The organism is Flavobacterium aestuarii, from assembly GCF_040049115.1.
GTDB classification, from domain to species: domain Bacteria; phylum Bacteroidota; class Bacteroidia; order Flavobacteriales; family Flavobacteriaceae; genus Flavobacterium; species Flavobacterium aestuarii.
This window is the reverse complement of record NZ_JBDLZZ010000013.1, coordinates 1-115,343: the sequence shown is the minus strand read 5'-3', so window position 1 is coordinate 115,343 and position 115,343 is coordinate 1. Positions and strand designations below refer to the sequence as shown.

Annotated in this window: 101 protein-coding genes (1 of these 101 running past the window's edge); 45 read left to right on the top strand and 56 right to left on the bottom strand. The window is 35.0% G+C overall.

What is annotated here, in order from left to right:
* A protein-coding gene (locus tag ABEG11_RS14070; protein ID WP_348824807.1) for an alpha-ketoacid dehydrogenase subunit alpha/beta crosses the window boundary here: on the top strand, nucleotides 1–368 show its end. The gene continues 1,609 nt to the left of window position 1, outside the view; 368 of the gene's 1,977 nt are visible here — the last part of the coding sequence; its start codon lies off the left edge, out of view; the stop codon is at nucleotides 366–368.
* A gap of 248 nt (nucleotides 369–616) precedes the next feature.
* Here the strand turns inward: ABEG11_RS14070 and ABEG11_RS14065 are convergent, their stop codons facing one another.
* Complete coding sequence (locus ABEG11_RS14065; protein WP_348824806.1) at nucleotides 617–2,317, bottom strand: putative transporter; 1,701 nt, start codon at nucleotides 2,315–2,317, stop codon at nucleotides 617–619.
* A gap of 290 nt (nucleotides 2,318–2,607) precedes the next feature.
* On the opposite strand from ABEG11_RS14065, the gene pckA reads away from it, so the two are divergent.
* The 11 genes from pckA (at nucleotide 2,608) to ABEG11_RS14010 (ending at nucleotide 14,597) form a co-directional block, all read left to right on the top strand.
* Nucleotides 2,608–4,227, top strand: coding sequence for a phosphoenolpyruvate carboxykinase (ATP) (pckA, locus tag ABEG11_RS14060; protein ID WP_348824805.1), 1,620 nt, complete (start codon nucleotides 2,608–2,610; stop codon nucleotides 4,225–4,227).
* A gap of 419 nt (nucleotides 4,228–4,646) precedes the next feature.
* Entirely contained in the window at nucleotides 4,647–5,504 is an 858-nt protein-coding gene (gene hisG, locus ABEG11_RS14055; RefSeq protein WP_348824804.1) for an ATP phosphoribosyltransferase, read from the top strand.
* 81 nt (nucleotides 5,505–5,585) lie between these two features.
* Entirely contained in the window at nucleotides 5,586–6,869 is a 1,284-nt protein-coding gene (gene hisD, locus ABEG11_RS14050; RefSeq protein WP_348824803.1) for a histidinol dehydrogenase, read from the top strand.
* An 89-nt stretch (nucleotides 6,870–6,958) separates the two neighbouring features.
* Nucleotides 6,959–8,002: a histidinol-phosphate transaminase gene (hisC, locus tag ABEG11_RS14045; protein ID WP_348824802.1), complete on the top strand. Its 1,044-nt coding sequence runs from the start codon at nucleotides 6,959–6,961 to the stop codon at nucleotides 8,000–8,002.
* A gap of 164 nt (nucleotides 8,003–8,166) precedes the next feature.
* Nucleotides 8,167–9,303: a bifunctional histidinol-phosphatase/imidazoleglycerol-phosphate dehydratase HisB gene (gene hisB / locus ABEG11_RS14040; RefSeq protein WP_348824801.1), complete on the top strand. Its 1,137-nt coding sequence runs from the start codon at nucleotides 8,167–8,169 to the stop codon at nucleotides 9,301–9,303.
* A gap of 66 nt (nucleotides 9,304–9,369) precedes the next feature.
* Nucleotides 9,370–9,957, top strand: a complete 588-nt coding sequence (gene hisH, locus ABEG11_RS14035; RefSeq protein ID WP_348824800.1) for an imidazole glycerol phosphate synthase subunit HisH — start codon at nucleotides 9,370–9,372, stop codon at nucleotides 9,955–9,957.
* Between the two features lie 83 nt (nucleotides 9,958–10,040).
* Nucleotides 10,041–10,766: a 1-(5-phosphoribosyl)-5-[(5-phosphoribosylamino)methylideneamino]imidazole-4-carboxamide isomerase gene (gene hisA, locus ABEG11_RS14030; protein WP_348824799.1), complete on the top strand. Its 726-nt coding sequence runs from the start codon at nucleotides 10,041–10,043 to the stop codon at nucleotides 10,764–10,766.
* Between the two features lie 150 nt (nucleotides 10,767–10,916).
* Nucleotides 10,917–11,279 carry a four helix bundle protein gene (locus ABEG11_RS14025; protein WP_348824798.1) on the top strand — a complete coding sequence of 121 codons (363 nt, stop codon included), beginning with the start codon at nucleotides 10,917–10,919 and terminating at the stop codon, nucleotides 11,277–11,279.
* 56 nt (nucleotides 11,280–11,335) lie between these two features.
* Entirely contained in the window at nucleotides 11,336–12,091 is a 756-nt protein-coding gene (gene hisF / locus ABEG11_RS14020) for an imidazole glycerol phosphate synthase subunit HisF (protein WP_348824797.1), read from the top strand.
* 142 nt (nucleotides 12,092–12,233) lie between these two features.
* On the top strand, nucleotides 12,234–12,830 hold the full coding sequence (gene hisIE / locus ABEG11_RS14015) for a bifunctional phosphoribosyl-AMP cyclohydrolase/phosphoribosyl-ATP diphosphatase HisIE (RefSeq protein ID WP_348824796.1): 597 nt from the start codon (nucleotides 12,234–12,236) through the stop codon (nucleotides 12,828–12,830).
* Nucleotides 12,831–12,944: 114 nt separating this feature from the next.
* Nucleotides 12,945–14,597 (top strand): M1 family metallopeptidase, encoded by a 1,653-nt coding sequence (locus tag ABEG11_RS14010; protein ID WP_348824795.1) that lies wholly within the window; start codon nucleotides 12,945–12,947, stop codon nucleotides 14,595–14,597.
* Nucleotides 14,598–14,675: 78 nt separating this feature from the next.
* Here the strand turns inward: ABEG11_RS14010 and ABEG11_RS14005 are convergent, their stop codons facing one another.
* The 11 genes from ABEG11_RS14005 to ABEG11_RS13955 form a co-directional block, all read right to left on the bottom strand.
* The gene (locus tag ABEG11_RS14005) at nucleotides 14,676–15,548 is read right to left on the bottom strand and encodes a sugar phosphate isomerase/epimerase family protein (protein WP_348824794.1); all 873 of its coding nucleotides are present in this window, start codon (nucleotides 15,546–15,548) and stop codon (nucleotides 14,676–14,678) included.
* 23 nt (nucleotides 15,549–15,571) lie between these two features.
* Nucleotides 15,572–16,468, bottom strand: coding sequence for a hydroxypyruvate isomerase family protein (locus tag ABEG11_RS14000; protein WP_348824793.1), 897 nt, complete (start codon nucleotides 16,466–16,468; stop codon nucleotides 15,572–15,574).
* A 17-nt stretch (nucleotides 16,469–16,485) separates the two neighbouring features.
* Nucleotides 16,486–17,715 carry a nucleoside permease gene (locus ABEG11_RS13995; RefSeq protein ID WP_348824792.1) on the bottom strand — a complete coding sequence of 410 codons (1,230 nt, stop codon included), beginning with the start codon at nucleotides 17,713–17,715 and terminating at the stop codon, nucleotides 16,486–16,488.
* A 42-nt stretch (nucleotides 17,716–17,757) separates the two neighbouring features.
* The gene (locus ABEG11_RS13990; RefSeq protein WP_348824791.1) at nucleotides 17,758–18,468 is read right to left on the bottom strand and encodes a 3-keto-disaccharide hydrolase; all 711 of its coding nucleotides are present in this window, start codon (nucleotides 18,466–18,468) and stop codon (nucleotides 17,758–17,760) included.
* A 25-nt stretch (nucleotides 18,469–18,493) separates the two neighbouring features.
* Entirely contained in the window at nucleotides 18,494–19,957 is a 1,464-nt protein-coding gene (locus ABEG11_RS13985) for a Gfo/Idh/MocA family protein (RefSeq protein ID WP_348824790.1), read from the bottom strand.
* 17 nt (nucleotides 19,958–19,974) lie between these two features.
* A complete protein-coding gene (locus tag ABEG11_RS13980) occupies nucleotides 19,975–20,340 on the bottom strand; it encodes a c-type cytochrome (RefSeq protein ID WP_348824789.1) in 366 nt (121 codons plus the stop codon).
* A gap of 19 nt (nucleotides 20,341–20,359) precedes the next feature.
* A complete protein-coding gene (locus ABEG11_RS13975) occupies nucleotides 20,360–21,412 on the bottom strand; it encodes a sugar phosphate isomerase/epimerase family protein (protein ID WP_348824788.1) in 1,053 nt (350 codons plus the stop codon).
* Between the two features lie 10 nt (nucleotides 21,413–21,422).
* Nucleotides 21,423–22,577: a Gfo/Idh/MocA family protein gene (locus ABEG11_RS13970; RefSeq protein WP_348824787.1), complete on the bottom strand. Its 1,155-nt coding sequence runs from the start codon at nucleotides 22,575–22,577 to the stop codon at nucleotides 21,423–21,425.
* Nucleotides 22,578–22,597: 20 nt separating this feature from the next.
* Nucleotides 22,598–24,391 carry a GMC oxidoreductase gene (locus tag ABEG11_RS13965; protein WP_348824786.1) on the bottom strand — a complete coding sequence of 598 codons (1,794 nt, stop codon included), beginning with the start codon at nucleotides 24,389–24,391 and terminating at the stop codon, nucleotides 22,598–22,600.
* The gene (locus ABEG11_RS13960) at nucleotides 24,351–24,911 is read right to left on the bottom strand and encodes a gluconate 2-dehydrogenase subunit 3 family protein (RefSeq protein ID WP_348824785.1); all 561 of its coding nucleotides are present in this window, start codon (nucleotides 24,909–24,911) and stop codon (nucleotides 24,351–24,353) included. The genes ABEG11_RS13965 and ABEG11_RS13960 overlap by 41 nt, the downstream gene beginning before the upstream one ends.
* 327 nt (nucleotides 24,912–25,238) lie before the next feature.
* A complete protein-coding gene (locus tag ABEG11_RS13955) occupies nucleotides 25,239–25,637 on the bottom strand; it encodes a glyoxalase (RefSeq protein ID WP_348824784.1) in 399 nt (132 codons plus the stop codon).
* Nucleotides 25,638–25,706: 69 nt separating this feature from the next.
* Here ABEG11_RS13955 and ABEG11_RS13950 point away from each other — a divergent pair, with 69 nt between their 5' ends.
* On the top strand, nucleotides 25,707–26,102 hold the full coding sequence (locus tag ABEG11_RS13950; protein WP_348824783.1) for an acyl-CoA thioesterase: 396 nt from the start codon (nucleotides 25,707–25,709) through the stop codon (nucleotides 26,100–26,102).
* 79 nt (nucleotides 26,103–26,181) lie between these two features.
* Here ABEG11_RS13950 and ABEG11_RS13945 read toward each other — a convergent pair whose 3' ends face one another.
* Together ABEG11_RS13945 and ABEG11_RS13940 are read right to left on the bottom strand one after the other, a co-directional pair.
* Nucleotides 26,182–27,450 (bottom strand): mechanosensitive ion channel family protein, encoded by a 1,269-nt coding sequence (locus ABEG11_RS13945; RefSeq protein WP_348824782.1) that lies wholly within the window; start codon nucleotides 27,448–27,450, stop codon nucleotides 26,182–26,184.
* 4 nt (nucleotides 27,451–27,454) lie between these two features.
* Nucleotides 27,455–27,730, bottom strand: coding sequence for a DUF3817 domain-containing protein (locus ABEG11_RS13940; RefSeq protein ID WP_348824781.1), 276 nt, complete (start codon nucleotides 27,728–27,730; stop codon nucleotides 27,455–27,457).
* Nucleotides 27,731–27,835: 105 nt separating this feature from the next.
* Here ABEG11_RS13940 and ABEG11_RS13935 point away from each other — a divergent pair, with 105 nt between their 5' ends.
* From ABEG11_RS13935 to ABEG11_RS13900, 8 genes are all read left to right on the top strand, one after another.
* The gene (locus ABEG11_RS13935) at nucleotides 27,836–28,363 is read left to right on the top strand and encodes a DUF6155 family protein (protein WP_348824780.1); all 528 of its coding nucleotides are present in this window, start codon (nucleotides 27,836–27,838) and stop codon (nucleotides 28,361–28,363) included.
* Between the two features lie 108 nt (nucleotides 28,364–28,471).
* On the top strand, nucleotides 28,472–30,010 hold the full coding sequence (locus tag ABEG11_RS13930) for a DEAD/DEAH box helicase (RefSeq protein ID WP_348824779.1): 1,539 nt from the start codon (nucleotides 28,472–28,474) through the stop codon (nucleotides 30,008–30,010).
* Between the two features lie 114 nt (nucleotides 30,011–30,124).
* Nucleotides 30,125–31,459 carry a DEAD/DEAH box helicase gene (locus ABEG11_RS13925; RefSeq protein WP_348824778.1) on the top strand — a complete coding sequence of 445 codons (1,335 nt, stop codon included), beginning with the start codon at nucleotides 30,125–30,127 and terminating at the stop codon, nucleotides 31,457–31,459.
* Between the two features lie 165 nt (nucleotides 31,460–31,624).
* Nucleotides 31,625–32,896 carry an NAD(P)/FAD-dependent oxidoreductase gene (locus ABEG11_RS13920; protein ID WP_348824777.1) on the top strand — a complete coding sequence of 424 codons (1,272 nt, stop codon included), beginning with the start codon at nucleotides 31,625–31,627 and terminating at the stop codon, nucleotides 32,894–32,896.
* A gap of 131 nt (nucleotides 32,897–33,027) precedes the next feature.
* On the top strand, nucleotides 33,028–33,558 hold the full coding sequence (locus ABEG11_RS13915; protein ID WP_348824776.1) for a hypothetical protein: 531 nt from the start codon (nucleotides 33,028–33,030) through the stop codon (nucleotides 33,556–33,558).
* A gap of 2 nt (nucleotides 33,559–33,560) precedes the next feature.
* Nucleotides 33,561–33,707, top strand: a complete 147-nt coding sequence (locus ABEG11_RS13910) for a hypothetical protein (RefSeq protein WP_348824775.1) — start codon at nucleotides 33,561–33,563, stop codon at nucleotides 33,705–33,707.
* 316 nt (nucleotides 33,708–34,023) lie between these two features.
* Nucleotides 34,024–34,413 carry a phospholipase D-like domain-containing protein gene (locus ABEG11_RS13905; RefSeq protein WP_348824774.1) on the top strand — a complete coding sequence of 130 codons (390 nt, stop codon included), beginning with the start codon at nucleotides 34,024–34,026 and terminating at the stop codon, nucleotides 34,411–34,413.
* A 105-nt stretch (nucleotides 34,414–34,518) separates the two neighbouring features.
* On the top strand, nucleotides 34,519–34,767 hold the full coding sequence (locus tag ABEG11_RS13900; protein ID WP_348824773.1) for a hypothetical protein: 249 nt from the start codon (nucleotides 34,519–34,521) through the stop codon (nucleotides 34,765–34,767).
* A 4-nt stretch (nucleotides 34,768–34,771) separates the two neighbouring features.
* On the opposite strand, the gene ABEG11_RS13895 is transcribed toward ABEG11_RS13900, so the two are convergent.
* Entirely contained in the window at nucleotides 34,772–36,076 is a 1,305-nt protein-coding gene (locus tag ABEG11_RS13895) for a rhamnogalacturonan acetylesterase (protein ID WP_348824772.1), read from the bottom strand.
* Between the two features lie 126 nt (nucleotides 36,077–36,202).
* Complete coding sequence (locus ABEG11_RS13890; RefSeq protein WP_348824771.1) at nucleotides 36,203–37,432, bottom strand: multidrug effflux MFS transporter; 1,230 nt, start codon at nucleotides 37,430–37,432, stop codon at nucleotides 36,203–36,205.
* A 176-nt stretch (nucleotides 37,433–37,608) separates the two neighbouring features.
* Between ABEG11_RS13890 and ABEG11_RS13885 the strand changes: the two genes are divergently transcribed.
* On the top strand, nucleotides 37,609–38,124 hold the full coding sequence (locus ABEG11_RS13885; RefSeq protein ID WP_348824770.1) for a Crp/Fnr family transcriptional regulator: 516 nt from the start codon (nucleotides 37,609–37,611) through the stop codon (nucleotides 38,122–38,124).
* A gap of 55 nt (nucleotides 38,125–38,179) precedes the next feature.
* A complete protein-coding gene (locus ABEG11_RS13880) occupies nucleotides 38,180–38,743 on the top strand; it encodes a DinB family protein (protein WP_348824769.1) in 564 nt (187 codons plus the stop codon).
* A gap of 253 nt (nucleotides 38,744–38,996) precedes the next feature.
* Here the strand turns inward: ABEG11_RS13880 and ABEG11_RS13875 are convergent, their stop codons facing one another.
* On the bottom strand, nucleotides 38,997–39,503 hold the full coding sequence (locus ABEG11_RS13875; RefSeq protein ID WP_348824768.1) for a DUF2911 domain-containing protein: 507 nt from the start codon (nucleotides 39,501–39,503) through the stop codon (nucleotides 38,997–38,999).
* A 174-nt stretch (nucleotides 39,504–39,677) separates the two neighbouring features.
* Here ABEG11_RS13875 and ABEG11_RS13870 point away from each other — a divergent pair, with 174 nt between their 5' ends.
* Together ABEG11_RS13870 and ABEG11_RS13865 are read left to right on the top strand one after the other, a co-directional pair.
* Nucleotides 39,678–41,594, top strand: coding sequence for a DUF294 nucleotidyltransferase-like domain-containing protein (locus tag ABEG11_RS13870; protein WP_348824767.1), 1,917 nt, complete (start codon nucleotides 39,678–39,680; stop codon nucleotides 41,592–41,594).
* Between the two features lies 1 nt (nucleotide 41,595).
* Nucleotides 41,596–42,192: a 3'-5' exonuclease gene (locus ABEG11_RS13865; protein WP_348824766.1), complete on the top strand. Its 597-nt coding sequence runs from the start codon at nucleotides 41,596–41,598 to the stop codon at nucleotides 42,190–42,192.
* 14 nt (nucleotides 42,193–42,206) lie between these two features.
* On the opposite strand, the gene ABEG11_RS13860 is transcribed toward ABEG11_RS13865, so the two are convergent.
* The 7 genes from ABEG11_RS13860 to ABEG11_RS13830 are packed head-to-tail and all read right to left on the bottom strand — an operon-like array spanning nucleotide 42,207 to nucleotide 47,671.
* The gene (locus tag ABEG11_RS13860; RefSeq protein ID WP_348824765.1) at nucleotides 42,207–42,692 is read right to left on the bottom strand and encodes a 4'-phosphopantetheinyl transferase family protein; all 486 of its coding nucleotides are present in this window, start codon (nucleotides 42,690–42,692) and stop codon (nucleotides 42,207–42,209) included.
* Nucleotides 42,689–42,943 (bottom strand): phosphopantetheine-binding protein, encoded by a 255-nt coding sequence (locus ABEG11_RS13855; protein WP_348824764.1) that lies wholly within the window; start codon nucleotides 42,941–42,943, stop codon nucleotides 42,689–42,691. Before ABEG11_RS13855 ends, ABEG11_RS13860 begins: the two co-directional genes overlap by 4 nt.
* 43 nt (nucleotides 42,944–42,986) lie before the next feature.
* A complete protein-coding gene (locus ABEG11_RS13850) occupies nucleotides 42,987–44,261 on the bottom strand; it encodes a beta-ketoacyl-[acyl-carrier-protein] synthase family protein (protein ID WP_348824763.1) in 1,275 nt (424 codons plus the stop codon).
* Nucleotides 44,262–44,696: a 3-hydroxyacyl-ACP dehydratase FabZ family protein gene (locus ABEG11_RS13845; RefSeq protein WP_348824762.1), complete on the bottom strand. Its 435-nt coding sequence runs from the start codon at nucleotides 44,694–44,696 to the stop codon at nucleotides 44,262–44,264.
* A gap of 14 nt (nucleotides 44,697–44,710) precedes the next feature.
* Nucleotides 44,711–45,763, bottom strand: a complete 1,053-nt coding sequence (locus ABEG11_RS13840) for a type III polyketide synthase (protein WP_348824761.1) — start codon at nucleotides 45,761–45,763, stop codon at nucleotides 44,711–44,713.
* Nucleotides 45,764–45,807: 44 nt separating this feature from the next.
* Complete coding sequence (locus tag ABEG11_RS13835) at nucleotides 45,808–46,518, bottom strand: methyltransferase domain-containing protein (RefSeq protein WP_348824759.1); 711 nt, start codon at nucleotides 46,516–46,518, stop codon at nucleotides 45,808–45,810.
* Between the two features lie 22 nt (nucleotides 46,519–46,540).
* A complete protein-coding gene (locus tag ABEG11_RS13830; protein WP_348824758.1) occupies nucleotides 46,541–47,671 on the bottom strand; it encodes an NAD(P)/FAD-dependent oxidoreductase in 1,131 nt (376 codons plus the stop codon).
* Between the two features lie 173 nt (nucleotides 47,672–47,844).
* On the opposite strand from ABEG11_RS13830, the gene dnaX reads away from it, so the two are divergent.
* The 3 genes from dnaX (at nucleotide 47,845) to ABEG11_RS13815 (ending at nucleotide 50,261) form a co-directional block, all read left to right on the top strand.
* Nucleotides 47,845–48,930, top strand: a complete 1,086-nt coding sequence (dnaX, locus tag ABEG11_RS13825) for a DNA polymerase III subunit gamma/tau (RefSeq protein ID WP_348824757.1) — start codon at nucleotides 47,845–47,847, stop codon at nucleotides 48,928–48,930.
* Nucleotides 48,931–49,127: 197 nt separating this feature from the next.
* Complete coding sequence (locus ABEG11_RS13820) at nucleotides 49,128–49,583, top strand: DUF8439 domain-containing protein (protein WP_348824756.1); 456 nt, start codon at nucleotides 49,128–49,130, stop codon at nucleotides 49,581–49,583.
* A 120-nt stretch (nucleotides 49,584–49,703) separates the two neighbouring features.
* Nucleotides 49,704–50,261, top strand: a complete 558-nt coding sequence (locus tag ABEG11_RS13815) for an acetate uptake transporter (RefSeq protein WP_348824755.1) — start codon at nucleotides 49,704–49,706, stop codon at nucleotides 50,259–50,261.
* A gap of 80 nt (nucleotides 50,262–50,341) precedes the next feature.
* Here ABEG11_RS13815 and ABEG11_RS13810 read toward each other — a convergent pair whose 3' ends face one another.
* The gene (locus ABEG11_RS13810; protein WP_348824754.1) at nucleotides 50,342–50,962 is read right to left on the bottom strand and encodes an L-threonylcarbamoyladenylate synthase; all 621 of its coding nucleotides are present in this window, start codon (nucleotides 50,960–50,962) and stop codon (nucleotides 50,342–50,344) included.
* 81 nt (nucleotides 50,963–51,043) lie between these two features.
* Nucleotides 51,044–53,380: an ATP-dependent helicase gene (locus ABEG11_RS13805; RefSeq protein WP_348824753.1), complete on the bottom strand. Its 2,337-nt coding sequence runs from the start codon at nucleotides 53,378–53,380 to the stop codon at nucleotides 51,044–51,046.
* 494 nt (nucleotides 53,381–53,874) lie between these two features.
* Between ABEG11_RS13805 and ABEG11_RS13800 the strand changes: the two genes are divergently transcribed.
* Nucleotides 53,875–54,363, top strand: a complete 489-nt coding sequence (locus ABEG11_RS13800) for a hypothetical protein (RefSeq protein WP_348824752.1) — start codon at nucleotides 53,875–53,877, stop codon at nucleotides 54,361–54,363.
* Nucleotides 54,364–54,436: 73 nt separating this feature from the next.
* Here the strand turns inward: ABEG11_RS13800 and ABEG11_RS13795 are convergent, their stop codons facing one another.
* Both ABEG11_RS13795 and ABEG11_RS13790 read right to left on the bottom strand, forming a co-directional pair.
* On the bottom strand, nucleotides 54,437–54,802 hold the full coding sequence (locus ABEG11_RS13795; RefSeq protein ID WP_348824751.1) for a VOC family protein: 366 nt from the start codon (nucleotides 54,800–54,802) through the stop codon (nucleotides 54,437–54,439).
* A gap of 160 nt (nucleotides 54,803–54,962) precedes the next feature.
* Nucleotides 54,963–55,730 carry a sulfite exporter TauE/SafE family protein gene (locus ABEG11_RS13790; RefSeq protein WP_348824750.1) on the bottom strand — a complete coding sequence of 256 codons (768 nt, stop codon included), beginning with the start codon at nucleotides 55,728–55,730 and terminating at the stop codon, nucleotides 54,963–54,965.
* 131 nt (nucleotides 55,731–55,861) lie between these two features.
* On the opposite strand from ABEG11_RS13790, the gene ABEG11_RS13785 reads away from it, so the two are divergent.
* A complete protein-coding gene (locus ABEG11_RS13785; RefSeq protein ID WP_348824748.1) occupies nucleotides 55,862–56,383 on the top strand; it encodes a DUF7935 family protein in 522 nt (173 codons plus the stop codon).
* A gap of 78 nt (nucleotides 56,384–56,461) precedes the next feature.
* Here the strand turns inward: ABEG11_RS13785 and ABEG11_RS13780 are convergent, their stop codons facing one another.
* Nucleotides 56,462–58,528, bottom strand: coding sequence for a M1 family metallopeptidase (locus ABEG11_RS13780; RefSeq protein ID WP_348824747.1), 2,067 nt, complete (start codon nucleotides 58,526–58,528; stop codon nucleotides 56,462–56,464).
* Entirely contained in the window at nucleotides 58,525–59,322 is a 798-nt protein-coding gene (locus ABEG11_RS13775; RefSeq protein ID WP_348824746.1) for a transposase, read from the bottom strand. Before ABEG11_RS13775 ends, ABEG11_RS13780 begins: the two co-directional genes overlap by 4 nt.
* 132 nt (nucleotides 59,323–59,454) lie before the next feature.
* On the opposite strand from ABEG11_RS13775, the gene ABEG11_RS13770 reads away from it, so the two are divergent.
* Nucleotides 59,455–60,192 carry a Dph6-related ATP pyrophosphatase gene (locus ABEG11_RS13770; protein ID WP_348824745.1) on the top strand — a complete coding sequence of 246 codons (738 nt, stop codon included), beginning with the start codon at nucleotides 59,455–59,457 and terminating at the stop codon, nucleotides 60,190–60,192.
* Between the two features lie 36 nt (nucleotides 60,193–60,228).
* Nucleotides 60,229–60,738: a hypothetical protein gene (locus ABEG11_RS13765; protein WP_348824744.1), complete on the top strand. Its 510-nt coding sequence runs from the start codon at nucleotides 60,229–60,231 to the stop codon at nucleotides 60,736–60,738.
* Between the two features lie 41 nt (nucleotides 60,739–60,779).
* Here the strand turns inward: ABEG11_RS13765 and ABEG11_RS13760 are convergent, their stop codons facing one another.
* Nucleotides 60,780–61,325, bottom strand: a complete 546-nt coding sequence (locus ABEG11_RS13760; protein ID WP_348824743.1) for a DUF1697 domain-containing protein — start codon at nucleotides 61,323–61,325, stop codon at nucleotides 60,780–60,782.
* Nucleotides 61,326–61,508: 183 nt separating this feature from the next.
* Between ABEG11_RS13760 and recG the strand changes: the two genes are divergently transcribed.
* On the top strand, nucleotides 61,509–63,617 hold the full coding sequence (gene recG, locus ABEG11_RS13755; protein WP_348824742.1) for an ATP-dependent DNA helicase RecG: 2,109 nt from the start codon (nucleotides 61,509–61,511) through the stop codon (nucleotides 63,615–63,617).
* A 37-nt stretch (nucleotides 63,618–63,654) separates the two neighbouring features.
* On the opposite strand, the gene chrA is transcribed toward recG, so the two are convergent.
* A complete protein-coding gene (chrA, locus tag ABEG11_RS13750) occupies nucleotides 63,655–64,782 on the bottom strand; it encodes a chromate efflux transporter (protein WP_348824741.1) in 1,128 nt (375 codons plus the stop codon).
* A gap of 355 nt (nucleotides 64,783–65,137) precedes the next feature.
* Between chrA and ABEG11_RS13745 the strand changes: the two genes are divergently transcribed.
* The 6 genes from ABEG11_RS13745 (at nucleotide 65,138) to ABEG11_RS13720 (ending at nucleotide 75,068) form a co-directional block, all read left to right on the top strand.
* A complete protein-coding gene (locus ABEG11_RS13745; RefSeq protein ID WP_348824740.1) occupies nucleotides 65,138–66,199 on the top strand; it encodes an efflux RND transporter periplasmic adaptor subunit in 1,062 nt (353 codons plus the stop codon).
* Between the two features lie 92 nt (nucleotides 66,200–66,291).
* Nucleotides 66,292–69,387 carry an efflux RND transporter permease subunit gene (locus ABEG11_RS13740; RefSeq protein ID WP_348824739.1) on the top strand — a complete coding sequence of 1,032 codons (3,096 nt, stop codon included), beginning with the start codon at nucleotides 66,292–66,294 and terminating at the stop codon, nucleotides 69,385–69,387.
* 72 nt (nucleotides 69,388–69,459) lie between these two features.
* Nucleotides 69,460–70,770, top strand: a complete 1,311-nt coding sequence (locus ABEG11_RS13735) for a TolC family protein (protein ID WP_348824738.1) — start codon at nucleotides 69,460–69,462, stop codon at nucleotides 70,768–70,770.
* Between the two features lie 25 nt (nucleotides 70,771–70,795).
* On the top strand, nucleotides 70,796–71,659 hold the full coding sequence (locus tag ABEG11_RS13730) for a bestrophin family protein (RefSeq protein ID WP_348824737.1): 864 nt from the start codon (nucleotides 70,796–70,798) through the stop codon (nucleotides 71,657–71,659).
* A gap of 294 nt (nucleotides 71,660–71,953) precedes the next feature.
* Entirely contained in the window at nucleotides 71,954–74,374 is a 2,421-nt protein-coding gene (gene pheT / locus ABEG11_RS13725) for a phenylalanine--tRNA ligase subunit beta (RefSeq protein ID WP_348824736.1), read from the top strand.
* A 169-nt stretch (nucleotides 74,375–74,543) separates the two neighbouring features.
* The gene (locus ABEG11_RS13720) at nucleotides 74,544–75,068 is read left to right on the top strand and encodes an ExbD/TolR family protein (protein WP_348824735.1); all 525 of its coding nucleotides are present in this window, start codon (nucleotides 74,544–74,546) and stop codon (nucleotides 75,066–75,068) included.
* Between the two features lie 101 nt (nucleotides 75,069–75,169).
* On the opposite strand, the gene ABEG11_RS13715 is transcribed toward ABEG11_RS13720, so the two are convergent.
* From ABEG11_RS13715 to ABEG11_RS13665, 11 genes are all read right to left on the bottom strand, one after another.
* Nucleotides 75,170–77,401 (bottom strand): OmpA family protein, encoded by a 2,232-nt coding sequence (locus tag ABEG11_RS13715; RefSeq protein ID WP_348824734.1) that lies wholly within the window; start codon nucleotides 77,399–77,401, stop codon nucleotides 75,170–75,172.
* A 90-nt stretch (nucleotides 77,402–77,491) separates the two neighbouring features.
* On the bottom strand, nucleotides 77,492–78,430 hold the full coding sequence (locus ABEG11_RS13710; protein ID WP_348824733.1) for a PorP/SprF family type IX secretion system membrane protein: 939 nt from the start codon (nucleotides 78,428–78,430) through the stop codon (nucleotides 77,492–77,494).
* A 28-nt stretch (nucleotides 78,431–78,458) separates the two neighbouring features.
* Nucleotides 78,459–82,274: a T9SS type B sorting domain-containing protein gene (locus ABEG11_RS13705; protein ID WP_348824732.1), complete on the bottom strand. Its 3,816-nt coding sequence runs from the start codon at nucleotides 82,272–82,274 to the stop codon at nucleotides 78,459–78,461.
* 210 nt (nucleotides 82,275–82,484) lie between these two features.
* Nucleotides 82,485–84,263 carry a 30S ribosomal protein S1 gene (rpsA, locus tag ABEG11_RS13700; protein ID WP_348824731.1) on the bottom strand — a complete coding sequence of 593 codons (1,779 nt, stop codon included), beginning with the start codon at nucleotides 84,261–84,263 and terminating at the stop codon, nucleotides 82,485–82,487.
* Nucleotides 84,264–84,605: 342 nt separating this feature from the next.
* The gene (locus tag ABEG11_RS13695) at nucleotides 84,606–85,187 is read right to left on the bottom strand and encodes a Crp/Fnr family transcriptional regulator (RefSeq protein WP_348824730.1); all 582 of its coding nucleotides are present in this window, start codon (nucleotides 85,185–85,187) and stop codon (nucleotides 84,606–84,608) included.
* 1 nt (nucleotide 85,188) lies between these two features.
* Nucleotides 85,189–86,217, bottom strand: coding sequence for an SDR family oxidoreductase (locus ABEG11_RS13690; protein WP_348824729.1), 1,029 nt, complete (start codon nucleotides 86,215–86,217; stop codon nucleotides 85,189–85,191).
* Nucleotides 86,218–86,509: 292 nt separating this feature from the next.
* Complete coding sequence (locus tag ABEG11_RS13685) at nucleotides 86,510–87,772, bottom strand: nucleoside permease (protein ID WP_348824728.1); 1,263 nt, start codon at nucleotides 87,770–87,772, stop codon at nucleotides 86,510–86,512.
* 295 nt (nucleotides 87,773–88,067) lie between these two features.
* A complete protein-coding gene (gene cmk, locus ABEG11_RS13680; RefSeq protein ID WP_348824727.1) occupies nucleotides 88,068–88,757 on the bottom strand; it encodes a (d)CMP kinase in 690 nt (229 codons plus the stop codon).
* Nucleotides 88,758–88,793: 36 nt separating this feature from the next.
* A complete protein-coding gene (porQ, locus tag ABEG11_RS13675; RefSeq protein ID WP_348824726.1) occupies nucleotides 88,794–89,816 on the bottom strand; it encodes a type IX secretion system protein PorQ in 1,023 nt (340 codons plus the stop codon).
* A gap of 149 nt (nucleotides 89,817–89,965) precedes the next feature.
* On the bottom strand, nucleotides 89,966–92,419 hold the full coding sequence (gene lon / locus ABEG11_RS13670; RefSeq protein ID WP_348824725.1) for an endopeptidase La: 2,454 nt from the start codon (nucleotides 92,417–92,419) through the stop codon (nucleotides 89,966–89,968).
* Nucleotides 92,420–92,704: 285 nt separating this feature from the next.
* A complete protein-coding gene (locus ABEG11_RS13665) occupies nucleotides 92,705–93,397 on the bottom strand; it encodes a hypothetical protein (protein ID WP_348824724.1) in 693 nt (230 codons plus the stop codon).
* 174 nt (nucleotides 93,398–93,571) lie between these two features.
* On the opposite strand from ABEG11_RS13665, the gene ABEG11_RS13660 reads away from it, so the two are divergent.
* From ABEG11_RS13660 to ABEG11_RS13645, 4 genes are read left to right on the top strand one after another with little or no spacing between them, the layout of a single operon-like run.
* Complete coding sequence (locus ABEG11_RS13660; protein WP_348824723.1) at nucleotides 93,572–94,126, top strand: RNA polymerase sigma factor; 555 nt, start codon at nucleotides 93,572–93,574, stop codon at nucleotides 94,124–94,126.
* Nucleotides 94,123–94,659 (top strand): anti-sigma factor, encoded by a 537-nt coding sequence (locus ABEG11_RS13655; RefSeq protein WP_348824722.1) that lies wholly within the window; start codon nucleotides 94,123–94,125, stop codon nucleotides 94,657–94,659. Before ABEG11_RS13660 ends, ABEG11_RS13655 begins: the two co-directional genes overlap by 4 nt.
* Nucleotides 94,643–95,713, top strand: a complete 1,071-nt coding sequence (locus tag ABEG11_RS13650; RefSeq protein ID WP_348824721.1) for a hypothetical protein — start codon at nucleotides 94,643–94,645, stop codon at nucleotides 95,711–95,713. The genes ABEG11_RS13655 and ABEG11_RS13650 overlap by 17 nt, the downstream gene beginning before the upstream one ends.
* Nucleotides 95,714–95,753: 40 nt before the next feature.
* Nucleotides 95,754–96,473 carry a head GIN domain-containing protein gene (locus ABEG11_RS13645; RefSeq protein ID WP_348824720.1) on the top strand — a complete coding sequence of 240 codons (720 nt, stop codon included), beginning with the start codon at nucleotides 95,754–95,756 and terminating at the stop codon, nucleotides 96,471–96,473.
* A 90-nt stretch (nucleotides 96,474–96,563) separates the two neighbouring features.
* Here the strand turns inward: ABEG11_RS13645 and ABEG11_RS13640 are convergent, their stop codons facing one another.
* The 6 genes from ABEG11_RS13640 to ABEG11_RS13615 all read right to left on the bottom strand — a co-directional run bounded on the left by ABEG11_RS13640 (nucleotide 96,564) and on the right by ABEG11_RS13615 (nucleotide 106,549).
* On the bottom strand, nucleotides 96,564–97,901 hold the full coding sequence (locus tag ABEG11_RS13640; RefSeq protein ID WP_348824719.1) for an MFS transporter: 1,338 nt from the start codon (nucleotides 97,899–97,901) through the stop codon (nucleotides 96,564–96,566).
* Between the two features lie 94 nt (nucleotides 97,902–97,995).
* Nucleotides 97,996–99,903 carry a 1,4-alpha-glucan branching protein GlgB gene (gene glgB / locus ABEG11_RS13635; RefSeq protein ID WP_348824718.1) on the bottom strand — a complete coding sequence of 636 codons (1,908 nt, stop codon included), beginning with the start codon at nucleotides 99,901–99,903 and terminating at the stop codon, nucleotides 97,996–97,998.
* A 31-nt stretch (nucleotides 99,904–99,934) separates the two neighbouring features.
* On the bottom strand, nucleotides 99,935–101,572 hold the full coding sequence (locus ABEG11_RS13630; RefSeq protein WP_348824717.1) for a maltokinase N-terminal cap-like domain-containing protein: 1,638 nt from the start codon (nucleotides 101,570–101,572) through the stop codon (nucleotides 99,935–99,937).
* Complete coding sequence (locus tag ABEG11_RS13625) at nucleotides 101,572–103,503, bottom strand: alpha-1,4-glucan--maltose-1-phosphate maltosyltransferase (protein ID WP_348824716.1); 1,932 nt, start codon at nucleotides 103,501–103,503, stop codon at nucleotides 101,572–101,574. Before ABEG11_RS13625 ends, ABEG11_RS13630 begins: the two co-directional genes overlap by 1 nt.
* A 345-nt stretch (nucleotides 103,504–103,848) precedes the next feature.
* Nucleotides 103,849–105,129, bottom strand: coding sequence for a glucose-1-phosphate adenylyltransferase (locus ABEG11_RS13620; protein WP_348824715.1), 1,281 nt, complete (start codon nucleotides 105,127–105,129; stop codon nucleotides 103,849–103,851).
* A complete protein-coding gene (locus tag ABEG11_RS13615) occupies nucleotides 105,119–106,549 on the bottom strand; it encodes a glycogen synthase (protein WP_348824714.1) in 1,431 nt (476 codons plus the stop codon). The genes ABEG11_RS13620 and ABEG11_RS13615 overlap by 11 nt, the downstream gene beginning before the upstream one ends.
* Before the next feature lie 188 nt (nucleotides 106,550–106,737).
* On the opposite strand from ABEG11_RS13615, the gene ABEG11_RS13610 reads away from it, so the two are divergent.
* Entirely contained in the window at nucleotides 106,738–107,607 is an 870-nt protein-coding gene (locus ABEG11_RS13610; RefSeq protein WP_348824713.1) for an alpha/beta hydrolase family protein, read from the top strand.
* Nucleotides 107,608–107,612: 5 nt separating this feature from the next.
* Nucleotides 107,613–108,005 (top strand): peptide-methionine (R)-S-oxide reductase MsrB, encoded by a 393-nt coding sequence (msrB, locus tag ABEG11_RS13605; protein WP_348824712.1) that lies wholly within the window; start codon nucleotides 107,613–107,615, stop codon nucleotides 108,003–108,005.
* A gap of 76 nt (nucleotides 108,006–108,081) precedes the next feature.
* Here msrB and ABEG11_RS13600 read toward each other — a convergent pair whose 3' ends face one another.
* From ABEG11_RS13600 to ABEG11_RS13570, 7 genes are all read right to left on the bottom strand, one after another.
* On the bottom strand, nucleotides 108,082–109,125 hold the full coding sequence (locus tag ABEG11_RS13600) for an o-succinylbenzoate synthase (RefSeq protein WP_348824711.1): 1,044 nt from the start codon (nucleotides 109,123–109,125) through the stop codon (nucleotides 108,082–108,084).
* Between the two features lie 27 nt (nucleotides 109,126–109,152).
* Nucleotides 109,153–110,355, bottom strand: a complete 1,203-nt coding sequence (locus tag ABEG11_RS13595) for a tetratricopeptide repeat protein (RefSeq protein ID WP_348824710.1) — start codon at nucleotides 110,353–110,355, stop codon at nucleotides 109,153–109,155.
* A gap of 90 nt (nucleotides 110,356–110,445) precedes the next feature.
* Nucleotides 110,446–111,123, bottom strand: a complete 678-nt coding sequence (locus ABEG11_RS13590) for a metal-dependent hydrolase (protein ID WP_348824709.1) — start codon at nucleotides 111,121–111,123, stop codon at nucleotides 110,446–110,448.
* A 33-nt stretch (nucleotides 111,124–111,156) separates the two neighbouring features.
* Entirely contained in the window at nucleotides 111,157–112,119 is a 963-nt protein-coding gene (gene menA, locus ABEG11_RS13585) for a 1,4-dihydroxy-2-naphthoate octaprenyltransferase (protein ID WP_348824708.1), read from the bottom strand.
* Between the two features lie 120 nt (nucleotides 112,120–112,239).
* On the bottom strand, nucleotides 112,240–113,751 hold the full coding sequence (locus ABEG11_RS13580; RefSeq protein ID WP_348824707.1) for a PH domain-containing protein: 1,512 nt from the start codon (nucleotides 113,749–113,751) through the stop codon (nucleotides 112,240–112,242).
* Nucleotides 113,751–114,266 (bottom strand): PH domain-containing protein, encoded by a 516-nt coding sequence (locus tag ABEG11_RS13575; RefSeq protein WP_348824706.1) that lies wholly within the window; start codon nucleotides 114,264–114,266, stop codon nucleotides 113,751–113,753. The genes ABEG11_RS13580 and ABEG11_RS13575 overlap by 1 nt, the downstream gene beginning before the upstream one ends.
* A gap of 51 nt (nucleotides 114,267–114,317) precedes the next feature.
* Nucleotides 114,318–115,148 (bottom strand): 1,4-dihydroxy-2-naphthoyl-CoA synthase, encoded by an 831-nt coding sequence (locus ABEG11_RS13570; RefSeq protein ID WP_348824705.1) that lies wholly within the window; start codon nucleotides 115,146–115,148, stop codon nucleotides 114,318–114,320.
* Nucleotides 115,149–115,343: the final 195 nt, after the last annotated feature.

Below are 115,343 nucleotides of genomic sequence, written 5' to 3'. Positions count from 1 at the left end.
GGCAGAATGTAACTATTATTACCTTTGGCGCAACAGTCCATTGGGCTTTGGAAACATTGGATAAAAACCCCGAAATCAATGCTGATGTTTTGGATTTAAGAACCTTACAGCCTTTAGACACTGAAGCAATCTTCACATCTGTCAAAAAAACTGGCAAAGTTATTATTTATCAGGAAGATTCTCTTTTTGGCGGTATTGCCAGTGATATATCGGCTTTGATTATGGAAAACTGTTTTGAATATCTGGATGCACCTGTAAAACGCGTTGCGAGTCTGGATTCTCCAATTCCGTTCACCAAAGCTCTGGAAGATCAATATTTGCCGAAAGACCGATTCGAAAGCGAACTAAAAACACTTCTGGCATATTAATCTGATTATTGATTTTAGGAGCAGTATATATTAGGCATTTTAGGGTGCATGGTTCCTGCTCTCCACTGTATTCCCGATTAACAAAAACTACGGCAAAAAAGCCTTGTTTTTCTAAATCGGGAGATGCCGTTTCGATCAGGGCTAAAGGGAATAATAATACTTTTTTGCTGTCACATATACAGATAATATAAAAATAAAAGGATGCCTATAGAACACAGGTATCCTTTTTTTTAAAAAACAAACCAGCATCAGCTTGCTAATAATAATATCAGCAGCTGAGCAACTAAAATTCTGCTTATCGTTACCAGAGGATATACAGTAGCATACGATTGATTAGGAATATCTGAATCTAAATATTTGGTACTGAAAGCCAAAGCAGCAGGATCAGTATACGATCCGCTCATGATACCCACCATTTGATAAAAATTTAATTTGAATATAAATCTGCTGACCAGCACCAATACTGTCAAAGGTATGAACGTAATATAACAGCCATAATAAATCCACATCCAGCCATCATTGGCTACAAAATTATCATAGAAACCATGTCCAGCTTTAATTCCAACAGCAGCAAAGAATAAACAGATTCCGAAATCCTTCATGAAATGAATTGCTCCATTATTGATATACGAGTGAATCACGCCAACGCCTCCATATCGGCTGATAAATAAAGCAGCCAATAGCGGACCTGCCGCCAGTCCTAATTTTAAAGGAACAGGCAATGACGGAATCATAATAGGAATTGAGCCAATAACAACCCCAAATATCAATCCGCCAAAGAGTGAGAGAAAATCAGGTTCTAATAATATTTTTTTAGAATTACCAATGATTTTTTCAGCTTCTTGAATAGCTTCTTTATTTCCTACAATCATTAGCGTATCACCATAATAAAGTTCGAGCGTGGGCTGTGCCAAAATTTCCAGTCCCGAGCGGACAACGCGCGTAACTTTCAGTCCAAACTGATTGTATAAATCCAATTGTGCCAAGGTTTTATGTGTGGCAGTCTTTTTAGTAACACTGAGAACTTTTGCAGTTACATCAGTTTCTGATTCAATAAAGAGATCTGTAGAGACTTTGCCAACAATATCAATAAATCGGTCTATATCTTTCTGTTTTGCTACTACCATCAAGACATCTTTATCGTTTATAATGGAGTCCAATGAGGGAGAATACACTACTTTGGTACCACTTTGCTTTTGTCTGGAAATAATCACTCCATCAATGATAAACTCCTTATATATCTGACGAATAGTTTTTCCTACTACTTCGGGTCTAGTAACTCTGCATTTTTGACGTACTATTTTATTCTCTAGATTATTATTTTTTTTATTTAGCAGTACCACTTCATTCGACAAATCGATTTTCAAGGCATTCTTTGCCAGGATTATAATCATGATTATTCCAAAGACACCAATAGGATAAGTGATTGCATAAGCAATGGCTGGGTCTGAAAAGTGATCCACTGGGAGATTTAATTGTTTTTGGATTTCAATAAGTGTTGACTTTGCGGCTCCTAATCCCGGAGTGTTGGTAACCGACCCTGACATTAACCCGACTGCATTTTCAACTTTTACATTAGCAGCCAAATAAAGAAGCCAAGTAATAATTCCTCCCAAAAATACAGTTCCAACGCCCAATGCATTAAAGATTAAGCCTTCTTTTTTGAAAGAGGAAAAGAATGTGGGACCCACCTGTATTCCTATTCCATATACAAATAGAATCAAACCAAATTCCCGTACAAATTGGATTAATTCGGCTTCCATGCTAAAGCCCAAATGACCTAGAAAAAGCCCTACAAACATTACGGCCGAAACACCAAGGGAAACATTACCTATTTTTATTTTACCTGCAAAAAAACCAATGCTAATAGCCATAAATAATACTATTAATGACTGTGTCATCTCCGGCGTATCTGTCGGAGTAAACAATTCGTGAAACCATTTAAACATAACTGTTGCTTTTTTAGTGAAATTATAACGTAAATGAATTATTTTTTTTGGTAATTTTATATGACAAAAATCAGGTTTAATTTTTTTTTCTTTCTCTAAAAAACAAACGCACAATTATCACAAGGTAATCAATAAAAGATAATCGTATCTCTTTGTAAAACAGTCCTCAAAATCGAAAACGTTTGCGCATATTTTTCTTTAAAACATGATAAAAATCAGTTTTTTTGGTCAGTTACTGAAGTACCTTTGAAGTATAAATAACACAAATATTATAATAAAATACATACATTATGAAAAACATTAAAATCATTCAGGAATTGCATAATTTGGGAATCACAGGGTACCATGAAGTTGTCTACAATCCCTCTTATGAAGAATTATTTAAAGCTGAAATCTCTAATAAAAGAAAAGGGTACGAAAAAGGTGCTTTGACAGATACAGGTGCTGTTGCTGTAAAAACAGGTGTTTTCACTGGACGTTCTCCTAAAGACAGATATATTGTTAAGGATTCAGTTTCCAAAGATACTATTTACTGGGACGATAAAGTAAATTTTCCTACAACTCAAGCGATTTACGATGATTTGAAAGGATTGGTTTTAAAACAGCTTTCTACATCTCCAAAATTATATGTAGTAGATGCGTTTTGTGGAACAAATGTTGATACTAGACTTAAAGTTCGTTTCGTGATGGAAGTTGCCTGGCAAGCTCACTTTGTTACCAATATGTTCATCAGACCTTCAAATTACGAGTTGGAAAACTTTGGACAGCCTGATTTCATTGTAATGAACGGTTCTAAAACAGTAAATCCAAACTGGAGAGAGCAAGGATTAAACTCTGAAAACTTTGTTGTATTCAATCTTACCGAAAAAATCCAGATTATTGGAGGAACATGGTATGGAGGTGAAATGAAAAAAGGTATGTTTGCTATGATGAACTACTATTTACCTCTAAAAGGAATGGCATCTATGCACTGTTCAGCTAACGTAGGTGAAAAAGGAGATGTTGCAGTATTCTTTGGTCTTTCAGGAACAGGAAAAACTACACTTTCTGCAGATCCAAAAAGATATTTAATTGGTGATGACGAACACGGATGGGATAACAATGGTGTATTTAACTATGAAGGAGGATGTTATGCTAAAGTAATTGACTTGTCAGAAGAAAATGAACCAGACATCTGGAGAGCTATCAAAAGAGATGCTTTATTAGAAAATGTTATCGTAGATGAGTATGGAGAAATTGATTATTATGATCATTCAATCACCGAAAACTCAAGAGTTTCATACCCAATTTATCATATAAACAAAATCGTATTGCCATCAAAAGCAGGTCATGCTAAAAAAATCATTTATCTATCAGCAGATGCATTTGGAGTATTGCCTCCAGTATCAATCTTAGATGATGATCAGGCACAATACCACTTTTTATGCGGGTATACATCTAAACTAGCAGGAACAGAAAGAGGAATTACTTCTCCAGAACCATCTTTCTCTCCAGCATTTGGTGAAGCTTTCTTAACATTACACCCAACAATGTATTCTAAAACATTAATTGGAAAAATGAAAGAACATGGTGCAAAAGCATATTTAGTTAATACAGGTTGGAATGGAACAGGGAAAAGAATTTCTCTTAAAAACACAAGAGCAATCATTGATGCAATTATCAACAGTGAGATCGATAGTGCAGAAACAGCCACTGTTCCTTTCTTAAACCTAACAATCCCAACAGCATTAACAAATGTAAGTGAAGGAATTTTAGACCCAAGAGACACATACAGAGATGTTGAAGAATGGGAAACTAAAGCAAAAGACTTATCTGCTCGCTACATCAAAAATTTTGAACAATATACTGATACTGAAGAAGGAAAACGCCTAGTCGCAGCCGGACCATCTTTAGAACCTGTATTAAGCTAGTCGCAGTTTAGTAATTATTTTAAAGTTGTTTAAAAAACACCTGTTTGGTACTGTACATAAGCATGCCAAATGGGTGTTTTAATTTTTACCGATTTGCGGTTGCTGATTATTTTCAAATTTTTAATTTAACAAATACTTATTCAAACGTTAAAATAAAAATTGGATTATTATTAATTTATACCCTATCTTTGCAAAAGAAACAAAGAGTTATCTAATTTTATAAAGTTATGTTATCAATTCAATTACATCATCATCATTTACATAATTGCTCTCAAGCGATGTGTTAATGATATGCGTGTAAATCACAATAATCTAAACCCGTTTGAGTACATCAAGCGGGTTTTTTATTACCCATTCTTTGTACTCAAGCATTATTCAAAACAACAACAGCAAACTAAAAACAAACAACAAACGAACAAATGAGTACACTTAAAATTGCAATTCAAAAATCGGGACGTTTAAACGAGGACAGCATACAAATTCTAAAAGACGCTGGAATTTCCATTGATAACGGAATAGATCAATTAAAAGCAGAAGCTTCTAATTTCCCACTGGAGGTTTTATATTTACGAAATTCTGACATCCCTCAATATCTTATTGATGGAGTGGTAGATATTGCTATTGTTGGAGATAATTTATTAGTAGAAAAAGGAAAAAAGATTGAAGTAATTCAAAAATTAGGTTTTTCAAAATGTAAAGTATCTGTAGCAGTACCAAAAGCTTTTGATTACAAATCTATTAAAGATTTAGACGGCTTGCGCATTGCAACCTCTTATCCTAATACTGTCCTTGATTATTTTAATTCAAAAGGAATAACTGTAGATATTCACCAAATCTCTGGTTCAGTAGAAATTGCACCAAATATAGGTTTAGCCGATGCTATTGTAGATATTGTATCCAGCGGAAGCACGTTATTCAAAAATAATTTAAAAGAAGTTGAGGTTATTTTCAAAAGCGAAGCAGTATTAGCGGTTTCTCCAAAAGTAAGTCCTGAATCCCAAAAAATAATTGATACTTTAAAATTCAGAATCGAATCAGTGTTAAGAGCACGAAAATCAAAATATATTTTGATGAACGTTCCAAACGATAAAATTGATGAAGTTGGAAAAATACTTCCAGTATTACGAAGTTTAACTGTTCTGCCTTTGGCGCAGGAAGGGTGGAGCAGTGTTCACTCTGTTATTGACAAAGACACTTTCTGGGAAGTAATCGATAAATTGAAGGATGCCGGAGCCGAAGGAATTTTAGTTTGTCCAATTGAGAAAATGGTACTTTAAGCTTCGCGCTTAGGCTTTCAGCCTCAAAACCTATTGTAAATTAGCTTATAGTGTACCGCTTAAAGCTTAAAGCATAAAAAAATGAATAAAATATACAGCCCAAAACCAGAAACCTGGTCATCAATTTTAGAAAGACCAACTAAAACTGTTGATGACATTGAAGCAACCGTAAAAGGAATTTTCAAAGAAGTACAGTCAAAAGGAGATTTTGCTGTTGCAAAATACACTTCCCTTTTTGATGGAGTTTCTGTCCCTGAACTGGAAGTTTCACAAACTGAAATAGCCACAGCAATTGCAACTATTTCCAAAGAATTAAAAGAAGCCATTCAGCTGGCAAAATCAAATATTGAAAAATTTCACGCTTCCCAAAAAACAAACCGCGTTGAAGTAGAAACCACCGAAGGTGTAAACTGCTGGCAAGAAAAAAGACCTATACAAAAAATCGGTTTATACATTCCAGGCGGAACAGCTCCTTTGTTTTCAACAGTGTTGATGCTGGCAGTTCCAGCAAATCTTGCCGGATGCAGCGAAATCGTACTATGTTCTCCTCCGGACAAAAATGGAAACATCAATCCTGCTATTTTATATGCTGCTTATTTATGCGGTGTGACCAAAATTCTGAAAGTAGGAGGGATTCAGGCTATTGCCGGAATGACTTTTGGAACTGATATTATCCCAAAAGTGTATAAAATATTTGGACCAGGTAACCAATTCGTAACTGTAGCCAAACAATTGGCAACTCAATTTGGTGTGGCAATCGATATGCCAGCTGGTCCATCCGAATTGCTGATTGTTGCGGACGATTCTGCCGTTCCTGCTTTTGTAGCTTCCGATTTACTTTCGCAAGCCGAACACGGAACCGACAGTCAGGTGATTCTAGTTTCGACTTCAAAAACATTAATTGATGAAGTAGAAAAAGAAGTACAGTCTCAAATGGATGTTTTACCTCGAAAAGCTATCGCAGAAAAAGCAATCGCCAATTCAAAATTGATTTTTGTCGAAAATGATGCTATCGCTTTAGATTTAATCAATGAATATGGCCCTGAACATTTTATCATCTGCACTAAAGACGAAGCTTTCTATGTAGATAATATCGCCAACGCTGGTTCCGTTTTCATCGGAAATTATACTCCGGAAAGTGCAGGCGATTATGCATCAGGAACGAATCATACGTTGCCAACAAATGGTTATGCCAAAAATTACAGCGGTGTAAATCTGGACAGTTTCACCAAATCAATGACTTTCCAAAAAATATCCGAAAAAGGAATCCAAAACATTGGAAAAGCAATTGAAATCATGGCAGAAGCAGAAGGATTGCAGGCTCATAAGAATGCTGTTACTTTAAGGCTAAAAGCAATAAGCTAAAAGCAATAAGCTAAAAGCAATAAGTTCAAAAAAAATACAAATAAAGCACTGGCTTAAAGCATAAAGCCTATTGCATAAAGCAAAAAAATATGACTTTCGATATAAACAACATAGTACGTGAAAACGTCAAGAAATTAAAGCCATATTCTTCGGCTCGTGATGAGTTTGAGGATTTCGACACAGCAGATATGATTTTTTTGGATGCCAATGAAAACCCATATCAAAACGGCGTAAACCGCTATCCAGACCCACAGCAAGGCAATGTAAAAGTGGTTTTGGGTAAAATGAAAAACATAAATCCAAAACAAATTCTGTTAGGAAACGGAAGTGATGAGGTTTTAGATTTATTGTTCAGAGCTTTCTGCGAGCCAAAAATTGACAATGTTATCTCATTACCGCCAACTTACGGAATGTACAGTGTTTTGGCTAATATCAATGCTGTTGAAAACAGGGAAGTATTACTTTCGAATGATTTTCAGCCACAAGTGGAGAAAATTTTAGAAGCAGTTGATACCAATACCAAAATCATCTTTTTGTGTTCACCAAATAACCCAACCGGGAATTCTTTTTCAGAAGAAAGTGTTCGAACATTGTTGGAAAAATTCAATGGTTTTGTCGTTATTGACGAGGCCTATATAGATTTTTCAGATAAAGAAGGCTGGTTGCAAAAATTAGATCAGTATCCAAATTTGATTATCACACAAACTTTATCTAAAGCCTATGGTTTGGCAGGAATCCGTTTGGGTGTTTGCTATGCTTCTACAGAAGTGATTTCGGTTTTAAACAAAATAAAACCTCCGTATAATGTAAACGAATTAACACAGCTTCGTGCTTTGGAACGTTTGAGTGATGAAGTGAAAATTGCAAACGAAATCACCTCAATTATAGCACAGAGAACCGAATTACTTTCAGTTTTAGATAAAGTGTCTTTCGTAGAAAAAATCTATCCGACTGAGGCTAATTTTATCCTAATAAAAGTGGACGACGCTAACAAACGTTACGATGAGTTAATTGCCAAAGGAATCGTTATCCGCAACAGAACAACGCAACCGCTTTGTGAAAACACATTACGTTTGACTATTGGAACAGAAGAAGAGAATAAGAAACTAATTGAAGCATTAAAATCGATTTAAAACACAAATTCCACGAATTAACACTAATTTTTGGAAGTCTAATACCGAACAAATATCAAAATAATTGCATAAACATAGAATTGAAATAAGACTCTAAACAATATAAATTTAAAGACTTGGAATTTGTGTAAATTCGTGAAATTCGTGTTTTAAAAAATAAACCCATGAAAAAAGTACTTTTTATAGATCGTGACGGAACGATTGTATTGGAACCGGCAGGATATCAGCTGGACAGTTTGGAAAAACTGGAATTTTACCCAAAAGCTTTTCAATATTTGGCAAAAATCGCCAAAGAAATGGATTACGAATTGGTAATGGTGACCAACCAAGACGGATTGGGAACTGACAGTTTTCCAGAAGATACTTTTTGGCCAACACAAAATTTCATTTTGAGAGCTTTTGAAAATGAAGGCGTTCTTTTTGATGATATTTTTATAGATCGTTCTTTCCCAGAAGACAATGCGCCAACACGCAAGCCTCGCACAGGAATGCTGACGAAATACATTGACAATCCAAATTATGATTTGGCCAACTCATTTGTCTTAGGTGACCGCATTACCGATGTGGAACTGGCAAAAAATCTAGGCGCAAAAGCGATTTTCTTAAAATCGGAAGATGATTTGGGATTGGCTGAAATCTCTAGTAAAAAAGAGGAATTAGACGAAGTAATCGCTTTGCAGTCTACCGATTGGAAAACTATTTACGAGTTTTTGAAATTGGAAGCCCGTTCGGCTACAATAAGCAGAAAAACACACGAAACGGATATTTACATCAATTTGAATTTGGACGGTACAGGACAAAGCAAAATTGATACTGGAATAGCCTTTTTTGATCACATGCTCGACCAAATTTCCCGCCACGGACAAATGGATTTGGAAATAAAAGTAAAAGGTGACTTAGAAGTTGATGAACACCACACGATTGAAGATACAGCGATTGCACTAGGAGAGGTTTTTGCGAAAGCATTAGGGAACAAATTAGGCATTGAGCGCTATGGTTTCTGTCTGCCAATGGACGACTGTTTATCACAAGTGGCAATTGATTTTGGTGGAAGAAACTGGCTGGTTTGGGAAACCGAATTCAAGCGTGAAATGGTAGGAAAAATGCCAACTGAAATGTTTTTTCACTTTTTTAAATCATTTTCAGATGGAGCCAAAGCCAACATTAACATCAAAGCGGAAGGCGACAATGAGCATCACAAAATTGAAGCTATCTTTAAAGCTTTTGCCAAAGCGATAAAAGTAGCCGTAAAACGTGATACCGAGAAAATGATTTTGCCTAGTACGAAAGGAATGCTTTAAAGTTGATAGTTGTTGGTTGATAGTTGTTAGCTATCAACCAATAACCGACAACCAACAACTAAATAAATGAAAATAGTAATCATAAATTACGGAGCAGGAAATATCCAAAGCATTATGTTTGCCATCGAAAGATTGGGATACAAAGCGGTTTTGAGCAATGATCCTGACGAAATAAAATCAGCTGACAAAGTGATTTTTCCTGGAGTGGGAGAGGCGAGTTATGCGATGAAAATGCTAAAACAAAGCGGTCTTGACACTTTGATTCCGACATTGAAACAACCTGTTTTGGGAATTTGTCTGGGAATGCAGTTGATGTGTAACAAATCAGAAGAAGGGAATACTGAAGGTTTGGGAATTTTTGATGTGGATGTAATCAAATTTTCTCCAAAAGTAAAAGTGCCTCAAATGGGCTGGAATACAATCTCCAACTTAAAATCGGATTTGTTTAAAGATGTGACTGAAAAGGAATATATGTATCTGGTTCATAGTTTTTACGCTCCAATCTGCAAAGAAACCATCGCAACCACCGATTATGAAGTTGAGTATTCTTCGGCTCTGGAAAACGATAATTTCTACGGAACGCAATTTCACCCCGAAAAAAGCGGTGATGTGGGAGAGAAAATTTTAGAAAATTTTCTTGAATTGAAAAATTGAATGATTAAATAATTTAAAGATTAAGTTCATTAATTACAAATCTTTAAATTATTCAATTTTTAAATCTTTAAAATTAAAAATAAATGAGAATAATACCCGCAATAGACATCATCGAAGAAAAATGTGTCCGCTTATCCAAAGGCGACTACAATACCAAAATCATATACAACGAAAATCCGCTTGAAGTGGCCAAATCATTCGAAGCGCACGGAATAGAGTATTTGCATTTGGTTGATTTGGATGGAGCAAAATCCAGCAAGATTGTCAATTATAAAATATTGGAACAAATCGCCACACAGACCAAATTAAAAATTGATTTTGGAGGTGGCCTAAAAGCCGATTCAGATTTGAAAATAGCTTTTGAAAGCGGTGCGAACCAAATCACAGGCGGAAGTATTGCTGTGAAAAATCGTACTATTTTCGAAAAATGGATTGCAGAATACGGTTCGGATAAAATCATCTTAGGAGCTGATGCTACTAATGAAAAAGTAGCCGTTTCAGGCTGGCTGGAAGATTCAAACGAAGATTTGGTTCCATTTATTCAAGACTATCAGAAAAAAGGAATTCAGTATGTGATTTGTACGGATATCGCCAAAGACGGAATGCTTGAAGGCCCAAGTTTTGATTTATATGCTAAAATTTTAGAGCAGGCAAAAGGACTGAAATTAATCGCATCGGGAGGGATTTCGACCTTTGATGAATTACCTAAGCTAGCCGAATTAGGTTGTGAAGGAACCATTATCGGGAAAGCGATTTACGAAGGAAGAATTTCGTTGAAACAATTGGAGAATTATATAATTCAAGGTTAGAAATAAGAAGTTAGAGATTAGAAGTGGAAAAAGGTTAAAAATGAGAAGTTAGAAGTTGTTGGAATAGAAAACTACTTCTGATTTATTTCTAATTTCGTATTTCTAACCTCATATTTCAAACTTCTAATCTCTAACCTCTAACTTCAAATTATGCAGGATTTAAAAACAAGAACTAAAAAATTCGCTATCGATTGTGGAAAGCTTTGCAGAAATTTTCCTCATTCACGAGAGTATAATGCCTATGTAAATCAATTGATAAGATGTTCAAGTTCAGTGGGGGCTAATTACAGAGCATCACAAAGAGGAAAATCAACAGCAGACTTCATCAACAAATTAAAAATAGTTGAAGAGGAAGCTGATGAAAGTCATTTTTTTATTGAACTTTTATTGGAATTATATGATTTAGAAGATCAAAACGTAAAAAATGAAATGATAAGATTATGCAAAGAAGCTAATGAATTGGTTGCAATAATAGTATCTTCAATTAATACGGCAAAAAGTAAATTGAAGTAATTTTTTTAAAGGTCATGAATTTCTAAATTCTAACCTCTAATCTCAAACTTTAAATAATGTTAACAAAAAGAATAATACCCTGCCTCGACATAAAAAACGGAAGAACCGTAAAAGGCGTTAATTTCGTAGATTTGCGTGATGCAGGAGATCCCGTAGAATTGGCTAAAATCTATTCGGATGAAGGGGCTGATGAATTGGTTTTTCTGGACATTTCGGCAACTGAGGAAAGAAGAAGAACATTAGTTGATTTGGTTCGAAAAGTAGCTGCAACTATCAATATTCCGTTTACTGTTGGGGGCGGAATTTCAGCAGTAAGTGACGTTGAAGTTTTGCTTCAAAATGGTGCTGACAAGGTTTCTATCAATTCATCGGCGGTGAAAAATCCGCAGCTGATTAATGATTTGGCACAAAAATTCGGAAGCCAGTGTGTGGTTGTTGCAATTGATGCAAAGCAGATTGATGGCGAATGGATTGTGCATTTGGTAGGAGGAAAAGTTCCGACAGAAATTAAACTATTTGATTGGGCAAAAGAAGTAGAACAAAGGGGGGCAGGAGAAATTCTTTTCACCTCAATGGATCACGACGGAACTAAAAATGGTTTTGCAAATGCAGCTTTGTCTAAACTTTCAGAATTAGTAAATATTCCGATTATCGCTTCTGGCGGGGCGGGAAACATACAGCATTTCACCGATACTTTTATTGATGGGAAATCAGATGCGGCATTAGCGGCAAGCGTATTTCATTTTAAGGAAATAGAAATCAAAGCATTAAAAAAAGAACTTAAAAACAACAATATAGAAGTTAGAATTTAAAAGTGAAAAAGGTTAGAAGTCAGAAGTTAGAAGTCAGAAGTTGTAAGAATCTATAATTTTTCTAATTTTTAATTTCCACTCTAATCTTAGTTTTAACCTTTTTCACTTCTAACCTCTAACCTCTAATTTCAAACTTTAAATAATGGATATAGATATCAAAAGTGCACACGGATTAATTCCAGCGATAATTCAGGATTCAGAAACAAAAAATGTTCTGATGCTGGGGTATATGAACGAAGAATCGCTTCAAAAAACAATCGAAACTCAAAAAGTAACTTTCTTCAGCCGTTCCAAACAAAGACTTTGGACAAAAGGAGAGGAGAGCGGTAACTTTTTGGAACTTGTAGATATTAAAAACGATTGTGACGGCGATACGCTTTTGATTCAGGCAAAACCAGTGGGGCCAACTTGCCACACGGGAGCTGACACCTGCTGGCAGGAACCTAACAAAGCTAATTATGGATTCATTTCGGCTTTGGAAAATACAATCAAAACCAGAAGAGAAAATGCCGATTCAGAGAAAAGTTATGTTGCTTCATTATTTGAAAAAGGCATCAACAAAATTGCGCAGAAAGTAGGGGAGGAAGCTGTTGAAGTAGTTATTGAAGCTAAAGATAATAACGACCATTTGTTCCTCGATGAAAGCGCCGATTTGCTTTTTCACTACCTGATTTTACTGCAGGCAAAAGGCTATCAATTGAATGATGTTGTAGATGTTTTGAAAAGGCGCCAGAAATAAATATTTTTCTGTTTGCATAGAACAGCCTAATAGTATTTAATTTTACTGTTAGGCTTCTTTTGTTTGCAAAAACTCAAAAAATGTATGTATTTTTGATACAAAACTATAAAATTCATGAAAAAACATCTGCACCTTTTAATATTGTCTTTGTTGATTTCTAATGCTATTCAGGCACAAGGACTTCTTAATAAGTCTGAAACTGTTTTTACACATCAGGATACTCTACGCGGAAGCATTACTAAAGAACGAGCTTGGTGGGATTTAAAGCATTATCATTTAGATATTAAAGTCAATCCATCCGAAAAAACCATTACAGGCTCTAATACAGTTCGCTACACTATTTTATCAGCCGATAATAAAATGCAGATTGACTTGCAGGAGCCTATGAAAATTTTCAAAGTAACTCAAGATGGCAAAGAACAGAAATTCATTAGAGAAGGAAATGCTTTCTTTATAGAGTTATCGGCTCCTCAAAAAGTGGGAGAAACCAAAGAGATAATAATTTCTTTTGGCGGAAAACCTAAAGAAGCTGTCAGGCCGCCTTGGGATGGAGGAATTACTTGGAAAAAAGATAAAAACGGAAAGGATTTTATAGCTTCATCCTGTCAGGGTCTGGGTGCCAGCGTATGGTGGCCAAACAAAGATCACATGTATGACGAAGTTGAAAACATGCTGATCAGTGTTAACGTTCCTGGCGATTTGACCGATGTCTCTAATGGAAGACTGCAAAGCGTTAAAAAAGAAAATGATGGCACACAGACATTTAATTGGTACGTTTCCAATCCAATCAATAATTATGGAGTAAATATTAATATTGGGGATTACGTTAATTTTTCAGAGAAATATAAAGGCGAAAAAGGCAGCTTAGACTGCAGTTATTATGTGTTAAGAGATAATTTGGCAGTAGCCAAAAATCATTTCAAAGATGCTCCAAAAATGCTGAAAGCACTAGAAAACTGGTTTGGTCCATATCCATTTTATGAAGACAGTTACAAATTAGTTGAAGCTCCATATTTAGGCATGGAACACCAAAGCAGCGTGACTTACGGAAATGGCTTTAAAAATGGTTATTTAGGTCGTGATTTAAGCGGTACTGGCTGGGGACTGAAATTCGATTTTATTATTATTCATGAATCAGGGCACGAATGGTTTGCCAATAATATTACCTATAAAGACATTGCTGACATGTGGATCCATGAGAGTTTTACCAATTATTCGGAATGTCTTTTTGTTGAGTATTATTATGGAAAAGAGGCTGGCGCAGAATATGTAATTGGATGTAGAAATAACATCCAGAACGATGCACCAATTATTGGAAAATATGATGTAAATAATGAAGGTTCAGGAGATATGTATCCAAAAGGAGCAAATATGCTGCATACAATTCGCCAGATATTGAATGATGATGCCAAATGGAAATCTATTCTAAGAGGCCTAAACAGCACTTTTTATCATCAAACGGTAACTACAAAACAAATCGAGGATTATTTGAGTACTCAAGCCGGGGTAGATTTAAGCAAAGTCTTTGATCAGTATTTAAGAGATATAAGAATACCTGTATTGGAATATTCTTTTAAAGGAAATACATTGAAATACCGCTGGAACAATACAGTTCCAGAATTTGATATGCCAGTTCAAGTGTTATTGAATGGTACTGAAGTAATCTTAAAGCCAAAAACCGATTGGACAGAACTGAACAGTCCTTCTAAAATTGAAAAATTAGAAGTAGATAAAGATTTTTATGTTTTTTCGAAGAATGTAAACTAAAATATTTTATACAAAAAAGACCAGCCGATGCTGGTCTTTTTTATTCAGATTTATTGTGCTTTTTCCAGATATCTAATATTACATCAGCTGTTTAGATACATATTCCCAACTGGCTTTAATTGAATCACTTGGATTTGGCGAATAATTAGTTTCTTGTTCTACAAAAAAGTGTTTCATTCCAGAGAGCTTAGCTTCATCAAAAATGGCTTTAAAATTAATGCTTCCTTCACCAATTTCAGTATTCCATTCTGCTTTGGATTTGTCCATATCTTTTACATGCCACATAGTGAAACGGCCAGGATGAGCCTTAAATAACTGCAAAGGATCATTTCCAGAACGAACAGCCCAATATAAATCCAGCTCGAAATCGACTAATTTTTTATCAGTTTCCTGTAACAAAACATCATAACCTGTTTGATTTCCAAATTTTTTAAATTCGAAATCATGATTGTGATATGCTAATTTCAAGCCAGCTCGTTTACAAAGATCTGCAGCTTCGTTCGCTTTTTGGGCAATTCGTTTGTAATCATCGATTTTGCTTCTTAAATCTTCCTCCAGCCACGGAATAACAACATATTCGCTTCCGAGCTGATTTGCACATTCGATGGAAGCCTTTAAAAAATCAGAACCTTCACCTTTTATAAATGTCTTAAAATCATAATGACCGCTGGATGCTTTAAGACCGTTATCATCGAGGATTTTTCTAAAATCTTTTGCAGATGTACCAAAAAAACCTTTATCGCTTGAATAACCATAAGTCTCTACTTCCTTATATCCAGATTTAGATACGTGTTCTAGAACTCCTTTGACATCTTTAGAAAAGGACTCCCGCAATGTATACAACTGAAGGCCTATATTTTTGGGTTTGGCCGAAAAGGCCAGGGAAGGAGCTATTGCTATCGCACCTAATGCCAAGCCGCTGTTTATTATAAAATCTCTTCTCTTTATCATTGTTTTGCTTTTTGGTTAAAAAATTAAATATCACAAATTTGAATTGCCTTTTTCAATGAGGCTATTTTATCTTTTTGACTAGGAATAAATTCTTGTCCAACAAATCCAGTAAAACCAGTATCTGTGATAGCTTTCATTATAGCACTATAGTTGAGTTCCTGAGTTTCATCAATTTCATTGCGTCCTGGAACTCCTCCTGTATGATAATGAGCAATGTATCTGCTGTTTTCCTTTATGGTACGAATCACATCACCTTCGTCTATCTGCATGTGGTAAATATCGTAAAGCAGCTTGAAATTTTCAGAATTAATCCTTTTTACCAGTTCGGCACCCCAATAAGTTCTGTCACATTGATAATCTTTATGGTTAATTTTACTGTTCAACAATTCCATTGCTAAAGTCACTTTGTACTTTTCTGCAATTGGAATCAGCTGTTTTAATCCCTGTACACAATTGTTCCAGCCTTCTTCATCTGTTTTTCCTCTGCGATTCCCGCTAAAGCAGATCAGGTTTTTATAACCAGCTTCTGCAACCAGCGGAATCATTTCGGCATAATTTTTTATTAGCTGTGCATGAAATTTTATATCATTAAAACCATCAACTAAATTCAATTCGGCACCATTACACATTGTAGAAACAAGATTGTGCTTTTTTAAAACGGGCCAATCTTTTGGCCCTACCAGATCAATTCCTGTAATGCCAATTTTTTTTGCCTCAATACAAAGTGTCTCAATATCAAAATCACTGAAACACCAGCGTGCCACCGAATGATTGATTTTTCCTTTCAACGTATTGGATATAAATTCTGGATTTTCTTCTGCAGAAGGCAAAACTGATGCAAAGCCAGATGAAACTCCTAAAGTTACAGTTCCAGCGAGAATTCCTTTTATTGCAGTTCTTCTATCAAAAGTGGTACTCATTTTTTCTGTATTAAATTTTAAATCTCGTTTTGGATTTTATTTTTATCCTGAAATAAAAGTGCAAAAATCAAGAAAACTGCAAAAGCTATTCCTGCAGGAATTATCCATACCATCTGCCAGTTTACTGCACCGTCCATAGTCTTGAAATTATCAGTAATCCAGCCTGCAACAGCAAAACCAATCAGCATTCCAATGCCATAAGTAGCCAGTGTTATAAGTCCCTGAGCAGCGCTTTTGTATTTTTCTCCAGCTTTCGAATTAGTGTAAATCTGTCCTGATACAAAGAAAAAGTCATAGCAGATTCCGTGTAAAGCAATTCCAAGGATAAGCATAAAACTTAAATCATTCCCATTGCCGTAAGCAAATAAGAGGTAACGGACTGCCCAGGCAAACATCCCTACTAAAATTGTTTTCTTGAATCCAAAACGTGTAAAAAATACTGGAATCAATAATAAAAATAATGCTTCGGATATTTGTCCAATAGCCATTTTTCCAGTTGGATTTTCAACACCTGAGGCAGTTAAAAATGGATGCGCATTTTGATAGTAAAAAGCTAATGGAATACATATTAATATTGAAGATATAAAAAATATGAAGAAATTTTTATCTTTCAAAAGCCTTAAAGCATAAAGACCAATGATGTCTCCAATTTTGATTTTCCCTTCACTAACTTTCGGTGGCGTTTTTGGCAATGCAAAACTTAATAAACCCAATGCCAGGGAAGCAATCCCCGCCAAAAGAAAAGTGTTTTTAAGCAATCCTTGGGAAATGGCTTCGGCCGAGTCCCAATGAAACAGGAAGCTAATAGATAAACCTGCTAAAATCCAGCCAATTGTACCCCAGACCCTGATATTTGCAAACTCTTTTTCCGGGTCATTCATCTGATTAAATGCTACCGAATTTACTAAGGCTAATGTTGGCATATACAAAATCATATAGCTTAAAACATAAGCATAAAAAAGCCCCACATTTTCAGACTGATACATCTGATACATTAAAAATGCACCCAAAAGATGCAATAAGCCCAAAATTTTCTCCGCATTAAAATATCGATCTGCAATTAAGCCAATAATGAAAGGTGCAATAATTGCGCCCCAGGATTGAGTTGAAAATATAGCTGCTGTTTCTGAGCCAGAAGCCTTTAAATTGTTTCCCAGAAAAGTTCCAAGAGTAACAAACCATGCCCCCCAAATGAAAAATTCCAGAAACATCATTACAGATAATTTAATGCGGATAGTTGTATTCATAAAATAAAAGGTTGTTTTTTGGTTAGATGAATAGAGAAGTTATTATTTACAGCCAGTTGTAGTTTCCATTGTATTCCATTCCTTAATCACAATGTTGCGGTACCAAACTTTATCACCATGATCTTGCAAAGCAATTTTTCCTTTCTTAAAAGTTCCAAAACCTGGCCATGCAGCAAATTTGCTTCCTGCAACCAATGCTTTAAAATTATCATCCCAAAGTACTGTTTCAACAATAATTACACCATTTAAAACATACGTCAGCTTACCATTTTTACAAACAACTTCAGCTGTATTCCATTCGCCAACAGGCTTAACCGGCTCGGATTTACTTTGTATCAAATCGTACAAATCACCTGCACGATGTTTTGTGATTTTTCCATCAGGATGTCCGTCATTATCCAAAACCTGCATTTCTAAACCTGTTTCGTATGTGTTTTTATATTTCTGCGGATTTTCATTAACATAAAAAATTATACCGCTATTGGCATTAGGAGCTACTTTCCAATCCAGCTTTAAATGAAAATTTTCATATTCAGCATCGGTTACCAAATCTCCTCCTTGTCCATTTTTCGCAGCTTCGGGATCAAAGCGCAAAACGCCATCTTCAACTTTCCAGCCAGGTCCTGCTGTAGTTTTTCCGTATGAATGCCAGCCTGTTGTAGTTTTTCCGTCAAAAATTGGTTTAAATCCTTTTTGTGCCTGCAGTGTTTGAAATAAACTGAATGCTAATACTGTTATAATAATCTTTTTCATGGTTTTACTATTTAATTTTAATATATTAAAAACTCAGGTTTTTCCAACCCTCTCTATAATTACGTTTTACAAACTGATTTACATCATCGACATTAGTCACTTTCTTGGCATCATTATCCCAAAGCAATTTTACCGAACGGCCTGGATATACATCTTCTCCCAAGTATTCTTTATGCAGATCATAACCTCTTACCGCAAGATTTGCCATTAATAAAGCTTCAGTTAATGGGCCAGCAATTTCAAAAGGAGAACTGAGCTCTTTCTTGCCATATCCAGCAATGCATCCTTCTATCCACTGTTTTTGATGCCCATTGGCTCCATCTTTTACTCGAGGATATTTTTCAGCTATCTTTAAATTTTCATTACGGCTCAAAGGCAATAACCTTGGATTTTCGCTATAAGTATCGCAAAGCATTTTTCCTTTAGTCCCAATGAATAAAGTACCATTTCCTCCATCGCCAAAGATTTCATTAGCACCTAATTCTTCAGGACGATCCGGCTGTATGCCGCCATCCATCCAATGCATTTTGATATCACCTTTAGTTTTGTCTGTTTTTGGAAATGTCAAGGTTACATGACTAGAAGGAGGACAGCTTTCTGGAAAATAGCCTCTTCTAAATTCATCAATATATACTGAACCTACACTGCACTGTACATCTTTGGCATATTTTAAATTTAATACAGAAAAAGGAGCCTCCATCAAGTGACAGCCCATATCTCCTAAGGCACCTGTGCCATAATCCCACCAGCCACGCCAGTTGAAAGGAACTAATTTATCTACATAATTTTTATATGGTGCAGTTCCAAGCCATAAATCCCAATCTAATTCTTTAGGAATTTCGGTTTTTGCAGTTGACCACGGAATGCCTTGTGGCCATACAGGCCTATCAGTCCAAGCATACACTGTATGGACATCTCCAATTAAATCTGCATCATACCATTCTTTCATAATTCGGGTACCATCATTAGACGAACCCTGATTTCCCATCTGCGTAACCACTTTATAACGAGATGCAGCCAGAGTCATCATGTGTGCTTCATAAATATCGTGTGCCATTGGTTTTTGTACATACACATGCTTGCCTAACTGCATAGCCGAAAAGGCCTGAATAGCATGATTATGATCTGGGGTTGATACTGAAACTGCATCAAAATTTTTATGCTCTTTGTCCAGCATTTCCCGCCAATCCTTATAAAACTTTGCTTTAGGCAAAGCTCTAACACTATCAGCGGCTCTTCTTGTATCCACATCACATAAGTAAGCTACATTTGCAAGTCCGCTTTTCTCAAAAGAACCAACATCAGATCTTCCTTTTCCGCCTACACCGATACTGGCAATCAGTAAGCGGTCACTAGGTGCAATGAAGCCTCTTCCCATGACATGCCTGGGAATAATCATTAAACCAGCTGTTGCCAGTACTCCTTTTTTAAGAAAATCTCTGCGAAGAGCAGATTCTGGCTCTTTTTTTTGATTAAAATCTTGATCCATAAATAGGTTTTACAATTTTATTTGTTCAATGACAGAATGTATTTGGCAATCTTTTTAGCATCATCTTTTTTTAATGCTGTATGTGGTGCCATCGGAATAGCTCCCCAGACTCCTGAACCTCCTTTAATAATTTTATCTGACAGGTAGCTGATATTTTTATCATTCGCAGGGTATTTTTTTGCTATATCTAAATAGGAGGGACCAATAACTTTTTTATCTATTTTGTGGCAAGTAGCACAATCTAGTTTTGCCATTATTTTTTCTCCTTCAGAAAGCTGGATTTCATTTTTACCACTGCTGTATCTGTTTGAAACTGTTTCAATACTCGAAAAAGAACTTAAACTTCCCAAAGCTATTATTCCTGCTATAATTTTAATTTTCATTATTTACTGTTTATGTTTTTTAAAGTCCTAAATTTTTTCTGTTAAGCTGTGTGTTCGTTTCTACCGCTGCAAAATCATCAAAAGCTTTATCTGTAACTTTAATGATGTGTTTTTTTATAAATTCGGCTCCTTCGCGGGCACCGTCTTCCTGGTTTTTTAAACAGCATTCCCATTCCATTACTGCCCAGCCTTTGTAATCATACTGCGCTAATTTGCTAAAAATAGTTTTAAAATCAATCTGGCCGTCTCCGGGCGAGCGATAACGTCCTGCGCGGTTTACCCAGCTTTGATAACCTCCAAAAGTTCCTTGTTTACCTGTTGGGTTAAATTCGGCATCTTTGACATGGAAAGCTTTGATCCTTTCATGATAAAAATCGATGTACTGAATATAATCTAACTGCTGCAGCACAAAATGCGAAGGATCATAAAGCAGGCAGGCACGCTGATGATTGTTTACCGCTTTGAGAAACATTTCGTAAGTTTCGCCATCAAATAAATCTTCTCCCGGATGAATTTCATAGCATACATCCACACCGTTTTGATCAAATTCATTCAGGATTGGCAACCAGCGGTTAGCCAGTTCCTTGAATCCTTCTTCAATTAAACCAGGCGGACGCTGTGGCCAGGGATGAAAATACTGCCACAATAACGAACCGCTAAAAGTAGCATGTGCATTAAGCCCTAAGTTTTGAGAAGCCTTCGCTGCATAATGTAATTGCTGTACTGCCCATTCTTGTCTTGCTTTTGAGTTTCCGCGCAAAGCCTGCGGTGCAAACCCATCAAAAAAATCATCATACGCAGGATGAACAGCAACCAGCTGACCTTGCAGATGAGTGGAGAGTTCAGATATTTTTAAGCCGTATGAACCAACAATTCCAGTTAGCTCATCAGCATAAGTCTTGCTTTCAGCAGCTTTTTGCAGATCAATAAATCGGGAATCCAGAGTTGGAATCTGTATGCCTTTGAATCCCAGATTAGCAGCCCATTGGCAAATTCCTTCCAGAGAATTAAAAGGAGCTTCATCAGATATAAATTGTGCCAAAAAAACGGCAGGTCCTTGCATTGTCGTCATTTGATTCTATTTAAATTTTAAATTCGGTCCATTTTTGAGAAGATTTTCCAGAAGCTATTACATTTTCTATAAATGCCATGCCGCGGACACCATCTTTTACTGTTGGAAAATCAAGCATTTCTGCTGCTGGTTCTTTACCTTCTAATTTAGATTGTAAAGTCAAAGCAAAGTTTTTGTATAAATTCCCAAAAGCTTCCAAATATCCTTCTGGGTGTCCGCTTGGGGTTCGGGTATTGAAAGCGGCAATTGGTGATAAATATCCGTTTCCGCTTCGGTACAATTGAGCAGGGGAGTCCAGCCATTTTACAATTAAAGTATTTGGTTCCATCTGATGCCATTCTAATCCTCCTTTTTCGCCATATACCTTAATTTTTAAGCTGTTTTCTTCACCGGCTGCAATTTGGCTGGCCACTAGAATACCATTGGCACCATTATCAAATTTAAGCAGTACATTTCCGTCGTCATCCAGTCTTCTATTAACTACTACAGTATTAATGTCAGCACAAATTTGTGTGATTTTCAATCCTGAAATGTATTCTGCCAAATGTGCTGCGTGAGTTCCAATATCCCCCATACAGCCGCTGATTCCGCTTTTGGAAGGATCTGTTCTCCATGCTGCCTGTTTATTGCCTCCGTTTTCAAAGTCAGTGCTTAGCCAGCCCTGCGGATATTCAACCATTATTTTCCGAATGTTTCCAAAATGATTTTCAGCAACCATATTCCTTGCCTGTTTTACCATCGGATAGCCGGCGTAAGTATGTGTAAGACACAGATAAAGTCCAGTTTCATTAACTTTTTGTTCCAATAATCTGGCTTCCTCCAAAGTCAAAGTCATCGGCTTGTCCAAAACAACATGAAAACCATTTTCTAATGCTAACATCGCAGGAGCAAAGTGGGCATGATTTGGAGTAACTATCGAAACAAAATCCATTCTCTCATTTTGAGGTAATTTTGCCTCTGTCTCAATCATTTGAATATAGGATTCATAACATTTCTCTCCTGCTAAGCCCAATTCTTTACCAGACTCAAGGGATACATCAGGATTAGAACTAAAAGCACCGCAATGCAGTTCGATTAATCCGTCCATATTTGCAGCAATGCGGTGAACTGCTCCGATAAAAGCATTTTTGCCACCGCCGATCATTCCCATTTTTAATTTTCTCATAATTAAATAGTCGTAAAACTCTATATGTTTTTTTTCTTTAATTCTTTTACAGCATAATCTACAGCTCTAGCAGTTAAGGCCATATAGGTCAATGAAGGATTCTGGCAGGCACTCGAAGGCATACAGGAACCATCAGTAACAAATACATTTTTCACTTCATGCATCTGGTTCCATTTGTTCAATACAGATTCTTTTGGATCGTTGCCCATACGCGCGGTACCCATTTCATGAATTGTCATCCCTGGATAACAGCCGTTGTCATACGCTTTTACATTCTTGACACCAGCCGCTTCAAGCATTTCCGCAGCATCATACATCATATCCTCACGCATTTTGGCCTCGTTATCCTTGTATTCACAGTCAATTGCAAGTACAGGCTGTCCCCATTTATCTTTTTTAGAATGATCGATGTACACTTTATTTTCATAATATGGAAGCATTTCTCCAAAACCACCTAATCCCATAGTCCACGATTCAGCTGGTCTGGATAAAATTTCTTTGAAATCGGCACCAAAATCCAATTCGGCAACTTCTTTATGCCAGTTTCCTCTGCTTGCTGCACCCTGATATCCAAATCCTCGTAAATAATCTCGTTTGTCGTCTTTAAAATTCTGATACCTTGGAATATAAATACCGTTGGCTCTTCGTCCATAAGTATATTTGTCCTCGAAACCTTCAACAGTTCCTTCGGCACCGCATCTAAAATGATGATCCATCAAATTGTGTCCAAGATGTCCGCTGTCGTTACCCAATCCATTCGGATGTGCTTCAGAAGTTGAATTCAATAAAACAAATGTGGAACCTAACGTTGATCCGTTTACAAAAACAATTTTGGCATAAAATTCCATGCTTTCATTTGTCTGAGCATCAATAACCATAACGCCTTTGGCTTTCTTGGTTTCTTTATCATAAATTATATGATTGACAATCGAGTAGGGACGCACGGTTAATTTTTTAGTAGCCATAGCAGCCGGCAGAGTTGAAGACTGCGTGCTGAAATAAGCGCCAAATGGACATCCTCTGCTGCATAAATTTCTATATTGACAACTGCCTCTTCCTAAGTGCGGAACAGTTAAATTTGCCGTACGCCCAATAGTCATTATTCTGGATTTGTTATAATGCTTTTCGATGCGTTCTTTCACTGATTTTTCAACACAGTTCATATCCATAGGAGGCAGAAACTGACCGTCAGGCAATAGAGGCCAATTTTCATTCTGACCGCTGATTCCTGCAAATTTCTCAACGTAATCATACCAGGGTGCAATATCTTTATAACGGATTGGCCAGTCATTTCCATGGCCATCTTTAAGATTATCTTCAAAATTGTGATCACTGAAACGATAACTCTGGCGTCCCCACATCAAGGATTTACCGCCTACATGAAAACCTCTGTACCAGTCAAAACGTTTATCTTCGGTATATGGACATTCTAAATCATTAACCCACCATTTTTCATTTGCCTGCTGGTATGGGTAATCTCTGGTTTGTACAGGATGTGTGCGTTTTTGTTCTTCGGTTAATTTGCCGCAATAAGCTATTTCCCAAGGAGCTTTCATAGCCGAATCATAATCTTTTATATGCTCAATGTTTTCTCCGCGTTCGAGCATTAGTACTTTTAACCCTTTTTCGGTTAATTCCTTGGCTGCCCAACCGCCGCTTATTCCAGATCCTATGACAATTGCGTCATAGGTGTTTTGCTTTTTAAAATCGGTATTGATATTCACTTGTCTCTTTTTATCAATTAATAAAATAATTTTTAAAATGGCCAGATCCTTATGTTGCCCAGGCTTTCTGTCCGGGAATGTAATCTGCATTTCCATCATATTTTCCAGGAATTGGCAAATATTCCCTAGCCATAGTACAGCCGATTTCTGAAGAAAAATAACCCAATATGGTTAAATCTCTAGCTATCAAAAAGAAAGAAGGTTCGTGATTATTATCAATTGACTGCTGTTTTAATTCATTCATGAGCTGTTTTTTTTCTTCGTCATTGAGACTTAAAAATTCTTTATTAAATTTAGTTTTAGACAGAACTAACATCTCATCAAAACCTTTTTTAAAAACAGCTTGAAGATTAGCTGGGTAACAATCTTTTATAATTAAAGCAATCAATGCTCCGACACCTGCCGCTTTAGCTCCTGGGGATTTTGCTGTTGCTGGCAAAATGATTTCGGAATATTCAGCCAAAATGTCTTCATCCGTGGCTGTATAAAAATAACTGCTTTTTTCGGGTTCCAATACAGTAAAACTTTCAAACAAAACTCCCATTGTAGTGGCAGAAATTGCTCCCCCCATCAAAAAGGCAATTTTTTTTAGTGCTTCTCGTCTTTCCATTTGCTAAATATTAAAAATATTAAGGTAATAACTGCCGATAATTAAATTATCAACGAATTACAATAATAATCAAAAAAGCAACATATTTCCTTTTTTAAAGTTAATTAATTATCAAATATTAACAATTCGCAACTAATAAAACGTTTTAGTATATATTTTAAAAACAAATTATAGCATTTGATAAAGAAGGAAGAAAATAATGCAAAATTTTAAGATAAGTTTTTTTATCCAGAAAAGGGTATAAAAAATTTTACGAAATAAAAACTTGTTAAATAAATAATAAAATTACTTATAACACCAATCTCAATGTATAAATAAGAATTTTTTTTAATTTATTTGATCAAAAAGCTGCACTTGGTTTTTTAATCTTTCAATCAATAAATTCATCATCCTTTTATTTAAGCTCGAAGAATTTTTGATATAAAGGGCATATTCATCCGTGGTGAATAATGCGATAATCATGCCTTTTAAGGAATTTCGGAACTTAATATCCTTTTGAATAGCATTTTCGATAACAGCCAATTTACTTTCAACTGATTTTGTGTAAAAATCCCTTTTGTATTTACTGATGTAATTTAGAAAAGAAGCAATAAACAAATCATTCTGCAATTTTAAAATCGGCCTAATAACCTCATTTTGAAACAACTCCTCCGAAAGTGACTGAATATTTGATTCTCCCAATGATTCTCCGCGAAGTTCCTTGATTAATTTATCTCTCTGATCCATCTTTTTTTCTTAAAAATATGAAATTAACTGTTAGCAAAATCTTATTTTAGCATTATTAAATAAAAAAACATGAGATTTCATACCAGAAAGTGGGTAAAACCAGAAGATTTAAACCCAAACGGATCATTATTTGGAGGTAAATTATTGGCTTGGCTAGACGAAGAGCTGGCTTTATATTCTATTGTTCAATTAGAAAATCGCAGAATTGTAACTAAACACATGTCGGAAATCAATTTCAGAAGCTCAGCAAGACAAGGCGATATAGTAGAAATTGGAATCGATGTGGTAAAATTTGGAAATACTTCATTAGTCCTGAAATGTGAAGCACGAAATATGATGACCAGAGAAACCATTATTACCATTGATGAAACCGTTATGGTAAATCTTGGTGAAGACGGAAAACCAAAAGCTCACGGAAAAACAGAAATTGAATATGTTAAAGACAGGATAGGGGAAAATATTTGATTTTAAATACCAAGTTATCCAAATGATATTTAAAACAAAAAATCACTAAATCTAATTTGAATTTAGTGATTTTTTATTTCTAGTCCTGCTTGTTAGATTTTGCTTCATTTTCAGAAAGTATTGAAAAAATTTCCAGACCAAAATAAGGAACTGATGCAATAATATGGTCAAAAATATCAGCCATAATGTATTCGTAATTTTCAAAACGCTTGTCCTTGGAAAAAGCATATACTTCCAGCGGTACACCATAAGGAGTTTGCTGCAGCTGTCGGCAAAGCATCAGCATATCTTTATTTAAACCTGGATATTGATGCAGGTACTGAATAATATATTTTCTGAACAATCCTAAGTTCGTTAGATTTCTGCCATTTATCGCTAAGCTTTTATCAATTTCATGCCCTTTGTTGTAATTATCAATTTCGAGTTTTCGAGAATCAATATACGCACTCAGAAGATTTATTTTTTTTAAGTCATTTAGTTCATGATCTTCAAGAAAGCGAATACTATTGCTTTTAATTATAATATGTCTTTTAATCCGTCTTCCATCAGAATTAAGCATTCCCCGCCAGTTCTGGAAAGAGTCAGAACTCAGGCTGTACGTTGGAATTGTTGTTGTAGTATTGTCAAAATTCCGAACCTTAACAGTCGCCAGATTGATCTCTATCACATCACCATCGGCTCCATAGCGATCCATTGTAATCCAGTCGCCAATACGTACCATATCGTTTATAGCTACCTGTACACTCGCTACAAAACCCAGAATTGTATCTCTGAAAACTAAGATAATCACTGCCGAAACAGCACCCAGTATTGTCAGCAATTCCTTTTGGTCAATATCAAATAACTTCGAAATGATAAACGTAATCCCAAACATCCACAGTACAATCATAATAACCTGAATGAAACTGTCAATTGGTTTGTCGCTGTATCGCGGAATCAATTTTAAATAATCCCTTATTGAATTAAAAATGGTTCGGACAATCCATAAAATCAGCAAAACAATATAAGTAGCAACCATTTTGCCAAAAATATTCTCCCAGTATTCAAACTTCTCCAAAATCACTGGAACTGACCTGAAAACAAAAAAAAGCGGAACCAGATACGATATGTATTTGGCTGTTTTGTTGCTTACCAATAAATCATCAAATTTAGTTTTGGTTCTTTGGGCAACAACAGCCAAAATGGTTACCAATACAAATCGAAAAATCATATACAGCCCATAGGCCAATACACAAAGCAGAATAATATTAAAAAACAGGCTCAGATACGTTGACACACTTCGGCTCATTCCCCAATCCCGAAAAACAGGATAGAAAAACTCAAAAATTAATTGTATCAGCTTGTCCATGATTTTACAAATATTTTTTCTCTACATAAAAAGTCCCAAACGGCAACAAAGAAGCAATTAATACAATCCCAAAGGTTTTTAAGTCCCATTTCTGGGCATTTTTTAACAAAAAAGCCAATAATACATAACCAATAAATAACACACCATGACTCATCCCAATTGGGTACAATAATGTTTTATAAAGCTCCATATTTGCTGGCTTGATAAAAAGCATATTCGAAAATAAAACCAAATAGGAAATACCTTCTAAAATAGCGGTAATCTTAAAAATCTTAAGCATCTGTAATTGTTTTTTTTGAATTAAAAGGCAAAATTAGTCAATATCGATGATTATCGGTGTATACATTAGAAAACTAAATTACTTTTGTATTCTTAAACTTTGAAAATGAGCAAGCGCGATTTAAAAAAATATCTGAACGATCTCAACAAAGAACAGCTTGAAGAGCAGATTCTTGAATTGTATGAAAAATTCAGTCCGGTAAAGGTTTATTATGATTTTGTATTCAACCCAAAAGAAGACAGACTATTACAGGAATGCAAACTCAAAATTTCCCACGAGTATTTTCCGTTACAGACAAAAGGCAAAAGAAAAAAGCCTAAAATGAGACGGTCAGTAGCCCAAAAATATATCAAACATTTTATAACATTGGGCGTAGATCCGTTTGTCATTGCCGATGTCATGCTTTACAACATCGAAATTGCCCAGACATTTGCTTCAGAAAACACCATAAAACAGGAATTATTCTACAAAAGCATGTTTAATTCATTTGATCAAGCCATAAAATTTATCATTTCAAATGGAATTATAACCGAATTTAATTCACGGCTGACTAGTATTTATGACGAAGTTTTACGCCAAAAATGGCACAATCTCGCTGATTTCAAAGCAGGTATTGCAATTTTGGAAGAATAAATACTATGTGAAAAATCATTTTAATTTAATTCCAAGGATATTTTTTTAAAAAACATGGCTTAATAACTGTTTTTTAGGCGTATTTTTGCAAAAATCCAAAAATACACAATGCACCAAGAGAATTTAGAAATTGAAATTGAATCCAGAAAAGAACTTTACGCTTATCAGCAGGGAGATATTGACGCCATTTTTGACCGTATAGACAATGCGCCGGCACAGCATCATTTGCTGTATCAATTGCCTACAGGCGGTGGAAAAACTGTAATTTTTTCTGAAATCGTACGCCGTTATCTGTCGCAGCACGACAAAAAAGTTGTTGTATTAACACACCGTATCGAGCTGTGCAAGCAAACGTCAAAAATGCTAAAAGGCTTTGAGGTAAAAAATAAAATCATCAACAGTAAAGTAAAGGAACTTCCGGACCAAAACGATTATTCCTGTTTTGTCGCAATGGTAGAAACCTTGAAAAACCGTATCAATGACGAAAAACTGCATTTGGATAACATCGGTTTGGTGATTATTGATGAGGCGCATTATAATTCTTTCCGAAAATTATTAAAATCATTCAAAAATGCATTTATCCTTGGAGTAACGGCAACTCCACTGAGTTCCAATATAAAACTGCCAATGCACCAAAGCTACGATGAACTGATTGTGGGAGACACCATCAGCTCATTAATCGACAATGGTTTCTTGGCAAGAGCGGTTACTTACAGCTATGACGTTGGGTTAACATCGCTAAAAGTAGGTATCAACGGAGATTATACCGTAAAATCCTCAGACGATTTATACACCAATATGGCAATGCAGGAAAAATTACTGCATGCCTACACCGAAAAATCATTGGGCAAAAAGACCCTGATTTTCAATAACGGAATCAACACTTCCTTATATGTTTATGAAACGTTCAGGGAAGCAGGCTACGGCATCCGCCACTTGGACAACACCAGCAGTAACGAGGAGCGAAAAGAAATCCTTCACTGGTTCAAGCACACGCCAGATGCGATTTTGACTTCTGTCGGAATCCTTACAACCGGTTTTGACGAGCCGACTGTTGAAACCATCATTTTGAACAGAGCTACCAAATCATTGACGCTTTATTTCCAGATGATTGGACGCGGTTCCCGAAAATTACCTGGAAAAGATGAATTTACAGTGATTGATTTAGGAAATAACGCCGCCCGTTTCGGTCTATGGAGCGATCCTGTAAACTGGCAACATATCTTTAAATCACCTGAATTTTACCTAGAGAATTTAAGAGACGACAGCGAAATCGAACTGCATTTCAAATACACAATGCCTCCAGAATTGAGAGCCAAATTCAGCAAAACTGCCGATGTAACTTTTGATGTAGATGAAGAGCACAAACTCGCTATAGCTCAGAACTTAAGATCAAAAGTAGTTCTGGACAAATCAATAGATCAGCACGCAGCAATGTGTGTGGACAATACGGAATTGCCGCAGGAAGCCAAAGCCCTTTCAAAAGAATTGGACGCCGATATCGAAGACCGCGTAAAACGCTTTGCAAAATGCCTCAGCCAATGCAGTAAAAATTACAGAGAATGGCTATTGGAAGATTACAAACAGCGATTGACGTTATTAATCGGTAAAAAATATCGTGAAAAAGTAATGAACGAACTGGATTAATTTAGTATTCAGTATTTAGAAATAAGTATCCAGATATAAGCAGTAAACAAAACGTCAACGCTCCCCTCTCTTTTGGAGAAGGGCTGGGGGTGAGGTCTAAAAAACAAAAAAAGCATGTCAAAACAATTCTCAGATTTAGGAATTTCAGCAGGAATACTAAAAGCAATTACCGAAATGGGAATTGTAACCCCAACCGAAATTCAACAGAAAACCATTCCGCTATTGTTATCAGATACTGCGGATATTGTGGGACTTGCCAAAACAGGAACGGGAAAGACAGCCGCTTTTGGACTGCCTTTACTGCAGTTAATTGATACAAAAACTGATAATGTTCAAGCAGTAATCCTAGTACCAACAAGGGAATTGGGACATCAGATTTTTGACAATCTGGAAAATTACGCTAAGTACCTGCCGGAAGTTTCAATCGCAGCAGTTTGCGGAGGAATTCCAATTAAACCGCAGATAGAACGTTTAAAATCGCCAGCACATATTATTGTAGCAACACCTGGGCGTTTGATTGATCTGCTGCAGCGCAAAGCCATCAGCCTAAAAGAAACAAAATTCCTCGTTCTCGATGAAGCCGACGAAATGGTGACAATCCTTAAAGAAGCTTTGGATGAAATCATTGCCGAATTTCCTAAAAAACACAGAACCTTTTTGTTTTCGGCGACTATGTCTGGAACCATTAAGCAGTTAATTCAGAATTACTTGAACAAAAATGTGGTTCAGGTGAGTGCCAGCATGGAAACTGTAGGTAATCAAGGGATCGATCATAATTATATTGTGGTAGAACCTATAGAAAAACTGGATGTTTTAATGCATTTTCTGAACTCGAAAGAAGGGGAGAGGGGTATTATTTTCTGTAAAACCAAGGCCGCTGTCAATAAATTGGCAAAAAACTTAGCCATAAACAAATTTTCATCAGGAGCATTGCACGGAAGTTTGTCGCAGGGAATCCGCGACCGAATTATGGATCAGTTTCGCGAAGGACACATCAATATTTTGGTAGCTACTGATTTGGCAGCAAGAGGAATTGATGTTAAAGAAATCTCCTATGTTGTCAATTATCACTTGCCGGACGTATACGAAACCTACGTTCACCGCAGCGGAAGAACAGCCAGGGCAGGAGCCAAAGGGCTTGCTTTGACAGTATTGCAGCCAGAGGAAGCAGCTGAAATAGCTGATTTTGAAAGAGAACTGGGAATTAAATTCACCGAATATAAAAAACCATCGGCAGTAAGCATCGAAGAAAACAACATGCTTTTGTGGGCAAAACAAATCTTTAAGACCAAACCCAACCACGATGTGGATGCCGAATTAAAAACAAAAATAAAAACAGTTTTCCATCATCTGACTAAAGATGAATTGATTGAAAAACTACTGGCCAATTATCTACTTCAGAACAAAACCGAAATTACAGAAAAGCCTGTTAAAAAATTCAAAAACTAAATTTACTCCTAGATATATATCGTACTTTTATAAATAGTAATAATTAGCGTCAGTAATAATCTAGTTAGGTTTTTACCAGCACATAGTTAATTGAGCCCCAACAAGCCCCCCTCTCCGCTGGAGAGGGGCTGGGGGTGAGGTTTCTAATCTCTAATAAAAGTCAATATGCACATAGTAATCATAGGCGGAGGTTTCGCCGGAATCAATTTAGCCAAAGAACTTACCAATCAAAAAGGTATCGAGGTAACCCTTGTAGACAAAAACAACTACAATTTCTTTCCGCCGCTCATTTATCAGGTGGCCACGGCATTTTTGGAGCCCTCAAGTATCAGCTATCCGTTCCGTAAATTTTTTGCAGGGAAAAAAAACCTGCAGTTTCGTTTAGGCGAATTACAGAAAGTAATTCCAGTCGAGAACAAAATCATCCTCAATAACGGCGAATTAAATTATGATTATCTGGTTTTTGCAACGGGAGCCGAAACGAGTTACTTTGGAATGGAAAATGTAAAAAAGAATGCCATCCCAATGAAAACGCTCAATGATGCTATTGAAATGCGCAATACATTATTGAAAAATCTGGAAAAAGCAGCCATCTGCAAAGACATCCGAAAACGCAGAAAACTGTTAACCATTGTAATAGCAGGCGGCGGTCCAACAGGTGTTGAAGTTTCCGGAATGTTTGCCGAAATGAGAAAAAGCATACTGCTAAAAGAATATCCAGAATTAGACACATCTGTAAGCAATATTTATCTGGTCGATGGAGGAGATGCCTTATTGTCGCCAATGAGTGAAGAATCCCAAAAAGACACATTGGATGCGGTGACCAAGCTCGGAGTCGTCGTAAAACTAAATACTCGAGTTGTAGATTATAAAGACGATACTGTTTTCTTTGCTGATGGAAAAACCATTCAGACCAAAAATTTAATCTGGGCAGCAGGAGTTTCGGCAAAGGAATTCGAAGGAATTCCTGCTGAAAGTTACGGCCGTGGCAAGCGAATGGCAACAGATGCCTTCAATAAAGTAAACGGAACCGAAAACATCTATGCCATCGGTGACACCTGTATCCAGCTCACAGACACCGATTTCCCAGGCGGACATCCGCAGGTGGCGCAGGTAGCAATCCAGCAGGGTGCAAACTTAGCCGAAAATTTCAAATTGATGCTTCAAAACAAACCCTTGAAACCATTCAGATACAAAGACAAAGGCTCAATGGCAATAATTGGTAAAAACAAAGCAGTGGTCGATTTACCAAAACCCAAAATGCATTTCAAAGGTTTTTTTGCTTGGTTTATTTGGCTATTCGTGCATCTTATGTCATTAATTACCTATCGCAACCGTATCAATACTTTTTATCATTGGATGGTAGCTTATTTTTCTAAAGATCAATCGTTGCGAATGATTATCAGACCGGAGAAGAGAACAAAAGAGGAGGTGTAAGCTTCAAATAGTTTTTTTTTGAATCTATAATTTCTGATTATTCTTGTAAAATGAGTTGGTTAATATACGTCTATAGAAATCGGAAAAACGTACTATTTTCAAAATTAGAATATATTGATTAAATTAGCTGAATGGATAAAGAAACTGAAATAGGTTTAGATTTTGTAATTGATAAGTTAACAAACTCAATAGAAAACGTGATTACTGGAGACAGTTTTCAGACTGAAATTTCTATTCTTCAAAACTCTGATTTAAAATCTGTAGCAAAGAAAAATGGCTGGCTTTTTAATTGGAATGAAGAATTTAAAAATCCTGTAAGAGACATTTATAAACTTACAATTTCTGGAAACTCTAAAATTATTCAAGGTCTGATTAGTTTAGAAGTTAAATCGGATCATGTTTATATGCATCTTGTTGAAAATGCACCATTCAACAAAGGACAAACAAAAGTTTATGCTGGCGTAGCTGGAAATTTAGTTGCTTATGCCTGTAAATTATCTTTTCAACGTGGACACGATGGAAATGTTTCTTTCCTTTCAAAATCACAATTAGTTGAGCATTATGAAAAAACACTTGGAGCATTTCATTTTGGCGGTAGAATTATGATAATTGAAACAAAATCAGCTTTGAAATTAATCAATAAATATTTTCAAAATAAATAATTATGAAAGCGAAGAAATTAGATTTAGAAATAGATACAATTGGTGGGATAGGTTCTTTAACATTGGCTGAAGAAAAAGCTTTAAGTGATTTTTTTCAAAAGAAAAAAACAACAAAAAAGGAAGCCGAAAAGAAAAAACTAAATACCTAAATAGAAGTATATCCACCAACCGTTAGTGAGCGATAGTAGGTAATTAGGCTTAATTTGAAGATAGTTTTGTACTTGGAAAATTAGTAATTAACTGAATATTACTTACTTTTTCGAAAAAGTATAAATTTTGCCATCTGCCAACACTTGCTACAATAAATTTATGCAATTGGCTTAATTTAAAAATGGTTTTGTATTTGGAAAGATTTGGCAAATCCGAAAAATGGGTTTAATTCAGTCTCAAACCCACTGTAATTCCAGAATGTTGTGGGCAATCCATGATCAACTAGAAAAAATAACTTTAAAATGTATAATCATTATGCCAAATCCTGGAGATTTTTTTGTAACAATTTTGAAGCAAGCCCATTTACAGTGGGGCGAATACCGACATACTAATAGTCGTGGTATACAAATAGGAGAAGCTTACTTGCAAATTCCTTCCAAAATAGCTTACGATTTTGAAATAACTAATAATAATTCAGATGCGAGATCTGCGGAATATGGCTTTAGTACATCTGATGGCTTTATTACCAATGGTAAACTATTAGCATCGGGTAATCAGTACAAACCGGAATATGCAAAACAATTTGAAGGTTCAGGAAACTTAAAATTGCTTGGAGATTGGTTCAGTGATATTGATGCACAAATTGACGATCAAATTGAAATCAGATTTATAAGTCCAACGGAAATATTGTTGACGAAGCTCTAGTAACTGCCTATAATAGCCATTTGACGTGATTAGGGTTTAGGCTTAATAAAAAAAGGTCTTGTATTTGGAAAATTAGGGAACATTACTATTCAAAAAAAAGATCAATTGATTCTATCTACGATATACATTCAAAATGAAAGTACAACAGCATTAGTAATTTATGTAATTGCATTTTTAATTACCTTTTTCTTTACAGTCAAATGGATAATTTACAATAAAAAAAAGGCAGAAGAAGATGGTGAATATTATTTCAATTTCTTTACTGACTATAGACTGTATGGCATTTTATTTATTCTGTTAATTGGATTATATGCTATAGTAGCAGAACTAATAAAGCGATTCTTAGAAACCTAAATTTTTATTCCCCATCAGGTTTGTCAATTCCAATTCGGGCACTCATTGGCACGGTCCAATCACTTGGTTTGCCTGGGTTTTTAAAAATATAATGAGGAACTGTAGGTTTTATTTTTTTAGCAAGATCCAAACCTGCATTTTTAATATTCTGCACTATGCATCGAGCCACTTCATTGGCACCAAAACTATTAAAATGGGTATTATCTGCCAAAGCACTTATTTGCCCAGGAAAGGTATTCTCTGGATAATGAACGAAGGCCTTTTTTGAAAGTTCATTACCCCAGCTTTGGTATAAAGAAGTTGTCATTTTAGTAACATCTATCAAAGGAACCTGCATTTCTTGAGCCACTTTTCGCATTGCATCTGGAAACTCGCCGTGAGTAGGCTTCAAAGTCCCATTAGGATTAAAAATACGTCTTTGTATTGGTGTTACCAATATTGGAGAACCTCCTTTATTTCTGGTTTTTACAATAATATCCTTTAATAAAGCGGTATATACTCCCGAAGCTGCTTTTCCGTCTCCAGCTGCTTTTTCGTCATTATGGCCAAACTCAATAAAAAGATAATCACCTGGTTCCATTAAGTATAAAATTTTCTCTAATCGATATCCAGCTTCAAAGGATCTGAGCGTCAATCCTGAATAAGCATAATTAGCAATCACGACATCTGTCGTCAGGTAATTTTGAAAAAACAGCGGCCAGGATGCCCACGGCTCCAGATCATGTTCCATAACGGTAGAATCTCCAGCCATATAAATTGTTGTAATTTTTGAAATAGGAGTGACTTTGATACTTTGAACAATTGATGTCCCTAAAAACTCCAAAGTCAATTTCTCATCCCAATTCAGCCCTTTAATTTCAGCGGGTTTGAGAGTTATGGTATTGTTTATATCAAATTTTGCAGTTCTTACATTGACCACAAAACGCATTGTTTTAGTTTCTTTGGCGGCAGTTTTAATTTCGCGCAGCATCAGTCTTCTGGACTCGGCTTTTACAGTTGTAACACCACTGTTACTGCCGCCCAAAACGACCTCCACACTATAATTGCCTTCTGGAAGCTTCATCGAAAAATAGAACGGACTCTTAGCCGATACTGATTTTTCGTCAAATGTCACATTTTTATCAGATTGTAAATCAAATCCGTATCCAGCAGCTTTAGTATAAGCAGCAGCTTTATTTATGACTGTACCGGTTTTTTTATCAGGATTTCCGCCAAAATTAAATTCTTTAATAGGTGCATTGTCTTGGGCATTGGCAGAGAAAAAATGGGTAATGCATAGAAATAAAAAAATGCTTTTAAAGTGCTTCATAATGTGTGTTTCTTAAAAATTCTTCAATATAAACTGATTGCTAATGTACAATGATTGCTCTTATTTTCATAAAATTTGATACTTCTTTTCTGAACTTCGTCGCGTTCAAAAAATATAGATAAAATTTTAATGTCCAATCACAATCTCATCATCACCATTATTCACAATAGTTTCCTTGATATTTCTTTTGCCAATATTCAAAATAATAAAAGCAAGAATCGTGGTGCAGGTCATAATAGCAACCATCGGCACCATAGAATCTTTAACAAAAATTCCAACTGCAAACGATGACAAAGCACCAATTCCTAATTGAGTCGCACCCATCAATGCAGAAGCACTTCCAGTATTTTTGGCAAAAGGAGCGAGGGTCAATCCTGCTGTATTTGGATTGGAAATCCCCAGACAGGCCAAAAATAAAAACAGCAGCGTCATTGTTCCATACAATCCTAAAGCACCATTTATTGCCAAAATCAAAAAGACCATACTGATGGCTATTTGAACAATCAAAGCACCAAAAATCATCTGTTCACTGGTAAATCTTCGCAGCAATATGGAATTCAATTGGCTGGAACCAATAAAGCTCACCGACATAAAAGCAAAAATCCATCCGTAAACCGTGGCGTCAACTTTTAAAATATCCATAAACAAAATTGGAGAAGCGGCAACATAAGTAAACAATCCTGAGAATGCAATAGAACCCGTCAATGCATACGTATAAAACTGTGGCACTTTGATAATTGACACAAAATTAGCAATGATTGGTTTGGGTTTCAGCGAAATATCAGGATCTGGCTTATGGCTGTCCGGCAGACCTAACTGAGATGCAATCAGTATAAAAGTACCTAAAAACATTAGAATATAAAAAATTGGATGCCAGCCGTAATAAGTGGTTACATAACTTCCAATGGTTGGTGCCAGCATTGGCGAAAGCCCAAGAACCAGCATTAATTTGGATAAAACATTTGGTATTTCCTTTACTGGAAACAAATCTCGAACCATGGCAACCGCTGCAACTGTAGCCGCACAGCTCCCAACAGCCTGAACAAATCGAAGTACTATAAACACATGGATATCAGCTACAACAGCACAGCCTAAAGAAGCCAGAATATAAACCATCAGTCCGATAAACAAAGGTTTTTTTCGCCCAAAGCGATCCAATAATGGACCATACAGCAGCTGCCCGAATGAAATTCCGATGAAATAACTGGAAAGTGATTCTGAAACCATGGTAACCGAAGTATGAAGATCCTTGGCAATCCCCGAAAAACTAGGCAGATACATATCAATCGAAAATGGCCCAAGAGCCGTCATAGAACCCAAAATCAGTATCAGCTGAATGTATTTTCCTTTTGTCATAATCTTTTTTGTCTTTTGCAAAGATAGGCCTTTGAAGTCTCATAACTCTCAAGACAAAGCCGAAAATGAATCTATAAAATCAAGACATTGTTTATTTCATGTAAATTTGTGAAATTAGTGTTTGACTTATTAAAAACGAAAAAAATTGTAACTGACTCAAAGTCGAATTGATAAAAATGGCAATATCTCAAATTAAAAACCTGTATACCAAAACAATAACTATTGAAAGAAATCAATTTTTAAAAGTCAAGGGAAGCATTGACACCAATATCTATTATGTGGAAAGTGGCAGTTTGAGAATTTATATTTTAGACGATTTTGAAGAACAGATAATACGCTTTGGATATTCAAACGACTTGATTGTTTCGTTGGATTCATTTTTAACCGAAAAGCCGTCTGATTTTTACATTCAGGCTATAAAAAAGACTGTTGTTAAGGTAATTCCAAAAGCTTTTTTCATCGATTTTATTTCCCAATCCGAAGAAAATAAAACCATGTGGATCAAATTACTGGAAGATTTAGTTATACAGCAATTGGAAAGGGAAAAAGACATTTTGACCAATTCGCCAAAAGAAAGATACAATCGCGTATTGAAACGCAGCCCGAAATTATTTCAGGAAATCCCAAACAAACACATTGCCAATTATTTACGCATGAGTCCGGAAACATTGTCCAGACTAAAAAAATCTTGATTCAAATCAAGGTTTATCTTCCTGTTTAATGTGAATTTTGTAGAAAAAACAAACCATGAAGACAAAATCAGAAACTTTAATTTTAGAATTAATCGAAAACACCAGACAAAATCTAAATTTTGCCGAAAATCTCAAAACAAAATCAATCAGCCAGCTGAATTGGAAAGAAGACACAAAAAGCTGGAGTATTTTGGAATGTTTGGAACACTTGAATTTATATGGCGATTTTTATCTTCCAGAAATTGAAAAAACAATCAACAGCGCAAAAAACAAATCTGAATTCATTTTTAAAAGCGGAATCCTTGGAAATTATTTTGCAGAAAGTATGTTACCAAAAACAAAGCTTAACAAAATGAAAACATTCAAGGACAAAAATCCATTAAACAGTGATTTGGACAGCAAAACAATTGACCGGTTCGTTAACCAGCAAATGAAAATGATTGATTTATTGACCAAAGCAAGATCTGTTAATTTAAACGAGGAAAAAACCGCCATAACATTAACAAAAATGATAAAATTGAAAATGGGCGATACATTTAGATTTGTAATCAACCATAATATCCGGCATATCAGACAAATTGAAAACTGCATCAATACACAAGAAAGAAATTGTATTTAAAATGAACAAATTAGCGCATTTTGAAGATATACAAAATGAACTATAATTTATATTATGTAAAATAGAATTTTTTACAGCCCTTTATCTATTACAATTTAAATTCTCAGCTATATTATTGATTTTGAGCAAAAAAATACAACAATCCTGTTCTTAAAACACTCAGCTTTATTTTTAAGGTATAATATTCAAAAAAAAATCATCGCCGTAATTGGCGATGATTATAAATAATTTTTTTAAAACAATTTTACAAAAATTATTTCACAGTAAAACCAATATTCCAGTTATCCCAGCTTAAAACAACATCATTGGAATTAATCACATAAACTAATTTTTCTACACTGGAACTAGCTTTTTTTGGAGCAACCTTTACACGAAGCTGATCTTTCTTTTCATCATATTTGTAAGCTCCCCATTGTTTAGCTTCTTTATTAAATATGATTGTGGTTTCTTTTTCATTTGGAATTATAAAAAAAGAATATTTTCCTGCAGGCAGTTTAGAGCCTTCAATTATAAGATCTTTATCGGTTTCAAATGTTGTAGCATCATTGGCACCAGCACGCCAAACTGCATCAAATGGAACTAATTCACCCCAGATTTTTCTGCCTCTTACAGACGGACTGCCATAATTAATGGTTATTGTAGCATCTTTTATTTTACCGGTTACTGTTTCTGCCGGACTTTTAGGCTTTTCTTGAGCATCTGCAGATGATATTGCAAAAATTGAAAGCAGTACAATTAATGTGTTTTTTAAAATTTTCATAGTTTATTTAATTTATTTATCAATAAATTTAAATATTTACATTCATTACTAACCTATTGCATAGATATTTATGAAAATTTTAACTTTTAAATAATAAATCAAATTTAAAAATTATACCTTTTTTTAAATCTCTATTTTTTATTATTTTTACGAGGTTTACTTTACAACTCAACTATGAATACAATTGCCGAAAATATTGCTGATTTCTTAAAAGAATATCCACCTTTTGATAACTTGACATTTCAAGAATTATCAGCTATTGCGACAAATATCCGCGTTTTAAATCTTGAAAAAAACGAAACTTTATTCCAGATAAATGACAAGCTGCATGATTGTTTTTATGTAGTTGCATCTGGAACGATTCACCTATCAGTTATTGCTGATGCTGAAGAAACACTTTTAAATAAATGTCATGCTGGCGATGTTATGGGCTTAAGGCCTTTTTTTGCCAAAAACAATTATATGATGACGGCAAAGTGTCGCGAAGAAAGTATAGTATATGCTATTCCCATTGCCACATTTAGACCGTTTGTTGCCAATAATCCAAATGTCTTAAATTTTCTTTTAGAGAGTTTTGCAACCAATACCTGGAATCCAAAGGAGAAAGAAAGCCTAAGAGGCAAATTGGCAACTGACAATGTATTTAATTTAGATCAGAAGTCTGAGATGCAGTATTTCCAGTCGCTGAACTATAACCGATCACCGCTCACCGCTACTATTAATGATACTGCCAAAGATGTTGCGCTGCTAATGACCGAAAATGCTTCGACAAGTGTTATTGTCAGCGAAAACTACATGCCTATTGGAATTGTTACTCATACTGACCTGTGTTCCAAAATTGCTACAGGACAATTCCCATTGACAGTAACTATGAAAGCTATCATGTCTTCTCCAGTGGTAACTGTTGTCGAAAATATTTCTCTGGCAGAAGCACAGCTCATGATGCTGAAAAACAATGTAACGCATTTATGTGTAACACTAGATGGAACTGACAAATCGGTGGTTAGAGGTATTATTTCTGAACATGATTTAATAATAGCCCAAGCCAATAATCCTGGTGTATTAATCAAGGAAATTAAACGCGCTTCCAACGCAAAGGATCTAAAACAGATCCGTGAGAGACTGACAGAACTCATCCAGAACTCAATTCATAAAAACATTCCGCTTTCTAATATAAACAATATCGCAAGCGAGATAAACTCAGCTATTTTAAAAAGAGCCGTTGAGTTATCTATTTTAGAATTGGGATCTCCCCTAGCACGATTTGTATGGCTCAGTATTGGCAGCCAAGGCAGAAAAGAACAATTATTGCTCACCGATCAAGACAGTATACTCATCTTTGAAGATGTTCTTCCTGATAAGTATAGGGATGTAAGGGATTATTTTTTGAAATTAGGAAAAAGAACCACCGCTACATTAGAAAAAGTGGGTTATGAATTTTGCCCAAACGGCCACATGGCAAGCAATATATTATGGTGTAAATCATTGACAGACTGGACTAAACAATATGATAGCTGGATGAATACTCCAGGTGAAAATACTAATGATATAAGCAGTATCTTCTTTGATCTGGAACTCGTTTTTGGTGAGAAAAAAATATTTGAAGCCATTGAAAATGTAATCGAAAAAAACCTAGAACATAATTCATTATTTTTTGACTTTTTAGGCAATGATACTTTAAGAAAGAATTCACCATTAACCTTTTTTAAGAAATTTGCACTGGAAGAAGATGGTCCATTCAAAGATAAATTTGATATCAAAACAAGAGCCCTGATGCCGTTAATTGATGGTGCAAGATTATTTGCATTGCATTTCAATATTAAGGGACTCAATAATACCTACTTAAGATTCAAGCAATTAGCAATTATTGATGCTAAAAACGCTGATATATATTTAAATTGTGCAGAATCATTTTTGATTTTATCAAAATTCAGGGTAAATGAGGGATTAAAAAATGAAAATTCCGGACAATATATCAGCATGAATGAGTTAAGCAAATTGGACAAAGAAAAGATGAAAAATGCTTTAGCTCCAATGAGAGATCTTGAAGAACTGATTAAAAGCAATTTTAAACTAACGCAATTTTCATAAAATGCTTGATTGGCTAAAAAATATAAACAAAGAACATCCTGAATTCTGGAAAACATATCTCGCTAAGTTTAATCAGAAAACAGAGCGATATGTTGTGTTTACAACCGAAACTTCTGGATTAAACACCGAAAAAGATGTTATTCTATCCATAGGCTCTTTTGCCATAATAAATGACAAAATCCACATAGGTGATAATTTTGAAACTATTTTATTGCAATATAAATATTTTCATGACAATGGTCTTTCAAATGAATTTATTCTGGAAAGCAAAATGAAAAAATTAAGTGAACCAGATGCTATTCAGGCCTTTATTGATTATATAGGCAATGCTGTCCTGATTGGGCATCATGTAGATTTTGATGTTGAGATGATTAACAATGCTTTGGCACGATTGGACTGTGGCCGGCTAAAAAATGAAGCCTTGGATATTGATGTCATGTATCGAAAACTCATTGATATCAACGACAAGCAGTTTTCGTTAGACGAACTCTCAGATATTTTTAGTTTACCAAAAAGCTACCGCAATTCCCCATCGGAAGATGCTTATAAAATCGCTTTGTTGTTTTTAAAACTGAAAAAAAAATTAGGTATTAAATAATTTTTCAGCAAACTCTATATTGATATTGCTTTTTGGAAACGGCCATGATGAGTTATTGAAACAGGCTGAATAATATTGGAATCTATATCTATAATGCAAGGGATCCCATTAGTCTTTTTTATATTATCTGAAGTTTCCAAAAGTTTTATCTTATCAAAAAGAAAGATATCAGAAACAGCAATTGTATAAACATAGTCAGTTGTTATTTCAGTTTGAGTGTAAAAAACAAAATCATCAATCTGAACCTTGCCGAGACTCTGATTTTCGTAATAACATTGCAGTTTCCTTGGAAAATAACCTTTGATTCCAGTACATCGGTTATAAATTTTATAAGTGGCTTCTTTCCTGCTCCATAGATTCCAAACCATCAGTTCTGGATTGGAACTATTATGAATCAATACTTGTTCATGCCGTGTAAATATCTTGTCCAAAAAACCCTTTCTTTTCCAATTGCTTTCTTTTCGGGCTAATTCGAGATCTACTATGTCGTTCCCGATCATGCTTTTAATAATTCTGATTCAATAATTCCAATAGCCTCTTTTACAGTAGTCATTTGTTTCATCGACTCATTATCAATCATGATATCGAATTTTTCTTCAATATCTAAAATAACATCCACCAGATTTGCCGAATTTATCTTCAAATCATTTATAAAATCTGTCTCTTCCGAAAGCAGATCAAATGCTTTCTGATCTTGAACATACGGTCTTACAATATTCCTTAACTGTTCCAATGTCGCTTCTCTGTCCATAATTTATCTTTATTTTATATATTGAATATCTGATATTAAAATACTAAGTTATTATTTTTTTAAAAACAACACACCCGTTGACATCACCAAATCCAAAACTGGCTTTTAAAACAACATTAATCTCTTTTTCAGTACATTTGATCGGAATTCTGGAAGAATCAATAATTGTCTCAATTTCCGGGTGTAAATCATCGCAATTTTGGTTTGGAAAAATAAAACCATGATGTAATTGCAAAACTGCTGCTGCACTTTCAATACTTCCTGCAGCAGACAAACAATGCCCAACTGTAGATTTCAATGAGTTTATGTATGGAAAATCCATTCCTTTTCGATTTAAGGCTATACTCCAATTCAAAATTTCCAGAGCATCCTTTGCTGTTGCTGTAAGATGACCATTTATAGCATCAACTTCCTGACCAGTAATTCCTGAATTAGCCATAGCTTTTTGAATACACTTTTGGACTGCGATGGGATTTGGCGCAGTAAACGAACCTAAACCTCTCTGTCCGCCTGAATTCAAGGCTCCTCCTAATACTTCTGCATATATCCTTGCTCCTCTTGACAATGCTGTTTCCAGATCTTCAAGAACTAAGGCTCCCGCTCCGCTCGCTGGCACAAATCCTGATGCGCTGGCAGACATTGGTCTCGAGCCAGTTTCTGGAGAATGATTATGCTTATAAGTACAAACTCTCATAGCATCGAATCCCGCCCATATATAGGGACCGGAATCACTAGTACTTCCAGCCAGAATACGTTTTGCCTGCCCTGATTTTATTCGATCGAAAGCCATAATAATACTCTCAGTTCCTGTTGTACAAGCCGAAGAATTTGAAGTCACAACATTTCCTAAACCAAATTTACCGCCTAAATAAGCACTCACACCACTATTCATAGTTTGGATTACTGAAGTACTTCCTAGATTCCTGACTTTACAGTCATCAATTTTGTAAATACTCTCTCGGAACTTAGCAACTCCAGAAGTTCCCGATCCAAAAATAGTTCCGCTGTCCCAATCAGGTTCATCCAATATATCCATTGGCAATCCTGCATCTTTCCACGCATCTATTCCAGCTATAACGCCATATAAAATACCCGAAGAATTAAAATTTTTAAGCTCCAGCTCAGTAAAATACTGCAATGCTAATTCTGTTGACACCTCCGGCATTCCGGCAATCTGGCACGAAAATTTAAGTTTCTCCAGTTCTTCAAAGTATCTTATGCCCGAAACACCATTTTTTATCGCATGATTAAACGCCTCAATACCCACCCCATTTGGAGCAACAACACCCAGACCAGTTATAACTACACGATTATTCATTTATATATTATTTTTTTCAGCAATCATGCCTGAAATCACCCCACGGCTGACAGTTTCATTATTTACATTTTTCATCTGTACCTTGCACTTTAATTTTCCAAACCTAAAATAGATTTTTTCCGAAATAACGGTTACCTTTTCATTAGGATAAACAATTTTTAAAAATTCAATATCCGTTGATGTTAAACAAATTACATGACTTGATTGTATCTTTTCATTTAACAAAAACAAACCTAAGCAGACTAAGCCAATCTGCGCCATTACCTCTGTTAAAATCACTCCTGGTGTTATGGGATTATCTTTAAAATGCCCTTTGTAAAAATCCGAATTTTCATCAAAAGTATACTCCCCCACTACTCCGTCTTCATTAATTTCAATAATCTTATCAACAAATAAAAACGGTTTCGAATAGGGCAATTTCGACAATATATCCATACCTCCTGCAATTATTAAAATTCCAACAATATTCTTTGAGCCGAAAATCCAGGCCCAAAACTCAGCATTAATCCTTTAGTGCCTTTTTTGATTTTTTTCTCCATAAAAAGCTCTAAGACATATAATACAGTAGCGCTTGACATATTTCCATACAGTCTTAACACTTCTTTTGTTTCATTTATATTTTTTCCATAAGAAGTAAACAGTTCTTCTACAATTTGTATGATTTTTTTTCCTCCCGGATGAAAAATCAAATGATCGATATCGTCAATCTTTAAATTATTTTTTTCTAGAAAAGGATGAATTATAGCATCAAAATGAGAAGCTATAGTATTTGGAACTTCAACATCCAGAATCATTTGCAGTCCCGAATTAGTAAGCCTGAAACCCATCATATTTGTATTATCGTAAAAATGATACATTTCCTCATCCAATATTTCAGGACCAGTTTCATCTTCATCCGATGAGAGTAATACACAAGCCGCGCCATCTCCAAAAATTGCCGCACTTACAATATTTGCCATCGAAAAATCATTCAGCTGAAAAGTAGCTGTAGGGCTTTCAATAGCAACTACAGCAGCTTTTTTGCCAGGATTTGCTTTCAGGAAATTCTTTGCATAAATAATCCCCGAAATTCCAGCAGCACAGCCCATTTCTGTAACAGGCAGCCGCACAATATCCTGACGCAGTTTTAAACTGTTTATCAGATAAGCATCCAAGGACGGAATCATAATTCCTGTACAGCTTACAGTAATGATAAAATCAAGTTCTTCGGGGTGCCAATCGGCCTTTTTCAAAGCTTTATCCAAAACCTTTTCTCCCAGAAGAATTACTTCTTTTATGTAAATATCATTTTTTTCTTCGAATGATGTATTTTCGAATACAGCTTCAGGATCCATTATAGAATAGCGTTTATCAACTGCTGCGCTTACGAAAATCTTTTTTACTTTTCGAACAAAACGTTCCTCCTGGCCTTCAAGCCAAATATCCAGGAATGGCAGAATTTCATCTGTATTTCTAGAAAATCTGGGTAATTCCTTAGCTGCACATTTTATTTTTACACTCATTCTTTCTTTTGATTTTACAAACTGAATTAAAATATCAGCTTATTTTATTTTTCAACAATCCATTGGTACCGGAACGCCCATTTCCAATCAATACTGTATTTTTTAAATTTCAAATTTTCTGAAAAAGCAATGAGTTCCTTTTTTTTAAACCCTCTCAGGATAGAAGTTAAACCATCTTTCCGGGACATATCATTAAGCCGAAAAATAAAAGAGACCACTTGAAACAGCCGATACGCTAAACCATTCCTATGCAAATCATTGATAACAAAACCAAGTTTTGAATTTTTATAGAATGTTTTTACCAGTTGTAAAATTTCACTGTTTTTAAAATGATGCAATGTCAAGGTACACAAAACTATATCGTATTTTAACTCATGAAAAGATTTAGAAAAAACATCTTCACATTTATAAGTGATATTAGGATATTCTGCAGATAAATGAGCAGCATAATCGACGGTAAATTTATTTGCATCAATACCAATCAGTTCTAAATTTAGATTTTTCTGAAAACCAAAATCAGCAAGCCTGCGCAGCATATCACCGTTTCCACAGCCTACATCTACAATTGTTATAGAATTATGATCCTTGGCTTTTGCAAGCAATTTTTCGATCCCATTCAAAGTCAATTTATTGCCACCTAACAGATGATTAATTTGGGCAATTTTGTCTAATGCTTCTTTCAGCAAGTCACCCTTGATGTCAAAATCATCCATAATTTCTGGATCTTCAGTCCTATCTCTGGTTTTTACGAACATATTGCTTTTTTCTATAAATCCATTAATTACTTACAGCTACAAACTTGCCATGTGTCTGTTTTATTATAATTGGCAATAACTTTGGAAATTTAATCAATATATTCATAAAAATATTACATAATTTCTGTTTTTGAAATATAAATGCCAAAACACGTCCCATTCGTAAACGTTTTTTAAAATTCTTATCCCATTCTGCCTTATAAATCCTCTCTAATTGTTCTCTTGATTGTATTTCCTTGCTATGGAATTTCACTATCAGTTCAGAAACAATTTTAGCACTATGAATTGCCATCGCCATCCCGTTACCGCACAAGGGATGAATCAATCCAGCGGTATCACCAATCATAAGAATATGGTTATCTATTGTGTTTTTTGTATTGAATGATACTTGGCTAATTGTTAAAGGCGATTCGAAAATCATTTGGAAGTTATCAAAAATAAATTTCAAATGTGGATTTTTGGAAACCGCTTGATTTTGAAAATCTTCGATGCCTTTATATTTTTTAAAAGAAGCATAACTTGCCAGATAACACACGTTTATTGCATCGTTTTCAACTTTTGAAACACCGCAATAGCCATCTTCAAAATTGTGCAATCCAACTAGATTATTAGGAAAATCGCCTGCATAATGTGCTTTTACAGCAAGCCAATATGATTTTTTGCTGACAAATTCACGTTTTAGCTTTTGATCCATATTTGAACGTTTTCCAAAAGCCCCAATCACAATTCCGGATTGAATTGTTCTGTTCTTAGCTGTAATTGTGAAAACATCATTTTCATATGTAATATCCTCTACAACATCGCGAATAATCTGACAGCCACTCTGAATAGCTTTGTTATAAAGAAAATTATCCAATGCATATCGGCTGACTCCAAACCCGCCAAGAGGTAAATCGCAATGAATTATTTTGCCATCAGGCATCGAAAAATCTAATTTTGAGATCGTGACTGGTTTCAATTCAGAAATATCAATTGAAAGCCATTTTAAATAAGGCAAAATTTCATTTGAAATATATTCTCCACAAACCTTATGCTTAGGATATTCGTTTTTTTCAATCAAAACAGCTCTTATTCCAATTTTAGACAAATGTATTCCAGCTGTAAGCCCAGCTAATCCTCCTCCAACAATAACAATTCCTTTGGAAACATCCATAGCAAGACAATTTTATAAATCATAACGATAAAACATCGTGAAAATACACAAATGACTTCAAAAAAAAGAACTCACAGCTATATTTAAAGAAATTAATGACTCAAAAATTAAAAATTCTGGAGCTTGTTTTTTGAATTTTCAAATCCTATATTTGCTTTCGAATAAAGAAAAGCATGGAACAATTTGTAGTATCGGCCCGTAAATATCGTCCACAGACATTTAAAGATGTTGTAGGGCAAAAAGCGATTACAAATACTTTGCTCAATGCCATAGAAAGCAATCACTTAGCTTCGGCACTATTATTCACGGGGCCACGAGGAGTTGGAAAAACAACGTGCGCCCGTATATTGGCCCGAAAAATAAATCAGCCAGGTTATGACGATCCCAACGAAGATTTTGCCTTTAATGTGTTTGAACTTGATGCTGCATCAAACAATTCGGTAGATGATATCCGGAATTTAATTGACCAGGTTCGTATACCACCACAAACAGGTCAATATAAAGTATATATCATTGACGAGGTTCACATGTTGTCTTCTGCAGCTTTTAATGCTTTTTTGAAAACACTGGAAGAACCGCCAAAACATGCCATTTTTATATTGGCAACTACCGAAAAGCATAAAATTATTCCAACGATATTATCCCGTTGTCAGATATTTGATTTCAAGAGAATTACCGTAAAAGATGCCAAGGAGCACTTAGCTGATGTTGCTGCAAGCCAAGGTGTTGATTTTGAAGATGATGCACTGCATATTATTGCTCAAAAGGCAGATGGTGCAATGCGTGATGCTTTATCGATTTTTGACAGAGTAGTTTCATTTTGCGGCAATAATTTAACGCGTCAGGCTGTAACCGAGAACTTGAATGTTCTGGATTACGAGACTTATGTAACCATAACCGATTTGCTTCTCGAAAATAAAATCCCCGATTTATTAATCGCTTTCAACGATATTCTTGCCAAAGGTTTTGATGCTCATCATTTTGTTTCCGGGTTAGCCAGTCATTTTAGGGATTTATTAGTCAGCAAAACACCATCAACCTTAGTACTGCTTGAAGTTGGGGAACAGGCTCAGAAAATGTATGGTGAACAGGCTCAAAAATGCAGTCAGGATTTTTTATTAAAAGGCATTGAAATTGCCAATGACTGCGATTTAAAATACAAAGCCAGCCAAAACCAGCGACTGCTTGTAGAACTTTGCTTAATGCAGCTTGCCTCTATCACTTTTGATGGAGAAAAAAAAAAGCTGAACAATTTATAATCCCTCCCACTTATTTTAGGAAAAAAGATTATTCTATTGCTGATGTTTCTAAAAGCGAAAACATTGTCAATATCAATGAAAAAGTTGAAGAGGCTAAAACCGAAAGCATTAAGCCAGCTGAAGCTTTTTTAGAAAAACCGCAAATTCAAAACCCTGTCTCTTCCGCTGCTGCTGAGAATGAAACAAAATTTTCGGCCTTGTCACTTTCCAGTATTCGAGCCAAAAAAGCTTTGGAAGAAAACCTGAAAGGATTTACAAAAAAAGAAGACAATACAACTCTTCCAACTGAAGCATTTACTGAGACAGAAATGCTTTTGCAATGGACCAGATATGCTGAACGCCTTGGCAGTAAAGGATTTAAAATAATGGAATCGTTACTTCTGATCAACGATCCAAAACTGGATGGCACCAAGATCACTTTTGAATTACCTAATGAAGGTTCTAAATTGGATTTTGAAAAAGAAATGATAGGCCTTTTGGGACATTTGCGAGGTCATTTGCACAATCACAACATAACTATCGAAGTAAATGTAAATGAAAGCATAGACATTCGAAGAAGTTTTACAGACCAGGACCGCTATAATCGTCTTTTGGAAATAAATCCTAATATTGAATTATTACGGACCACTTTTGGATTAGATTTAGATGCTTAAAAATGATAAACAGCAATTCTTGAATGAAAAATTAATATCATATAATGTTATTTTTGTAGCAATCAGTGATGTACTATAACGTTATATTAGACTTTTCTAACTATTAAAAACTAAAAAAAAATGGAAAACAAATTAGCTAATCCTGCGCCATTAGGCCTGTTGGGTTTTGGGATGACCACAATCTTATTAAACATTCACAATCTGGGATTTTTTCCTGTAAGCGGCGTAATTATTTCGATGGGAATTTTTTATGGCGGCCTTGCCCAGATTATAGCAGGAATACTATCTTATAAAAACGGAAAAACATTTGCTGGAACAGCTTTTACTTCATACGGTTTCTTTTGGCTTACGCTGGTTGGAATTTGGCTTTTTCCAAATACTGGTTTCGAAATGGCTGGAGCAACTCCTGCACCATTTTTTGGATGTTATTTAACTCTATGGGGAATTTTTACTGCTTTTATGTGGTGGGGAACCTGGGGAGGAAGCAAAGTACAGCAATTTGTGTTTTTATCCTTAACTATTTTGTTTTTCGTTTTGGCTGTAGAAAAATTTACTGGTATTGAATCTTTAGCTCCAGTGGCTGGTGCAATTGGTGTAATATGCGGAAGCAGTGCTTTTTATCTGGCCGTAGCTGAATTATTAGAAGAAGTAAAAAACGAAAAAGTATTGCCTTATTAATAATATTTTTATAGTATAACAAAAGGCTCATTACAATTTCAGTTTTGAGCCTTTTTTCTATAAATTTTATTTTAAATAAATTACAAAATATCAATATCTCCTTTTCCTTCTCTCACAATTATTGGTTCATCTCCAGACAAATCAATTATAGTTGATCCCATATTATCTCCATATCCGCCGTCTATAACTAAGTCAACTAAGTTTTGCCATTTTTCGAAAATAAGCTCAGGATCTGTAGTATATTCAATTACTTCATCTTCATCACGAATGGAAGTAGAAACTATTGGATTTCCTAATTGTCTCACTATTTCCAAGACAATAGAATTATCCGGAATACGGATACCAACGGTAGTTTTCTTTTTGAATTCCTTTGGCAGATTATTGTTTCCTGGAAGAATAAAAGTATATGGACCAGGTAATGCTCTTTTCAGCAGTTTAAAAGTCGAAGTGTCTATCTGCTTGACATAATCAGACAAATTGCTTAGATCATGGCAGATGAACGAAAAATTTGCTTTTTCCAGCTTCACGCCTTTTATCTTGGCAACTTTTTCAAGAGCCCGGGAATTGGTGATATCACAGCCTAAACCATAAACAGTATCAGTTGGATAAATAACCAAACCACCGTCCTGCAGCACTTTTACTACTTTTGCAATAGCTGCTTCGCTGGGTTTGTCTTCGTATATTTTAACAAATTGAGCCATTTTTTTTATTGTTTAAAGTTTAATAGTTTAAGGTTTAAGGTTTGTTTAAACAATTTTAATCCTTAAACTTCAACCAAATTGTCAACCAATTATATCTAATTTTGCAAATCGCAATAATAATTTTTTAATTCCGCCTACTTCAAATTTGATTTCAGCCTTTTTATCAGGGCCAGCTCCTTCTAAATTGATGACTTGTCCTTTTCCAAAGCGTTCATGCATCACCACGTTCCCCGCAACTAGCGTATTATCAAATAAATTAGTGCTTCCAGCTGCAGGATTGTTACCAGAGAGTGGCTTCAGCTTCCTGATATTAAGGTCAGATTTGGTTTCGTTATTAGCAACATGCTTTGGCGGTACACTTCCTACTGGCTTAGCTAATCGCAATTTAGATTTATCTACATCTCCAAAAATATCACTGTCAATCATGGGTTTGAAACGGTAATTGCTTTCAGGTGGCGTAAGATATTCTAAATATTCTGAATCAATTTCTTCAATAAAACGGGAAGGCTCACTATCGGTCAGTTTTCCCCAGCGGTAACGTGATTGAGAATAAGTTAAATAAGCCTGATGTTCTGCTCTTGTCAATGCTACATAAAATAAGCGGCGTTCTTCTTCGAGTTCGCTTCGTGTACTCATACTCATTGCGCTCGGAAATAAATCTTCTTCCATCCCAACTACAAAAACATGAGGAAATTCTAGTCCTTTGGCTAAATGTATAGTCATTAAAGCAACACGATCTTCATCGCTGGTATCGTTATCCAAATCGGTTGCTAAGGCTACATCCTCCATAAATTCAGACAAGGAGCCTGTAGCGCCATCAACTTCTTTTTGACCTTCAATAAAATCTTTGACACCGTTCAATAATTGTTCAATATTTTCTATTCGTGCCATTCCTTCGGGAGTAGCATCTTTTTTTAACTCCTGAATCAGGCCTGTCTTTTTTGCGACATGCTCTACAACATAAAAGGCATCATGGTTTTCGTTAATTACCTGAAAACTCTGAACCATCGTAACAAAATCCAATAGCTTCTGTTTGGTTCCAGCGTTCAGTTTCAAGTCAATTCGCTCTATGTTTTGCATGACTTCAAAAATCGAACGCTTGTAATGATTAGCTGCAATAGTCAGTTTCTCGATAGTGGTATTTCCAATTCCTCGTGCCGGATAATTGATAACACGTATCAAAGCTTCCTCGTCTTTTGGATTAATAACCAATCGAAGATAACACAAGGCATCTTTGACTTCTTTCCTTTGATAAAAAGACAAACCTCCATAAATACGATATGGAATATCTCTTTTCCGTAGTGCATCCTCCATCGCTTTGGATTGTGCGTTGGTACGATACAAGATAGCGAATGCCCCATTGGGCAGCTGATTGTTCATTTTTTGTTCCCAAATCGTGGCTGCTACAAATCGGCCTTCTTCATTGTCTGTAATACTGCGGTGCACTTTTATTTTTGGTCCAAAATCATTGGCTGTCCAAACCACCTTGTCCAGTTTAACCTTGTTTTTATCAATGATGGTGTTGGCCGCTTCCACAATATTTTTGGTAGAGCGATAATTCTGCTCCAGCCTAAAGGTTTTTACGCCATCATAATCTTTCTGAAAATTCAGGATGTTATTGATATTCGCCCCGCGAAACGCATAAATACTCTGCGCATCATCACCCACCACACATATATTCTGGAATTTATCCGATAGAGCGCGAACGATCAAATACTGGGAATGGTTCGTATCCTGGTACTCATCTACCAAAAGATAGCGGAAACGATTTTGATATTTTGCCAAAACTTCTGGAAAACGAGTTAGCAATTCGTTGGTTTTAAGCAATAAATCATCAAAATCCATTGCGCCCGACTTAAAACAGCGTTCCACATAATTCTGATAAATTTCTCCCATTCTCGGCTTTTTGCTCATCGCATCAGCTTCCTGCAAATCGGGATCATTAAAGTATGCCTTAACGGTAATCAGGCTGTTTTTGAACTGCGAAATTCTGCCTAAAACCTGTTTTGGTTTATATATATCGCGATCCAGCTGCATTTCCTTGATAATTCCCGAAATAGCACGCAAGGAATCCTGAGAATCATAAATTGTGAAATTCGAAGGATACCCCAAATGATCTGCTTCCGAGCGCAGGATCCGGGCAAACACAGAGTGAAAAGTTCCCATCCAAAGATTTTTAGCTTCACTCGCGCCAACAATATCGGAGATACGTTTTTTCATCTCACGCGCTGCCTTATTGGTAAAAGTAAGCGACAAAATATTGAAAGCATCCACACCCTGATGCATCAAATAAGCAATCCTGATGGTAAGCACACGTGTTTTTCCCGAGCCTGCACCCGCAATAATAATCATTGGCCCATCCTTTTGCAATACAGGCTCGCGTTGCGCTTCGTTAAGTTGTTCTATATATTTTTGCATGAAAAATGTACTGTTTGTCGCAAAATTAAGAATTTAAGAATGAATAAACGAATTCAGTCTGCAGTTAAATAAGACACAAAAATAGGAAATCAAAATTCTGCCCTCTAAAATCCATTTGGGCCCGACCACAATATAAACTGGGGCTATTTTTAGCAGCATTTATATGCCCCAGTTTATATTGTGGTCGGGCTGTACCCGTTACTTCGGTAACCTGCTTCCATCTCAATGTTATTAAGTTAAGGATTTCTTATTAAAGTTTGTCTAAATATAATTCTCGAAGAGACGCCAAGACGCAAAGGAATCCGATTTTAACTTTGCGCCTCTGCGTCTTTGCGAGAGTGAAATAAAGCTTAACTTAATGACATTGGCTTCCATCCCTCACGCAGTATCTGATATCTACAAAATTGGTTTCCTTTAGATCAGAAAAATATTGATTTTATTTGTAAATTAGCAATGGCTAGTGCCACAATTTATTAACTAAAAAACATAATACTATGAAAAATCTAGGTCTGTTTTGTCTGCTGCTGGCTTGCATTGGATTTGAAAGCTGTAAAAATGATCAAGCCCAAAAAGATGCCGCAATAGCTAAAGCCCAAGCTGAAAAGCCAGTAAGTACTGCATGTTATAAAGCCCTGTATGAAAGTGACACCATCAATCTGACAATCAATACTTTGAAAAACGGAAAAATCACTGGAGATATGGTAATGAAAATAGAAAATATGCCTGATAAAATTGGGAAAATTGCTGGAGAATTCCGTGGCGATACTTTATTTGCTGATTACTCATTTATCCAGGGAACGAATGAAAAAGTAAAATTTAAAAATCCAATGGCATTTTTAAAACATGGCAGCGAACTCAATTTAGGCAGTGGAAAAATAGAAACCTATTTAGGAAAATCATATTTTGTAAAAGGTACGCCTATAGAATTTGAAAAAGTGAAATATAAATTTACAACTGTAGATTGCGCTGCAGAACAACAATAAAAAGCTACTTAAATCTTTGCGAGCAACAAGAAATTGCATTGCTGTTCGCAAAGACTTTGTTGTGTTTTTTTGTCTATTTATTAAACTCTCCAACATGCCATAAAATACCTGCTGGATCATGAATAAAAAACTCTCTTCCCCAATCCAGCACTTTTATTGGAACAAGCCGAACATCTTTATATTTTGCAGTAAGTTCAAGTTTTTGAAGGTTTTCCCAAAAAAGATCAACATCTTCAACTTCCAAAAAAATCATAGAATTATCTATCCAATCCTTAATGTAATAGTCCTGTAAATAAAAGGATAATTTCTCCATTTGAAATACCGACATTGTATTACCCAAAACGGTTTCTTCAAAGCCTAAATCCCGATAAAAGCTTCGTGACAAATTAAAATCCTTTGATCCAATAAATGGGCGGATAGATATTGTTTTTTGTTTCATAATTCTTTTTTTAAAATCAAATATAGCCATTAATGTTTTACAAATTAATGCAGGTATCTGAAAGCCTGAATGTATTTTTCTTATTGAAATCGTATACTTATAATTTTTACCTAAAAACCTGTCAGGACTAATTATGGCTGCGTCCTAATAATTCTGATTATTACTTTAAAAAAACATCGTAAGCAAAACGTATCAAGGTGCCAATAACTACGACCAGAAAGAAAATCCGGATAAAGGTATTGCCTTTGCTTATGGCTAACTTAGCTCCTATCCAGCCACCTATCGCATTACTCGCAGCCATAGGCAATGCAATTGCCCATATAATTTTGCCTTTTAGGACAAACAGGCATATAGAACCAAAATTGGTCGCGAGGTTAACCATTTTCGCATTGGCAGAGGCATGCAGAAAATCAAAACCCATTATGGCGATGAAAGCAACAACTAAGAAGCTCCCGGTGCCTGGTCCTATAAATCCGTCATAAAATCCAACTATAAAACTGATTCCGATTGCATTAAGAATTTGAGTCTTTGCAGAAATGTTTCGGACTTGATGCTGTCCGAAATTTTTCTTGGCATAGGTATAAATAGCTAATAATGATAAAACTGCAAGCAATAACGGCTTCATGAAATCATTGCTCACATAGGTTAAAACTGCTGAACCCAAAAACGCAGCTGGAAATGCTAAAAGCATCATTATTATCAAGATCTTTTTGTCAAGAGTAACTTTTTTTAAATACTGGTAAGCTGCAAATGAAGTGCCGCTGAAAGCTGGTATTTTTAAGGTTCCTATTACTGTTGATACCGCCAGATCAGGCAAGAGAATTAAACCAACAGGTGTTTGTATAAGTCCCCCGCCTCCTACAATGGCATCAATAAATCCTGCAAAAAAGGCAGCTAAACAAAGTAATACTATGACGTAGATTTCCATTGGTATAATGTAGTTTTTGTTTTTATTTTTGAACTTGCAAAAATACTATTCCGCTTTTTATTATTGCCTAAAATTTGCCTTTGATTTAGTTTCAAAAACATTATTTTTGCCTTTTTTAAAACAAAAACAAAATGGATTTATCAAAAATGATTGAATTGCTTAGCTATACCCTGCCTGCTATTATCACTGGTGCAGTTGCTTATTATTTTTTTAACTTACATACAAAAAATGAAGAAGGAAGACGCCGTTATTTATTGATGAAAGAAGGGCAGAAAAACTCCATGCCCTTGCGTCTGCAGGCTTATGAACGTATGACTTTGTTTCTGGAACGCATTGGTCTTTCAAATTTATTGATCAGGGTTTCGCCAATTTCTGCGGATAAAAATGATTATGCGAATTTTGTCATCGCACAGATTGACCAGGAATTTGAACATAATCTGGCACAGCAGATTTATATGACCGATGAATGCTGGACCATCATCACCACTGCCAAAAATGCGACAATCCAAATGATCCGAAAAGCAGCTTTGAATGAAACAGTTTCAAATGCTGACCAATTGAGAGAAATTCTGTTAAATGATTTACTGGATAAACAGACTCCGAGTAATGCCGCTTTGGGATATATTAAAAAAGAAGTGAGCCAGATGTGGTAATTTTTGAATTTTTATGATTCTGAGAAGCTAAGTTTCTAAGGTTTTTTCCTGGAAATTTAGCTTTTTTATTTCAAACAGCTATTCTTTCAGTAACCGGTTCAATTGGAATTGTTCTTTTTCATTCAAGTTAGGCAATATTGATTGAAAAGCATTCCTGCTTTCCTGATTTTTTAATAAAATGCGGATGTTGTCTCTGCCAAATTTAGAAAATTGCCACATATGATGTGTGGTGGCATTTACCAGATTCTTCAAAACAGTGTCGTTAATAATTTTGAAATTAAGTAAATATTCTAAAGCATTCTGCCTTGTTATAGCTTCATATTTTACTGAAGAATAATCTATTAATTCTGTTATATACTTTTCTTTTTCAGCAGTATTATATTCTGGTGTAGAAACAGCCAATGAAAGCCACAGTATCCGCAAATTGAAATCGTTGAATCCTATCCAGTTTTTTGTTTCTGTTAAATATTCGGCTCTCTTGCCGGGAAAATTATTCCATAAATTAAACAGTGCCATTTCTTGAGTCTGGTACGATTTATCATCAAGCAATGTTTCATAATCAGTTCTGAATTCTTCTGGGATTTTTTGAAGTGTGCTTGCCACTGCTTGTCTTACCTGAATGTTTTGTGTATGCAGGGCTAATAGGAGCAGCTGTTTTTTATCATCAAATTTTTCTCTGAAAAGCTGTCCGACAATTGCTTCTTTCACGCTTTGATATACATCAGATTTCAACGTTTTTTCGAAGAAATCATACTTTTCGGCAATAGGCTTATTTCTAAATTTGTTTACTTCCAGTACAATTTTCATTGCATTATTCTTAGCGAGTAATTCATTAGCAATATTACTGTTGAAATCAGATGATTCAAGCCATACTTTGCTAAAATTTATTAAATCATAGCTGGATACTTTTTTGATTTCATCAAAGAAATTCTGAGTAGTTACATTTTGATACGAATATTTCAGCAGATAATTTTTCACTGCTTTCCTGAAGGCCTCCTCACCTATTCCTTCTCGTAAAACATGCAGTGCCCAAGCTCCTTTCTGGTAAAATGACAGCGAACTTGCTTTTGCGTTTAGCACTGGAATACTATCGGTTTTTGAGGCTTGTTTTAATTGTAATGATGATTCGTATAATTTAGAATAAAAGTAATCATCGCCATAAATTGCCCTTTCAGCGAGCAAAGCATAATAGGTTGCAAATCCTTCCTGAAGCCAATGATCACGTCCATTTTGAGCTGTAACCAAGTCACCAAACCATTGATGTGCCAGTTCATGAGCATTGACATTGGTATAGCTTCTATCCTCAAAACCAATGCTGTCAACCACGTAACGTGTTGCAAATAACGTTGAACTTGTATTTTCCATGCCGGCATACAGAAACTCAGAAACTGGAATCTGCCGGTAAATTTTCCATGGATATTTTACACCTATTTCTTTTTCCAGATAATCAAATATTTCCTTTGAATAGCGGTAGGTTGGTTCTTGTCTGCTCCCGTCTTTTGGATCCAGATACAATTCTAATGGAATTCCTGACTTTGATTTAAGTGTACTTTTTTCATATTTGCCGATGGCCAGCATCAATAAATAGGAACTCATTGGCTTTTCCATTTGATATTTCCAATGTGTTTTATTTTTGTCTTTTTCAGTGCTTTTTAAAACACCGTTTGATATCACTTGATACTTAGAATCAAAAGCAATATTCATATTAAAAATTACTTTTTCATTGACATCATCAAAACTCGGAAACCAATGACTGGTATATTTTCCCTGTCCCTGCGTCCAGATCTGCAAATTATCTGCATCCTCTGAACCTACAAAATATAAAGTTTGCTTTGGCTGTGCTTCATATAAAAAATGAACAGAATTTTTCCCTTTTTGGAACGGATAAATCAATAGTAATTCTTTTCCATTGGTTTCGAATAATATTTTTTTTGAATTCAATTCCAATTCTTTGAAGGTCATATTTTGCGCATCAATCTTGATAGTATCTATAGGTTTTAATACCTCAAAAATATAGGTAACCGTACCGGAAACACTCTTGTTATCCGAATTAATCGAAATTGAACCATTAGCGGTTTTAAAATCAACCGATTTGGTTTGCTGTGCGAATGTGAATGCGGAGAGAAACAGGAAAAGATATTTCATTCTGTTGAATTTATGGAATCTGAATCCCAATTTTTAGGATTGTTTTTGATGTAATAATATATTTTGTCAAAGGAATTATAATCCTTGACAATGTGATCATGGTAATTGGATTGCCAAATGGAATCACAATTATTGCTTTCTGTCAAACGATTGATTTGTTTGGTGGTAATTGATTTGAATATAGCCACAAATGATGAAATGGAATCGGGTTTGCGTGATAATGAATTTGTTTTGGATTTATTTGACTGTAGAGACACACTGCAGTGCGTCTCTACGTGCGTTTGTACGTGCGTCTCTACCACGTTGTTTGTTTTTACGTTGTCGATTGATTTAATATATGAGAGATATGCATCATAGGAAATAAATGATTTTACAATTTCGATGTCGGTATCTGCGGGAAGGATTTTTTTGGTAGATTCATTTAATGATAATCGTTGGGTAGGTAGAGACGCACTGCAGAGCGTCTCTACGTGCATCTCTACCGAATTGTGCGTATTATCGTTTGTAGAATCCATAGTGTTTGTTGACACAATTTCAATCAACAAATGAATGTGATTTGGCATAATAACCCAATTATGGAAAAACCAACGATCACGAATTTGAATTGATTTTAATAATTCGGTTTTAATTATTTTACCATTATCGTTTAGGATCATTTTTTTGTTTATAATGTCTCCAAATATAGATTCCCTGTTTTTGGTAACTATTGTAATAAAATAAATTGCCTTACTGGAATAATCCCAATTTTTTAATCTATTCGATTCGGTTTTATATTTATTTTTGAATAATGCCATATTTGATTTACAAGTTATCCAAAGTTACAAAGGTTTAACCAAAAATCGTATTAAATTTGTTAGGTAGAGATACGCATTGTAGAGATGCACTGCAGTGCATCTCTACAATAGAAAAATTTTAAAACAAAACCATTGAAAAAGAAAGCCCTATTTAACTGGAGCAGCGGTAAAGATTCTGCTTTAGCATTATATAAAATACTGCAAAATAATGAATATGAAATCAGCTGTTTGCTGACCAGTGTCAATCAGCAGTTTCAGCGTATTTCAATGCACGGAGTTCGAGTTGAATTGCTGGAACAGCAAGCCGAGAGCATCGGATTACCACTCAAAATTATGCAGATTCCCGAAATGCCATCAATGGAAGTTTATGAATCCGTTATGATCGAAACTTTGACCCAACTGAAAAATCAAGGGGTTACACATTCCATTTTTGGAGATATTTTTCTGGAAGATTTGCGAAAGTATCGCGAAGATAAATTAGCTGAAATAGGTTTTGAAGGAGTGTTCCCGCTTTGGAAAATCCCAACTTCGGATTTGATTCAGGAATTTATACAACTGGGATTTAAAACTATCGTAGTTTGTGTTAATGAACGTTTTTTGGACAAAAGTTTTGTGGGACGTATAATTGATGAAGATTTTATAAATGATTTACCAGAAAATGTAGATGTATGTGGCGAAAACGGAGAGTTTCATACTTTTACTTTTGACGGACCAATTTTCAGCAAACCAATTGCATTCGAAGTTGGTGAAGTTGTTTATAGAAAATACGAAAAACCAAAAGAAGAAGATTCATCAGATACTGCTTGCGATACGTCAGCATCGGATGCTTTTGACTATGGATTTTGGTATTGTGACCTGATTCAGAAATAAATAATAATAAAAGTTTAACTGATAAAAATAATTAGCATGTTGACGAAAAAACATAGTAAGGAATTAGAAAAAGTTTTGTCTTTTTTGAATGAAATTGGGATTGATGTCATCGAAAAGGAATTGGACGAAACTACTTTCTTGCCTGGCTTATTGTTAGGGCCAAGTTGTATTTATGTAGACTTTGAAAAATTACTATATCCAGGTGATATTCTGCACGAAGCAGGGCATCTGGCTGTTACTACAGCCTCCGAAAGAGAATTGGTCGGAACTGTAGCGATTTCAAGTGAATGGCCTACACAAGGCGAAGAAATTGGAGCTATTTTATGGTCCTACGCAGCAATTTATCATTTGGATTTGCCCTTGGATTTTGTATTTCATCCCAATGGATACAAAAATTGTTCGGATTGGTTTATTTCTAATTTTAGCAGTGGAAACTATATTGGACTTCCCTTATTGGAATGGATGGGACTTACGTTAAGTGAAAATCGTGCGCTTCAGGAAAACAAAAAACCATTTCCGATTATGCAGAAATGGTTGAGAGATTAAATGTTAAAGCCAATTGTAATTGTTTTTGTGAGTTATTGAAGCTATCGTTCTTCATACATTTTCAATAATTGTGTCACAGTATTCCAATTACGGATTGTAGCCGTTACATTTAGTTTTTTTTCAATGTATTTTTGATCAAATCTTGTCTTCCCTGCTCCTACGGCGTATTTAATATAAATTCTGCTCTCGTCGATGTGTGCTTCATCAGGTTTTACCTGACTCATTTTTAAATCATTAATATGATCGCTTCGCAAGGCAATAGAAACAAAAGCAACGTAGAGTTTTTTAATATCAGCTTCTTTTTCTGCCAGGAAACGATTGTTTTTAAAACAGTTTTCCAAATCGGATTTACCAATGACAACCGTAGGAACTTCATGACCGAAAACCTTGAAAATTTCCTGTTTGATTTTAAAGCCCACGGCAGGAGCATTTTCTTCCTCAGAATCCACAAAAACATTTCCGGACTGAATGTAAGTTACCACATTTTGAAAGCCAATGTTCTCCAGTGCGGTTTTCAGGGCATCCATTTTTATCATGTTGTGGCCTGAAACATTGATACCACGAAGAAGTGCGAGATGGGTTGTCATTTATATAAAATTTAGTTTGGCTAAAGTAAAGTGATTTATAAGATTTTCCAAAAGAAACCTATTTCCAAATTTCCAAACAAAAAACTATCTTCGCTTTCTTAAAAAGAGAAAAGAATATAGAACAAAGAGCATAGACTCCAGAGATCTGAATTCTGCAATCTAAAATCAGCAATCTAAAATCAAATGTCCAATAATCTCCTGGAAACTCCCATAGAATACCTCAAAGGTGTAGGTCCCACACGGGGCGCACTGCTGCGTAAGGAATTGGGAATTTTTAAATATGGAGATTTGGTTAACTTTTTCCCGAATCGTTACATTGACCGTACTCGTTATTATAAGATTAATGAACTGCAGAACAACATTGCCGAAGTTCAGATTATTGGTAAAATCATTAACATCAAAACAGTCGAATTTGGTAAAAATCAAAAACGATTAGTAGCCACATTTGTAGACGATACAGGTCAGATTGATCTCAATTGGTTTCAGGGACATAAATGGATTAAAGAAAGCCTGAAACTAAATGAAGTGTGTGTAGTTTTTGGTAAATGTGCTCAGTATGGAAGCCAGTATAGTATGGCTCATCCCGAAATTGAACTGCTGAGTGAACACCAGAAGAGCCTTCGCTCAGCAATGCAGCCCGTTTACCCATCGACAGAAACGCTGGCAAATCGTGGCATAACAAATCGCGTTGTGAATAAAATGATGCAGCAGTTATTTCTGGAAACACAAGCTTTGTTTAGCGAAACACTTCCTTCATATCTGACAAATGAATTGAAGCTTATTCCTAAAAACGCTGCTTTATTCAATATTCATTTTCCTAAAAGTGCAGAGATTTTGGCGAAAGCCCAATTCCGGTTAAAATTTGAGGAACTATTCTTTATTCAGTTACAGCTGATAACGAAAAATCTGATTCAGAAACATAAGATAAAGGGATTTCCATTTACTAAAGTGGGAGAACTATTTAATGAATTTTATCAAAACCACCTTCCGTTTGAACTTACAAATGCTCAGAAAAGAGTAATTAAAGAAATTAGAATCGATATGGGCAGCAATGCACAAATGAATCGATTACTGCAAGGTGATGTTGGGTCAGGCAAGACAATCGTGGCTTTTATGAGTATGCTGCTGGCACTGGATAATGGTTTTCAGGCGTGCTTGATGGCTCCTACAGAGATTTTGGCAAATCAGCATTATACAGGTTTATCAGAATTAGCCAAATCCTTAAATATCAACATAAAAATACTGACGGGCTCTACTAGAATTGCTGCCCGAAGAATTATCCACGAAGAACTCGAAAATGGTTCTTTGCAGATAATTATTGGTACGCACGCTTTATTGGAAGACAAAGTAAAATTCCAGAATTTAGGTTTAGCCGTTATTGATGAACAGCACCGTTTTGGAGTAGAACAGCGATCCAAATTGTGGAAAAAAAACACTATTCCGCCTCATATTTTAGTGATGACAGCTACTCCAATCCCGAGAACTCTGGCGATGAGTTTATATGGAGATCTTGATATTTCAGTCATTGATGAGCTGCCTCCTGGACGAAAGCCGATTCAAACCGTGCACCGTTATGATTCTAACCGGTTAAAAGTCTGGAAGTTTGTCCGGGATCAGATTGCTCTGGGACGGCAGATATATATCGTCTATCCGTTGATTCAGGAATCAGAAAAAATGGATTATAAGGATTTAATGGACGGTTATGAGAGTATAGCCCGTGATTTTCCACTACCACAATATTCTGTTTCGATACTCCACGGAAAAATGAAACCCGCAGATAAAGATGCAGAAATGAAGCGCTTTGCTGAAGGTAAAACCAATATTATGGTTGCAACCACTGTAATCGAAGTTGGTGTTAATGTACCCAATGCCAGTGTTATGATTATAGAAAGTGCAGAACGTTTCGGGCTATCACAATTACATCAGCTTAGAGGCCGTGTAGGCCGTGGCGCCGATCAAAGCTATTGTATTTTAATGACTTCATTCAAATTATCCAGTGATAGCAAAATCCGTATGGAAACGATGGTAAATACTAACGATGGTTTCGAAATTGCCGAAGTCGATCTGAAGCTTCGTGGTCCTGGTGATCTTATGGGAACGCAACAAAGCGGTGTACTCAATCTGCAAATTGCTGATATTGTCAGAGATAAGGACATCCTGCTATTGGCTCGAAATTATGCCATAAAAATACTTAAGGATGATGCTCCTTTGCAAAAACCTGAAAATGCCATTCTTAAAGCTGTTTTTATAGAATTGACCAAGAAAAAAAATATCTGGAATTATATAAGCTGATAATACTCCAATTTTCGAAAGTGCTCGTATTTAAACTTTAAATAAAACTTAAAAAATATCCAATTGCTGCACCGCCTAAAACTACAAACGCGCTATTGATTTTCTTGAAATTAAATGTTACAGCAATACTTAAAAAAGCAATAAAAACAGTTCGCCAATCTACAATAGCTTCCTTTCCCATTTCTAAACAGATAGCAGCTATAATGGCAATTGAAGCAACGTTTACAGCGTCTAAAAACGTTGAGAATAATTTAGAATCTCTCATTTTCCTGACGAACGGGCCTAATAAGGCAACAAAAATGAATGAGGGCAGAAAAATGGCAATTGTCGAAATAGCAGCTCCAGAAAATCCATTGATTTGATATCCGATAAAAGTCACTGATGAAAAAACAGGACCCGGGGTAAATTGCCCAACTGCAATGGCATCAATCAATTCTTTTTTAGACAAAAGTCCTGTTGCAACTAATTCTGAATCCAGAAAAGCAAAAAGCACATATCCGCTCCCATATAAAACTGCGCCAATTTTTATAAAAATCAAAAATAAATTCAGGTTTGCTGGCGATACTATGCTGTGGTTTGAAACTTGAAAAAGCGTAAGTGGAATAAAAGCATTTAGCCCTTTATCCGTGTTTCGTCTTAAAATATAAAACAGTACAGCAATTACGCCTGCACCTGACATTAAAATTATTCCATTGCATTTTAACAGAGATAACAGCAGAACAATCACTCCAATAATTCCTAATTGAAATGTTTTCAATGATTTTTTCGCAAGTGGAACTAGTGCTGAAAGAATAATTGCAATAATTGCAGGCTTTATGCCATACAAAAAAGGCTGTATTTCTGGCATTTGTCCATATTCTTTATACAGCCAAGCAAAAAAAAGCGTAATGATTACTGCTGGAAATATAAAACAGATACCAGCTATAATCAATCCTCTCCAGCCAGCTTTTTCATGTCCGATATGAATAGCCATTTCTGTACTATTTGGTCCCGGAATTAAATTTACAGCTCCTATCAAATCAAGAAAATGCTGTTCGGAGAACCACTTTTTTTTTAAAATTACTTCATCATGCATCATTGCAATGTGAACTGCTGGACCACCAAAACCAATAATTCCTAATTTCAAGAATAATTTTGCTATTTCTTTTAAATCTTTATCATTCATTAACTATAATGGCTTTAGAGTTGAATAGTTCACTAAAAAATTGTCAATAAAACTGTAAAAAAACCTATTGATATCAGCTGCTATGTATTTCATCCAAATATAGTTTTTTTAGCTTCATAAAATTGGCATTGAATTTTTTAAAAATTCTTTTGAGTAATCTGTTTATTTATTTTTTGCCATTTATTAAACCTTTCTTTGGATTCAGAGTCCAAAATGAAAATTTTAAACCAATTTTAATATTTGTATATACAAACGTTAAATAAAAATTAACAATTTAAATTTTTACATTTCTAACACTTAAATTTGCATCACCTTTGTAAAGGATTATTCAATTTCATATTCTAACCCCATACACATGAAAATTAAAAACATTGTCTACAGCTTACTGATTATAGGTTTTATTGGGTTCATCAGCTACAGAATTATTTCAAATAATGCTAAAAAAAATGATTCAAAAGACAAGGATAAAAAAGACAGCCCCACAACTGTTACTGGAATTGTAATACGCCCAGAAACTTTTGACAACAATTTATCACTTACCGGTTCTATTGAAGCCAATGAACAAGTCGAAATTCATAGTGAAGTTTCAGGTATTGTGGAGGGAATATATTTTAATGAAGGTTCTATTGTAACGAAGGGTCAGGTTTTATTCAAAGTTAATGATATTGAGCTGAAAGCACAGCTGCAGCAAGCGGTAACCAAAGAAGGTTTAGCTGCCGAAAATGCCCGAAGAGCCAAACTATTATTAGAAAAAGAAGCAATCAGCCAAGAGGAATATGATATTTCGAGAGCTGATTATAAATCTGCTCAGGCACAGACTCAGCTGATAAGGGCACAAATTTCAAAAACCGCTGTTAAAGCCCCTTTTTCAGGAAAAATAGGATTGCGTTCCATTTCACCAGGAACATATATTACTCCAGCAGTATTAGTAGCAAAATTGGTCAATACTGGAAAATTAAAAATCACATTTTCTATACCCGAAAAATATGCATCGCAAATAAAGTCAGGATCTACAATAGATTTCAGCGTTTCGGGTTCTGCCAAAATTTATGCTGCCAAAATTTATGCTATTGAACCAGAAGTCGAAGTCGCTACACGTACTTTGCAAGTTCGAGCCATTGCCGAGAATATTGATGGTCATCTTTTTCCGGGAACTTTTGCTGATATAAAATTGCCTTTAGCAATTATAAAAGACGCAATTGTGGTTCCATCAGAAGCCATTGTACCAGTTCAGGAAGGCAAAAAAGTTTTTATCGCCAATATGGGCAAAGCCAAAGAAGTAATAGTCGAAGCCACTACAAGAACTGATGCTTCAATTTTGATCCTTTCGGGTTTGAAGGCTGGTGATACATTAATAACAAGCGGCGTTATGTCATTAAAAAATGATGCTCCAATAAAAGTAAAAGTTAAGTTATAAATTATGATAATGGATTAATAAGTTAAATCATTTTGAACTTATAATTCGCCGATCATAATTCATAACTCATAATTTATAATTCAAAAAAAGAAATGAGTTTATCAACTACAAGTATAAGAAGACCTGTGTTAACCATAGTGCTGAACCTCTTGATTATTTTATTTGGTTTCATTGGTTATACCTTTTTGGGTGTTCGTGAATTTCCCTCTATAGACCCAGCGCAAGTTTCCATCAGGACAAATTATACTGGAGCCAATGCCGATATCATTGAATCTCAAATTACCGAACCTTTAGAAAAAGCAGTAAATGCTATCGATGGGATTCGAAATATAACTTCTTCCAGCAATCAGGGAAGCAGCAACATTACTATCGAATTTAATCTGGATAAAGACCTGGAAAGTGCAGCAAACGATGTGCGTGACAAAGTTTCGCAAGCCATCAGGAGTTTGCCTCAGGATATAGATGCCCCGCCAGTAGTAGCAAAAGCTGATGCCGATAGTGAATCTATTATTTCGATGACAGTTCAAAGTGATACCCGCAGTTCATTGGAGTTAAGCGATTACGCAGAAAATGTTATCTCGCAACGGCTGGAAACTATTCCAGGAGTGAGTGGTGTTCAGATCTGGGGACAAAAAAGATACGCCATGCGTTTATGGATTGATCCTTCAAAACTGGCTGCTTACGGCTGTACTGTTGCCGAAGTCCGCGCAGCCTTAAATGCCCAAAATGTAGAATTACCCTCTGGAAAATTGACAGGCAATAATACTGAATTGACAGTAAAAACAATTGGAAATTTATCAAAACCCGAAGAATTTAATAATATAATCATTCGTACCGATGGTGATAAAATTGTTCGCTTCAGCGATGTTGGTGTTGCCTCTTTGGGGCCTGAAAATATTGAGACCCAATTAACCCAATCTGGGTTACCAATGATTGGCTTGGCAATAGTACCTATGCCAGGGGCCAATTATCTGGATATTTCGAAGGAATTTTATAAAAAGTACGAAGCACTGAAAAAAGATCTGCCAAAGGACATCAAACTGAATATTGCTTTAGATAATACGATTTTTGTAAAGAAATCGGTGCTTGAAGTTGCAGAAACATTAGGTATTTCAATTCTTCTGGTAATTATCATCATTTATTTATTCTTTAGAGACTGGGCAATAGCATTCAGGCCTTTAATTGATATTCCAGTTTCACTGATCGCAACCTTTTTTATCATGTGGCTTTTTGGATTTTCGATAAATGTTTTAACACTTTTGGCTATCGTTCTTGCAACTGGTTTAGTGGTAGATGATGGTATCGTTGTTACCGAAAATATCTTCAAGAAAGTAGAAGAAGGCATGTCACCAATCGAAGCAGCAATTAAAGGTTCCAACGAAATATTTTATGCGGTAATCTCAATTTCGGTGACCTTAGCCGCGGTATTTTTACCTGTAATATTCCTGGAAGGTTTTGTAGGCAGACTATTTCGTGAATTTGGTGTAGTTATTGGAGCTGCTGTATTAATCTCGGCTTTTGTTTCTTTGACCTTGACTCCTATGCTAAATGCCTATTTAATGAAAGGCGGGGAACAGAAAAAATCAAAATTCTATTTAAAAACCGAACCGTTTTTTGAAAAATTAAACAGCGGTTATGCCAATTCTCTCAAGCGGTACATGAATAAAAAATGGATCAGTTTCCCTATACTGATTGCTTGTTTTGGACTCATTTATTTGTTTTTCACAATACTTCCAAAAGAAACTGCTCCTTATGACGACCGCAGCTCGGTAACTATGCGGATGTCAACACCAGAAGGATCTTCCTATGAATATACGGATCGTTTTATGCAGGAAATCTCAAAATTAGTAGATGATTCCATTCCTGAGAAAAAAGTAAGCTTAGTAGTTACAGCTCCAGGTTTTGGTTCTTCGGCAACTAATACTGGTTTTATAAGGCTTTCATTAAAAGAGCCCGATGAAAGAGCAAAATCACAAAAAGATATTGCTGACGATCTTTCTAAATGGACAAAAAAATATCCCGATGCCAAAATATCAGTAATGCAGCAGCCAACAATTGCAGTGAATAGACGTGGTGGCTTACCAATTCAATATATTATCCAGGCTCCGAATTTTGAAAAACTGCGTGAAAAAATTCCGCTGTTTATGGACGAAGTTGGCAAAAGTGATGTGTTTTCTGTTACCGATGTGAACTTAAAATTCAATAAACCCGAAATAAATGTAAGTATTGACCGTGCAAAAGCTGAAAGCTTGGGAATTTCAATTATGGATATTGCTCAAACCCTGCAGCTATCATTAAGCGGACAGCGTTTTGGCTACTTCATTAAAAACGGAAAACAATATCAGGTTATTGGGCAGTTTGATCAAAAAGACCGTTCGAAACCTTTGGATTTAACTTCAATGTTTGTGAAAAACAACAAAGGCGAATTAATCCAGATGGACAATGTTGTTAATATCGAAGAGCAAAGCAATCCTCCACAACTATACCATAACAACAGATATATGTCGGCTACGATTTCTGCTGGTTTGGCTCCAGGAAAAAGTATTAGTGACGGTATTGATATGATGAATGAAATTAAATCCAAAGTGCTTGATGAATCTTTTACCACCGATTTAGGTGGAGAATCAAGGGATTTTGTGGAGAGCAGTTCTAATACTTCTTTCGCATTTGGCCTTGCCTTATTACTGATTTTCTTGATTCTGGCTGCGCAATTTGAGAGTTTTGTAGACCCATTAATCATCATATTAACCGTTCCAATGGCCGTTGCAGGAGCTTTGTTCTCGCTTTGGCTTTTCAATCAGACCTGGAATATTTTTAGCCAGATTGGAACTGTAATGCTTATTGGGCTGGTAACCAAAAATGGAATTTTGATCGTCGAATTTGCCAATCAATTGCGAGAGCAGGGAAAACCAAAATTAGAAGCTATTCTGGAAGCTTCGGAAGCGCGTCTGCGGCCAATTTTGATGACGAGTTTAGCGATAGCGCTCGGAGCTTTGCCTATTGCAATGTCACTTGGAGCAGCATCAACAAGCAGAATTGGAATGGGAGTTGTAATTGTAGGGGGAACAATTTTCTCTTTGGCATTAACACTTTTTGTAATTCCTGCAATTTACCTGATGTGGTCTAAGGCAAGAAAACACTATCCAGAATTTGATCATATCGAGGAATATGAAAGAGACAGTAAATGATAGATTCGTAAATTTTGAAAATAATTCAAGCTGCAGCTATTTCCTAATAAACTGCAGTCAACAATTTTTAACATGAAAACTAAAAACATATTATACAGTCTAATTTTATTTATGCTTTGCTTCACAAAAACAAGCGCTCAGCAGGTGCTTACGCTCGAAGATGCAATAAAAATAGCTTTGGAAAACAATTTTGATATAAAAATTGCCAAAAATAATTTAAAAATAAACGAAACCAATGCTGCTATAGGAAATGCCGGAATGCTGCCAACTGCAACAGCTTCTGTTACAGATGATAACAGCATCAGGAATTCTTCGCAAACGAGGCAGGACGGTACCACTACCTCATTGGACAATGCTAAAAACAATAGTTTAAACTATGGTGTTTCCTTAGGCTGGACCATTTTTGACGGAATGAAAATGTTTGCCAAATATGATCAGCTCAAAGAACTGCAAAATTTAAGTGATGTCCAGCTGAAATGGACAATTCTGGATAAAGTAAGCAGTGTCAATAATGTTTATTATGATTTAATTCAAGAACAGCAAAAACTGTCTGATCTTGATTCTACAATTGTTATTTCTAAAAAAAGGCTTGAATTTATCCAGAACCGTTATACTATTGGAAAAAATTCAAAACTTGATGTCTTGAATGCTCAAGTGGATTTAAATACAGATTTAGGAAATCTAGTTAAAGAAAAGCAAGCTTATGCGAATGCAAAAACACTTTTAAACCAAATATTGGCACGAGATTTAAAAACTGATTTTGTAGTTTCGGATAAAATCAATGTAGATCGCAATTTAAAGCTCGCCGAATTAATGGCATTGGCCGAAAAGCAAAATCCCGAATTGGAGATGCAGATCATTAATAAAAGAGTAGCCGAATTAGATTTAAAGCAAATCAAGGGTGACCGCTATCCTGCTATCAGGCTAAACACAGGTTATAATTTCAGTGATGCACAATCAAGCCTTGGTTTTACCAGCCAATCTTCTTCCCATGGTCTCAATTATGGCTTTACAGCTTCCTTAAATTTATTTGATGGAGATTCTCAAAACAGAAACGAAAAAATTGCCAAAATGCAGATTGACAATTCTAAATTGGCAATAGACCAGCAGTTAATTCAATTGAGAAGTAATTTAACAGTCGCATTCCAAGTGTATCTAACCAATTTGGATTTAATTGATTTAGAAGAAAATAACACCGCAATTGCAAAACAGAATATAGAAATAACTGCCGAAAAATTCAAAATAGGAACAATAACTTCAGTAGAATTCAGGGCTGCTCAATTAAATTACATCAATTCAAGAATTCGTTTAAGCAGCGCACAATTTCAAGCCAAACTATCCGAAATTACATTAAGAGAGTTAGCTGGAAATCTTAATTTTTAATTATTTTTGATATCAAAACAATAATATGATACCATATAATCCTAGAGTCTGGATTGCTTACATCTTTCATTTTCATAGATCAGATTCTTTCAGGACATTATTTCCTTTTCTGATAATCATGGCAGTTTACTCAGGCATTATTGCCTATCTGGAAATTGAGTTTTTAAAATTGGACGAAACCAGCCATGTCAGAAACCTTTCAGTAATTCATACCACACTGGGGTTTGTGATTTCATTGCTGCTGGCGTACCGGATCAATTCTGCTTATGACCGCTGGTGGGAAGGGCGCAAACTATGGGGTGCCTTAGTTAACAACAGCCGTAATCTAGCCATCAAACTATCGGTAATTTTAAAAGACGAAAAGGATTTGGCTTACTTCAGAAAGTTAATTCCAAGCTATGCTTCGATGCTGAATAAGCACCTAAAAGACGAAGAAACCAGTATGTTGTTGTTTGATGATGTCGATCTGAATATAAACCACCACAAGCATAGGCCAAATCAGATTGCCAAAATGCTGTTCCAAAAAATCAATGATTTATATGCTTCTCATAAAATATCAGGCGAACAATTGATAATTTTAAATAATGAAATCCAGTCTTTTACAGACATCTGTGGTGCTTGCGAGCGTATCAAAAACACTCCAATCCCCTACTCCTACAGCACTTTTATAAAAAAATTCATATTCCTGTTTGTACTTACACTGCCATACGCATATGTTTTTACCCTGGGCTACTTTGTAATTCCTGTCATTTCATTTATTTTTTATGTGTTGGCAAGCATCGAATTGATTTCGGAAGAAATTGAAGAGCCATTTGGCTACGATGACAACGATTTGCCTATTACCAAAATCAGCGAAAATATCAAAAAACATATTGAGGAAATTTTATAAAGCCGGTTCTAAAACGGTTAAATAATTTTAAGAAGCAGCAACATTGGGCATTGCAGCAAAAATGTGTCCTGCTCTCCACTATATCTTTTCCTTTTTAAAGAAAAAAAGAAAAAGGATGCCGTTTCGATCAGGGCTAGAAAGGGAAAGATTATGCTTTTCAGCTGTCATTTAAAATTGGACTGAACCTCACATTTCAAACTAGAAATTTGTTGACATAGTTTTAAATTTTGCAACAAACATGCTTTGACCCTCACGAAACATTGATTATATTTGCATTCTTGAAAAAAATATAAAATGAAAATATCATACAACTGGCTAAAACAGTTCATTAAAATAGATTGGAAATCCGAAGAAACAGCAGCATTGCTTACCGATTTAGGGCTGGAAGTAGAAATTGTTGAAAAATATCAATCTGTAAAAGGCGGATTAGAGGGTATTGTAGTTGGACACGTACTCACCTGTGTGCCTCATCCCGATGCTGATCGCCTAAAAATTACAACTGTCGATCTTGGAGACGGCATTCCTTTACAAATAGTATGTGGCGCCAGTAATGTTGATGCCGGCCAAAAAGTTCCAGTAGCAACAATTGGAACAGTATTGTACGATAAGGAAGGAAATTCATTTACCATAAAAAAAGGAAAAATCCGCGGGCAGGAAAGCCACGGAATGATTTGTGCCGAAGATGAATTAGGCTTAGGAGAAAGCCACGATGGAATTATGGTTCTAGACGAATCGATTCCGGCAGGTACATTAGGCTCTACTGTTTTCAAAATAGAAAATGACGAAGTATTCGAAATTGGATTGACTCCTAATCGTGCCGATGCAATGAGCCATTTAGGCACAGCGCGTGACTTGAGAGCCGGATTAATTCAAACTGGAATCAATGTCGAACTGATCACTCCATCAGTTAGTAATTTTAGAGTTGATAAAAGAACTCTAAAAATAGATGTTGATGTAAAAGACATTCAGCTAGCCCCAAGATATTGTGGAGTAACCATCTCTGGGTTAGCAGTGAAGGAATCTCCAGAATGGCTAAAAAACAGATTGAAAGCCATTGGCATTAATCCAAAAAATAATATTGTAGACGTAACAAATTATGTATTGCATGATTTGGGCCAGCCTTTACATGCATTTGATGCCGCAAAAATTAAAGGAAAAATTATAGTTCAGACTCTTCCTTCTGGAACCAAATTTACAACTTTGGACGATGTAGAGAGAACACTGCACGAAGAAGATTTAATGATTTGTGACGAAAAAGGACCATTATGCATCGCTGGGGTTTTTGGAGGAAAAAAATCGGGTGTAACAGAGGTGACAAATTCTATTTTTCTGGAAAGCGCTTATTTTAATCCAGTCAGTATCCGTAAATCGGCCAAAAGACATCAATTAAACACTGACGCTTCCTTTAGATTCGAAAGAGGAATTGATCCAACAATAACTGAATACGCATTAAAAAGAGCAGCTTTGCTGATACAAGAAGTGGCAGGCGGTGAAATTACCTCTGACATTGTAGATATCTATCAAAAGAAAATTGAAGATTTTCCAGTATTCCTGAATTTCCAGAACGTTTCAAGAATTATTGGTCAAGAGCTGCCAAAAGATACCATCAAACAGATATTGGCATCTTTAGAAATAAAAGTAAACAGCGTTTCAGAAGTTGGTTTAGGATTAACAATTCCTGCTTATCGTGTCGATGTTCAAAGAGAAATTGATGTTATTGAGGAAATTCTAAGAGTATACGGATACAACAACATTCTATTCTCCAAAAAACTGAATGCCACAGTTTCTAATTCTCCACGAAACGAGGATTATAAAGTACAGAATACAATTGCGAGCCAATTGAATTCTCAAGGATTTAACGAAATGATGGCCAATTCATTAACGACAGCTTCGTATGTACAGCTCTCTGACACCTTAAAAGAAGATTATAATGTTACGATGTTAAATCCATTGAGCAGTGATTTGGCAACTATGCGCCAATCATTGCTTTTCTCTGGTTTGGAAGCAATTTCATATAATATTAACCGCAAGAATCCGGATTTAAAGTTATTTGAATTTGGAAAAACATACCATAAATTTCTTGCTGGATATGAAGAAATTAAGCATCTAACATTGTTCCAAACTGGAAATAGAAATCAGGAAAGCTGGACAAACGCTCAAAAACCTTCAGATTTCTTTTTATTCAAAGGATATGTTGAAGGAATACTTTCGAGACTAGGAATTTCAAATGCTAAAAGTACTGCTGTTTCAACTGATGTGTTTTCTGAAGGTATTGCATTAGGATCAGGAAGTGATACTGTAGTTGAATTTGGCGTGATTAAGAAATCGGTGCTTAAGCATTTCGGGATAAAACAAGAAGTTTTATATGCAGATTTTAATTGGGCAGTAGTTTTAAAATTAATGTCGAGCAAAATAAAATATACCGAAATTCCAAAGTATCCGGAAGTGCGAAGAGATTTGGCTTTGATGGTTGATCAAAATGTTACGTATGATGCAATTTATACTATTGCAAGGCAAACTGAAAAATCATTATTGAAAAATGTTAATCTGTTTGACGTATATGAAGGACAAAATTTACCAGAAGGCAAAAAATCGTATGCTTTGAGTTTTACAATTCAGGATACAGCCAAAACTCTTGAAGATGCTCAAATTGACAAAATTATGGGCAAGCTGATAAAAAATTTTGAAACAGAACTTGGTGCAAGTTTGAGATAAATTTTTACAGTTAGAAATATAACTCCCAATTCTGGCTTTTAAAGAATCGGGAGTTTTTTTTATTCGTTAGTTTTAATTTGTTATCGTTATCTGAATTAATTAACAAAAAAGTATTAAATTTAAATCAAGGAAAGCTAAATACTTCACTGATTCTAAAAACTATCAGATTATGGAAGTCAATAGAAAAATTAGAAGTAAAAAATTAAGTACAAGAGTAGATTTAACCGCTATGGTCAGTGTTTCTTTTCTACTGATTATATTTTTTATGGTATCAATTGAATTACGAAAACCAAATTCTTTAGATTATCCAACATATGCAAATGAATGTGGTGATACATTCGGTTGTAACAATCCTGATGAGAATCGTACAATGACAGTACTTTTAGGTGAAAATAATAAAATCGTTACTTATTGCGGATTAATTAGTTTTCCAATTGGTTATCCCAAAGAAATAGATTATAGTAAAACTGGTATTAGAAAAGAGTTATTGGAGCGTAATAAATTAGTTTTGCAGTATTCTGCAAATCGTGGCAGACCGGGATTAGGAGTTAAGCTTATTATTAAACCAAGTAAAAAATGTAACTACGGAAATTTAGTTAGCATTCTTGATGAGATGAAGATTTGTAGTATCGATTCGTATTCTATTGTAGATTATTATACTCCGGAAGAAACAAAATTACTTGCAATGAAATAATTAATGTTTTTATGCATTATTCCATGATGAGCTGATCTTCAGACAAAAGAAATCCTAATTCAACGAATTAGGATTTCTTTTGCTTATGAATATGTATTTTTTTATAGATTCTTAATTACAAACTCACTTCGTCTGTTTAACTCGTGCTGTTCTTCATCGCATGAATCTTCAGGAATGCATTTTACGATTGGAACAGATTCTCCATAACCTTTTGCCTGTATTCTGTTTTTAGGAATTCCCTGCTCCAGAATATAATTTCTTGTTGCATCAGCTCTTTTTTGGGAAAGATCTGCATTGAATTTTGCGTTGCCACGATTATCAGTATGCGAACCAATTTCGACCACCATTTCTGGATATTTATTCATTAATTCAACCACACGATTCAGAATTTTTTTGGACTCTTTTCGGATGTACCACATATTGTAATCAAAATAAATGGGATCGGTTTTTATGATTAATCGGTCTTTATCTCTTACAACATCTTTTTCTGCAGCAACTATCGCAGCTGTTTTTTCTTTTTTCTTAACTTCGGCTAATTCTTTTTGTTTTTTATCAGCTTCCAGTTTATCTTTTTTCAATTGCTGTGCGAGAGCAATATCTGCCAGCCTTTTGGATTCAAGCGCAATTGCGTCCTCTTTTTTCTTCTGTTTTAAAGCATTTTCATCTGCAATTTTTTGTTCTTTAAGTGCAATGGCATCTGCTTTTCTTTTTTGTTCGAGTGCCGCTAATTCGGCAGCTTTTAATTTATCAGCAGCTAACTGCTCTTCTTTCTTGATAATTTCCTGAGATCTGATTTCCATAGAACCATCATTTGATCTATTTCTGACATTAGAAATAACTAATGATTTTGAATTTTCAGTATAGTTTTCTTTACTGGCATGTACAGAATATTCAGATTCGCACGCCACTGAAAAACTGAATTTTCCATCTACGGCAGTTGTTGTTTTTCCAATCTCCTGATTAGCTGTGTTTTTCAAGATTACAGTGGCGTTTTCGAGTGCTAAATGCGAATCCGTATCGGTAATGGTTCCCGCTATGTATTGCTTGCAATCTTCAATAAGCAGTTCTTTGGTTTCTTTCAGCGAATAAATATCATCTTTCCCTTTTCCGGCGGGCCTATCCGAAGAAAAATAACCCTCTTTAGTATCAGAATCTATATAAAAAGCGAAATCATCATAACCAGAATTTACTGGAAGTCCTACATTCAATGCTTTAGAATAAGTATTATTATGAATATCCGAAACAAAAATATCGAGGGCACCATAGCTTTCGCGTCCATTTGAAGAAAAATACAATTGATTATCCTTAGATACAAAAGGAAACTGTTCTCTTTTTGAGGTATTTATATTCTCTCCTAAATTTTTTGGCAAACCATAAGTCAAACCATCTACTGAAACACTGAAAATATCAAAAGACCCCATCGTACCTGGCATATCAGAAGCAAAGTATAATGTTTTTTCATCAGGACTCAAAGCGGGATGCTCTACTGAATATTCAGCGCTATTGAACGGCAATGACACTACATTTGTCCATTTATCATTAAGCAATTCTGCTCTAAAAATCTGAATATTGGAAATCTTATTGGTATCCTTGCCCCTCTTGCCATTGTTATAATTGTTTCTAGTAAAATACATTGTTTTGCCGTCTTTTGTAAAAATGGCATTCGATTCATGCATAGGTGATTTTAATTCTTTCGAAAAATAAGTCACAATAGAATCTTTCGCATATATATTTCTCAATGGAATGCATACTAAATTCAGATAACCTTCATTATTCCATTTATAAGTTTTATCGAATAAATGAGGTTTCTTTTTAACCGAAGCAAATACTAAATTATCACCAAGCACTACTCCTCCAAATTCTGAATTTCCGGTATTAATAGCTAAATTTTTAATTTCAAACCTTTCTCCAATTGCATTTACATTATCTAATGATTTGATTTCAAGATCTAATTTTTCAACCGCTTTACTATCATTTGAAGACTTATAGTAATTTTGCAGCACTGTATTAGCCTCAGTATATTTTCCTTTTGCTTTTAATGTCTGAGCATATTTAAAATAAAAATCTTCATCGAGATCTTTGCTTCTGCTTTGCATTAAAAGCGAATATTGAGCATGAGCCTTATCATATTGATTTGTGTAATAATAACAGTCACCTAAATTTTTAATTATTGCTGCACTTTGATTTTTGAGACTGATTTTTTCATACAATGGAATAGCTTCGCTATAATACGTTTTGTCAAACAGACGATTTGCCCTTTGCAGATCCTGTTGCTGGGCTTGTGCAAATTGAACTGCAAATACAATGATAATTATAATATATATTCTTTTCATGCGGAATTAATATTTGATTTTTTAAAGGAACATTGTATCTATTCTAAATTATCTTTTGGAATTTGAATCATGTCGATTTCATTTTCATTTTTAGAAGAATCTAGGTGATTTATTATATCCTTTACCCAATAAATCCAAATTATACAACAGCACTATCTCATGTGAACCCGAATTAAACTGGCTTAAATTAGAAATAGTATAATCATAGGAATAACCAACTCTTAAATTTGGAGCCACATTTACATTCATGAGAACGCTTACTGCATCTCCAAACCGGTAAGCAGCTCCAAGTTCGAATTTTTCATTATAAAGTACATTTGCAGTTAAGTCTACAGAAACCGGTGCTCCTTCAACAAATATTGCCATAGCGGCAGGTTTTAATTTAAAAGATTCATTAATATCAAAAACATAACCTCCTGTCAAATAACCATGGGCTCTATGAGTACCAAAAGAATTAATCTGGCTGCCAGATGATCCAGAATGTTCTGATGAAAGAATATTAGGAACAGATAATCCTATATAATAATTATCACTAAAATAATATGCTCCTGCACCTATATCAGGCACAGTTTCATTTGTGTTTTCAGCAAATGCCAAATCGGTAGAAACATCACCGCTATTTAATTCAAAACCATTAAAATTTGTACTTATTGCTGTGAATCCAGCTTTTACTCCAAAAGAAAGTCTCTGGGTTTGATTCAGCTGAAGAACATAGGCAAAATCAGCAGACATACTGGTTACTTTTTTTGCTCCATCCCCAATATCATCTGAAACTAATGAAAAACCCGTTTCTATCTTATCATTAATAGGAGTATGAGCAAATAAGGTCAATGTTTTTGGAGCGCCTTCAATGCCTGCCCATTGATAACGGTACAATGTTCCTAAATTGAGAATCGCAGGCGATGCTGTCGCATAAGCTGGATTAACCACACTCATATTGCTCATATACTGAGTAAAATGTGGCTCTTGCTGAGCTTTTGCCTTTAATATAGAAAGGAAAAAAAACACAAAAAGTATTAATTTCTTCATTTGAAATAATTTAGTAGTAAAAAAAGGATTATCGGTTTAAATAAAGCTGTCCTTGTCTTGGTGAATAGTTGTCTTTATTATAATTGATAATGTAAAAATACACACCTGTTGCCGCATCACCATTTATAAAGCTTGAGCTGGAATTTTTTCCGTCCCAATCTGGCCTGTTGATATTTCCTTTGAACATTATATTTCCATATCTATTGAATATTTCAATAGTGAAATTTGGAAACAGATATTCTATATCCAATATTTTAAATGTATCATTAACACCGTCTCCATTTGGCGAAAAGCCATCAGGAATTTTTAAGCCGTCTGGGGTTACATTACAGGAAAACAATGTTACGGCAGCCTGTAATGGTTCTGAAATACATTTAGTTACTGGATTATAATCGACTCCATAATAAACACCTCCTTCAGTAAGCAATGTATTATTTGGCAACGGAGAAACGCTGTTTGGGGTATCATACCACGTTAAATCGCCTGTATGAATAGTGTTGCTGGATAAATTCTGGATGGTAGGCTTGTCAGCTCCACAGAAATTTTCGCCTTCCGCTTTTAAAGCTGGTATTGCAACGCTGTTTATAGCAACGCTTATAGCAGTCGCATTGGATTCGCATCCTGTTATTTGATTTACTTCTTTCAAAAAATAATTTCCAGCTATCAACGGTGTATTTGGCTGCAAGGGTACTGATGAACTTTCTGAATCAAACCATTTATATTGTATGCCGTTTGGAACCAAATCAGCTACTATTGCTCCACTTTCTTTACAAAACTCTTGATTGCCTGCAACAGGACTGCTTTGCATTGGCAGAATATCAAAATTTTGAGAAACGGAATTAATTATTGTAAAACAGCCTGTTGAAGAGTTTATTAAATTCGTAAGCGACAAAGTATTTGTACCGCTGTTGCGCAACGAATTTCCTGGTATCAAAAAATTTGCGTTTCCGCCTATAACTTCTAGTGCAATTGTCTCGCTTATAATTGTATTTACCCCAGACACAGAATAGCTTAATATGGCATCAGATAAATTGCCTAGGCCAGAAACTGCAACATTCAGCGGCTGATTAGGACAACCATCATTAATACTTAACGTAATAGAGGAAACATTTGGCGGATCATTTACCGTAAAATCAGTTTTATGATCTATAAATATTGGACAGCCGTTTTCAGTATTGGTAATGTTTGTCATATTAAATGTGGTCAGACCCGAGTTAGGCAAAACAGATGCCGGGATTACAAAATTCGTTTGACCAGACACAACATTCAATGAAGTTGTCTGCATGCTGACAATATTAGCACCTGACAGTGAAAAATTGATATTTATAGTATTCAGGGATCCTAAACCTGTTATTGCTACGGTTGCAGGCTGTCCTAAACAAACATTATTGATAATTACTGCCATATTGGAAATATCCGGTAACGGATTGGTTGTAAATGATCTGCTTAAATTAACTGTATTCGTGCAATTAGTTACAGAATTTGTGATGTTTGTAATAGAAACAGTTGTTGAACCTGCATTGGGAGCTAATGCTGCAGGAATTCGGAATACACCAATTCCACTGGTTACATTAAGTTCAGCCAAAATTCCAACACCTGTATTATCACCGCTTAAATCATATAGGATATTATATTTTCCATCAGTAAGATTTGAACTTCCTCCCAATAAAACAGTGACATTATAGGATTGACAAGTTGTTGCAATTGATAATCTGGCAGTATCAATTTGCGGTGTCTGATTTATTGTCACATTCACCATCTTAAAACCTGATTCACATCCAGTTGCAGGATTAATCTGTTTTACAAAATAATCCCCTGTAAGCAATGGTGCTGTATTTACTAATGGGACAGAACTTGCATCAGAATCGTACCATTTATATTGACTCCCTTGTGGGATTAAATCTGCAACAGTTGCATTTTCTGAAGTACAGAATGACTGATCAGCTGCCACAGGAATTGCTGGAGGTGGAATAACTGTAAAATCATCACTCTTGTTATTTATGGCAAATGTACAGCCAGTAATAGTATTGGTAATATTCGTGATGGAGAGTTTAGTCAATCCTGTATTAGGCAAATCACTTGCAGGAACTATAAAGGTCCCATTGCCAGATGAAGCTGTTAAAGAAACGGTTTTTCCTCCAACATTATTGCTTCCCGATAAATTGTAAGTTACTTCAATAGAAGTCAATAACCCTAAACCACTTAGATTTACATTAGCAGGCTGACTCTGACATATATCATTAATTGCAATTGCCAAGTTATTTATATCTAATGCAGGATTAATAATAAAATCACTTTTAAGAGTGGATGCATTACTGCAATTGGTGACCAAATTCGTAATTTTTACAATAGAAATTGTAGTAGTTCCTGTTTTAGAAATATAAAAAGATGGAATACTAAAGGAAGACAATCCTCCTGCTACATTCATCGTTGCGGGTATGCCATTTAGAATATTACTCCCGCTTAAATTATAAATAATATCGTAATTTCCATCAGAAAGATTGGAAGTCCCCGAAAAATTTACCAAAGCATCTGAACCTTGGCAGACTGGATCGATAGTAAGAACTGCATTGTCTATTTTTGGACTTGGAAAAATGTGCAATATATCTTGAATTGTACCAACAATACTCGAACAAAATACCGGACTGGAAACTAATGTAACATTATTTACTCTTATGGTATAATCTTTAACTTGAGTAAAATTTGATGAATCAATAGGGAAAAGCAAAACTCCATTACTAAAATTTTGAATAGTAGTAAACGATCCTACACCAGCAATTGAATAATTCACTCTATAATTCCCGTTTGCAATTGTTTTGGCTCCCTGTGTCAAAATCCCCGTGTAGGTTGTTGTGGGCATTTCATTCTCGCAGACTCCATCCGGATTTACAGATAATGTGGCTCCCGTAAAATCCAGCTGCTCTCCTATTGAAATAAACACATTTGATGACTGATCGGCACACACTCTATCATCTTTTGGCGGACTTACGGTATAAGTAAAACGGTAAACTCCAGGTCCTTTTGTATTGTAAATATTTTGAATATCAATTGTTGAGTCAGTTGGGCTGTTTAACTCAGAAGTGCCTGATTCCGACCATACTCCATCCGCATCGGCACCACTCAGCCTGCTGAATAAATCTAAATTAGTGTATGCGCCAAGCTGATTTGAGCATAATTGCAAATTACTGGCAGTACCTGGCTCTGGAGAACGATAAATAGACACAGATACTTGAGCAGATGTTTCGGCACAGGCTCCAATGGCATTAATAGTATATTTATAACTATATGTATTATAGGGAACAGGTACAGATGCGTTTAATACTCCTGTTGCAGTATTTAGCCCTCCTGAATTATCAAGGTCACTCCAAGTACCGCCGCTTTGTGGTGCTAAAACGGGTATTCCTTGAAAAACCTGAAATAAGCTATATGATTTATCTGAACTACAGATTGAATTGTTAGGCCCTGCAATTCCAGCATACCCGCCAATTGTCACTTCTATTACAGACGTATTGTCAAGACATCCTGCTGCTCCATCAATTTTATAAGTATAGTGATAGATTCCGCTCTTAAATACCTGTTGTGCATTTAAAATACCTGTAACTGCGTCCAGCCCACCCGAATTATCGTCATCACTCCAAGTACCTCCTGCAGTATGAATACCTAATAATGCATTTAAATCAATAGTTTTGCTGCTGACATTAGTAATATCACTGCTGCACAAAGTTAGCTGGTTGTCAGTACCCGCACATTGGGCATTAATATCAAAAGAAAAAACAACAAAAAATAATAACGTTAAATAAGTAGGCAATGCAAATTTGGAGATGAAAAGTAATTTTCGAACCATAAAATGTATTTTGTTTTTATCAAAAATAAACATTTTCCGAATTGTAATTGCAGTTTTATTCTTTTTAATTGAGTAAAAATGCTTTAGTGATAAATAATAATTATTTTAATAAAAAAAGTCTTACTATTAAAAAGCTTTTTTACTAAAAAAAGATATTCATAAAAAAGCCCCGCAAATTGCGAGGCTCTCTATATTCAAAAAATCTAAGAATTATTTTTTCTCTGATTTTTCCATTTTAGCTTTCAATGCAGCCAATACATCATTGTTATCTCCTAGAGTTGCAGCTGGTGCATTTGTAGTAGATGCAGAAGAAGTATTTTCAGCAGCAGCTTTCACGTTTTTCTCTTCTTCTTCACGGAAGATAGCAGTGTGAGAAGCAACTACTCTTTTGAATTCTTTGTTGAATTCGATTACTTTGAAATCAGCAGTATCGCCTTTTTTCAATTTCTTTCCGTCTTCTTTTTCAAGGTGACGAGTTGGAATGAAAGCAACGATATCATCTCCGAATTCTACAGTAGCTCCTTTGTCAACGATTTCAGAAATTTCACCGTTGTGGATAGTTCCTACAGCGAAAGAATCTTCGTATTGATCCCAAGGATTAGCAGTAGTCTGTTTGTGACCTAAAGACAATTTACGTCCTTCAACATCTAACTCTAATACAACTACATCAAGTTTTTCACCAACATTTACAAATTCAGATGGGTGTTTGATTTTCTTAGTCCAAGAAAGGTCAGAGATGTAGATTAATCCATCGATTCCTTCTTCTAATTCTACGAAAATTCCAAAGTTTGTAAAGTTTCTAACGATACCAGTGTGTTTAGAACCTACAGGGTATTTAGCAGTGATATCAGTCCAAGGGTCTTGAGTCAATTGTTTGATACCTAATGACATCTTACGGTCATCTCTATCAAGTGTCAAGATAACTGCTTCAACAGTATCTCCAACTTTTACGAAATCCTGAGCAGAACGCAAGTGAGTTGACCATGACATTTCAGAAACGTGGATTAAACCTTCAACACCTTCAGCAACTTCGATAAATGCACCGTAATCAGCGATTACAACTACTTTACCGTTCACTTTGTCTCCAATTGCCAAATCAGCATTAAGAGCATCCCATGGGTGAGCGTTTAATTGTTTCAATCCTAATTGAATTCTTGTTTTCTCATCATCGAAATCAAGGATTACAACGTTTAATTTTTGGTCTAACTCAAGAACTTCACTTGGATGGTTGATTCTTGACCAAGAAAGGTCAGTAATGTGGATCAATCCGTCAACACCACCTAAGTCAATGAATACACCGTATGAAGTGATGTTTTTAACAACACCTTCCAATACTTGTCCTTTTTGTAATTGACCGATAATTTCTTTTTTCTGTACTTCGATGTCAGCTTCAATAAGCGCTTTATGAGATACGACAACGTTTTTGAATTCGTGGTTGATTTTTACCACTTTGAATTCCATCATTTTGTTTACATATACATCGTAATCCCTAATTGGCTTAACGTCAATTTGAGATCCTGGTAAGAATGCTTCAATTCCGAAAACATCAACGATCATACCACCTTTAGTTCTGCATTTTACAAAACCATTAACGATTTCTCCTGTTTCGTTTGCAGCAATAACTCTATCCCATGATTTGATAGTACGTGCTTTTCTGTGTGATAATACTAACTGACCTGTTTTGTCCTCACGGATGTCAATTAATACTTCAACTTTGTCACCTACTTTTAAGTTTGGGTTGTAACGGAATTCGTTTAATGAAATAACACCTTCCGATTTTGCGTTGATATCAACGATAACGTCTCTATCTGTAATTCTCACAACTACTCCTTCTACTACTTCTTCCTGATCTGTAGCGATAAAAGTTTTTGATACTAGTTCTTCGAATTCCAACAAGTTTTTCTCATCTACTGCATCGATACCTTCTTCAAAGTTATGCCAGTTGAAATTTGCTAAAAACTCTTCTTGTGATTTTAATTGTTCAGACATGCTGATTAAAAAATTTGTATTCTGTTTTTTCTCGAGTTTCTCCATGCGAAAGAAAAATACAGAAGTTGTTTTACTTTAATTATTTGATACCTAAAGGAAACTCTTATCCGTCAAAAGGTCTGCAAAATTAATTCTTTTTTCTGAACTGACAAAACAAAACACACATGATTATCAGTCAATTGTTTTAGGAGCAGGAAAATTTGCTTTTTATAGGAAGTTTACTCCCGCTATCCGCTACAATCTTGTTTGCCGAACCCCGGCAAACAAGGATTTTCGCTACCATCGGGGCTATTTCTGAAGTTTAGTATTTTACAAGAGTTATACCTTGATTTATAAGTATAACTAGCTATTTCCTTTTACAAGTTCCTTTCGTAACCGGCTTAGCGACTGTGGTGTGATTTTCAAATAGGAAGCTATATACTGCTGCGGAACTTGTTGTGCCAATAAAGGATAACGCCTGATAAATTCGAGATATTTTGTTTTGGCATCGCCAAAATTCAGGAAATCATTGTCTTTGATTTTGTTCAGTAAAGCAGTTTCAGTCAGGCTTTTTATAAAAATGAACAGATTGGGAATCTCGTCACACAGTTTTTCCAGAACCGATTTGGAGATAGTATACGTTTCACAATCTACCATTGCCTGAAAAGCGTCTGTAGAAGGTTTTGCAGTATAATAACTTTCTAAATCGACAAAAAACTGATTCTCCCTTACAAAATATTTTGTCACTTCATTCCCGTTTTCGTCAGCCGAATACACCCTTACGATTCCGTTTTCGATAAAAGCAATTTCATTGGAAATTTTATGAAATTCCTGAAAATGTTCTCCCGATTTCAAGGTTCTGCTTTTGTAATGCGAGACAATGTAACCGATATCTTCTGCTGAAAGAATACCGCCAAAACCCAATACCGATTTTAATTTTTCCATTTTATGTTACTATTCCGTTTTCAAAAACACTTTCTGCACATGCCAGTACCGCTGCTTTTGATGATAAGGGCTGCCATTGCAGTTCTTTTTGCGCTTTGCTGATTTCCGTTTTTCTTTTTATACCCAATTCAATTAAGATTGGTTTTAGTGATTTTTCAAAGATAGAAAATAATCGTGCGGCAAAATTGGGAAGTTCTGTTGTGGCGATTTTTTTATTTGGATATTGTTCTTTCAATATTGCAGCCACTTCCTTGAATGTCATATAACCCGAAGAAGCAATGTATCTGTTCCCTGCTGCCTTTGGTGTTTCCATAGCCTTGATTAGCAAATCAGCAACCGAACGGACATCGATAATGTCAAATCCGATTTTGGGCAGTGCTGGAGAACTTCCATCTAATATTTTAATAACAATATTGGCCGAAGTACCAAAATCATTTTCTAAAACAGGTCCTAAAATAGCTCCGGGACAAACGGTTACTAATTCTAATTTAGATTTATCCTGTCGGATGAATTCCCAGGCCGCTTTTTCGGCAACCGCTTTACTTTTAAAATATGGCGTAGTGTCTTTACTATTTGTTACATCTGTCCAATCGCTTTCGTCAAAGACTTTGTCAAGCTCTTCTTTTGATTTTCCATAAACAATGGCTGCAATTGACGAAACCATAACTACCCGCTTTACATTATTGGCACTTGCTGCTTTCAATACATTTAGTGTGCCTTGTTTTGCAGGAACAATTAAGTCATTTTCGTGTTTGGGCAGTTCTCTTGGAAAAGGCGATGCAATGTGATGCACGCAGTCAATGTTTTTGGTCAATTCAAACCAAATGGCGCTATCGTTCAGGTTCGCTACAGCAAAAGTGAGCTTGTCAATATTTGTTGTTTTTCTGCTTATGATTTCCCGAATGGAATTTATTCGGTCTCCATTTTGCAGTGTTCCAACAACCTCATAGCCACTGTTTAAAAGCTGAATGGCTGTATGTGAACCTAAAAATCCAGTTATGCCCGTAAGTAAAATTCTTTTGTTATTCATCGTTTTTTGTTTTTTTTACAAAGGACAAAAACAATAAACAAAATGTAATTACCATTTGGTAAGAAATGGATTGGCAGGTACATTTTTATTTAACAGATTGAATAAAGTTCAGTCTTATAAAAACGAATCATAGCAAATGGCTCTTGAGTATGAAGTGAGAGTTTCGTAGGAACGTAATATGTTGTAGCGACAGATTTTAATCCGCTGTACGTTTAAATAATTTTTAAAATTCTAACAAAAAAAAACAAACCCGACAAATTTCAAAAACTTGTCGGGTTTGTCTATGTTATTTTTAGTGGCTCACATTTTTCAATTCCTTCGGATCGTGTTTGTATTTGAATAAAAAGGCAAACAAAATCAAAATCACAAAGGCGTATCCAGCGAATGAAAACCAAACTTCCGGCCATTGTACTTTATTTTCAGTTGTAAAATAACTCACCGTTCTTCCGGCAAATTCGCCTCCTAAAATCGCTCCAATTCCGTTTGTCATCAGCATAAATAACCCTTGGGCGCTCGATCTGATTTTGCTGTCTGTTTCTCTTTCTACAAATAAAGAACCAGAGATATTGAAGAAATCAAAAGCCATTCCGTACACAATCATTGACAAAATAAGGAAAATAACTCCTGAACCTGGATTCCCAATTCCAAATAATGCAAAACGCAATACCCAGGCAAGCATACTAAACATCATTACTTGTTTTATACCAAATCGTTTCAAGAAAAACGGAATCGTCAAAATGAATAAAGTCTCTGAAATTTGGGACAATGAAATGATAAAAACAGAATGATCAACTCCAAAAGTACCTTGATATTCAGGGTAAGAACCAAAATCCCTGATAAAAGTATCGGCAAACATATTTGTTACTTGCAAAGCAGCTCCTAAAAGCATAGCAAAAACAAAGAATATTGCCATCTTTTTCTGTCTGAACAATACAAAACTGTCTAGCCCAAATTTGCTTGATAATGATTGATTAGTATTTTTATTTTCAGCTGGAACATCTGGCATGGTGAAAGAAAACAAACCAGTAGCAATCATAGCTGCCGAAGCAAAAATAAATTGATTTGTATTCGATTTCCAGTCAGTCAAATCTACTATCCACATCGCTATTATGAATCCAACTGTACCCCAGACACGTATTGGAGTAAACGCCTTTTGTACATCAAATTGAAATTTATTTAAAACCGCATAACTTACTGAATTATTCAGCGCAATTGTTGGCATATAAAAACAGCAGGTTGCAAAAATTACCCAATACATTTCAGTAGAACTAGAGGCTTTAGTAGCAAAGAAAATTGAAATTCCTGCTGCGATGTGCGCAAACCCTAAAACCTTTTGGGCACTAAAATATTTATCTGCAATTATCCCAAGCAGAGCTGGCATGAATAAACTCGCCCATCCCATGGAACCATACGTTCTTCCGATAGACAAACCAACACTGCCGCCTTCAATCGGGCCAAAAACCTGCCCCATATAACCGCCTAGGGAAATTAACCATATTCCCCAAACGAAAAATTGAAGAAAATTCATAATTGTCAGTCGTAATTTTATATCCATAAGATGATTTGTTTTTTTTATTTGTAGATTTTGAGACGTGTAAATCTAACATTAAAATTGATATTACCAAAAAAAATACTTGACAATACATGTTTTTTTTTAACACATAAGTCATATAAGATTATGTAAGGTTAAAACCAAATTGAGCTCGATTTAAGAAGTCCGCATAAGCATTAAATCCTAACAAAAGTGTTTTTCATATTTCTTTAATATTCTATAAAAAATAAGCCTTTAAAATAAACTTCACTTTATTTTAAAGACTCAAAACTTATATGACTTACATGTTTAAAAAAAACTAAGAATTTATAACTTCATTTACCAATTCTAAAACAACTTCAAACTGTTCTTTTCGATCCAGATAAGAATTATCAACTTCTATCGCATCTTCGGCAATTACCAAAGGAGAATCTTCCCGGTGTGTATCAACATAATCGCGGTCTACTACATTTTTTAAAACTTCTTCATAGGAAACAGTGTCTCCTTTTGCCTGCAGTTCGTCAAAACGTCTCTGCGCACGGGTATCGGCTCCTGCCGTCATGAATATTTTAAGTTCGGCATTGGGGAAAACAACGGTTCCAATGTCTCTACCATCCATGACAATTCCTTTTGCCGCACCCATTTCCTGCTGCTGTTCTACTAATTTTGACCGCACTTCCGAAATTGCAGCAACAGCACTGACAAAATTGGAAACCTCCAAAGTCCTTATCTCTGTTTCCACATTAACATCGTTCAAATACATTTCTGCAAAACCCAATTCAGCATTGAATTTAAAACTCAATTTTATAGAAGGCAAGCTATTTATTAATTTTTCTTTATCCAGAAATTCAATTCCTATACAATTATTCTGCATTGCAAATAAAGTGACCGCACGGTACATTGCACCAGTATCCACGTACACATACCCCAAATGTTTTGCCAATTGTTTTGCCAATGTACTTTTTCCTGTAGATGAAAATCCATCTATCGCTATAGTGATTTTTTTCATGTCTATGTTCTGATATCTATATTCTTTTTTCTAAAATCATTCTCCAAAATTAATCATCAATCCTAACAAACTTGTATTGCCTGCCAGGGTATATTTAGAGTAGGAATAATTTAATTTTAATTTATTCAGCTTAAGCCCGAAACCCAATGAAAGTCCTGAAAAATTGCGCTGATCCTGTATCTGCAGCTCTTGACCTCTTCTAAAATTATATCCTAGCCTGATATTGAAGGCTCTCTTTGGAAAAAGTTCCGCACCCAAAATCATGTGCCGAAGTGCATTGTTAAAAAAAGACACTTTTTCCTCGGTAACGGTTCCATCAAATGAAGTTTCTGCATTGTTAGGATTTGAAAAAGACAAATCCCATTGCTGCAGATTCTCTACAGTTAAATGCCAGCGTAAAGGGACATTCTCAAGCTCTTGAGAAACTCCTGCAATAATTTCAAAAGGCAGCTGTTCTCTAGCCCCATCATAAGTAGTAAATTGCGTTCCAATATTCATCAAGGTTACAGCCCAGTTCACATCGTTTTCTTCGTCAATATAGACCATCCCTAAATCTACAGCGCCTCCAAATGAGTTATAGCTTTCTAATCTTGACTGTATTAGTTTTGCGTTAGCTCCCAAATGTATATCGGTATATGGGATATTATAAGCGTAACCGAGGGAAAGGGCTATTTCGCTTCCAGTAAATGAATTTGTAGGCAATCCGTTTTCATCATATCCATCAAATTTTCCGTAATTGATATAATTGATACCAGCTTGAAAAGTCTGCAAGTGATGATCATAAGTGTAGGCATATGATGCGGTTCCATAAGTAACTTCTTGGTAATAATTTCCGTAGTTTAGGGACAAGCGATTATGCATGTCGCTATTAATAGAGGCAGGATTAAAAAGTGCCTGATTGACATCTTCATCATAAATAGTAATAGTTTTCCCTCCTAATGCGGCTTGTCTTGGTGAAGTAATCAAATTTAAAAACTCATATGTATACTTCCCTCCTATTTGTCCATATGAAATAGAACAAATTAAGAACGAATAATAAAACATAAGTTTTTTGGACATACAATTTTGCAAAGGTAAAGTTTGAAATACCAAGCACCAAACTTACAAAAATAACAGCTAAAATGTATAAAAAACAAATTCCAAATTCCAATTGTTCTGAAATTACTCAGATTTGGAATTTGGAATTAAAGTTTTGGTATTTATTTGATTTATTTCAAATCTTTTGCGTTTTTAACTTTGTCCTTTGTAATGGCCAATTCCAGAACTTCACTCATTTCTTTCACATAATGAAAAGTTAACCCCTCTAAATATTCAGCTTTGATTTCATCAATATCACTTTTGTTTTCGTGGCATAAAATGATTTCTTTGATATTCGCTCTTTTGGCAGCCAGTATTTTTTCTTTAATGCCGCCAACAGGCAGTACTTTTCCTCTCAAAGTAATTTCTCCTGTCATGGCCAAGTTTTTCTTCACTCTTTTTTGTGAAAGCAAGGAAACAAGCGATGTTAACATCGCAATACCAGCGCTAGGACCATCCTTTGGAGTGGCACCTTCCGGAACGTGCAGATGAATATTGTACTTGTTCAATACTTCTGGATTTAATCCCAGCAATTCAGCATTTGCTTTAATATATTCTAAAGCAATTGTAGCCGATTCTTTCATTACGGTTCCCAAATTTCCAGTAATAGTCATAGAACCTTTTCCTGGGGAAAGCAAAGATTCAATAAATAAAATATCGCCGCCAACACTTGTCCACGCAAGACCAGTAACCACACCAGCTACTTCGTTGTTTTCGTATTTGTCACGCTCTAATCTTGGAACTCCTAAAACTTTGATAATATCTTCGTCAGTTACTTTTTTATTGTACTCTTCTTCCATAGCAACAGATTTAGCAGCATTACGGACGATTTGAGCAATTTTATTTTCGAGTCCTCTAACCCCAGATTCGCGGGTGTAACCTTCAACAATTTTTTCTAATTGTTTTTTACCAATAGATAAATCTTTAGGTTTAAGTCCGTGAGCGGCCAATTGTTTAGAGAACAAATGTTTTCTGGCAATTTCAACTTTTTCTTCAATAGTGTAGCCGGACATTTTTATGACTTCCATACGGTCAATCAAAGCAGGCTGAATTGCTGCCATATTATTGGAAGTGGCAATAAACATTACTTTCGATAAATCATATCCCATTTCAAGGAAATTATCATAAAAAGCACTGTTCTGTTCAGGATCCAAAACCTCTAATAATGCTGATGAAGGATCACCGCTATGGCTGGAAGATAATTTATCAATTTCATCCAAAACAAACACAGGATTGGAAGTTCCGGCTTTCTTTAAACTCTGGATTATTCTTCCTGGCATTGCGCCAATATAAGTTTTTCTATGTCCACGGATTTCGGCTTCATCGCGCAGTCCGCCTAATGAGATACGAACATATTCCCTTCCCAATGCCTCAGCTACAGATCGTCCAATAGATGTTTTACCCACACCTGGAGGCCCTGTTAAACAGATGATTGGCGACTTCATATCATTTCTTAATTTAAGAACTGCAAGATGTTCAATCATTCTTTTTTTAACATCTTCCAAACCAAAATGATCTTTGTCTAATACTTTTTGAGCGTGTTTTAAATCAAAATTATCTTTTGAAAATTCACCCCAAGGCAATTCTAAAAACAATTCCAAATAATTTCTTTGTATTCCAAAATCAGGAGCCTGTGGATTCATTCTGCGCATTTTGGATAATTCTTTATCAAAATGCTTCATTGTTTTTTCATCCCATTTTTTGCTTTTGGCTTTCTGGCTCATTTCATCCATTTCTTCCTCCTGTGAAACACCTCCCAGTTCTTCCTGAATGGTTTTCATCTGCTGATGAAGGAAATATTCTCTCTGCTGCTGATCTAAATCAAAACGGACTTTAGACTGAATATCATTCTTAAGCTCGAGTTTCTGCAGCTCAATATTCATGTAGCGAAGCGTTTCCAAAGCACGTTCCTTCAATCCGTTTATAGAGAGCAGATCTTGCTTCTCCTTAACCGATAAATTCATGTTCGAAGAAACAAAATTGATTAAAAACGAAGGGCTTCCAATATTTTTAATAGCAAAAGTCGCTTCAGTTGGTATATTTGGACTTTCGCTGATGATCTTAACTGCCAGTTCTTTTACCGAATCAATGATGGCATTAAATTCAGTATCTTTTTTAGCAGGTCTTTTCTCGGGAACTTCTTTTATTTTTGCTTTCAGATAAGGGGAATCTGAGACTACTTCATCAATTTCAAATCGTTTTTTCCCTTGAAGAATAACGGTAACATTCCCATCAGGCATTTTTAAAACACGAAGAATACGCGCTACAGTCCCGACTTTATTAATATCATCAACTGTAGGATCTTCATCATCTTCGTTAATTTGAGCCACTACCCCTATTACTTTTCCATCAGTGTTGGCATCATTAATCAATTTTATAGACTTATCTCTTCCTGCCGAAATTGGAATAACTACTCCCGGAAACAAAACAGTATTGCGTAAAGGTAAAATAGGCAAAAATTCAGGTAATTCTTCATTATTCATTTCTTCCTCATCCTCTGGAGTCAATAATGGAATTAATTCGGCTTCGGAATCAAATTCTTGAAGTGACAGATTGTCAATAGTAAGTATTTTATGATTTGACATAGTAGTATTTAAGTCTTTTTGTCATTAATTTTTTTAGATAGGAACGCAAATATAAGGTATCACAACAATATTTTAAACGAATATTGACATATAAATACACTAAAATATTCGAGCCTTAATAAGGCAATCATTATGCCAAAAAAGTTTTATTACAAAGTAAGATTTGTTATTTGCCATAATTTACAGATTGAACAAAAAAATCAATCTGGTTTTAACACAAAAAAAAGGGCTGTCCTTGCTTTTCGGACAGCCCCTTTAATTTAATCAATCTAAAAAATAATTATGTTATTTTATCACATATGATTTAAGCTCACTTGTAACTTCGTCATTTTCATATTTTATAATACCAACATTTTTTGCAATCCAATAATCTGTTGAATAATCCCATGAAGGCCAGGCATCATTTCCTTTAAGGCTTTGTGAAAATCTAAATTTTATCACATCATTATAAACTTTTCCTTTCACGGTTAATGAAATCCCTTTTTCCAGAATTTTACCCGAATAATTAATTTTTGCAGTCAAAACAGGGAAATCGGGAATACTGACATTTTGTATAAATGTATAATACCCTTCCCAAGTATCATTAACATTTAAATAATCTTTAAAAAGAAGAAATTCATATCCAGTAATTTTAGCAGTCACACCATCAATAGTAGTGTTCACTTCACCTATTTTAATATAATAATCTCCCTTATTCTTTTTAATCCATCCCGAGGCTTGTCCATCAACTGCATCTCCAAATATTTCTAATTCATTAAATTTATAATACTTACCCCCATCTATATCATCAATTTCAGTAATTTTAATAAGAGCTTCATCACCGTCTTGAGTATAAACCCAATTATTATTTACTGCTGTTGGCCAATAATCACCGGTTGAATCTTGAGTATTTTGTTCATCATCAGATTCTGAACTGCATCCAACAATTGAAATAGCCACAAAAATAGCTAGTAAAAAAGAGACTGATATTTTTTTCATAAGTTATTTGTTATATTTATAATCAAAAATAATATTATTTATACTACAAAAAAATAATAACTGTTTTTTTTTAAATTAATTTTAAATCAAGCAGTTTTATTTTGTCAAAAAAAATGAATAAACTGTAACAAACCAAAAACATTCATGTCTTTATTACAAATCATCACTTTTTAATTGAATCTGACTCATCAAAATATCGAAGAATTAATTACGCTCTGCAAAGAGAATAATCAGAAAGCACAATTTGAGATTTATAATCGCTATTGCAAGGCGATGTATAATGTGGCCTATAGAATTGTGAAAGATGAGCATTTTGCAGAAGACGTTATGCAGGAAAGCTTTTTGAAAGCATTTACTAAAATAAATGACTTCAAGCAAGAAGTTGCTTTTGGTGCGTGGCTGAAGCGTATTATTGTGAATTACAGTATCGATTTTTACAAAAAAAACAATCAATTCAAGACAGAAGATTTCGAAAGAACGCTGTATAAACTAGAAGAAAAAGATAATGATCAGGAAGAAAAGTTAGATTTTAATGATTTAAAAGTCAAGGAGGTTTTAGAAACAATTCAGTCCTTAAAATACAATTACAGTATGGTTTTGACCTTGTTTTATATAGAAGGTTATGATCAGGAAGAAATAAGCGAAATTCTTAAAATAAGTTATGCAAACTGCCGGACCACATTGAGCAGGGCAAAAGAAGCTTTAAGAAAAAAATTAAATGAGTTATGAAAAATGAAAATGAAAAATTAGACCAATTATTTGAGCATTTAGAAAATCAGTGGGATATTCAAGATATGAACACTGAGCATTTGGAACGGTTTTCAAAGAAATTGGCTCTTAAAAAGAGAAAAAGAAATTATAGTTTATTTTATGCTGCAGCTGCTTCAGTAGTCGTCTTGCTTGGGATTACTATGTTTTATACAAGCAATGAAAAGCCAAGGGAACTGAAATATGCCTCTAAAGAAACAAAACAGACAGATTCTATTTTTACAGTCCTAATTAAAAATGAATTGGAAAAAATTAAAGAAAAAAAATCACCTGAAAATGAAAAAATCATAAATGACGCTTTAAAACAGATGAAATCGCTAGATAGCGATTATGAAAATATTGTTCATGAATTAAATACCAATGGCGAAAGCAAACCAATTATTTATGCCATGATCAGTAATCTTCAAACCCGGATTTCCTTTTTGCAGAGTGTTCTGCAGCGTATCGAAGAATCTGAAAAACTTAAAAATTTAAACGATGAAAAAACAATTTAAAATATTCCTGCTCCTTTTAACTATTCCTTTTTTGGGATATTCTAATGATGACTTCAGCTACTCGAAACAAAAAAGCATTAATAAGGCTTATATCGTAAACAGTGATGCTGGCATCAATATTGACAACTCTTACGGCAACATTTTTGTTACTACCTGGAATGAAGACAAAATCGAGATCGATGTACTCATTAAAGTAAGCGGCAATAATGAAAATTGGGTCAATCAGCGGATAAATGCTATTGACGTTAATTTTATAGCCCTGAAAAATATGGTTACCGCCAAGACAGTTTTTGAAAATAACGTTTCAAGAAATAATGGAAAAAACAGCAGTTTTGAAATTAACTATACCATAAAAATTCCTAAAAATGGAACGGTAACCTTAAATAATAAATACGGAAACATCAGCACTACAGATCTTTTTTCGAGTACTGATATCAATTGCAAATATGGAAAAATCAATTTAGCAAATCTAAATGGAAACAGTAATAAAATTCAGATCAGTTATTGTTCTAAATCGACTGTTGATTTTTTTAAAAATGGCAACATCATTTCAAAATATTCAGGATTAAAAATAGATCGTCTTGCCAGGATTGATTTAGTTTCTGATTATTCTGAAATAGAAATTGGAGACGGTGGTGATGTAAAATACAACAGTAAATATGGAAGTGTAAAAATTGACAAGATCAATTCATTGGATGCAAATGGCAATTACTTGACAATTGATATTGGTTCAATCTCCAATCAGTTAAAATTATATACAAAATACAGTAATGTTTCAATTAATGCCATTCAGCCCAAGGCAAACAACATTACTATTATTGCCGGCTACACAGGAGTAGACATAGGTTTTCAGTCCAATTATGTCTTTGATTTTGATGTGACGGTAAAATATGCCGATTTTAAATATGATAATGAATTAAGTGTCAATTCTAAAGAAGAAACCAATTATACCAAAAGAATCAGCGGTTATTTTAAGAAAAAAGGAGAAAACAAAATTTTAGTTACCTCCGATTATGGCAATGTCAAATTGTACAAAAATGATACCCAAAAATAGTTTCAATCACCAAATCAAATATTAATTCAAATCAATTAAAATGAAAAAATCTATTTTATTAATGGTTTTAGGAACATTGTCTGTAACGGCAATGGCAAATGCCCAATGGAGCAAAGTTAAAGGCAATGGAAAAATTGTTACTGAAAAAAGAACTACCAGCGGGTACGACGAAATAAGTGTTTCAGGCTTCTTTGATGTCGAATTGGTCTCTGGAAAAGAAGGAGCAATTACAGTTAGAGCAGAAGAGAATCTTTTGCGTTATATCAAAATTGAGGTAAAAGATAATATTTTAAAAATCTATACCGAGAAAAATATTAATATCAGTACTAAGGAAAATATTGTCCTGACGGTTCCGTTCGAACAGATTAGCGCAGTTTCTCTGTCAGGTTCTGGTGATGTACAGACCAAAAATACTATTACAGCTGCGAGTTTAAAAGCTAAATTATCAGGTTCAGGAGATTTGACTCTGGATGTCAAAGCCAAAGATTTTGAAGCCAGCCTCAGCGGTTCTGGAGACGTTGTCCTTTCTGGAAATGCTGATAACTTCACATCAAAAACGTCAGGTTCCGGTGATGTGGATGCTGTAAATCTTATTACTAAAAACGCCAATGTTACTATCTCAGGATCTGGAGATATGAAAGTAAATTGTACCGAAAATTTCTATGCAAGAGTTTCTGGCTCTGGAGATATTGAATATAAAGGAAACCCACAGACCAAAGATACCAAAGTAAGCGGTTCGGGCGAAATCTCTAAAATGTAATATATAAAAATATAAAGGCTGTCTAAGAACAGCCTTTTATATTTTGAAAAAATTGTAATTGTCTTTAATAATGTTTTGACCTCATCATTGCTATGATACTTCATTTGAAACCGTTTCGTTTTTTGGGACTTTATTCAAAAGCAAAACACCAATTACAAAGAATATTGCCAAAAATACGATGGCTAATCTTGGACTTCCCGTAATTTGATCGATTATACCATACACACACATTCCTATTACAATTCCTATTTTTTCAGTAACATCATAAAAACTGAAAAAAGAAGCTGTATCCTCGGTTTCTGGCAATAATTTGGAATAAGTAGAACGCGATAATGCCTGGATTCCGCCCATAACAAGCCCAACTAATGCTGCCATTACATAAAATTGATTTGGCGTAACTATAAAGTAAGCAGCTGAACAAAGTATTACCCAGAAACAGTTTATCACGATAAGGGTAGGTATATTTCCAAATTTAGCAGATGCTTTTGAAGTCAGAATTGCGCCTCCAACTGCAACCAGCTGAATTAATAAAATACATATAATCAATCCTTTTTGACTTTGACTTGGAGATTCCCAAGCTATTTCCTGAGAACCAAAATAGGTAGCGATAAGCATTACGGTCTGCACTGCCATGCTGTAAACAAAAAAACTAATTAAATATTTTTTTAATGGAATGTTTGCTTCCAATAATTTCCAGACTTTTTTTAATTCATTGAAACCATTAAAAACAACAGCTTTAGTTACTTTTCGATCAGCTGTTTTATTTCCTTTCGGCAAAAAATAATAGGTATATTGGCTAAAGAGAATCCACCACATTCCAACCATGATAAAAGAATACCTCATCGCTTTCATTGCTGCTTCGCCTGTGCTTCCTTTAATATCGAAAACATCTGGATACATTACCATTCCTAAATTTAGAATCAGTAAAATAACACTTCCAATATATCCCAAAGAATACCCTTTAGCGCTTACCGCATCCTGCTGTTCAGGATATGCAACATCTGGAAGGTAGGAATTATAAAACACTAAGCTTCCCCAAAAACCAATTAAACCAAAAAAGTAAAAAAATAAACCCACATAAATATTTTCTAAGCTAAACCAATTCAATCCGATGCAGGATAAAGCACCAACATAGCAAAAAAACTTCATAAAAGATTTTTTATTTCCTACATAATCAGCTATTCCTGATAGTAATGGTGAAAATATAGCGACCATCAAAAAAGCGGCAGCTGTAACAAAACTAATTAATGCAGAGTTTTTTAAACTCATTCCAAAAACTTCAATATAGTGGCTTCTTTCTGAAAATAATGCTTCATAAAAAATTGGAAATATAGCCGATGAAATAACTAATGGATAAACAGAGTTTGCCCAATCGTAGAATGCCCATGCGTTCAATAATTTTTTACTTCCTTTTGCTAAATCTGCCATATCTGTCTTTTTTATGCTGCGAATGTATTTATTTTTTTCTTTAAAAACATAAATCGGGCTATTGCTTTATATTAATTTTCAGATTGATTTTTATCTATTCCATTTTAAAAACAATAACTCCCAATGGTGGAAGTGTCAGCGAGGCTGAATACTCTTTTCCATCATAAGGGTTAATATCTACGGTTAGTTTTTTATTATTTTTTACTCCGCTTCCTCCAAAATCGGTATCATCGCTATTAAATATTTCAATTAATTGGCCAGACTTTGGAATTCCAATTTTATAATTTTCCCTTACTACCTGAGTAAAATTGAGTATAACAATTAAATCGTCTTTTGAATTATTTCCTTTTCTAATAAAAGACATTACCGCATTTTCATGGTCAGAATAATTAATCCATTCAAAACCGTCAGGACTGAACTGTTTTTCATATAAAGCAGGCTCCGTTTTATACAATTGGTTGAGTTTTGTAATTGTTTTTTTTATTCCGTTGTGAAAATCATATTGCAGCAAGTGCCAATCGAGGCTATTCTGGAAATCCCACTCTCCGCTTTGCCCAAATTCTGCTCCCATAAATAGTAATTTGGCACCAGGATGCGTAAACATATAACTATAAAGCAAGCGCAGATTTGCAAATCTCTGCCACTCATCACCAGGCATTCTTCCCAAAATAGATCTTTTACCATATACTACTTCATCGTGAGAAAGAGGAAGCATAAAATTTTCAGTATATGTATAAGTCATTGAGAATGTTAAATCATTTTGATGGTATTTTCGATACACTGTTTCTTTTTGAAAATACTGCAGCGTATCATGCATCCAGCCCATCATCCATTTCATTCCAAAACCTAATCCTCCAGCAAATGTTGGCCTCGAAACCATTGGAAACGAAGTGCTTTCTTCGGCAATGGTCTGTACTCCTTCATAATTAGAATATACGGCTTCATTAAAATCTTTTAAAAAACTGATGGTGTCTAAATTTTCTCTTCCTCCATAAATATTTGGCTCCCACTCCCCTTCGTTTCTTGAATAATCTAAATAGAGCATCGAAGCTACTGCATCTACTCTGAGTCCATCAATATGATAATGATGCAGCCAAAACAGTGCATTACTGATTAAAAAGGAACGTACTTCATTTCGCCCATAATTAAAAACCAGACTTTTCCAATCCGGATGATAACCTTTTCTTCGGTCTGGATGCTCAAATAAGTTAGATCCGTCAAAAAAACCCAATCCGTGAGCATCTTCTGGAAAGTGTGAAGGAACCCAATCCAGAATAACTCCAATACCCGCCTGATGCAGTTTATCGACCAGTACCATAAAATCCTGAGGGTTTCCAAAACGGGATGTTGGAGCAAAATACCCCACCAATTGATATCCCCATGATGGATCATACGGATACTCCATAACTGGCATGAATTCTACATGCGTAAAACCAGTTTCCTTAACATATTTTACCAGATCTTCGGCATATTCCAAATAAGTCAAAAAACGATTTTCTTCGCCATGTCTCTTCCAAGATCCTAAATGAACTTCATAAACAGAATAGGGTTTGTCCAAGTCATTATGTTCCTTGCGGGCCTGCATCCATTTTTTATCTTTCCAATTATAATCAAGATCCCAAATAACCGAAGCTGTATGTGGTGGTTTTTCGCAATAAAAAGCAAATGGATCTGCTTTTTCTGTAATAATTCCATCATTGTTAGATTGTATCTTGTATTTGTAAGTCGTGCCCTGTTCAATACCTGGAATAAACCCTTCCCAGATTCCAGATGAATCCCATCTTACCTGCAATGGATGCTCTCCTTGAATCCAATAATTAAAATCGCCAACAACAGAAACAGTTCTTGCAGATGGTGCCCATACAGCAAAGTAAACTCCTTTTACACCATCGACTTCGATTAGATGCGCTCCTAATTTTTCATAAAGCCGGAAATGTTTGCCTGCTTTAAATAAATCAATATCAAAATCTGTAAAAAGGGAATAAGATTGTACTTTGTTCATTTTTATGTTTATTTTTTCTGTGAAAATGCATTCAATTAATTTTATTATAATCCATTATGCTGGCGATTCCAGTTAATGGAATTACTGACCATCGTGGCCTGGAGTTTAATTCGTAGCCCAGTTCATATATGGCTTTTTCCAAAAGACAATATTTCAATAAAAAATCAATTTCTTTTATGTAGCCAATATTTAAGTTTCCTCCCTGCGCTACTTCGGTATAAGTGTTTAGAAAAACACCAACAAAATATTTATACAAAATTTCTCCAGCCTGAAAAAGTTCATCCTGTCCAAATGGATATTTATCATTGCTATTAAAAATTGTGGCATATATGGCATAATGAAAGGAACGAAACATGCCAGCAACATCTTTCAAAGGAGGCTGTTTTACTTTGCGGTCACGAATTGTGCTTTCGGGTTCTCCTTCAAAATCAAGTATGTAAAAATCATCTCCATTCACTAAAACCTGACCTAAATGATAATCTCCATGAATACGTATACGTTCCGATTTCATCTGAGTCCAGTCAAAATCGAGAAAGACTTTCCGGATTTCTTTTTTATGATCCAAAAATTGATTGGCCAATTCTAAAGCTAATCCATCCAGCTTATGCAGATTGTTTTCTAAAATATTCAATCGGTTTTGAAACTGATATGTTAATCTATTTTTGAGCCAGACTGAATAATCACCATTATAAGTAAGCGGAGTAAATGCAGTTTCATGAATATCACTGCCAAGAGCAATATGCATTTCGGCTGTTCGCGTTGCCAAAGTTTTAATTTTTAAAAAAATGCTCAATCCTGCCCAATCAATAATTTCATGAGGAACATCATTTAGTTTTAAGCGTTTGAATAATTCAATATCAGGCAGTTTGGCAACAGAAATTTTTTTTGCACTTAAATTATCGAAAATCCGATCAACTTCTTCCAGCATATATTTCCATGCATCACCCTGATTTGGTACCAGTTCCTGCATTAAGCCAAGTGTAATATTTCCATCAGAAGATACAATACTGATACTTCCTGTATAAGCGGGAGAATACCCGAAATTCATTCTCTCGGTAAGGAAACGGCTTATTTCATAGTCAGGATTCATGCTGATGTAAATTCTCCTGAAAATTTTCAGAACCAGATTATCATTAAATATTATCGAAGTATTGCTTTGCTCTACTCCCATAAAGTGAGACGAAATATATTCTTTGGCATGCAGAGCTTTTCCTTTATGAAATTTTACTTTTGAATCTTCATTTTTTTTGGAATGAATTATTTTTTCGAAAAGTAATTTCCTGAAATCTTCCTGATGCAAGGCATCAACCAGATAGCCTTCCTGTTCATTCATCACAACTGGGGCTATTACGGTATTTGTATCCAGATCTTCTTCGGACATAAAGGCCACAGGCATAAAATAGTGCTGATAAAAAGCTTCTTTAAAATTAACTTCTAATAAAACGCCGTAATATGTGTTCTCACTTGAATTTATTTTAAAAGAATGTACAATTTCAATATATTTCAGCGTACTGGCTTTGCCACCGTACCATCTTTTATTGATAATGTAATTTTCTAAAATATCTGAGGCAAAAATCTTGACAAAACTTTCGTCTTCAAAAGCATCATTCCAATTGGTATGAAATACAAATGGATTTTGATATTCGGCTTCGTTAATTTTATCAGCCATTATTTGTGAATTTTAAATAGATGAAAAGGCAATTCTGGAGGAAGTTCTATATAATTCCATTCATTATTCCAATAATAGGTATTCCCTGTTATCAAATCGGTAATCTGAATGTTCTGAGTTCCAATTTCTGATGGTAATTTGACCATTGCTCTGCCTGTTTGAAATGCATCCAAACTAACAATCATAAGCGTTTCGTCTTGTCGAGTCTCATCAAATTTATAATACGCAATTACCTGATCATTATTAGTTTCACAAAAAACAATATTATTAGTCTGCTGTAATGAAGTTTGTTCCTTTCGGATTGCGTTTATGCGTGTTATAAGCGTAGTAAGTTTATTTTGTATGTTCCAGTCCCATTTATAGCATTGGTATTTTTCAGAATCCAGATATTCCTCCTTGCCCTGAGCCATTGGTGTACTAACCATGTACTCAAAAACCGGTCCATAAATTCCCATATTGGAACTTAAGGTTGCAGCAAGAAAATATTTTTGCAGATGCACTGATTCATTGCCATTTTGCAAAGCAAAAGGATTAATGTCTGGGGTATTCGGCCAGAAGTTTGGCCTGTAAAATTCTTTTTGTTCGGTCTGCGTTAATTCTTCAACATATTCTGTCAATTCCTGTTTGGTATTTCTCCAGGTAAAATAAGTGTAAGACTGGCTGAAACCTTGTTTAGCAAGCTCATTCATAATTTTTGGCCTTGTAAATGCTTCTGCAAGAAATAAAACATCGGGATGCTTCTTTTTGATTTCAGCAATCAGCCAGCCCCAAAAATAAAAGGGTTTGGTATGTGGATTATCAACTCTGAAAATTTGAATGCCACATTCTTCAATCCAGAATAAAGCTACATCAAGCAGTTCTTTCCAAAGGTTTTTCCAGTCGGAACTCTCAAAATAAATAGGCTGAATATCCTGGTATTTTTTGGGAGGGTTTTCAGCATACTGCACCGTTCCGTCTGGCCTCCATTTGAACCATTGCGGAAAATCTTTTACATAAGGATGATCCGGCGCGGCCTGCAGGGCATAATCCATTGCGACTTCAATACCTAAATCTTTTGCTTTTTTAACCAGATCTTTAAAATCTTCAATAGAACCTAATTCAGGATGTGTGGATTTGTGTCCGCCATGATGGGAGCCAATTCCCCAAGGAGAACCTACATCGCCAAATTCGGCATTTGTAGCATTATTTTTTCCTTTTCTATTCACTTCTCCAATAGGATGAATAGGCGGAAAATAAAGTGTATCAAATCCCATTGCTGCAACTCTGGGAAGCAGTCTTTCGCAGTCTTTGAAAGTTCCGTGTTTTCCTTCCTCTTCGGATGCAGAACGCGGAAAAAATTCATACCAAGTACTGAAAAGTGCTTTTTTGCGATCTACATATATTTCCAAATCAATAGATTTATTTTCTAAAAATCGGATTGGATATTTCTTGAAAATTTTAAACAATTCATCCGATTTTGCTTCTCTAACCGCATTATCATATTCGGATTCTGCCGTAAAATAATAATGCAATCTATTGAGATATTCACTTTCTGTGGCATCCGCATAGCTTAGAACTGCCTGAACATATTCTGCACCTTCCAGCAGTTCTGATTTTACATATTGATTATCATTAATTTTTCGCTCCGTACCATGCTGCCAGTTTAATGCATAATCTACCCAGCCTTCAACAAAATAGGTATATCTTCCTTGTTTTTCAACATGGAATACTGCAGACCATTCATCGTTTTGAATATGTGTCATTCGAACTTCCTGCCAATTATTTTCAGATTCATGCTTATATTTTACACAGCATTCTACAACGTCATGCCCATCCGAGAAAACTTCGGCTGTCACAATTACTTTCTGGCCAATAATCCTTTTAATAGCAAAACTGCCACCATTGAGCTGAGGCAAAACATTTTCTATAATTATACGGGTTTGATTTTGCATAGTATATGTTAAATTGAATATGAAATTTAGTAAAAATTAAAGTTTTATTGAAACTAATTTTAAAAAATACAAATAATCTATTTATTCGATTCAATACTCTTTGTTTGTTATGAATAAAAAATAAAAATCACCCTATTAAGCAACTTTTTTAGCACAACTGCGGAATAAAAAGAATTGGATTTGCTTAAATCAAATGAAGAAATTTGTATTGCGTATTAAATATATTAAGTTTTTTTGAGATAGAAATCAATAATTATAAATTACACCAAATTGAAAGCACAATAAATTGAACTTTCTACTTGGTGTAATTGAAGTCTTAAAAATAATTTTAATTTTTTTGATTTTTTATTTAACAGTAAAGCCATCAGGAATTATGGCACCTTTCCGGATTACAACAATTCCTTCTTTTACACAGTACAATTCATTGACAGTATCATCCAGATGTTTACCACCTTTTACGTACACATCATTTCCAATTCTGCAATTCTTATCCACAATTGCATTATGGATAAAGCATCTTTCGCCAATACCAATTAAAGGGATATTGTTTTCAATATTTTCCCTGATATCTTCAATACTCTGGTATAAATCATTACCCATTACATAACTGTGCTGAATAACCGTTCCCTCTCCTATGCGAGAGCGGTTTCCAATGACAGACTTCGTGATTTCTTTGGCATGAATAATGCATCCCTCTGAGATTAATGATCTTTCGACTAAGGTATTGTGAAATTTAGACGGAGAAAGCAAACGTGGTCTGGTGTATATCCTATTATCATTATCAAACAGATTAAATTGAGGAATATCATCTGTTAGTCCAATATTGGCTTCAAAGAATGAATCAATATTTCCAATATCTGTCCAATAGCCTTCATATTGATAGCTTAACAGTTTTTTACTTCCGACAGCCTGAGGTATAATTTCTTTTCCAAAATCTTTTGTTTCTGGATCGGCCATTAATTCAATTAATAGTTTTCTATTAAAGATATAAATACCCATCGAGGCCAGATAATTCTTCCCCTGGCTTTTCATTTCATCACTTACTTCTGATGTCCAGCCAGATAATAATTCCTTTGCAGGTTTCTCAATAAAAGATTGTATTGTGCTGTCTGAATTTGTTTTTAAGATTCCAAATTCAGGTGCATCTTTTGCATTTACAGGTAATGTAGCAATAGAAATGTCAGCTTCAGCTTCCATATGAGCCTCAAGCATTTCATTAAAATCCATCTGATACAATTGATCCCCGGATAAAATTAAGGCATAATCAAAATCATGATTTAAAAAATGTGGCATGCATTGCCTTACTGCATCAGCCGTTCCCTGAAACCATGTTGGGTTGTCCGGTGTTTGTTCTGCAGCTAGAATATCTACAAAAGACTGACTAAAAATACTAAAGTTATAAGTGTTCTTAATATGAGCGTTAAGAGAAGCCGAATTGAATTGCGTTAACACAAACATCTTATAAATATCAGAATTGATGCAATTAGAAATAGGAATATCTACTAACCTGTATTTTCCGCCTATTGGCACTGCTGGTTTTGATCTTCTGGCGGTAAGCGGAAATAATCTGGAACCTTGACCACCACCTAAAATAATAGCGATAACATTTTTCTTTTTAGTTTTCATGTCTTTTTGCAATAATTAAATTATATAATTCAATATATTCCTGGCTTACGTGTTGCCAAGAATGGTCAGTATTCATTCCTTTTAGCCTAATTTGACCTATTTCGTCTTTGCGCGGATACAAGTCGACAGCTCTCTGTATAGCATTGCAAATATCTTCGGCGGTGGCAAGATTATGACAAATGCCATTTCCATTATCCTCAAAATCGACAACAGTATCTTTCAAACCGCCTGTTCTTCGTACTATTGGAATTGTTCCATAACGCATAGCATACATCTGGTTTAATCCACAAGGCTCAATGCGGGACGGAATTAATATAAAATCAGAGCCAGCATATGTTTTATGAGCCAATTCTTCGTTATAACCAATATGAGCATAATAATTTTGCTGATAAACTTCGGACAAATCTTTTAACTGCTTCTCTATTTCATGATCTCCATATCCCAAAATCAGGAAATTAATCTGGTTTTTATAATGTGTCAAAGCCGATGTTATAACTCTGTGTAACAAATCAGCTCCTTTTTCATTGTATAATCTGCCAATAAAACTAAAAAGCGGTTTTCCAGCATCCATATTGAAAAGCGAACACAAATATTCCTTATTCAGCTGTTTGCCATCTTTAACAGTCGCAACCGAATAATTCATCTCAAGCATTGAATCTTTTTCAGGATTCCATACATCAATATCGATTCCATTAAGAATTCCTTTAGACTTGTCCCTGAATTGCTGAAATAATGTTTCAAGTCCATTGTCTGAATAATTCAATTCACTGAGATAACTTGGTGAAACAGTTGTAATTTCATCAGCACATTTTATAGCTGCTGCCAGTGAGTTAATGCAATTTCCCCATTCTAATTCCTTAATATGAATCAAATCAAATTCAGGCAGGTAATACAATTTATTAAATGAAAATATCCCTTGATATAAGCCATTGTGAATAGTTAGAATTGTTGGAATATTTTTTAAATTATCATATTTAGGGCAATATTTTTTCATAAAAGGAATTAATCCTGTATGATGATCGTGGCAATGAATAATATCCGGAATAAAATTCTGTGCTGCAATCCAGTCCAATACCGCGATTTGAAAAGCCAAAAAGCGTTCGACATCATCTAAATAGTTATAAATATCTGGCCTGTCAAAAAGCTCAGGTATTTCAATTAAATATAATTTAAATCCTAGTTTACTTGATTTTTCCTGAAGTACCTTATAAGGAAAATTAAAATGCCCTAATTTTAATTTATCCCAATAAACACATTCGAAATCATTTTCAGTTCTGAATGCCGTCTGATAGCATGGAATAGCAATACTGACATTATTTTTCCCGTTATTTTGAAATTTTGGCAATGCTCCAATTACATCAGCAAGCCCCCCCACCTTTGCAACGGGGTAACATTCTGCTCCCATGTGAAGTATTTCCATCAATTACTCGTTATACTTAAAAAAAATAATTCTTGCCAACTAAACTGCTACTGCACAAAATTTAAAAATTTGCTAATTTTATAGCAGAAAGCTAAATTATATTAACATTAAATTTATAGTACTTTTGTGTTTTCTAAATTTAGTTAAAAAAAATTAACATTTAAAAGCCTTCTTACAAATTTATCAATATGGCAAAAAATACCTCAAATCACACTAAGCCTTTAAAAATTCCTAAAATTATAATACTATCTAGTAAGTTTATTGCGTTTCTATCTACTAAGTGGGCAGTTTTATATGCGTCCAAATTGTTTATTACCCCAATAAAACATAAGCTTCCAAAACGGGAAATCGAAATGGATGCAAAAAGTGAACAGCAAATAATCACAATTCCTGCCATAAACAGGACAGTTACTATTTATGAGTATGGCAAAAGCAATTTGAATAAAAAAGTGCTTTTAGTACATGGATGGTCAGGAAGAGGCACACAATTATGCAAAATAGCAAAAGAACTAGTTGGCTTGGGATATCAAACGGTAAGCTTCGATGCTCCTGCGCATGGAAAATCGCCAGGAAACTCGACTATTATGATTGAATTTATTGCCTCTATAACTGAAATAGACAAAAAATTTGGGCCATTTGAAGTTGCTATTGGCCATTCGTTAGGAGGAATGTCGGTAATGAATGCCATAAAAGAAGGCTTAAAAATCAATAAGGCAATTATTATTGGAAGCGGAGATATTGTTCAAGATATAACTGATGACTTTGTTGCTAAACTGGGACTAAAACCCAAGATAAGCAAACTTCTGTGTGAACATTTTGAATATAAATACGGTGGCAGGATGGATGATTACAGCGCTTACAAAGCTGCAAAAACTACTTCAATCCCAACTTTGGTAATTCATGATAAAAATGATCCTGAAGTTCCAGTAAAAGCAGGAATAAATATTTATGAACACTTAAAAAATGGAGAATTAATGCTGACTGAAAATCTGGGACACAGAAAGATACTGGCGGATCATAAAGTGATTGAAAAAATAATTAATTTTATTAAAAAATAAATATTATGAGTTATCCTATAATAAAATCAGAAAAAGAATGGGAAGAAGAACTAGGCAGTGAGCGTTATAGAATTCTTCGTCAGAAAGGAACTGAATATCCACATACAGGAAAATATAATCTGCATTTTGAAAATGGTGTTTACTGCTGTGGTGGCTGTGGCTCTCCGCTGTTTGAGAGCAATTCTAAGTTTGATGCTCACTGTGGCTGGCCGTCTTTTGATGAATCAATACCAGGAAAAGTAGAATATATCCCAGATGCAACACACGGAATGACACGAACCGAAATTGTCTGTGCCAATTGTGGAGGACATTTAGGCCATGTCTTTGAGGATGGTCCAACAAAAACAGGACAGCGCTATTGTGTGAATTCTTTGTCTGTAGATTTTAAAGAAAAATAGCTGTTATTGGTAGAGGGAAACACAAAAACTTTACAGAAAAACATAAAGGTTCCATCACTCTCACAAAAATTACAAATTAAATCGTATCAATATCCAAATTCCAATTCAGCGCGTTGCTGTGCCACAACCGTCCTTTTGAAACCTGTAAAGGGCAATCAAAATTATTAGTATACAGCGCACCTGTTCCTAATCCTTGTGGCATGGAATTATTGAGTAAAAATGTCCATTGTGCAATCGCATTGAGGCCAATATTACTTTCTAAAGCAGAAGTAATCCACCAGCCAATATCGTATTTTTGAGCTAACGAAATCCACTCCTGAGTTCCTCGAAAACCGCCCACAAAACTAGGCTTCAAAATGATATACTGAGGCCTGATTTTTAGCAGTAAATTCTCTTTTTCGGCTTTAGTAAATACACCTATGAGTTCCTCATCCAATGCAATAGGAAAAGGTGTGATTTTACACAGCTCTGCCATACTGTCAGTGTTGTTTTTTTGAATCGGCTGTTCTATACTATGCGGTTCAAAACCAGATAATTGATTCAGTTTAAATAAAGCTTCATTTAAACCAAAGGCACCATTTGCATCAACCCTTATTTCAACTTGTTCTGGTGTAAAATGCTCCCTGATAAACCGCAATAATTGCAGTTCTTTATCAAAATCTATGGCACCAATCTTAAGTTTTATGCATCGAAATCCATCGGCTAATTTTTCCTCGATCTGCTGCTTCATAAAAGACTCATCTCCCATCCAAACCAGGCCATTAATAGCAATCGATTCTGTTCCTTTTGTAAACTCAGAAGGAAAGAGCAGAAAAGGATTTTCACTATCTAAAGACTGGAAAGCCATCTCGATTCCAAATTGTATTGAAGGAAATTCTATTAAAGCTTCCCAGAGTATGTCTTTTCCAAGATGAATATTAGCGCAGGTCCATTTTAGTTTCTCTTCATAATCTGGACGGTCATCAATACTCAAACCTCTCAGGATTCCGCACTCGCCTATTCCTTTTTTACCATCCAGATCCAGAACAATAAACCAGGTTTCTTTTTCAAGCATTACGCCACGGGAAGTTCCAGATGGTCGCTTGAAATTTAGTATATATTTATGATAAGCTGCTCTCACTGATTGTGAATTTTAATTACTGACTACTTACTCTTTGATCAATTTCAATATCCGTTCAAAATCTTCGTTCTGTATTCCAGCTTTTTGGAAAGCTTTGAAATCCTGTTCTGTTTTTTGGATCCAGCTTAAACTATCAGTTACGTTTTGATTCTGGTACTTTTTGTAGATTTTTTTGGCTTCTTTGTAATTATCATTCAACAGATATGCGTGCGCCAGATTTAACTGAATCAACAGCTCTGTATTATCCAGTTTTTCGCCATCCAGAAGATACTTTAACGCTTTACCATATTGTTTAGTCAAAAGATAACTGCTCCCAATGGCATTATAATCTAGAACTGCAGCGTTGCCATTGCTTATTATTGTGGCTAATTTTTCAATTGCAGGGCCATATTTGCCGTTTTTTATTAAAAGTGATGCCTCTTTACGTAAATCCGCAGAAAGTGCAGGAGAAGCATTAGTTTCACTCAAGCAAATAGCGCCAGCATCTTTAAAAGCCTTATTCCGCTCCATTGGCAACAGCTTTTGAAATTCTGGAAATTTGTATTTGGCTTGTATTCTGTCCGATACACAGACACAAAAATTATCCGAATTGCTCATTTTCTGAGCCAGACTGGAAGTTTTACATTGATCAATAATAGATTTTCTATTTTCTAAAGTCCACCCTCGGCTTAGTTTTTTGTCTACCCACGGAACAGCTTCTAATATTATTTTTTGATTCATAATCCAGTTTTTACTCTCAAAACCAAACCACAACGAACTGTTATCATTGCTTAAACAGCTTGATTTATCTACAGAAAGGTGTTTTGCATCCTTACTCACTGGTTCATCCTGAACAAGACAGGATTCGAAGGTTTTACCTGAATTTTTATATTCGTCAGCTAAATTTTCTTTAGCGAAAATTGCATATGTACATTTATCATCACCCGATATTTTAGACAAGACAAAAACAGCTCCGGCTGAACCCTGACTGATTCCTGTTGGATCTGGAATTGATTTCAGTACAGAGACCAGACTGCTGGCCAATTGCTGATTTTCGTCCAAAAGAGTAATTCTATAGACAATCTCGGTAGTTCCAAGAGGTAAATCATCGATTTTGACAACAATTCTATCGCGGGCAGATACTTTTACCTCTTTGGTAGTCGACCGTTCTTTATCCCAATAACCGTCTTGCTGTGCGAATGCATTTGTTGCAAATAGAAATGTTATAAATAAATGAAGTTGTTTAGTCATTATAAAAAAGGATTAACAGATTCTAAATTTATAAGACTCTGAAGTTATTTGATAAAACTTTAAACTTAGATCTTAGAAACTTTTAAATATTTACAGTTCGATAAAACCTCCTATTTCTAGCAACATCAAGTCTTTTCCTTTGTCGAAGAATTTCTTTATGGCTTCTTCATGATTAATTTCGATGTATCCAAAGGTATCATAATGAATACCCAGAATTTTATCGCAGTCTACAAAATCGGAAGCGATTATGGCATCATCCACATCCATCGTGAAGTTATCTCCAATCGGTAAAATTACCAAATCGAGCCGTGTACGCATCGGAATCAATTTCATATCCATTGTTAGAGCGGTATCGCCGGCAATGTAAATATTTTTATGTTCGCCCTCGATTACAAAACCGCCTGGATTTCCGCCATTACTGCCATCAGGAAAAGAACTGGAATGAATAGCGTTTACATATTTTACTTTTCCAAAGTCGAAATTCCAGCTTCCACCGTGATTCATTGGGTGCGACTGAAATCCTTTCTTAGCATAATATCCAGCGATTTCTGCATTAGAAACAATTACCGCATTCGTTCTTTTGGCAATCGCTTCTACATCAAGAATATGATCCCCATGAGCGTGAGTGAGTAAAATAAAATCTGCCTGCAGATTATTGATATCAATATGAGAAGCTTTGGGATTAGCCGAAATATAAGGATCCACAATGATGTGTTTACCGCTTACCTCAATCCCCAAAGAAGCGTGACCGTAGAAAGTTATTTTCATTTTAACGTAAGTTTAAATAGTGCTATTAATACTTTATCTTCCACCAAGGAAAACATTTACAATAATATCTGAAATTAATGAAATCATACAAATTGAAAGTAATATGGAAAGCAAAAAGGTACTTAGGGCTACTTTTTTCAATTCTGGATCAAGCAATTTTGGATCTTGGTTTTTAGAAACTGTGATTAAATGTTTGGTCAGCGGAATGTATGCTAACAAAAACAGGTATTGGTCAAAATGAAAACCGCTTAATATCGCAAACAGCACAACCGAAACCATAGCTGTTATAATCAGGAAAAAGTGATATTTTTTAGCATTTTCAGCACCCATTTTCACAACAAGTGTATTCTTGCCTGATTTAACATCCGAAGCCTGATCACGCATATTATTCAGATTTAAAACTCCAACACTCAATAATCCAATTGCGACAGCAGGCAAAATCAGGATTAAATCCAATTGTTTTGAATATAAAAAATTTACCCCCAAAGTACTTACCAGCCCAAAGAAAACAAAGACAAAAATATCTCCGTATCCACGATACCCGTAAGCTGATTTCCCCACAGTATAGCGGATTGCAGAAGCAATTGCCAAAATACCCAACACCAAATAAAACAGGGAATAAGCTAAATTACTTTCGCCAAAAGCTACATATATCAGGAATATTGCGGATGCTAAAGTTAAAATTGAGGTAATAACCAAAGCCTTTTTCATAGCCTGTGGGGTAATTACTCCGCTCTGAATAGCACGTTTTGGCCCTACTCTGTCTTCATTATCGGTTCCTTTTATTCCGTCACCATAATCATTGGCAAAATTAGAAAGAACCTGCAATCCTAATGTCGTCAATAATGCAAAAGCAAAAATCTGCCAACTAAAATTCTCTGACGGTGTAAGCTCATTTTCTGTAGGATTTGCCAGTGCATACATACTCCCTACAATTATTCCAGAAACAGATAATGGTAATGTTCTTAATCTCGCTGCTTCAATCCAGTGTTTCATTATTTATTTGGTTTGTTTAAAATTGTTTAAGAGTTTAAAATTGCCTAAAGTTTAAGGGAAATATTTCAATTAATCTCTTCTGCTATTCTTAATATTGTTTTTCAATCTCTAACTTTATAACTACATCCAATTACTGTCTGAAGTTTCCATTCGGTACAGCCAAAGATTGACATATTGTTTTATGGCTGTAAAATTACCCAATTGAAAACTAATATTCCCACCTGCGGTATGTAAAGTTAAAGAACCAATGTTGATATTTTTATGCCAAAAGAGCTGTGATATTGTAATTGCCTGTATTTTACTCGGTTTAATTATTTTGTTTGTAATATCCCAGGCACCGCTTTGTAGAATTATAAAATCGTCATTGATATAAAGTCGATTGTTTTTGAATAAAAAAAACTGAATAATACCTATAAAAAACACATAAAATAACACAAGAAAATCTACCATAGGAATTTGCTCCAACACTATATTTCTAATAAAATAATATGCAAACAAAGGCAAGCCTATAGTTAGGAAAGCCGAAAAACCCAGTTTTCTAAAATTAGGTTTCAGCCTTATTCCTTTTTCAGGGATCTTTTGAAATAACAATTTCAGAATAGCATCTTTCTCAATATCGTTACAACCCGGGATTTCAATAGCCAGTTTATGATCTTCCTTCTCTCCCCCTGTCGCCTGTGCAATTTTAAGCTCCAGAACATTCATTTTTTTCTGAAAGAAATTCTGAGTAATACTTGTAATTTGAACCTTTTCAGGTTTTAAAATCGTACTTTTTGTATTCAGCAATCCATAAGAAAGCAGTAAGGAACCTTTTTGCTTTGCAATTTTATAATCAAAATATTTAAATATCGTTTTGACTAAATTCACAACTAACACAGTCGAAAAAAAAATGATAAACAATATCAATGCAACAGTTGTAATCTGACTTGTATCAACATAATCTTGAATCTTCTGATCTTCCAAAACATCTCTTCCTGTCAACTGTTTGATATGATCAAAAACTGAAATAAAAAAAGCCAGAATTATGAAAAAACTTTTTACATAATTGGACGTGATTCCAATTTTCAGCAAACTCAAAAAACTGATTTTTATAAAAGGAATTTCTTCGTTGATACCTCTTTCTGATAAAGGTTTATTTACAAAGCTTATATCATCAATTGGTGATTGCTTTTCATTTGTCAACAAACGTGCTTTCAAGTCAAGTGCTAAATCATGAGAGATTGCTTTGATGTCTGCTTCTTTTTTATTAGAACCAGCAGTATCAACAGCTAATTCATAAACCCCGACCAATCGTTGAATTAAGGACTGATTAATATTAACCTGCTGGATTTTATCAAGCTGAATAGCTGTTTTACTTTTATTAAAAACGCCTTCAGTTATAATAAACTCATCATTTTCCTGATCGATATAAAAAGTGAATTTTAAATATTTTAGATAAGAAATAATTCCAGTAATAACTAAAAAAGAGATAATTCCAACAAAAAAGTAGAATTTATTTACTTCATCAAACTTAAAAAGCCAAATCACTAAAACAGGCCATAAAGCCTTTAGATACCCCTGAAGAGCATAGAGAAACATAACCACAATTCCAACAATAGATTGTCTCTGTGGCTGATTAAAATCATTTCTCATTATAATTGTTTTTGAATTTTTCCCATCAGCAATTGTTTGATATTTTCGGCCTGTTCCTTAGCTATTCCAGGAATATGAATATCGCTGGAACTGCCACCAGCTGTAAAAATTTCAATTTTAGCCAAACCAAAAAATCTTGATAGCAGTCCTTCATGTAAGGCAACATGTTGCACTCTGTTGTAAGGAATTACAAGTGTATTTGTTGCTATGACTCCATGCCTGAATAATACATCATGAGTACGAAACGCAAAACCTTTTTTATTGAAACTCATTCTCGAAAACAAAAGTACAATCAGTAATAAAGCTGCATAAATCATACTGATTTCGAAAATATAAGAAAAAAACTCGTCATTAAAATATAAAACAACACCTGCTCCGCCACCAATAATCAAGAAGGAAATACTTAATCCAATTAAAATCACTTTCCAATAATCAGGATGAAGTACAGAAAATTTAACTTCCTCAAATTTTGGAAGCAGTGTAGTATCGATAGTTTCGTTTGTAAAATCCTGCATTTATATTTTTTTAGTATAAAAACTCTAAACTTTTAAACCTCAAATATTTCCTTATGGCAACCATTTTTTCTCAAAATTTGGCTTACGTTTTTCAAGAAAAGCGTTTCTTCCTTCTTTCGCTTCCTCAGTCATATAAGCCAATCTGGTAGCCTCACCAGCAAAAACTTGTTGCCCTACCATACCATCATCAGTAAGATTCATAGCAAATTTCAGCATTTTTATTGATGTTGGTGATTTAGCCAAAACCTCTTGAGCCCATTGATAGGCAGTTTCTTCCAATTCATCATGCGGAATAACAGCATTTACCATACCCATTTCAAAAGCTTCTTGGGCCGAATAATTTCTACCCAAGAAAAAAATCTCACGTGCTTTTTTCTGTCCTACCATTTTGGCAAGATAAGCAGAACCGTAACCACCGTCAAAACTTGTCACATCAGCATCCGTCTGTTTAAAAATAGCGTGTTCTTTACTCGCCAAAGTCATATCACATACTACATGAAGACTATGACCTCCACCAACAGCCCAACCTGGAACAACTGCAATAACAACTTTTGGCATGAAACGGATTAATCGCTGAACCTCAAGAATATTCAAACGATGTTGACCATCTTCCCCAACATACCCTTGATGCCCACGGGCATTTTGATCGCCACCACTGCAAAACGAATACACACCATCTTTAGTTGAAGGTCCTTCTGCAGAAAGCAAAACTGCACCAATCGAAGTATCTTCTTGTGCATCATAAAAAGCTTGATATAATTCGGATGTCGTTTTTGGTCTAAAAGCGTTACGCACATTGGGTCTGTTAAATGCAATTCTCGCAACACCGTTGCATTTTTTATAGGTTATATCTTCAAATTCTCTAGCAGTAATCCAATCCATTCTATTATTTTTTAGTTTATTTTAGTGTAAAAATAAGGCATTTTTTATACTTCCAAAATAGAAAAAACAATTAATCGACATCTTTCGCAATAAATAAATTTCAAAACCCCGTAAAAACAAAAAACCCTTCATCATCTGATGAAGGGTTTTAAAAAAGAAAGGCAGCGACATACTCTCCCACATAACTGCAGTACC

Bases quoted from the DNA above. Each gene is read 5' to 3' on its own strand.
- ABEG11_RS14005 (WP_348824794.1), bottom strand. From the start codon at position 15,548: ATGATAAAGAGAAGAGATTTTATAATAAACAGCGGCTTGGCATTAGGT.
- ABEG11_RS13730 (WP_348824737.1), top strand. From the start codon at position 70,796: ATGATACCATATAATCCTAGAGTCTGGATTGCTTACATCTTTCATTTT.
- cmk (WP_348824727.1), bottom strand. From the start codon at position 88,757: ATGAAAAAAATCACTATAGCGATAGATGGATTTTCATCTACAGGAAAA.
- ABEG11_RS14065 (WP_348824806.1), bottom strand. From the start codon at position 2,317: ATGTTTAAATGGTTTCACGAATTGTTTACTCCGACAGATACGCCGGAG.
- ABEG11_RS13950 (WP_348824783.1), top strand. From the start codon at position 25,707: ATGAGATTTCATACCAGAAAGTGGGTAAAACCAGAAGATTTAAACCCA.
- ABEG11_RS13940 (WP_348824781.1), bottom strand. From the start codon at position 27,730: ATGCTTAAGATTTTTAAGATTACCGCTATTTTAGAAGGTATTTCCTAT.
- recG (WP_348824742.1), top strand. From the start codon at position 61,509: ATGTCCAATAATCTCCTGGAAACTCCCATAGAATACCTCAAAGGTGTA.
- ABEG11_RS13610 (WP_348824713.1), top strand. From the start codon at position 106,738: ATGGCAAAAAATACCTCAAATCACACTAAGCCTTTAAAAATTCCTAAA.
- ABEG11_RS13925 (WP_348824778.1), top strand. From the start codon at position 30,125: ATGTCAAAACAATTCTCAGATTTAGGAATTTCAGCAGGAATACTAAAA.
- rpsA (WP_348824731.1), bottom strand. From the start codon at position 84,263: ATGTCTGAACAATTAAAATCACAAGAAGAGTTTTTAGCAAATTTCAAC.
- ABEG11_RS13910 (WP_348824775.1), top strand. From the start codon at position 33,561: ATGAAAGCGAAGAAATTAGATTTAGAAATAGATACAATTGGTGGGATA.
- ABEG11_RS13945 (WP_348824782.1), bottom strand. From the start codon at position 27,450: ATGGACAAGCTGATACAATTAATTTTTGAGTTTTTCTATCCTGTTTTT.
- ABEG11_RS13855 (WP_348824764.1), bottom strand. From the start codon at position 42,943: ATGGACAGAGAAGCGACATTGGAACAGTTAAGGAATATTGTAAGACCG.
- ABEG11_RS13845 (WP_348824762.1), bottom strand. From the start codon at position 44,696: ATGGATATATTGTCGAAATTGCCCTATTCGAAACCGTTTTTATTTGTT.
- lon (WP_348824725.1), bottom strand. From the start codon at position 92,419: ATGTCAAATCATAAAATACTTACTATTGACAATCTGTCACTTCAAGAA.
- hisF (WP_348824797.1), top strand. From the start codon at position 11,336: ATGTTAACAAAAAGAATAATACCCTGCCTCGACATAAAAAACGGAAGA.
- ABEG11_RS13920 (WP_348824777.1), top strand. From the start codon at position 31,625: ATGCACATAGTAATCATAGGCGGAGGTTTCGCCGGAATCAATTTAGCC.
- ABEG11_RS13895 (WP_348824772.1), bottom strand. From the start codon at position 36,076: ATGAAGCACTTTAAAAGCATTTTTTTATTTCTATGCATTACCCATTTT.
- pheT (WP_348824736.1), top strand. From the start codon at position 71,954: ATGAAAATATCATACAACTGGCTAAAACAGTTCATTAAAATAGATTGG.
- ABEG11_RS13850 (WP_348824763.1), bottom strand. From the start codon at position 44,261: ATGAATAATCGTGTAGTTATAACTGGTCTGGGTGTTGTTGCTCCAAAT.
- hisC (WP_348824802.1), top strand. From the start codon at position 6,959: ATGACTTTCGATATAAACAACATAGTACGTGAAAACGTCAAGAAATTA.
- msrB (WP_348824712.1), top strand. From the start codon at position 107,613: ATGAGTTATCCTATAATAAAATCAGAAAAAGAATGGGAAGAAGAACTA.
- ABEG11_RS13800 (WP_348824752.1), top strand. From the start codon at position 53,875: ATGAAAAATCTAGGTCTGTTTTGTCTGCTGCTGGCTTGCATTGGATTT.
- ABEG11_RS13960 (WP_348824785.1), bottom strand. From the start codon at position 24,911: ATGGAAAGACGAGAAGCACTAAAAAAAATTGCCTTTTTGATGGGGGGA.
- ABEG11_RS14000 (WP_348824793.1), bottom strand. From the start codon at position 16,468: ATGAGTACCACTTTTGATAGAAGAACTGCAATAAAAGGAATTCTCGCT.
- ABEG11_RS13735 (WP_348824738.1), top strand. From the start codon at position 69,460: ATGAAAACTAAAAACATATTATACAGTCTAATTTTATTTATGCTTTGC.
- ABEG11_RS13710 (WP_348824733.1), bottom strand. From the start codon at position 78,430: ATGAAGAAATTAATACTTTTTGTGTTTTTTTTCCTTTCTATATTAAAG.
- ABEG11_RS13715 (WP_348824734.1), bottom strand. From the start codon at position 77,401: ATGAAAAGAATATATATTATAATTATCATTGTATTTGCAGTTCAATTT.
- ABEG11_RS13760 (WP_348824743.1), bottom strand. From the start codon at position 61,325: ATGACAACCCATCTCGCACTTCTTCGTGGTATCAATGTTTCAGGCCAC.
- ABEG11_RS13890 (WP_348824771.1), bottom strand. From the start codon at position 37,432: ATGACAAAAGGAAAATACATTCAGCTGATACTGATTTTGGGTTCTATG.
- ABEG11_RS13805 (WP_348824753.1), bottom strand. From the start codon at position 53,380: ATGCAAAAATATATAGAACAACTTAACGAAGCGCAACGCGAGCCTGTA.
- ABEG11_RS13975 (WP_348824788.1), bottom strand. From the start codon at position 21,412: ATGACGACAATGCAAGGACCTGCCGTTTTTTTGGCACAATTTATATCT.
- ABEG11_RS13875 (WP_348824768.1), bottom strand. From the start codon at position 39,503: ATGAAAATTTTAAAAAACACATTAATTGTACTGCTTTCAATTTTTGCA.
- ABEG11_RS13980 (WP_348824789.1), bottom strand. From the start codon at position 20,340: ATGAAAATTAAAATTATAGCAGGAATAATAGCTTTGGGAAGTTTAAGT.
- hisIE (WP_348824796.1), top strand. From the start codon at position 12,234: ATGGATATAGATATCAAAAGTGCACACGGATTAATTCCAGCGATAATT.
- hisH (WP_348824800.1), top strand. From the start codon at position 9,370: ATGAAAATAGTAATCATAAATTACGGAGCAGGAAATATCCAAAGCATT.
- ABEG11_RS13830 (WP_348824758.1), bottom strand. From the start codon at position 47,671: ATGGATGTTTCCAAAGGAATTGTTATTGTTGGAGGAGGATTAGCTGGG.
- ABEG11_RS13765 (WP_348824744.1), top strand. From the start codon at position 60,229: ATGTTGACGAAAAAACATAGTAAGGAATTAGAAAAAGTTTTGTCTTTT.
- ABEG11_RS13785 (WP_348824748.1), top strand. From the start codon at position 55,862: ATGGATTTATCAAAAATGATTGAATTGCTTAGCTATACCCTGCCTGCT.
- hisB (WP_348824801.1), top strand. From the start codon at position 8,167: ATGAAAAAAGTACTTTTTATAGATCGTGACGGAACGATTGTATTGGAA.
- ABEG11_RS13965 (WP_348824786.1), bottom strand. From the start codon at position 24,391: ATGCAGATTACATTCCCGGACAGAAAGCCTGGGCAACATAAGGATCTG.
- pckA (WP_348824805.1), top strand. From the start codon at position 2,608: ATGAAAAACATTAAAATCATTCAGGAATTGCATAATTTGGGAATCACA.
- hisA (WP_348824799.1), top strand. From the start codon at position 10,041: ATGAGAATAATACCCGCAATAGACATCATCGAAGAAAAATGTGTCCGC.
- ABEG11_RS13740 (WP_348824739.1), top strand. From the start codon at position 66,292: ATGAGTTTATCAACTACAAGTATAAGAAGACCTGTGTTAACCATAGTG.
- ABEG11_RS13990 (WP_348824791.1), bottom strand. From the start codon at position 18,468: ATGAAAAAGATTATTATAACAGTATTAGCATTCAGTTTATTTCAAACA.
- ABEG11_RS13835 (WP_348824759.1), bottom strand. From the start codon at position 46,518: ATGTTCGTAAAAACCAGAGATAGGACTGAAGATCCAGAAATTATGGAT.
- ABEG11_RS13575 (WP_348824706.1), bottom strand. From the start codon at position 114,266: ATGCAGGATTTTACAAACGAAACTATCGATACTACACTGCTTCCAAAA.
- ABEG11_RS13790 (WP_348824750.1), bottom strand. From the start codon at position 55,730: ATGGAAATCTACGTCATAGTATTACTTTGTTTAGCTGCCTTTTTTGCA.
- ABEG11_RS13625 (WP_348824716.1), bottom strand. From the start codon at position 103,503: ATGCAAAATCAAACCCGTATAATTATAGAAAATGTTTTGCCTCAGCTC.
- ABEG11_RS13690 (WP_348824729.1), bottom strand. From the start codon at position 86,217: ATGAATAACAAAAGAATTTTACTTACGGGCATAACTGGATTTTTAGGT.
- ABEG11_RS13955 (WP_348824784.1), bottom strand. From the start codon at position 25,637: ATGGATCAGAGAGATAAATTAATCAAGGAACTTCGCGGAGAATCATTG.
- ABEG11_RS13580 (WP_348824707.1), bottom strand. From the start codon at position 113,751: ATGAGAAATGATTTTAATCAGCCACAGAGACAATCTATTGTTGGAATT.
- ABEG11_RS13815 (WP_348824755.1), top strand. From the start codon at position 49,704: ATGGAAAACAAATTAGCTAATCCTGCGCCATTAGGCCTGTTGGGTTTT.
- ABEG11_RS13985 (WP_348824790.1), bottom strand. From the start codon at position 19,957: ATGGATCAAGATTTTAATCAAAAAAAAGAGCCAGAATCTGCTCTTCGC.
- ABEG11_RS13840 (WP_348824761.1), bottom strand. From the start codon at position 45,763: ATGAGTGTAAAAATAAAATGTGCAGCTAAGGAATTACCCAGATTTTCT.
- ABEG11_RS13685 (WP_348824728.1), bottom strand. From the start codon at position 87,772: ATGGATATAAAATTACGACTGACAATTATGAATTTTCTTCAATTTTTC.
- ABEG11_RS13615 (WP_348824714.1), bottom strand. From the start codon at position 106,549: ATGGAAATACTTCACATGGGAGCAGAATGTTACCCCGTTGCAAAGGTG.
- ABEG11_RS13870 (WP_348824767.1), top strand. From the start codon at position 39,678: ATGAATACAATTGCCGAAAATATTGCTGATTTCTTAAAAGAATATCCA.
- glgB (WP_348824718.1), bottom strand. From the start codon at position 99,903: ATGAACAAAGTACAATCTTATTCCCTTTTTACAGATTTTGATATTGAT.
- ABEG11_RS13795 (WP_348824751.1), bottom strand. From the start codon at position 54,802: ATGAAACAAAAAACAATATCTATCCGCCCATTTATTGGATCAAAGGAT.
- ABEG11_RS13865 (WP_348824766.1), top strand. From the start codon at position 41,596: ATGCTTGATTGGCTAAAAAATATAAACAAAGAACATCCTGAATTCTGG.
- ABEG11_RS13695 (WP_348824730.1), bottom strand. From the start codon at position 85,187: ATGGAAAAATTAAAATCGGTATTGGGTTTTGGCGGTATTCTTTCAGCA.
- ABEG11_RS13645 (WP_348824720.1), top strand. From the start codon at position 95,754: ATGAAAAAATCTATTTTATTAATGGTTTTAGGAACATTGTCTGTAACG.
- ABEG11_RS13720 (WP_348824735.1), top strand. From the start codon at position 74,544: ATGGAAGTCAATAGAAAAATTAGAAGTAAAAAATTAAGTACAAGAGTA.
- ABEG11_RS13995 (WP_348824792.1), bottom strand. From the start codon at position 17,715: ATGAATACAACTATCCGCATTAAATTATCTGTAATGATGTTTCTGGAA.
- dnaX (WP_348824757.1), top strand. From the start codon at position 47,845: ATGGAACAATTTGTAGTATCGGCCCGTAAATATCGTCCACAGACATTT.
- ABEG11_RS13860 (WP_348824765.1), bottom strand. From the start codon at position 42,692: ATGATCGGGAACGACATAGTAGATCTCGAATTAGCCCGAAAAGAAAGC.
- ABEG11_RS13775 (WP_348824746.1), bottom strand. From the start codon at position 59,322: ATGGCATTATTCAAAAATAAATATAAAACCGAATCGAATAGATTAAAA.
- ABEG11_RS13780 (WP_348824747.1), bottom strand. From the start codon at position 58,528: ATGAAATATCTTTTCCTGTTTCTCTCCGCATTCACATTCGCACAGCAA.
- ABEG11_RS14010 (WP_348824795.1), top strand. From the start codon at position 12,945: ATGAAAAAACATCTGCACCTTTTAATATTGTCTTTGTTGATTTCTAAT.
- ABEG11_RS13590 (WP_348824709.1), bottom strand. From the start codon at position 111,123: ATGAAAATAACTTTCTACGGTCACGCTTCTTTGGGGATTGAGGTAAGC.
- ABEG11_RS13595 (WP_348824710.1), bottom strand. From the start codon at position 110,355: ATGACTAAACAACTTCATTTATTTATAACATTTCTATTTGCAACAAAT.
- ABEG11_RS13930 (WP_348824779.1), top strand. From the start codon at position 28,472: ATGCACCAAGAGAATTTAGAAATTGAAATTGAATCCAGAAAAGAACTT.
- chrA (WP_348824741.1), bottom strand. From the start codon at position 64,782: ATGAATGATAAAGATTTAAAAGAAATAGCAAAATTATTCTTGAAATTA.
- ABEG11_RS13570 (WP_348824705.1), bottom strand. From the start codon at position 115,148: ATGGATTGGATTACTGCTAGAGAATTTGAAGATATAACCTATAAAAAA.
- menA (WP_348824708.1), bottom strand. From the start codon at position 112,119: ATGAAACACTGGATTGAAGCAGCGAGATTAAGAACATTACCATTATCT.
- hisD (WP_348824803.1), top strand. From the start codon at position 5,586: ATGAATAAAATATACAGCCCAAAACCAGAAACCTGGTCATCAATTTTA.
- ABEG11_RS13935 (WP_348824780.1), top strand. From the start codon at position 27,836: ATGAGCAAGCGCGATTTAAAAAAATATCTGAACGATCTCAACAAAGAA.
- ABEG11_RS13970 (WP_348824787.1), bottom strand. From the start codon at position 22,577: ATGAGAAAATTAAAAATGGGAATGATCGGCGGTGGCAAAAATGCTTTT.
- ABEG11_RS13905 (WP_348824774.1), top strand. From the start codon at position 34,024: ATGCCAAATCCTGGAGATTTTTTTGTAACAATTTTGAAGCAAGCCCAT.
- ABEG11_RS13620 (WP_348824715.1), bottom strand. From the start codon at position 105,129: ATGAAAACTAAAAAGAAAAATGTTATCGCTATTATTTTAGGTGGTGGT.
- ABEG11_RS13915 (WP_348824776.1), top strand. From the start codon at position 33,028: ATGGATAAAGAAACTGAAATAGGTTTAGATTTTGTAATTGATAAGTTA.
- ABEG11_RS13655 (WP_348824722.1), top strand. From the start codon at position 94,123: ATGAAAAATGAAAATGAAAAATTAGACCAATTATTTGAGCATTTAGAA.
- ABEG11_RS13665 (WP_348824724.1), bottom strand. From the start codon at position 93,397: ATGAAAAAAATATCAGTCTCTTTTTTACTAGCTATTTTTGTGGCTATT.
- ABEG11_RS13705 (WP_348824732.1), bottom strand. From the start codon at position 82,274: ATGGTTCGAAAATTACTTTTCATCTCCAAATTTGCATTGCCTACTTAT.
- ABEG11_RS13885 (WP_348824770.1), top strand. From the start codon at position 37,609: ATGGCAATATCTCAAATTAAAAACCTGTATACCAAAACAATAACTATT.
- porQ (WP_348824726.1), bottom strand. From the start codon at position 89,816: ATGTCCAAAAAACTTATGTTTTATTATTCGTTCTTAATTTGTTCTATT.
- ABEG11_RS13630 (WP_348824717.1), bottom strand. From the start codon at position 101,572: ATGGCTGATAAAATTAACGAAGCCGAATATCAAAATCCATTTGTATTT.
- ABEG11_RS13640 (WP_348824719.1), bottom strand. From the start codon at position 97,901: ATGGCAGATTTAGCAAAAGGAAGTAAAAAATTATTGAACGCATGGGCA.
- hisG (WP_348824804.1), top strand. From the start codon at position 4,647: ATGAGTACACTTAAAATTGCAATTCAAAAATCGGGACGTTTAAACGAG.
- ABEG11_RS13650 (WP_348824721.1), top strand. From the start codon at position 94,643: ATGAAAAAACAATTTAAAATATTCCTGCTCCTTTTAACTATTCCTTTT.
- ABEG11_RS13745 (WP_348824740.1), top strand. From the start codon at position 65,138: ATGAAAATTAAAAACATTGTCTACAGCTTACTGATTATAGGTTTTATT.
- ABEG11_RS13880 (WP_348824769.1), top strand. From the start codon at position 38,180: ATGAAGACAAAATCAGAAACTTTAATTTTAGAATTAATCGAAAACACC.
- ABEG11_RS14025 (WP_348824798.1), top strand. From the start codon at position 10,917: ATGCAGGATTTAAAAACAAGAACTAAAAAATTCGCTATCGATTGTGGA.
- ABEG11_RS13810 (WP_348824754.1), bottom strand. From the start codon at position 50,962: ATGGCTCAATTTGTTAAAATATACGAAGACAAACCCAGCGAAGCAGCT.